The organism is Mycolicibacterium brisbanense (assembly GCF_001570425.1).
Taxonomy (GTDB): Bacteria; Actinomycetota; Actinomycetes; order Mycobacteriales; family Mycobacteriaceae; genus Mycobacterium; species Mycobacterium brisbanense.
On record NZ_BCSX01000020.1, the window covers coordinates 1 to 114,147 of the forward strand.

At 67.0% G+C, this 114,147-nt stretch carries 111 protein-coding genes and 1 tRNA gene (1 of these 112 only partly in view); 73 read left to right on the plus strand and 39 right to left on the minus strand.

Annotation, left to right across the window (positions count from 1 at the left end; all coding sequences use genetic code 11):
* Positions 1–162: 162 nt before the first annotated feature.
* Positions 163–762, minus strand: coding sequence for a TetR family transcriptional regulator (locus RMCB_RS09365; RefSeq protein WP_062828571.1), 600 nt, complete (start codon positions 760–762; stop codon positions 163–165).
* Positions 763–855: 93 nt separating this feature from the next.
* On the opposite strand from RMCB_RS09365, the gene bioB reads away from it, so the two are divergent.
* Genes bioB through RMCB_RS09380 form a run of 3 tightly spaced genes read left to right on the plus strand, consistent with a single transcriptional unit; the run spans position 856 to position 2,863 of the window.
* Positions 856–1,848 carry a biotin synthase BioB gene (bioB, locus tag RMCB_RS09370; RefSeq protein WP_201028261.1) on the plus strand — a complete coding sequence of 331 codons (993 nt, stop codon included), beginning with the start codon at positions 856–858 and terminating at the stop codon, positions 1,846–1,848.
* A gap of 11 nt (positions 1,849–1,859) precedes the next feature.
* The gene (bsaP, locus tag RMCB_RS09375) at positions 1,860–2,108 is read left to right on the plus strand and encodes a biotin synthase auxiliary protein BsaP (RefSeq protein ID WP_170064258.1); all 249 of its coding nucleotides are present in this window, start codon (positions 1,860–1,862) and stop codon (positions 2,106–2,108) included.
* Positions 2,105–2,863, plus strand: a complete 759-nt coding sequence (locus tag RMCB_RS09380) for a DUF2567 domain-containing protein (protein ID WP_234792057.1) — start codon at positions 2,105–2,107, stop codon at positions 2,861–2,863. The genes bsaP and RMCB_RS09380 overlap by 4 nt, the downstream gene beginning before the upstream one ends.
* A gap of 6 nt (positions 2,864–2,869) precedes the next feature.
* Here the strand turns inward: RMCB_RS09380 and RMCB_RS09385 are convergent, their stop codons facing one another.
* Both RMCB_RS09385 and RMCB_RS09390 read right to left on the minus strand, forming a co-directional pair.
* Positions 2,870–4,201, minus strand: coding sequence for a lipase family protein (locus RMCB_RS09385; RefSeq protein ID WP_062828574.1), 1,332 nt, complete (start codon positions 4,199–4,201; stop codon positions 2,870–2,872).
* 42 nt (positions 4,202–4,243) lie between these two features.
* A complete protein-coding gene (locus RMCB_RS09390) occupies positions 4,244–4,936 on the minus strand; it encodes an NUDIX hydrolase (protein ID WP_062828575.1) in 693 nt (230 codons plus the stop codon).
* Between the two features lie 47 nt (positions 4,937–4,983).
* Here RMCB_RS09390 and nadA point away from each other — a divergent pair, with 47 nt between their 5' ends.
* From nadA to nadC, 3 genes are read left to right on the plus strand one after another with little or no spacing between them, the layout of a single operon-like run.
* Complete coding sequence (nadA, locus tag RMCB_RS09395) at positions 4,984–6,039, plus strand: quinolinate synthase NadA (RefSeq protein ID WP_036422586.1); 1,056 nt, start codon at positions 4,984–4,986, stop codon at positions 6,037–6,039.
* The gene (locus tag RMCB_RS09400; RefSeq protein WP_062828576.1) at positions 6,036–7,637 is read left to right on the plus strand and encodes an L-aspartate oxidase; all 1,602 of its coding nucleotides are present in this window, start codon (positions 6,036–6,038) and stop codon (positions 7,635–7,637) included. Before nadA ends, RMCB_RS09400 begins: the two co-directional genes overlap by 4 nt.
* Positions 7,637–8,494: a carboxylating nicotinate-nucleotide diphosphorylase gene (gene nadC, locus RMCB_RS09405; RefSeq protein ID WP_029367148.1), complete on the plus strand. Its 858-nt coding sequence runs from the start codon at positions 7,637–7,639 to the stop codon at positions 8,492–8,494. The genes RMCB_RS09400 and nadC overlap by 1 nt, the downstream gene beginning before the upstream one ends.
* A gap of 24 nt (positions 8,495–8,518) precedes the next feature.
* On the opposite strand, the gene RMCB_RS09410 is transcribed toward nadC, so the two are convergent.
* Together RMCB_RS09410 and RMCB_RS09415 are read right to left on the minus strand one after the other, a co-directional pair.
* Positions 8,519–9,154, minus strand: a complete 636-nt coding sequence (locus RMCB_RS09410; protein WP_062828577.1) for a LysE family transporter — start codon at positions 9,152–9,154, stop codon at positions 8,519–8,521.
* A gap of 21 nt (positions 9,155–9,175) precedes the next feature.
* Positions 9,176–9,586 (minus strand): nitroreductase family deazaflavin-dependent oxidoreductase, encoded by a 411-nt coding sequence (locus RMCB_RS09415; RefSeq protein WP_072278439.1) that lies wholly within the window; start codon positions 9,584–9,586, stop codon positions 9,176–9,178.
* 90 nt (positions 9,587–9,676) lie between these two features.
* Here RMCB_RS09415 and hisD point away from each other — a divergent pair, with 90 nt between their 5' ends.
* From hisD to hisI, 8 genes are read left to right on the plus strand one after another with little or no spacing between them, the layout of a single operon-like run.
* Positions 9,677–11,005, plus strand: coding sequence for a histidinol dehydrogenase (hisD, locus tag RMCB_RS09420; RefSeq protein WP_062828579.1), 1,329 nt, complete (start codon positions 9,677–9,679; stop codon positions 11,003–11,005).
* Entirely contained in the window at positions 11,002–12,126 is a 1,125-nt protein-coding gene (locus RMCB_RS09425) for a histidinol-phosphate transaminase (protein WP_062828580.1), read from the plus strand. The genes hisD and RMCB_RS09425 overlap by 4 nt, the downstream gene beginning before the upstream one ends.
* Entirely contained in the window at positions 12,123–12,731 is a 609-nt protein-coding gene (gene hisB, locus RMCB_RS09430) for an imidazoleglycerol-phosphate dehydratase HisB (RefSeq protein ID WP_062828581.1), read from the plus strand. The genes RMCB_RS09425 and hisB overlap by 4 nt, the downstream gene beginning before the upstream one ends.
* Positions 12,728–13,345 carry an imidazole glycerol phosphate synthase subunit HisH gene (gene hisH / locus RMCB_RS09435; protein WP_062828582.1) on the plus strand — a complete coding sequence of 206 codons (618 nt, stop codon included), beginning with the start codon at positions 12,728–12,730 and terminating at the stop codon, positions 13,343–13,345. The genes hisB and hisH overlap by 4 nt, the downstream gene beginning before the upstream one ends.
* Positions 13,342–14,094 (plus strand): bifunctional 1-(5-phosphoribosyl)-5-((5-phosphoribosylamino)methylideneamino)imidazole-4-carboxamide isomerase/phosphoribosylanthranilate isomerase PriA, encoded by a 753-nt coding sequence (priA, locus tag RMCB_RS09440; RefSeq protein WP_062828583.1) that lies wholly within the window; start codon positions 13,342–13,344, stop codon positions 14,092–14,094. The genes hisH and priA overlap by 4 nt, the downstream gene beginning before the upstream one ends.
* 4 nt (positions 14,095–14,098) lie before the next feature.
* A complete protein-coding gene (locus RMCB_RS09445; RefSeq protein ID WP_029367140.1) occupies positions 14,099–14,911 on the plus strand; it encodes an inositol monophosphatase family protein in 813 nt (270 codons plus the stop codon).
* Positions 14,908–15,687 carry an imidazole glycerol phosphate synthase subunit HisF gene (gene hisF, locus RMCB_RS09450; RefSeq protein ID WP_062828584.1) on the plus strand — a complete coding sequence of 260 codons (780 nt, stop codon included), beginning with the start codon at positions 14,908–14,910 and terminating at the stop codon, positions 15,685–15,687. Before RMCB_RS09445 ends, hisF begins: the two co-directional genes overlap by 4 nt.
* 28 nt (positions 15,688–15,715) lie before the next feature.
* Entirely contained in the window at positions 15,716–16,066 is a 351-nt protein-coding gene (gene hisI / locus RMCB_RS09455) for a phosphoribosyl-AMP cyclohydrolase (protein WP_029367138.1), read from the plus strand.
* Positions 16,067–16,071: 5 nt separating this feature from the next.
* Here hisI and RMCB_RS36475 read toward each other — a convergent pair whose 3' ends face one another.
* On the minus strand, positions 16,072–17,265 hold the full coding sequence (locus tag RMCB_RS36475) for a hypothetical protein (RefSeq protein WP_234792058.1): 1,194 nt from the start codon (positions 17,263–17,265) through the stop codon (positions 16,072–16,074).
* Between the two features lie 143 nt (positions 17,266–17,408).
* On the minus strand, positions 17,409–18,137 hold the full coding sequence (locus tag RMCB_RS09465; RefSeq protein ID WP_062828585.1) for an ABC transporter permease: 729 nt from the start codon (positions 18,135–18,137) through the stop codon (positions 17,409–17,411).
* Positions 18,138–18,471: 334 nt separating this feature from the next.
* Here RMCB_RS09465 and RMCB_RS09470 point away from each other — a divergent pair, with 334 nt between their 5' ends.
* The 3 genes from RMCB_RS09470 to RMCB_RS09480 all read left to right on the plus strand — a co-directional run bounded on the left by RMCB_RS09470 (position 18,472) and on the right by RMCB_RS09480 (position 21,763).
* A complete protein-coding gene (locus RMCB_RS09470) occupies positions 18,472–19,071 on the plus strand; it encodes an Rv1733c family protein (RefSeq protein WP_131805506.1) in 600 nt (199 codons plus the stop codon).
* A gap of 72 nt (positions 19,072–19,143) precedes the next feature.
* Positions 19,144–20,781, plus strand: coding sequence for an N-6 DNA methylase (locus RMCB_RS09475; protein ID WP_062828586.1), 1,638 nt, complete (start codon positions 19,144–19,146; stop codon positions 20,779–20,781).
* The gene (locus tag RMCB_RS09480; RefSeq protein WP_062828587.1) at positions 20,771–21,763 is read left to right on the plus strand and encodes a hypothetical protein; all 993 of its coding nucleotides are present in this window, start codon (positions 20,771–20,773) and stop codon (positions 21,761–21,763) included. The genes RMCB_RS09475 and RMCB_RS09480 overlap by 11 nt, the downstream gene beginning before the upstream one ends.
* Here the strand turns inward: RMCB_RS09480 and RMCB_RS09485 are convergent.
* Positions 21,760–22,557: an ABC transporter ATP-binding protein gene (locus RMCB_RS09485; protein WP_062828588.1), complete on the minus strand. Its 798-nt coding sequence runs from the start codon at positions 22,555–22,557 to the stop codon at positions 21,760–21,762. The genes RMCB_RS09480 and RMCB_RS09485 overlap by 4 nt on opposite strands.
* Entirely contained in the window at positions 22,557–23,225 is a 669-nt protein-coding gene (locus RMCB_RS09490; RefSeq protein ID WP_062828589.1) for a FadR/GntR family transcriptional regulator, read from the minus strand. Before RMCB_RS09490 ends, RMCB_RS09485 begins: the two co-directional genes overlap by 1 nt.
* 162 nt (positions 23,226–23,387) lie before the next feature.
* Between RMCB_RS09490 and RMCB_RS09495 the strand changes: the two genes are divergently transcribed.
* A complete protein-coding gene (locus tag RMCB_RS09495; RefSeq protein ID WP_062828590.1) occupies positions 23,388–25,079 on the plus strand; it encodes a 2-isopropylmalate synthase in 1,692 nt (563 codons plus the stop codon).
* Here the strand turns inward: RMCB_RS09495 and RMCB_RS09500 are convergent.
* On the minus strand, positions 25,066–25,530 hold the full coding sequence (locus RMCB_RS09500) for a peroxiredoxin (protein WP_062828591.1): 465 nt from the start codon (positions 25,528–25,530) through the stop codon (positions 25,066–25,068). The two genes, RMCB_RS09495 and RMCB_RS09500, sit on opposite strands and share 14 nt — an antisense overlap.
* Before the next feature lie 52 nt (positions 25,531–25,582).
* On the opposite strand from RMCB_RS09500, the gene RMCB_RS09505 reads away from it, so the two are divergent.
* From RMCB_RS09505 to RMCB_RS09560, 12 genes are all read left to right on the plus strand, one after another.
* Positions 25,583–27,100, plus strand: a complete 1,518-nt coding sequence (locus RMCB_RS09505; protein WP_062828592.1) for an anthranilate synthase component I — start codon at positions 25,583–25,585, stop codon at positions 27,098–27,100.
* Entirely contained in the window at positions 27,097–27,714 is a 618-nt protein-coding gene (locus tag RMCB_RS09510; RefSeq protein ID WP_062828593.1) for a TIGR02234 family membrane protein, read from the plus strand. Before RMCB_RS09505 ends, RMCB_RS09510 begins: the two co-directional genes overlap by 4 nt.
* A gap of 82 nt (positions 27,715–27,796) precedes the next feature.
* Entirely contained in the window at positions 27,797–28,615 is an 819-nt protein-coding gene (gene trpC / locus RMCB_RS09515) for an indole-3-glycerol phosphate synthase TrpC (RefSeq protein ID WP_029367126.1), read from the plus strand.
* A gap of 36 nt (positions 28,616–28,651) precedes the next feature.
* Entirely contained in the window at positions 28,652–29,914 is a 1,263-nt protein-coding gene (gene trpB, locus RMCB_RS09520; protein ID WP_062828594.1) for a tryptophan synthase subunit beta, read from the plus strand.
* Positions 29,914–30,702 carry a tryptophan synthase subunit alpha gene (gene trpA / locus RMCB_RS09525; RefSeq protein ID WP_029367124.1) on the plus strand — a complete coding sequence of 263 codons (789 nt, stop codon included), beginning with the start codon at positions 29,914–29,916 and terminating at the stop codon, positions 30,700–30,702. Before trpB ends, trpA begins: the two co-directional genes overlap by 1 nt.
* Complete coding sequence (lgt, locus tag RMCB_RS09530; RefSeq protein ID WP_063979596.1) at positions 30,699–33,290, plus strand: prolipoprotein diacylglyceryl transferase; 2,592 nt, start codon at positions 30,699–30,701, stop codon at positions 33,288–33,290. Before trpA ends, lgt begins: the two co-directional genes overlap by 4 nt.
* A gap of 63 nt (positions 33,291–33,353) precedes the next feature.
* Positions 33,354–33,803: an NINE protein gene (locus RMCB_RS09535; RefSeq protein WP_062828649.1), complete on the plus strand. Its 450-nt coding sequence runs from the start codon at positions 33,354–33,356 to the stop codon at positions 33,801–33,803.
* The gene (locus RMCB_RS09540; protein ID WP_029367121.1) at positions 33,793–34,206 is read left to right on the plus strand and encodes a DUF2752 domain-containing protein; all 414 of its coding nucleotides are present in this window, start codon (positions 33,793–33,795) and stop codon (positions 34,204–34,206) included. The genes RMCB_RS09535 and RMCB_RS09540 overlap by 11 nt, the downstream gene beginning before the upstream one ends.
* Positions 34,207–34,291: 85 nt before the next feature.
* A complete protein-coding gene (gene gltB / locus RMCB_RS09545) occupies positions 34,292–38,848 on the plus strand; it encodes a glutamate synthase large subunit (RefSeq protein WP_062828650.1) in 4,557 nt (1,518 codons plus the stop codon).
* Positions 38,841–40,343 (plus strand): glutamate synthase subunit beta, encoded by a 1,503-nt coding sequence (locus RMCB_RS09550; RefSeq protein WP_062828595.1) that lies wholly within the window; start codon positions 38,841–38,843, stop codon positions 40,341–40,343. The genes gltB and RMCB_RS09550 overlap by 8 nt, the downstream gene beginning before the upstream one ends.
* A 27-nt stretch (positions 40,344–40,370) precedes the next feature.
* Positions 40,371–41,789: a pyruvate kinase gene (gene pyk, locus RMCB_RS09555; RefSeq protein WP_029367118.1), complete on the plus strand. Its 1,419-nt coding sequence runs from the start codon at positions 40,371–40,373 to the stop codon at positions 41,787–41,789.
* 18 nt (positions 41,790–41,807) lie between these two features.
* Positions 41,808–42,674: an acyl-CoA thioesterase II gene (locus RMCB_RS09560; RefSeq protein WP_062828596.1), complete on the plus strand. Its 867-nt coding sequence runs from the start codon at positions 41,808–41,810 to the stop codon at positions 42,672–42,674.
* A gap of 4 nt (positions 42,675–42,678) precedes the next feature.
* Here RMCB_RS09560 and RMCB_RS09565 read toward each other — a convergent pair whose 3' ends face one another.
* The 6 genes from RMCB_RS09565 to RMCB_RS09590 all read right to left on the minus strand — a co-directional run bounded on the left by RMCB_RS09565 (position 42,679) and on the right by RMCB_RS09590 (position 49,620).
* A complete protein-coding gene (locus RMCB_RS09565) occupies positions 42,679–43,266 on the minus strand; it encodes a DUF4190 domain-containing protein (protein WP_062828597.1) in 588 nt (195 codons plus the stop codon).
* A gap of 10 nt (positions 43,267–43,276) precedes the next feature.
* Positions 43,277–44,809: an ATP-binding cassette domain-containing protein gene (locus RMCB_RS09570; RefSeq protein ID WP_062828598.1), complete on the minus strand. Its 1,533-nt coding sequence runs from the start codon at positions 44,807–44,809 to the stop codon at positions 43,277–43,279.
* Complete coding sequence (cydD, locus tag RMCB_RS09575) at positions 44,796–46,340, minus strand: thiol reductant ABC exporter subunit CydD (protein ID WP_062828599.1); 1,545 nt, start codon at positions 46,338–46,340, stop codon at positions 44,796–44,798. The genes RMCB_RS09570 and cydD overlap by 14 nt, the downstream gene beginning before the upstream one ends.
* Positions 46,341–46,390: 50 nt before the next feature.
* Positions 46,391–47,440: a cytochrome d ubiquinol oxidase subunit II gene (gene cydB / locus RMCB_RS09580; RefSeq protein WP_062828600.1), complete on the minus strand. Its 1,050-nt coding sequence runs from the start codon at positions 47,438–47,440 to the stop codon at positions 46,391–46,393.
* Positions 47,441–47,469: 29 nt separating this feature from the next.
* Positions 47,470–48,933 (minus strand): cytochrome ubiquinol oxidase subunit I, encoded by a 1,464-nt coding sequence (locus RMCB_RS09585; protein ID WP_062828601.1) that lies wholly within the window; start codon positions 48,931–48,933, stop codon positions 47,470–47,472.
* A 96-nt stretch (positions 48,934–49,029) separates the two neighbouring features.
* Entirely contained in the window at positions 49,030–49,620 is a 591-nt protein-coding gene (locus RMCB_RS09590; protein ID WP_062828602.1) for an HdeD family acid-resistance protein, read from the minus strand.
* 207 nt (positions 49,621–49,827) lie between these two features.
* On the opposite strand from RMCB_RS09590, the gene RMCB_RS09595 reads away from it, so the two are divergent.
* Genes RMCB_RS09595 through RMCB_RS09630 form a run of 8 tightly spaced genes read left to right on the plus strand, consistent with a single transcriptional unit; the run spans position 49,828 to position 57,510 of the window.
* Entirely contained in the window at positions 49,828–50,712 is an 885-nt protein-coding gene (locus RMCB_RS09595; protein WP_062828603.1) for an ABC transporter substrate-binding protein, read from the plus strand.
* Positions 50,713–50,719: 7 nt separating this feature from the next.
* A complete protein-coding gene (locus tag RMCB_RS09600) occupies positions 50,720–51,652 on the plus strand; it encodes an amino acid ABC transporter permease (RefSeq protein ID WP_029367109.1) in 933 nt (310 codons plus the stop codon).
* 8 nt (positions 51,653–51,660) lie between these two features.
* Positions 51,661–52,413, plus strand: a complete 753-nt coding sequence (locus RMCB_RS09605; protein ID WP_029367108.1) for an amino acid ABC transporter ATP-binding protein — start codon at positions 51,661–51,663, stop codon at positions 52,411–52,413.
* 10 nt (positions 52,414–52,423) lie between these two features.
* Entirely contained in the window at positions 52,424–53,278 is an 855-nt protein-coding gene (locus RMCB_RS09610; protein WP_062828604.1) for a sulfurtransferase, read from the plus strand.
* 52 nt (positions 53,279–53,330) lie between these two features.
* Positions 53,331–54,467: a MacS family sensor histidine kinase gene (macS, locus tag RMCB_RS09615; RefSeq protein WP_062828605.1), complete on the plus strand. Its 1,137-nt coding sequence runs from the start codon at positions 53,331–53,333 to the stop codon at positions 54,465–54,467.
* On the plus strand, positions 54,467–55,120 hold the full coding sequence (locus tag RMCB_RS09620; RefSeq protein ID WP_062828606.1) for a response regulator: 654 nt from the start codon (positions 54,467–54,469) through the stop codon (positions 55,118–55,120). The genes macS and RMCB_RS09620 overlap by 1 nt, the downstream gene beginning before the upstream one ends.
* A 45-nt stretch (positions 55,121–55,165) precedes the next feature.
* The gene (locus RMCB_RS09625; protein ID WP_062828607.1) at positions 55,166–56,965 is read left to right on the plus strand and encodes a DUF2339 domain-containing protein; all 1,800 of its coding nucleotides are present in this window, start codon (positions 55,166–55,168) and stop codon (positions 56,963–56,965) included.
* Between the two features lie 59 nt (positions 56,966–57,024).
* Entirely contained in the window at positions 57,025–57,510 is a 486-nt protein-coding gene (locus RMCB_RS09630) for a Dps family protein (protein ID WP_062828608.1), read from the plus strand.
* Here the strand turns inward: RMCB_RS09630 and RMCB_RS09635 are convergent.
* Together RMCB_RS09635 and RMCB_RS09640 are read right to left on the minus strand one after the other, a co-directional pair.
* On the minus strand, positions 57,507–58,757 hold the full coding sequence (locus RMCB_RS09635; RefSeq protein WP_062828651.1) for an adenylate/guanylate cyclase domain-containing protein: 1,251 nt from the start codon (positions 58,755–58,757) through the stop codon (positions 57,507–57,509). The genes RMCB_RS09630 and RMCB_RS09635 overlap by 4 nt on opposite strands.
* A 60-nt stretch (positions 58,758–58,817) precedes the next feature.
* Positions 58,818–60,320 carry a helix-turn-helix domain-containing protein gene (locus tag RMCB_RS09640; RefSeq protein WP_062828652.1) on the minus strand — a complete coding sequence of 501 codons (1,503 nt, stop codon included), beginning with the start codon at positions 60,318–60,320 and terminating at the stop codon, positions 58,818–58,820.
* 82 nt (positions 60,321–60,402) lie between these two features.
* Here RMCB_RS09640 and speB point away from each other — a divergent pair, with 82 nt between their 5' ends.
* The 5 genes from speB (at position 60,403) to RMCB_RS09665 (ending at position 66,041) form a co-directional block, all read left to right on the plus strand.
* Positions 60,403–61,368, plus strand: a complete 966-nt coding sequence (gene speB / locus RMCB_RS09645) for an agmatinase (protein ID WP_062828609.1) — start codon at positions 60,403–60,405, stop codon at positions 61,366–61,368.
* A gap of 1 nt (position 61,369) precedes the next feature.
* On the plus strand, positions 61,370–62,950 hold the full coding sequence (locus RMCB_RS09650) for a thiamine pyrophosphate-binding protein (protein WP_062828610.1): 1,581 nt from the start codon (positions 61,370–61,372) through the stop codon (positions 62,948–62,950).
* A 41-nt stretch (positions 62,951–62,991) separates the two neighbouring features.
* Positions 62,992–64,434 carry a sodium:solute symporter family protein gene (locus tag RMCB_RS09655; protein ID WP_062828611.1) on the plus strand — a complete coding sequence of 481 codons (1,443 nt, stop codon included), beginning with the start codon at positions 62,992–62,994 and terminating at the stop codon, positions 64,432–64,434.
* A 124-nt stretch (positions 64,435–64,558) separates the two neighbouring features.
* Entirely contained in the window at positions 64,559–65,629 is a 1,071-nt protein-coding gene (locus tag RMCB_RS36810; RefSeq protein ID WP_264028892.1) for a hypothetical protein, read from the plus strand.
* Positions 65,630–65,780: 151 nt separating this feature from the next.
* A complete protein-coding gene (locus tag RMCB_RS09665; protein WP_062828613.1) occupies positions 65,781–66,041 on the plus strand; it encodes an Mtp family mycobacterial-type pilin in 261 nt (86 codons plus the stop codon).
* A 51-nt stretch (positions 66,042–66,092) separates the two neighbouring features.
* Here RMCB_RS09665 and RMCB_RS09670 read toward each other — a convergent pair.
* A tRNA-Leu gene (locus RMCB_RS09670) sits at positions 66,093–66,166 on the minus strand.
* A gap of 85 nt (positions 66,167–66,251) precedes the next feature.
* Here RMCB_RS09670 and RMCB_RS09675 point away from each other — a divergent pair.
* The 7 genes from RMCB_RS09675 (at position 66,252) to RMCB_RS09705 (ending at position 72,506) form a co-directional block, all read left to right on the plus strand.
* Positions 66,252–66,878: a two-component system response regulator PdtaR gene (locus RMCB_RS09675; RefSeq protein WP_029366917.1), complete on the plus strand. Its 627-nt coding sequence runs from the start codon at positions 66,252–66,254 to the stop codon at positions 66,876–66,878.
* A 182-nt stretch (positions 66,879–67,060) separates the two neighbouring features.
* Complete coding sequence (locus RMCB_RS09680; protein ID WP_062828653.1) at positions 67,061–68,275, plus strand: branched-chain amino acid ABC transporter substrate-binding protein; 1,215 nt, start codon at positions 67,061–67,063, stop codon at positions 68,273–68,275.
* A gap of 87 nt (positions 68,276–68,362) precedes the next feature.
* Positions 68,363–69,400, plus strand: coding sequence for a branched-chain amino acid ABC transporter permease (locus RMCB_RS09685; protein ID WP_062828614.1), 1,038 nt, complete (start codon positions 68,363–68,365; stop codon positions 69,398–69,400).
* A complete protein-coding gene (locus RMCB_RS09690; RefSeq protein ID WP_062828615.1) occupies positions 69,397–70,596 on the plus strand; it encodes a branched-chain amino acid ABC transporter permease in 1,200 nt (399 codons plus the stop codon). Before RMCB_RS09685 ends, RMCB_RS09690 begins: the two co-directional genes overlap by 4 nt.
* A complete protein-coding gene (locus RMCB_RS09695) occupies positions 70,593–71,447 on the plus strand; it encodes an ABC transporter ATP-binding protein (RefSeq protein ID WP_062828616.1) in 855 nt (284 codons plus the stop codon). Before RMCB_RS09690 ends, RMCB_RS09695 begins: the two co-directional genes overlap by 4 nt.
* Complete coding sequence (locus tag RMCB_RS09700) at positions 71,431–72,180, plus strand: ABC transporter ATP-binding protein (RefSeq protein WP_062828617.1); 750 nt, start codon at positions 71,431–71,433, stop codon at positions 72,178–72,180. The genes RMCB_RS09695 and RMCB_RS09700 overlap by 17 nt, the downstream gene beginning before the upstream one ends.
* Positions 72,180–72,506 (plus strand): YnfA family protein, encoded by a 327-nt coding sequence (locus RMCB_RS09705; protein WP_029366911.1) that lies wholly within the window; start codon positions 72,180–72,182, stop codon positions 72,504–72,506. Before RMCB_RS09700 ends, RMCB_RS09705 begins: the two co-directional genes overlap by 1 nt.
* Positions 72,507–72,509: 3 nt before the next feature.
* Here RMCB_RS09705 and RMCB_RS09710 read toward each other — a convergent pair whose 3' ends face one another.
* Both RMCB_RS09710 and RMCB_RS09715 read right to left on the minus strand, forming a co-directional pair.
* Positions 72,510–73,397, minus strand: coding sequence for an SCO6745 family protein (locus RMCB_RS09710; RefSeq protein ID WP_062828618.1), 888 nt, complete (start codon positions 73,395–73,397; stop codon positions 72,510–72,512).
* 8 nt (positions 73,398–73,405) lie between these two features.
* Positions 73,406–74,122: a FadR/GntR family transcriptional regulator gene (locus tag RMCB_RS09715; RefSeq protein ID WP_062828619.1), complete on the minus strand. Its 717-nt coding sequence runs from the start codon at positions 74,120–74,122 to the stop codon at positions 73,406–73,408.
* A 123-nt stretch (positions 74,123–74,245) separates the two neighbouring features.
* Between RMCB_RS09715 and RMCB_RS09720 the strand changes: the two genes are divergently transcribed.
* Together RMCB_RS09720 and RMCB_RS09725 are read left to right on the plus strand one after the other, a co-directional pair.
* Entirely contained in the window at positions 74,246–74,752 is a 507-nt protein-coding gene (locus RMCB_RS09720) for a gluconokinase (protein ID WP_029366908.1), read from the plus strand.
* The gene (locus RMCB_RS09725; protein ID WP_062828620.1) at positions 74,749–76,176 is read left to right on the plus strand and encodes a GntP family permease; all 1,428 of its coding nucleotides are present in this window, start codon (positions 74,749–74,751) and stop codon (positions 76,174–76,176) included. Before RMCB_RS09720 ends, RMCB_RS09725 begins: the two co-directional genes overlap by 4 nt.
* Positions 76,177–76,181: 5 nt before the next feature.
* On the opposite strand, the gene RMCB_RS09730 is transcribed toward RMCB_RS09725, so the two are convergent.
* Together RMCB_RS09730 and RMCB_RS09735 are read right to left on the minus strand one after the other, a co-directional pair.
* The gene (locus RMCB_RS09730; RefSeq protein WP_062828621.1) at positions 76,182–76,673 is read right to left on the minus strand and encodes an RDD family protein; all 492 of its coding nucleotides are present in this window, start codon (positions 76,671–76,673) and stop codon (positions 76,182–76,184) included.
* Between the two features lie 9 nt (positions 76,674–76,682).
* Positions 76,683–77,471: a DoxX family protein gene (locus tag RMCB_RS09735; protein ID WP_029366905.1), complete on the minus strand. Its 789-nt coding sequence runs from the start codon at positions 77,469–77,471 to the stop codon at positions 76,683–76,685.
* 149 nt (positions 77,472–77,620) lie between these two features.
* Between RMCB_RS09735 and xylB the strand changes: the two genes are divergently transcribed.
* Complete coding sequence (xylB, locus tag RMCB_RS09740) at positions 77,621–79,018, plus strand: xylulokinase (protein WP_062828622.1); 1,398 nt, start codon at positions 77,621–77,623, stop codon at positions 79,016–79,018.
* Entirely contained in the window at positions 79,015–79,716 is a 702-nt protein-coding gene (locus tag RMCB_RS09745) for an MBL fold metallo-hydrolase (protein ID WP_062828623.1), read from the plus strand. Before xylB ends, RMCB_RS09745 begins: the two co-directional genes overlap by 4 nt.
* Before the next feature lie 26 nt (positions 79,717–79,742).
* Here RMCB_RS09745 and RMCB_RS09750 read toward each other — a convergent pair whose 3' ends face one another.
* The gene (locus tag RMCB_RS09750) at positions 79,743–80,654 is read right to left on the minus strand and encodes a LysR family transcriptional regulator (protein WP_062828624.1); all 912 of its coding nucleotides are present in this window, start codon (positions 80,652–80,654) and stop codon (positions 79,743–79,745) included.
* 84 nt (positions 80,655–80,738) lie between these two features.
* Here RMCB_RS09750 and RMCB_RS09755 point away from each other — a divergent pair, with 84 nt between their 5' ends.
* Entirely contained in the window at positions 80,739–81,557 is an 819-nt protein-coding gene (locus tag RMCB_RS09755) for an acyl-CoA thioesterase domain-containing protein (RefSeq protein ID WP_062828625.1), read from the plus strand.
* A gap of 24 nt (positions 81,558–81,581) precedes the next feature.
* Positions 81,582–83,069: an FGGY-family carbohydrate kinase gene (locus RMCB_RS09760; protein WP_062828626.1), complete on the plus strand. Its 1,488-nt coding sequence runs from the start codon at positions 81,582–81,584 to the stop codon at positions 83,067–83,069.
* Here RMCB_RS09760 and RMCB_RS09765 read toward each other — a convergent pair.
* Positions 83,066–84,088: a sugar-binding transcriptional regulator gene (locus RMCB_RS09765; RefSeq protein WP_029366899.1), complete on the minus strand. Its 1,023-nt coding sequence runs from the start codon at positions 84,086–84,088 to the stop codon at positions 83,066–83,068. The two genes, RMCB_RS09760 and RMCB_RS09765, sit on opposite strands and share 4 nt — an antisense overlap.
* Positions 84,089–84,241: 153 nt before the next feature.
* Between RMCB_RS09765 and eltD the strand changes: the two genes are divergently transcribed.
* From eltD to RMCB_RS09795, 6 genes are all read left to right on the plus strand, one after another.
* Positions 84,242–85,306 carry an erythritol/L-threitol dehyrogenase gene (gene eltD / locus RMCB_RS09770; RefSeq protein ID WP_062828654.1) on the plus strand — a complete coding sequence of 355 codons (1,065 nt, stop codon included), beginning with the start codon at positions 84,242–84,244 and terminating at the stop codon, positions 85,304–85,306.
* Positions 85,307–85,375: 69 nt separating this feature from the next.
* The gene (locus RMCB_RS09775; protein WP_165606269.1) at positions 85,376–86,755 is read left to right on the plus strand and encodes an extracellular solute-binding protein; all 1,380 of its coding nucleotides are present in this window, start codon (positions 85,376–85,378) and stop codon (positions 86,753–86,755) included.
* A 14-nt stretch (positions 86,756–86,769) separates the two neighbouring features.
* Positions 86,770–87,726: a carbohydrate ABC transporter permease gene (locus RMCB_RS09780; protein WP_062828627.1), complete on the plus strand. Its 957-nt coding sequence runs from the start codon at positions 86,770–86,772 to the stop codon at positions 87,724–87,726.
* Positions 87,727–87,730: 4 nt separating this feature from the next.
* On the plus strand, positions 87,731–88,609 hold the full coding sequence (locus RMCB_RS09785) for a carbohydrate ABC transporter permease (RefSeq protein WP_062828628.1): 879 nt from the start codon (positions 87,731–87,733) through the stop codon (positions 88,607–88,609).
* Positions 88,609–89,724: an ABC transporter ATP-binding protein gene (locus RMCB_RS09790; RefSeq protein WP_062828629.1), complete on the plus strand. Its 1,116-nt coding sequence runs from the start codon at positions 88,609–88,611 to the stop codon at positions 89,722–89,724. The genes RMCB_RS09785 and RMCB_RS09790 overlap by 1 nt, the downstream gene beginning before the upstream one ends.
* Positions 89,721–90,842, plus strand: coding sequence for an ABC transporter ATP-binding protein (locus RMCB_RS09795; protein WP_062828630.1), 1,122 nt, complete (start codon positions 89,721–89,723; stop codon positions 90,840–90,842). Before RMCB_RS09790 ends, RMCB_RS09795 begins: the two co-directional genes overlap by 4 nt.
* Positions 90,843–90,852: 10 nt before the next feature.
* Here the strand turns inward: RMCB_RS09795 and RMCB_RS09800 are convergent, their stop codons facing one another.
* On the minus strand, positions 90,853–91,314 hold the full coding sequence (locus RMCB_RS09800; protein WP_062828631.1) for a GtrA family protein: 462 nt from the start codon (positions 91,312–91,314) through the stop codon (positions 90,853–90,855).
* Between the two features lie 60 nt (positions 91,315–91,374).
* A complete protein-coding gene (locus tag RMCB_RS09805) occupies positions 91,375–92,226 on the minus strand; it encodes a thioesterase family protein (RefSeq protein ID WP_062828632.1) in 852 nt (283 codons plus the stop codon).
* A 141-nt stretch (positions 92,227–92,367) separates the two neighbouring features.
* Between RMCB_RS09805 and RMCB_RS09810 the strand changes: the two genes are divergently transcribed.
* Both RMCB_RS09810 and RMCB_RS09815 read left to right on the plus strand, forming a co-directional pair.
* Complete coding sequence (locus tag RMCB_RS09810; RefSeq protein ID WP_234792059.1) at positions 92,368–92,994, plus strand: TetR/AcrR family transcriptional regulator; 627 nt, start codon at positions 92,368–92,370, stop codon at positions 92,992–92,994.
* Positions 92,995–93,060: 66 nt separating this feature from the next.
* Positions 93,061–93,927, plus strand: coding sequence for an EamA family transporter (locus RMCB_RS09815; RefSeq protein ID WP_062828633.1), 867 nt, complete (start codon positions 93,061–93,063; stop codon positions 93,925–93,927).
* Positions 93,928–94,006: 79 nt separating this feature from the next.
* On the opposite strand, the gene RMCB_RS09820 is transcribed toward RMCB_RS09815, so the two are convergent.
* From RMCB_RS09820 to RMCB_RS09835, 4 genes are all read right to left on the minus strand, one after another.
* Complete coding sequence (locus RMCB_RS09820; protein WP_029369904.1) at positions 94,007–94,852, minus strand: ABC transporter permease; 846 nt, start codon at positions 94,850–94,852, stop codon at positions 94,007–94,009.
* Entirely contained in the window at positions 94,849–95,724 is an 876-nt protein-coding gene (locus tag RMCB_RS09825; protein WP_029369905.1) for an ABC transporter permease, read from the minus strand. The genes RMCB_RS09820 and RMCB_RS09825 overlap by 4 nt, the downstream gene beginning before the upstream one ends.
* Positions 95,725–95,729: 5 nt before the next feature.
* The gene (locus tag RMCB_RS09830; RefSeq protein ID WP_062828634.1) at positions 95,730–96,923 is read right to left on the minus strand and encodes a polyamine ABC transporter substrate-binding protein; all 1,194 of its coding nucleotides are present in this window, start codon (positions 96,921–96,923) and stop codon (positions 95,730–95,732) included.
* A 62-nt stretch (positions 96,924–96,985) separates the two neighbouring features.
* Complete coding sequence (locus RMCB_RS09835; protein ID WP_062828635.1) at positions 96,986–98,101, minus strand: ABC transporter ATP-binding protein; 1,116 nt, start codon at positions 98,099–98,101, stop codon at positions 96,986–96,988.
* Positions 98,102–98,452: 351 nt separating this feature from the next.
* Here RMCB_RS09835 and RMCB_RS09840 point away from each other — a divergent pair, with 351 nt between their 5' ends.
* Positions 98,453–99,841 carry a purine-cytosine permease family protein gene (locus RMCB_RS09840; protein WP_201028260.1) on the plus strand — a complete coding sequence of 463 codons (1,389 nt, stop codon included), beginning with the start codon at positions 98,453–98,455 and terminating at the stop codon, positions 99,839–99,841.
* Positions 99,842–99,845: 4 nt separating this feature from the next.
* Here the strand turns inward: RMCB_RS09840 and RMCB_RS09845 are convergent, their stop codons facing one another.
* The gene (locus RMCB_RS09845) at positions 99,846–100,691 is read right to left on the minus strand and encodes an alpha/beta fold hydrolase (protein WP_062828637.1); all 846 of its coding nucleotides are present in this window, start codon (positions 100,689–100,691) and stop codon (positions 99,846–99,848) included.
* A gap of 210 nt (positions 100,692–100,901) precedes the next feature.
* On the opposite strand from RMCB_RS09845, the gene RMCB_RS09850 reads away from it, so the two are divergent.
* Complete coding sequence (locus tag RMCB_RS09850) at positions 100,902–101,294, plus strand: hypothetical protein (RefSeq protein WP_062828638.1); 393 nt, start codon at positions 100,902–100,904, stop codon at positions 101,292–101,294.
* A gap of 48 nt (positions 101,295–101,342) precedes the next feature.
* Here RMCB_RS09850 and RMCB_RS09855 read toward each other — a convergent pair whose 3' ends face one another.
* From RMCB_RS09855 to RMCB_RS09865, 3 genes are all read right to left on the minus strand, one after another.
* Entirely contained in the window at positions 101,343–101,669 is a 327-nt protein-coding gene (locus RMCB_RS09855; protein ID WP_029369911.1) for a hypothetical protein, read from the minus strand.
* Positions 101,670–101,856: 187 nt separating this feature from the next.
* Positions 101,857–102,228, minus strand: a complete 372-nt coding sequence (locus tag RMCB_RS09860; protein WP_131805507.1) for a hypothetical protein — start codon at positions 102,226–102,228, stop codon at positions 101,857–101,859.
* 167 nt (positions 102,229–102,395) lie between these two features.
* Positions 102,396–103,811, minus strand: coding sequence for an alpha/beta hydrolase (locus RMCB_RS09865; RefSeq protein WP_407662116.1), 1,416 nt, complete (start codon positions 103,809–103,811; stop codon positions 102,396–102,398).
* Between the two features lie 363 nt (positions 103,812–104,174).
* On the opposite strand from RMCB_RS09865, the gene RMCB_RS09870 reads away from it, so the two are divergent.
* The 3 genes from RMCB_RS09870 (at position 104,175) to RMCB_RS09880 (ending at position 105,512) form a co-directional block, all read left to right on the plus strand.
* The gene (locus RMCB_RS09870; RefSeq protein WP_051243816.1) at positions 104,175–104,432 is read left to right on the plus strand and encodes a hypothetical protein; all 258 of its coding nucleotides are present in this window, start codon (positions 104,175–104,177) and stop codon (positions 104,430–104,432) included.
* A 257-nt stretch (positions 104,433–104,689) separates the two neighbouring features.
* Complete coding sequence (locus RMCB_RS09875; protein ID WP_062828641.1) at positions 104,690–105,385, plus strand: YoaK family protein; 696 nt, start codon at positions 104,690–104,692, stop codon at positions 105,383–105,385.
* Positions 105,366–105,512: a hypothetical protein gene (locus RMCB_RS09880; RefSeq protein WP_407662117.1), complete on the plus strand. Its 147-nt coding sequence runs from the start codon at positions 105,366–105,368 to the stop codon at positions 105,510–105,512. The genes RMCB_RS09875 and RMCB_RS09880 overlap by 20 nt, the downstream gene beginning before the upstream one ends.
* A gap of 18 nt (positions 105,513–105,530) precedes the next feature.
* Here the strand turns inward: RMCB_RS09880 and RMCB_RS09885 are convergent, their stop codons facing one another.
* Positions 105,531–107,096, minus strand: a complete 1,566-nt coding sequence (locus tag RMCB_RS09885; RefSeq protein WP_062828642.1) for a GAF domain-containing sensor histidine kinase — start codon at positions 107,094–107,096, stop codon at positions 105,531–105,533.
* A gap of 199 nt (positions 107,097–107,295) precedes the next feature.
* Between RMCB_RS09885 and RMCB_RS09890 the strand changes: the two genes are divergently transcribed.
* Both RMCB_RS09890 and RMCB_RS09895 read left to right on the plus strand, forming a co-directional pair.
* Positions 107,296–108,411, plus strand: coding sequence for a VIT1/CCC1 transporter family protein (locus RMCB_RS09890; protein WP_062828643.1), 1,116 nt, complete (start codon positions 107,296–107,298; stop codon positions 108,409–108,411).
* A gap of 100 nt (positions 108,412–108,511) precedes the next feature.
* Positions 108,512–109,660 (plus strand): zinc-binding dehydrogenase, encoded by a 1,149-nt coding sequence (locus RMCB_RS09895; protein ID WP_062828644.1) that lies wholly within the window; start codon positions 108,512–108,514, stop codon positions 109,658–109,660.
* On the opposite strand, the gene RMCB_RS09900 is transcribed toward RMCB_RS09895, so the two are convergent.
* Positions 109,641–110,315 (minus strand): pyridoxamine 5'-phosphate oxidase family protein, encoded by a 675-nt coding sequence (locus tag RMCB_RS09900; RefSeq protein WP_029369925.1) that lies wholly within the window; start codon positions 110,313–110,315, stop codon positions 109,641–109,643. The genes RMCB_RS09895 and RMCB_RS09900 overlap by 20 nt on opposite strands.
* Positions 110,316–110,393: 78 nt before the next feature.
* On the opposite strand from RMCB_RS09900, the gene RMCB_RS09905 reads away from it, so the two are divergent.
* Positions 110,394–111,815 carry an aminotransferase-like domain-containing protein gene (locus tag RMCB_RS09905; protein ID WP_062828645.1) on the plus strand — a complete coding sequence of 474 codons (1,422 nt, stop codon included), beginning with the start codon at positions 110,394–110,396 and terminating at the stop codon, positions 111,813–111,815.
* Between the two features lie 19 nt (positions 111,816–111,834).
* Here the strand turns inward: RMCB_RS09905 and RMCB_RS09910 are convergent, their stop codons facing one another.
* On the minus strand, positions 111,835–112,839 hold the full coding sequence (locus RMCB_RS09910) for a cation diffusion facilitator family transporter (RefSeq protein WP_062828646.1): 1,005 nt from the start codon (positions 112,837–112,839) through the stop codon (positions 111,835–111,837).
* A complete protein-coding gene (locus tag RMCB_RS09915) occupies positions 112,836–113,237 on the minus strand; it encodes an ArsR/SmtB family transcription factor (protein WP_062828647.1) in 402 nt (133 codons plus the stop codon). The genes RMCB_RS09910 and RMCB_RS09915 overlap by 4 nt, the downstream gene beginning before the upstream one ends.
* A 155-nt stretch (positions 113,238–113,392) precedes the next feature.
* Between RMCB_RS09915 and RMCB_RS36485 the strand changes: the two genes are divergently transcribed.
* On the plus strand, positions 113,393–114,147 hold the 5' portion of the coding sequence (locus tag RMCB_RS36485; RefSeq protein WP_234792061.1) for a hypothetical protein. 46 nt of this gene lie beyond the right edge of the window; 755 of the gene's 801 nt are visible here — the first part of the coding sequence; its start codon is at positions 113,393–113,395; the stop codon falls past the right edge of the window.

The window sequence follows — 114,147 nt, forward strand, 5'->3', positions numbered from 1 at the left end:
CTCAACACCAGACCCCGACCCACCCTCGACTACAACACCCCAGCCCAACGCTTAGCCGCCCTGCTCAACCAAGCTGCATAGAACCGCGTTGCATTAACTACTTGACTTTGAGGCCGAAAATTCGCAGACGATTCACGATCGTGACGGCGGGACCACTTGGCGCTACCGTGCCGAACTCGCGTCGACGTCGGCACCCCCATGGACGGCGAGGCCGTCGACCAGCAACTGCAACCCGAAGCCGAATTCGCGGCCGGTGTCGGTCATCAACACCGACTGTTCGTCGCTGAGCGCGCCCGCGGCGTCCCACTGCAACCGCGACTGTTCATCGACGGTGAATCCGAGGACGTAGTACATCACGGTGCGGGCCGCGGGTTCAGCGTCCTGGGCGGCCACGCCGGCATCGCGGGCGGCATCCGCCAGCTCGGCGACGATGGCGGCGGCGCGAGCCGATTGCCCGGCCGCGAAGCTGGACGACACCAGCTCGGCGCCATCGGTGTGCGACAGCAGGGCGTCGCGCAGGGCCGCACAGATTCCGTGGATCCTGTCACGCCATCCGAATCGACCCGCGTCGGTGCCGGTCGGCTGCAGAATGCGATCCGCCACGGCTCCCAGCAGCTCCTGCTTGTTGGCGAAATGCCAGTACAGCGCGCCCGGGCTCACGTTGAGCTCACGGGCCAGTCGCCGCATCGTCAGGTCCGCGATGCCGTAGCTGTCGAGGATGGCCGTCGCCGCATCCACCACGTCGGGTTTGTGGAGTTGCACGCCGCTACCCTAACCTGAACGGTGTTCAATGGTCGGCGCCGCCGACGTGTAAGCCGATGATCCGCAGGAGGAACCACCGTGACGCAGGCTGCCGTGGACGTGTTGAGTGTGGCCCGGGAGCAGGTCCTGGAGCGTGGCGTGGGCCTCGATCAGGACCAGACGCTGCAGGTGCTGCAGCTGCCCGACGAGCATCTCGAGGACCTCCTCGCGCTGGCGCACGAAGTCCGGATGAAGTGGTGCGGTCCCGACGTCGAGGTCGAGGGCATCATCAGCCTCAAGACCGGTGGCTGCCCCGAGGATTGCCACTTCTGCTCGCAGTCGGGGCTTTTCGCGTCTCCCGTGCGCAGCGCCTGGCTGGACATCCCGAGCCTGGTGGAAGCCGCCAAGCAGACCGCGAAGACCGGCGCGACCGAGTTCTGCATCGTCGCCGCCGTACGCGGCCCCGACGAGCGGTTGCTGGCCCAGGTGGCTGCCGGCATCGAGGCAATCCGCAACGAGGTCGACATCCAGATCGCGTGCTCGCTGGGCATGTTGTCCGAGGACCAGGTGCAGCGGCTCTCGGACATGGGCGTGCACCGCTACAACCACAACCTGGAGACTGCGCGCTCGTTCTTCACCAACGTCGTCACCACCCACACCTGGGAAGAGCGCTGGGACACCCTGCGCATGGTCCGTGAGGCCGGTATGGAGGTGTGTTGCGGTGGCATCCTCGGCATGGGGGAGACGCTCGAGCAGCGCGCCGAGTTCGCGGCGAACCTGGCCGAACTCGATCCGCACGAGGTGCCACTGAACTTCCTGAACCCGCGCCCGGGGACGCCGTTCGGCGATCTGGAGGTGCTGCCTGCCTCCGAGGCGCTCAAGGCCGTGGCCGCGTTCCGGCTGGCGCTGCCCCGCACCATGCTGCGCTTCGCCGGTGGCCGCGAGATCACTCTGGGTGACCTGGGCGCCAAGAAGGGCATCCTGGGCGGCATCAACGCCGTCATCGTCGGCAACTACCTGACCACGCTGGGCCGCCCGGCCGAAGCGGACCTGGAACTGCTCGACGATCTGCAGATGCCCATCAAGGCGCTCAACGCCAGCCTGTAGAACTGTTGGTGATGATTAGCGAGATGCCGGCGCTGCCCGCGCCCGTCAGCGCCGGTGTGTACAACGTCTATACCGGCGTCGAGGTCAATGCAGCGGCCGGGTCTGCGGTCCCGACGGCCGCACAGCTGGGCCTCGAGCCACCACGCTTCTGTGCGGAGTGCGGGCGCCGGATGATCGTGCAGGTGCGCCCGGACGGGTGGTGGGCCAAGTGTTCGAGGCATGGGGTGGTGGACTCCAAAGACCTGGAGACCCAGCGATGAGCCTCTCGGGCGAAGAGCCAAAAGCCCCGATGAGCCTCTCGGGCGAAGAGCCAAAAGCCCCGATGAGCCTCTCGGGCGAAGAGCCAAATGCCCCGGGCGAGGCTCCCGTGCACGCTGCCGACAGTGTTCCCAATACTGTTGGCGCCCCGCGTATTTCACGGCAGCGCGCGGCGGTGACCGTCGTGGTCGCCATGGCGTTGGTCGGCGCTGTCGTCGGTGCGCTGTGGGCCTGGTTGGCGCCGTCGATCCATGGGGTGGTCGCGCTCACCCGCAGTGGTGAGCGGATCCATGCCTACCTCGGCAGCGAGTCCGACAATTTCTTCACGTCCGCATTCATGTTCGTCGGCTTCCTGGTGGTGGCGTCAGTAGTTGCTGCGGTACTGGTGTGGCAGTGGCGCGAGCACCGTGGCCCGGTGCTTGCGGGAGCGCTGGTCGTCGGCTGCGGTGTGTCAGCGGCCGCGGCTGCAGGTGTCGGTGTCGCCCTGGCGCATCTGCGCTACGGAACTGTCGACCTGCTGGGGGCCCCGATCAGCCCCGAACATCGCGTCCACTACGTCGTGGAGGCTCCTTCGGCGTTCTTCGGGCACGGGCCGTTGCAAATCGCCACCACGATCCTGTTCCCGGCGGCGGTCGCAGCGCTGGTCTACGCGTTGATGGCGGTTTCCGCCGCTCGCGACGACCTGGGCGCCTGGCCGCCCGAAGAGACGCCGGTGTACCCGGTGTTGCCTGCGACGGTGGCTCAGCCCGGCGTCTGAGCCGGCTCAGAGCGGCCGGCGCCGCACCGTCCGGCCGGTGACCATCTTGAACCCGATGCCTGCGAGCCGCGCCATTCCCATGTAGGTCATGGGGTTGAGCAGCGTGGGCCATTTCGTCCGGACGATGTGGGCTGTGAGCGGGCGGTCGGCGAACCGGTCGCCCAGCCAGCGCAGTGCCATGGGAGCTGACATGGGATGCAGCAGGAGGTGGTCGCAGAACATGTCCCGGTGGTAGGTGACGTCGGCGCCACCGGTGATGTAGGTGTCGGCCAGGGCGTCGATATCGTCGACCGAGATGATCTCGTCGTGGACGGCCTGCACGATGAGCACCGGCGGGCGTGGCGCGGCGGTCCCGAGCTTGATGTCGTCGAACACCTCGCTGACCTCCGGCATGGCGAGGATCTCCTCCAGTGGCATGTCCACCAGATCTTCCATGTCGGTGCCGATGAGCCGCAGCACGGCTTCCACCGTGGTCATCCGGTGCAGCCGGTCGAGCAGCTTGCGGCCTTCCCGGGTGGCGTGTTCGGCGATGACGCGGTTGAGGCCGGGATAGATGTCGGCGAGTGCGGCGACGACGAGGGCTGGCAGTCCGGAGAACAAGGTGCCGTTGAGCCGCCGGAACGTGTGCCCAAGATCACCGACGGGCGAGCCGAGGACCGCGCCGACGACATTGAGCTCGGGAGCGTAGGACTCACACATCTCGGCGGCCCACCCGGTGGCCAGTCCGCCACCGGAGTAGCCCCACAGACCGATCGGTGTCTCCGGCGAGAAGTTGAGCTGCTCGGATTCGAGCGCAGCCCGCAGCCCGTCGAGGATGCGATAGCCGGGCTCGTACGGGGCGCCCCACATCCCTTCGACGCCCTCGTGGTCGGGGATCGACACCGCCCACCCCTGGGCCACCGCCGCAGCGATCAGCAGGAGCTCGAGTTGGGCCAGGGATCCTGTGGCCTTGGCGTGGCGGCGCAGTGCGTAGGAGGGGAAGCAGCGTCCGGTGATGGCGTCGATGGCGCACTGATAGGACACCAGGGGGCAGTCCGGCGCGGCGTCTGGCGGGACGATCACGGTGGTGACCGCAGCTTCCGGGAGGCCGGTGCGGCTCGTCGAGCGGTAGAGCAGCTGGGTGGCGTGCAGCCGCTGCGGGATCACGCCCAGGAAGGACAGCTCCACGTCCCGGCTGCGCAGCACGGTGCCTGGGGTCGCGTGCTGGAATCCGGCAGGCGGCTCGTAGAACGGATCGTCGGCCGGCAACTGAGGCCGGGCAGTGCGGTCGAGTTCTTCGTGCGGTATGCGGCCGATCCACTCCGCGTCGGCCAAGTTGGCGGCACTGCCCAAGTCCATCCGGGCATTCTTACTTAAGAAGGGTCTAAGAATCCAGTCGACTCACCCGGGCGGGCGCAGCGCGGCGAATTCGTCGGTCACGCGGTAACGCGCTTCGGTGAAGCGGTACAGGGCGGCCGGGCGGCCTCCGCTGCGGCCCGATCGCGCGGTGGTGCCGGTGCGGGTGATGACGTTGCGCCGTTCGAGCACGCGTTGCAGGTTGGTCGTGTCGACCTGGTAGCCGAGCGTCGCGCTGTAGACGTCGCGCAACGACGAGAGAACGAATTCCGTTGGCGCCAAAGCAAACCCGATGTTCGTGTAGGACATCTTGGCGACCAGCCGGGTGCGCGCGTGTTCGACCATCGGGGCGTGGTCGAAGGCCATCGGCGGCAGGTCGTTGACCGGATGCCAGCGGGTGTCGGGTGGCAACTCGGGGGTCGCGGGGGAGGGCACCAGCCCCAAGAACGTCGAAGCGATGGTGCGGGGCCCGGGAACGCGGTCGGGCGCGGAGAATACGGCCAGTTGTTCGAGGTGGGCGAGTTGTTGGACGTCCACCTTCTCGGCGAGTTGGCGCCGGATCGAACTGATCAGATCCTCGTCATCGCGCAACCGGCCACCGGGCAGGGACCACTTGCCACGCTCGGGTTCCAGTGCACGCTGCCATAACAGCACGTTAAGCACGGGTTGCCGGGAATCGAGGCCGCGAACCTGGAACACGACGGCGAGAACTTCATGCGCGGTGCTAATATGTGGCATGTTTTCGATTATAAGTCGAAAACCTGACACGGATTGAGGAGGCCGTCGTGACGGTGCTCAATGGCACGACCGCGGGGGATGTTGCAGGCCGGCTGGCGGACCAGATTCTGGCCGGGCCCGACGGCTATTCCGGCGTGGTCGGCGACGCGCAGTGGGCCGCCGAGATCCGCCGACTCGTCGACCAACGCGGCGCGACGCTGCTGGCGCACAACTACCAGCTGCCCGAGATCCAGGACGTCGCCGACCACGTCGGCGACTCGTTGGCGCTCTCACGCATCGCCGCCGACGCGCCCGAGGACACCATCGTGTTCTGCGGCGTGCATTTCATGGCGGAGACGGCCAAGATCCTCAGCCCCGACAAGACGGTGCTGATCCCCGATCAACGTGCCGGCTGCTCGCTGGCCGATTCCATCACCGTCGAGGAACTGCGCGCGTGGAAGGACGAGTATCCCGACGCCGTCGTCGTGTCGTATGTCAACACGACCGCCGCGGTGAAGGCGCTCACCGACATCTGCTGCACGTCGGCGAACGCCGTCGACGTCGTGGCTTCCATCCCCGCCGACCGTGAAGTGCTGTTCTGCCCCGACCAGTTCCTCGGAGCACACGTCCGGCGGGTCACCGGACGTACCAACATGCACATCTGGGCCGGTGAATGCCACGTGCACGCCGGCATCAACGGCGACGAGCTGGCCGGCCAGGCGCGCTCGCACCCGGATGCCGAGCTGTTCGTGCATCCCGAATGTGGTTGCGCGACTTCGGCTTTGTACCTGGCCGGCGAGGGTGCGGTACCCGAGGAGCGGGTGAAGATCCTGTCCACCGGCGGCATGCTCGACGCGGCCCGCGAGACCCGCGCCAGCCAAGTGCTGGTGGCCACCGAGATCGGCATGCTGCACCAACTGCGCCGGGCCGCACCGGAAGTCGACTTCCTCGCGGTCAACGACCGGGCCTCGTGCCGATACATGAAGATGATCACGCCCGCCGCCCTGCTGCGGTGCTTGATCGACGGGGCCGACGAGGTGCACGTCGACCCCGAAACCGCCCGGCTGGGCCGCGCCAGTGTGCAACGGATGATTGCCATCGGCCAGCCCGGCGGCGGCGAGTGAGCGGGTTGTCGGCCCGCACCGCAGGCGGCTCCTTCGCCTGCGGTGCGTCGACGCTGTGGCAACAGCGCGCCGACGTCGTCGTGATCGGTACCGGCGTGGGCGGGCTGGTGGCGGCGCTCGCCGCGCACCGCCAGGGCCGGCGGGTGATCGTGCTCAGCAAGACCGGCGAAACAGCGACCGCGTACGCCCAGGGCGGCATAGCGGTCGTGTTGCCCGGCAACGACGACTCGGTCGACGCGCACGTCGCCGACACCGTCGCCGCGGGTGGCGGGTTGTGCGATCCCGACGCGGTCCGCTCGATCGTCGCCGACGGCTACCGTGCCGTCGCCGACCTGGTCGGTGCCGGTGCGCGGTTCGACGAAACTGCTCCGGGCCGGTGGGCCCTGACCCGCGAAGGTGGACACACCCGGCACCGGATCATCCATGCCGGCGGTGACGCCACGGGCGCCGAAGTGCAACGCGCGCTTGACCACGCCGCGGCCAAGCTGGACATCAGGCGCAATCACGTGGCGCTGCAGATCCTGCACGACGGTTCGGCCGTGACGGGTGTACTGGTGAACAACGACGACGGCGTGGGCATCCTGCACGCACCGTCGGTGATCCTGGCCACCGGTGGCCTCGGGCATTTGTATTGCGCCACAACCAATCCCGAGGGCTCGACAGGTGACGGCATCGCCTTGGCGCTATGGGCGGGCGTACCCGTCGCCGACATCGAGTTCATCCAGTTCCACCCGACCATGTTGTTCAACGGTGAGGTCGACGGGCGCCTGCCACTGGTCACCGAGGCGATCCGTGGCGAAGGTGCCGTTCTGGTTGACTCGCAGGGCGTTTCGGTGACCGCCGGAGTGCACCCGATGGGCGACCTGGCGCCGCGCGACGTGGTGGCGGCGGCAATCGACGCCCGACTGACCGCCACCGGTGATCCGTGCGTCTACCTCGACGCCCGGGGCATCGCTGATTTCGGCCGACGGTTCCCCACCGTCGCGGCATCGTGCGCCGCCGCCGGCATCGACCCGACCCGCGAGCCGATCCCGGTGGTGCCCGGCGCGCACTACAGCTGCGGCGGGGTGGTCACCGACGTGTACGGCCGTACCGAATTGCCCGGGCTGTTCGCGGCCGGGGAAGTGGCCCGCACCGGCATGCACGGCGCCAACAGGTTGGCGTCCAACAGCCTGCTCGAGGGCCTCGTGGTGGGGAGCCGGGCCGGGCGTGTCGCGGCCGACCACGCGGCGCAGGCCGGTTCGGTCCGTGCGCAGGCTCCCCGCGAGCGTCGACTCGACATCGTCGACCGCAGCTTGCTGCAACACACGATGTCGGCGCACGCGTCGGTGGTCCGCGACGCCGTCGGGCTGGAACGGCTGCGTGAACTCTTGGCGACCTCTTCCCAGCGAGAAGCCCGCAGCCGCAAGAGCTTTGAAGATGCCGCGCTCACCCTGACGGCACAGGCTGTCGTCGCAGCGGCCCTCGCCCGTACCGAAACCCGGGGCTGCCACCACCGTGACGACTTTCCCGGGACCGACCCCAACCAGGAGCATCCGTTGAGCATTCGGCACAGCACCGGCGGCATCACCGTCGCAACCCCGACGGCGGTCTGCTGATGAGACTCTCAGAATCCGAGCTCGCGGAGGCCCGGGCGACCATCGCGCGGGCGCTCGAGGAAGACCTGCGCTACGGTCCCGACATCACCACCCAGTCGACCGTGCCGGCCTCGGCCATGACCACGGCCTCGCTGGTCAACCGGGAGCCCGGAGTCATCGCCGGCGTCGACATCGCCCTGTTGGTGCTCGACGAGGTGATCGGCTCCGATGGTTACCGGGTGGTCCACCGTGTCGAGGACGGATCGCGCCTGGACGCGAAGTCCCAAGTGCTGACCGTGGAAGCGCCGACCCGGCAGCTGCTGACCGCCGAGCGCACGCTGCTCAACCTGGTGTGCCATCTGTCGGGTATCGCCACGGCGACCGCCGCCTGGGTCGACGCCGTCGCAGGCACCGACGCCAAGATCCGCGACACCCGCAAGACGCTGCCCGGGCTGCGTGCCCTGCAGAAATACGCGGTCCGCGTCGGCGGGGGAGTCAACCACCGCATGGGATTGGGTGACGCCGCGCTGATCAAGGACAACCATGTGGCGGCGGCCGGCTCGGTGCTGGCGGCGCTGCAGGCGGTGCGCGCCGCCGCCCCCGAACTGCCGTGCGAGGTCGAGGTCGATTCCCTCGAACAGCTCGATGACGTACTTGCCGCCGGGGCGGAACTGGTGCTCCTCGACAATTTCCCGATCTGGCAGACGCAGATCGCGGTGCAACGACGCGATGCCGCGTCGCCGGCGACCAAGCTCGAATCCTCCGGTGGCCTGACGCTGGCCACCGCTGCCGAGTACGCCGGCACCGGGGTCGACTACCTCGCGGTAGGCGCGCTCACCCACTCGGTGCGGGTCCTCGACATCGGACTCGATATCTGAGCGCCTGAGGCGACAGCGGTCCGATCAGGCGACCACACCGCGCCGCACGAGTGACAGCACCACCGCGGCGGTCGCGAACAGCCCGGAGAACACCCGGTTGAGCGCTGTCTGCTGGCGCGGTGTGTGCAGCCAGCGCAACAGCCGCGCCGCGCCGCCCGTATAGAGGCTCATGACGACCACGTCGACGCACACCATCGTCACGCCGATCGCCAGGTACTGCGGCAGTAGCGCCGCAGTCGGCACGACGAACTGCGGTAACACCGCGACCAGGAACACCAGCCCCTTCGGGTTGGTGGTGTTCACCAGGAACCCGCGCGCGACCAACGCGAGCCTGCCGCGGTCGGCTGCGGTACCCAACCGCTCGCGCAGGTCCTGTGACGCACTGCGCCATTGATGTACGGCCAGATAGATCAGATACGCGACGCCGATCCACTTCACGATCTGGAAGGCCAGGATCGAGCTGGCAATGGCGGCGCCCAAACCCACCGCTACCAGCACCAGTTGCGCCAGCAGCCCCAACTGCAAACCCAGCACACTCCAGGAGCCGCGGCGCAGGCCGTGTGTGAGGCCCGTGGCCATCGACTGGATCGCGCCGGCGCCCGGGGACACACTGATCGCGATCGACGCGCCGAGAAACGCCAGCCAGATCTGCCAAGTCATGCAAGCAGTCTGGCAGCGACGTCAAACGATATCGGCGACGAACACCCCGGTCCGCCGGGCCGCGATGCGTGCGATTCGAGGCAGCGACGGGTCATCGGTACCTGCGGGCAGCACCCGCGGGTTGGTGATGTGGACGTCACCGCGGAACAGGTGGACGTCCGCTTCGCCCGCCGCCAACACGTTCTTGACCCAGTTGGTCTTGCCGTGGGCGAGCAGCACCGCGAGGGTGTTGCCCTTGCGGTAGCTGGTGACGATGGTTTCGTAGGGCGTGCCCGACGTGCGGCCACGATGCTTGATCACGGTGAAGCCAGGCAGACGCTTCGACAGCGGCTTCATCGCCGGGTTGATGTACTTGATCTGAAATCGTTCCAGTGCGGGCGGAATGAGCATCGGTACGCCGGGGGCGTTGTTGGGGTGATCCTTCGTGGAGATCTCGACTCCATTCGCCGGTTTGCGACCACCCTACGACGCTTACCTGCCCGGATTTTTATTCAACTGGACTGATCAGGGACAATCGAAGAGATGGCCGAGTTTCAGATGTCCCGTATCGACCTGCGCAACCGCAAGATGAGTGCCGCGCAACTGCGCGCTGCCCTGCCGCGCGGTGGCGTCGACGTCGACGCAGTCGTCCCCAAGGTCCGTCCGATCGTCGACGCGATCGCCGAGCGGGGTGCGGTGGCCGCCCTGGAGTACGGCGAGTCCTTCGACGGTGTCCGGCCCGCGGCGGTGCGCGTCCCGGCCGCGGCGCTGGCGCAGTCGCTCGACGAGTTGTCCCCGGACGTGCGGGCGGCGCTGCAGGTGTCCATCGACCGCGCCCGCGCCGTGCACGCCGATCAGCGCCGCACCAATACCACCACGACGCTGGCGCCCGGGGCCACCGTCACCGAGCGGTGGGTCCCGGTCGAGCGGGTCGGCCTCTACGTGCCGGGCGGCAATGCGGTCTATCCCTCCAGCGTGGTGATGAACGTCGTGCCTGCGCAGACCGCCGGAGTGGACTCCTTGGTGATCGCGAGCCCTCCGCAGGCGCAGTTCGGCGGGCTCCCGCATCCGACCATCCTGGCCGCCGCAGCATTGCTGGGCGTGGAGGAGGTGTGGGCGGTCGGCGGGGCTCAGGCCGTCGCGCTGCTCGCCTACGGTGGCACCGACACCGATGGAGCCGAGCTGGCTCCCGTCGACATGATCACGGGGCCGGGGAACATCTACGTGACCGCCGCCAAGCGGATCTGCCGTTCGCAGGTCGGTATCGACGCCGAAGCCGGTCCGACGGAGATCGCGATCCTGGCCGACCACACCGCCGATCCGGTGCACGTGGCCGCCGATTTGATCAGCCAGGCCGAGCACGACGAGATGGCCGCGAGTGTGCTGGTCACCGACAGTGTGGCGCTGGCAGATGCCACCGATCGCGAACTGGCCAACCAGCTCGCCACCACGGTGCATGTCGAGCGGGTGACCGCTGCGCTGACCGGCCAGCAGTCGGCCATCGTGCTCGTCGACGACGTCGCGGCCGGTATCCGGACGGTCAATGCCTACGCCGCCGAACACCTCGAGATCCAGACCGTCGGCGCCGCCGGGGTCGCCGACCGGATCCGGTCGGCCGGGGCGATTTTCGTCGGCGCCTGGTCGCCGGTGAGCCTGGGCGACTACTGCGCGGGGTCCAACCACGTGCTGCCCACCGCCGGCTGTGCACGGCACTCCAGCGGGCTGTCGGTGCAGACCTTCCTGCGCGGCATCCACGTGGTGGAGTACGACGAGGCAGCGCTCAAAGATGTGTCCGGCCATGTGATCACGCTGTCGAAGGCGGAAGATCTGCCCGCCCACGGTGAGGCGGTACGACGGAGGTTCGAACGGTGACCGACGTGACCTTGGCGGATCTGCCGCTGCGGGACAACCTTCGGGGCAAGTCGCCTTACGGTGCACCGCAGTTGCAGGTTCCGGTGCGGCTCAACACCAACGAGAACCCGCACCCGCCCACCCAGGCGCTCATCGACGATGTCGCAGCGTCGGTGCGCGATGCCGCGGCCGAGCTGCACCGGTACCCCGACCGTGATGCGGTGGCGCTGCGCGCTGATCTGGCGGCCTATCTGACATCGGCCACCGGAGTGCCTCTCGCCACCGAAAACCTTTGGGCGGCCAATGGTTCCAATGAGATCCTGCAGCAACTGCTGCAGGCTTTTGGGGGCCCGGGCCGGCGGGCGATCGGTTTCGTGCCGTCGTATTCGATGCACCCGATCATCTCCGACGGCACCCAGACGGAGTGGCTGCAAGCCTCCCGTGCGGACGATTTCAGCCTCGATGTCGAGGCAGCCATCGCCGCCATCAAAGACCGCCGGCCGGACATCGTGTTCGTGACGAGTCCGAACAACCCCTCGGGACAGAGCGTTCCGCTGGAGGATCTGCGGCGCCTGCTGGACGCGATGACCGGCGGCGTGCTGATCCTCGACGAGGCCTACGGCGAGTTCTCGTCGCAGCCCAGTGCCGTCGCGCTGTTGGCCGAATATCCCGCGAAACTCGTTGTCAGCCGGACGATGAGCAAGGCGTTCGCGTTCGCCGGCGGCCGATTGGGATACCTGGCGGCCGCGCCCGCGGTGATCGACGCACTGCTGTTGGTGCGGTTGCCGTATCACCTGTCGGTGCTGACCCAGGCCGCCGCCCGGGCCGCGCTGCGGCACGCCGACGACACTCTCGGCAGTGTGGCAACCCTTGCCGCCGAACGGGACCGGGTGTGCGCCGAGCTGACCCGCCTGGGCTACCGCGTGATTCCCAGCGATGCGAACTTCGTGTTGTTCGGATTCTTCGCCGATGCGCCCGCGACCTGGCAGCGCTACCTCGACGCGGGCGTGCTGATCCGCGACGTCGGCATCCCCGGGTACCTGCGCACCACCGTCGGCCTGGCCGCTGAGAACGACGCGTTCCTGGCCGCCAGTGCGGACCTCGTCAAGACAGAACTCAACAGCACGGTAGGAGCATCGTGACTCGTCGCGCGAAAGTCGAACGTAAGACCCGCGAATCCGAGATCGTCGTCGAGATCGACCTCGACGGCTCCGGTGTGGTCGACATCGACACCGGGGTGCCGTTTTTCGACCACATGCTCACCTCGCTGGGCACCCACGCCAGCTTCGACCTGACCGTTCAGGCCAAGGGCGACATCGAGATCGAAGGCCACCACACCGTCGAGGACACCGCGATCGTGCTCGGTCAGGCCCTCGGGCAGGCACTGGGGGACAAGACCGGCATCCGGCGATTCGGTGATGCGTTCATCCCGATGGACGAGACGCTGACGCATGCTGCGGTGGATGTGTCGGGCCGTCCGTATTTCGTGCATACCGGCGAGCCGGACTACATGGTCGAATTCACCATCGCCGGGTCCAGCACGCCGTATCACACGGTGATCAACCGGCACGTGTTCGAGTCGCTGGCGTTCAACGCGCGCATCGCCCTGCATGTGCGGACAATCTACGGTCGCGATCCGCACCACATCACCGAGGCCCAGTACAAGGCCGTCGCCCGGGCGTTGCGCCAGGCCGTCGAGTACGACCCGCGTGTCACCGGGGTGCCCTCCACGAAGGGCACTTTGTGACGAAGAAACTCGTTGTCCTCGACTACGGCTCCGGGAATCTGCGCTCGGCACAACGGGCCCTGCAGCGCGTCGGTGCCGATGTCGAGGTGACCTCCGACCCGGGCGCCGCCGCGGCCGCCGACGGTCTGGTGGTACCAGGTGTCGGTGCTTACGAGGCGTGCATGAACGGTCTGCGGGCGATCGGCGGGGAGAAGATCATCGCCGACCGGCTGCAGCAGGGCCGCCCGGTGCTCGGCGTCTGCGTCGGCATGCAGATCTTGTTCGCCCGCGGCGTGGAGTTCGGCGCGGAGACCGTCGGCTGCGGTCAGTGGCCCGGAGCCGTCACCCGGCTGGATGCCCCGGTGATCCCGCACATGGGCTGGAACGTCGTCGAGGCCGCCGCCGGAAGTAGGCTGTTCCGCGGGTTGGACCCCGACACGCGGTTCTATTTCGTGCACTCCTATGCCGCACAGGAATGGTCGGGCAATGCCGACGCGCTGGTCACCTGGGCGACGCACCATGTCCGGTTCATCGCGGCGGTCGAGGACGGGCCGTTGGCGGCCACGCAATTTCATCCGGAGAAGAGCGGCGATGCCGGTGCCACGCTGCTCGCGAATTGGGTTGAGGGACTGTGAGTTTGATTCTTTTGCCGGCCGTCGACGTGGTCGAGGGTAAGGCCGTCCGGCTGGTTCAGGGCAAGGCAGGCAGCGAGACCGACTACGGCTCGGCGCTCGAAGCCGCGATGGCCTGGCAGCGTGACGGTGCGCAGTGGATCCACCTGGTTGATCTCGATGCGGCCTTCGGCCGGGGGAGCAACCGCGAGCTGCTGGCCGAGGTCGTCGGCAAGCTCGACGTCGACGTCGAACTCTCGGGCGGTATCCGCGACGACGAATCGCTGAAGGCCGCGCTGGCCACGGGCTGTGCGCGCGTCAACATCGGCACCGCGGCGCTGGAGAACCCGAAGTGGTGTGCGGCAGCCATCGCCGAATATGGCGACAAGGTGGCTGTGGGTCTGGATGTACTCCTTGAAAAAGGACACGAGGGGGCCGATGGGCCCTACCGGCTGCGCGGCCGCGGCTGGGAAACCGACGGCGGCGATCTGTGGGAGGTGCTGGAACGCCTTGAGCGCGAAGGCTGTTCGCGGTATGTGGTCACCGACGTCACCAAGGACGGCACCCTGACCGGGCCAAACCTGGAGCTGCTCGGCGCGGTCGCCGAACGCAGTGGGGTACCCGTCATCGCCTCCGGTGGCGTGTCCAGCTTGGCGGACCTCGAGGCCATCGCCACCCTGACCGAGCGCGGTGTCGAAGGGGCGATCGTCGGGAAAGCGCTCTACGCCGGCCGATTCACGCTGCCCGAAGCCCTTGCTGCGGTCAGCGGCTGAGCGGATGGATCCCAACCGGTTGGCCGCGCTGCTCGGCACCGCGGCCGAGATTCTCGACGAGGCGTCGGCCCCGTTCATCGCCGGGCACCGGGCCGATTCGGCGGTTCGCAAGCAGGGCAACGACTTCGCCACCGAGGTCGACCTCGCCATCGAGCGGCAGGTGGTCAGGGCTCTCACCGAGGGAACCGGGATCGGCGTGCACGGCGAGGAGTTCGGCGGTGAGCCGATCGATTCCGAACTGGTGTGGGTGCTCGATCCGATCGACGGCACCTTCAACTACGCGGCGGGTTCGCCGATGGCCGGCATCCTGCTGGGCCTGCTGGCGAAGGGCGAACCGGTCGCCGGCCTGACCTGGCTGCCATTCATGGGGCAGCGCTACACCGCGCTTGTCAGCGGGCCGCTCTACAACAACGGTGAAGCGCTTCCCCCGCTGGGTTCGCCGACACTGGCCGACTCCATCGTCGGGATCCAGACGTTCAACATCGATTCCCGCGGCCGGTTCCCCGGCCGGTACCGCGCACAGGTGCTGGCGAACCTGAGCCGGGAGTGCTCCAGGGTGCGGATGCACGGCGCCACCGGCGTCGACCTGGCGTACGTGGCGGCCGGAGTCCTCGGTGCCGCCATCAGTTTCGGGCACCACATCTGGGATCACGCGGCCGGGGTGGCCCTGGTCCGGGCTGCCGGCGGTATCGTGACCGACCTGGCCGGCGAGCCGTGGACAGTCGAGTCCAAGTCGGCGCTGGCCGCCGCACCCGGTGTGCACCGACGCATGCTGGAGATCGTGAAAGCCGCGGGCAGCCCGGAGGATTACCTGTGACCAGTGACGTTGCGACGCGGGTGATTCCGTGTCTGGATGTCGACGACGGCCGTGTCGTCAAGGGGGTCAACTTCGAAAACCTCCGTGACGCCGGGGATCCCGTCGAACTGGCAGCGGCCTACGACGCCGAGGGCGCCGATGAGCTGACCTTCCTGGACGTGACCGCGTCGTCGTCGGGCCGCTCGACCATGCTGGAGGTGGTCAAGCGCACCGCCGAGCAGGTGTTCATCCCACTGACGGTCGGCGGCGGGGTGCGCTCCGTCGAAGACGTCGACGTCCTGCTGCGCGCCGGCGCCGACAAGGTCTCGGTGAACACCGCCGCGATCGCCCGCCCCGAACTGCTCGCCGAGCTGGCCCGCCAGTTCGGCTCCCAGTGCATCGTGCTCAGTGTCGATGCCCGCACCGTGCCGCCCGGCGCCGCACCCACGCCGTCGGGCTGGGAGGTCACCACCCACGGCGGGCGGCGCGGCACCGGCATCGACGCCATCGAATGGGCCGTTCGCGGTGCCGAACTCGGGGTCGGGGAGATCCTGCTGAATTCGATGGATCGCGACGGCACCAAGGCCGGTTTCGATCTGGCCATGTTGCGCGCGGTGCGCGCGGCCGTCAGCGTGCCGGTGATCGCCAGCGGCGGGGCCGGTGCGGTGGAACATTTCCCGCCCGCGGTTGTTGCAGGTGCTGATGCCGTCTTGGCCGCCAGCGTGTTCCACTTCCGGGAACTGACCATCGCCGAGGTCAAGTCGGCGATGGCGGCGGAAGGAATCATTGTCCGATGAGCGCTTGCGCGAAGAGCAGAGTGCCCCGATGAGCGCACTCGCTGCAGATATCGCCGCGCGGCTCAAGCGCAACGCCGACGGCTTGTTCACCGCCGTGGTGCAGGAGCGTGGTACCGGCGACGTGCTGATGGTCGCCTGGATGGATGACGACGCGCTGGCCCGCACGCTGGAAACCCGTGAGGCGACATACTTTTCGCGGTCCCGCGGCGAGCAGTGGATCAAGGGCGCTACGTCCGGTCACACCCAGCACGTGCATTCGGTGAGGCTGGACTGCGACGGTGACACGGTGTTGCTGGAGGTCGACCAGGTCGGCGGAGCCTGCCACACCGGCGATCACAGCTGCTTCGACGCCGACCTGCTGCTGCCGCCCGAAGGCTAGCCCGCTCAAGGCATCGTCGTAGGTTGCTCGGTCGCGCCGCGAGGAGTCGACGATTGCCAGGGCGAATTCTGCGTAAGTCCGGCGAGTTCGTGTGCGTGCTGCAGGACCGCGAGGCGGGCCAGCATCCGTTGGCGTAACGATTCGTCGTCGGCGACTCCGGAAGCGACGAGGGCTCGTTCCAGCTTCGCGGCGCGTGACCAGGGGTACCTGTGTGGGCGGCTCAGCGTTGCGGCGCGGTATGCCTTGCGATCTCGGGTGCGTTGGGCGGCGTCGCGGCCGTCATCGCCGAGGCCGAGGCGGCCGAGGAAGCGCTCGCGCAGTTCGCGGCCGATACGTGCCGCGACGCCTGCGTCTTGGTGGTGGGTGCGCAGTTCGAGGCCAAGGCCGAGGTGCAGCATGACGGTGCCCAGCACCGGCCCGAGCAGGATACGGCCAAGGGCTTCGCCAGGGCTCGACATGGCCCACGCCATGTAGGCCATGGCCGCGCACATCGACCACACGACCGTCCGGAACGACCCGGGATGTCCAGTGCGGTGGACGTTGACGGCCATACCCGCGCCGCACACGAACAGGGCGAGCTCGGCCACGGCGAACATGATCCAGCGTTCGGCGTTGGCGGTCGGGATGTGCAGTACGAGATCGAAGAATCGCCAGGATGTGTTCAGCGACACGGTCATCGAGACCGCGGCGACGGCGTAGCACGCGAATGCGACCCAGGGAGTTCGTTGCTCGAGCGGTGCATGGCCGGTGTCGCGGCTGGGGGTGCGCGCCGACGGGTCGATATTCGGGTGGTGATCGAATGCGGAGTCAGCGGCGGGAGCGTTTCGTTGAACGGCGAACGCGATTGGGGTGGGCTCGGTGCCGTTGCCGACGCGTGCTGCCGAGACGTCGGAGCCGTGGGCGTCGCGGTACGCCTTTACCTCAGGTGCCACCTTGCGTAATGCGACGGTGTGGCCATAGTGACTCAGCCAGGCGACGACCTCGGCTGGTTGCGGGCCTCCGAGTACATCCACGGCGTAGCGGATCCTGGTGACCTCATTTTTGGCTTGAGCCAGTACTTTTCGGTGCTCTTCGGACGTGTTCGCGATGGCCGGCACCTCGCGCTCGCGGTCGGGTGCGGCGCTGTTGCCGGCGGCTTCGTCGCGGGTGTCGCGATCCTGATACGTGGCCTGCTCATCTAGAGCGGTCGGTGCGGTCACCGCTGATCCTCTGTGCTCGAAGGTTATCGGTCCCGCAGCATCGCACGACGGGCCGACAAGCCGACCTGCGTGACGCTGGCCGGTTCCCCTTCGCGAGCACTGCGGCGGCCAGTCATGGCCCCACACAGCACAGGCCGGCAGCCTCAGACCGCGAGGACGGGTGAGCGGCCCAGGATGCGCACCAACAGAGTGGTCGCGACGGTCTGAGCGGTGATCAGGCACACCAGCACCACGACCTGAAACCGACCGGCCTCCAACGGCGGAGCGCCCGCCATCAGGGCACCGACGAACGCACCGGGCAGTGTGACGAGCCCCGTCGTCCTGGTCTGGTCGAGGACCGGGCGCACGGCATCTCCTGCCGCAGCCCGGCCGATGTGTACCACCGACTGGCTCGGTGTCGCGCCGATGGCCAGCCAGCCTTCGATCTCGGCTCGCGACTTCACCGACATCCGCTGAAAATTGCGGCCTGCCAACGTGGTGGCGGTCATCGTCGAACCGATGACGATGCCGCCGAGGGCGACCACAAACCGGCTCTCCAGCGCCAGCATGTGCAGCCCGAACGCCAGGCCGATGGTCAGCGCGCTCGCCGCCACCGTCGACAGCACCACCGCGAGGGGGCCGCCGTGCAGATCCCGGAGCCTGCGGGCCGCTGTCCACGCCGCCACACTGACCATGACCACCAGTGCGAGAGCCACGAGCGGGGGGTGCGTGAGGACCCCGCGCAGCGCGAGGCTGATCAGCGCCAACTGCCCGAGCGCCCGGATGACCGCCCACCAGGGCGCGGCCGCGTGCTCGATCTTGGCCCACCACATCACCGCGGAGGTGATGGCGAGCAGGACCGCGGCGCCAAGCACCAAGGTGGCATACGGCATAGGAGCATCTCATCACTGTGACGGGCGCCACGGGGGCGACGCCGGTGGATTCGGGAGGGTCGGAACCGCCGTCATCGACGCTGTCCGATAGCACCGCCAATTGAGCGAATTACGGCGTTCGAGCCGCCTCACGTATGCAAGGCGCAATAGTGATCGGCGCCACTCTCCGCTAACTCCACATCGCGAATTCGTCGGACTGAAGTTCTGCCCGTAACGACACCTAACCTGTGATTTTCGTCGCCCTGGTGATTGGCGACTGGCAAAGTGGTCAGCGCTAGTGACACCATCGAAATGTGTTGGTAATAGTTTCGAAAAATGAGCTTGGATTGGTGTGATGTATAGCACGTTGTCGCGCACCCTCGGCCGTAGGTGGGTGTTCCGTGGGCTGGCTCGTAACCCCTTGGCCCGGATGACCGATCGCGTCGAAGCGATGACGGTTCTGGGTGTTCTTCTCACTGCTCTTCTCATCGTCCCGACGGCTGTTCAGTCGGGCGCCGACGCATATTCGGCTGAGGTGCGTGCGATCACCGAGCAGACTCGGTCACTGCACTCGACCAACGCCGAGGTTCTCCGCGGCACCGTTCAGGGTGCGCAGCGTTTCTCCACCGGTCTGCCTGTGCTGGTCCAGTGGCGCGAGGGTTCGCAGACCCGCACCGGGCGCACAACGTTCTCGACGCCGACCTCGACCGGCCAGCAAGTGGTGATCTGGCTTGATCAAAAGGGCAATGTGGTCGACGCCCCCAGACGTAAGGCCGACGCCCAGTTGACTGCCTTTGTGCGGTCGGTCGGTGTGTGGGTCGGCGCGGTGGCGTTGAGCGTGCTGATCGCCTTTCTCGTCCGTCGGTGGCTCGACCGGGTGCGTGCGAACGCGTGGGAGCGCGAGTTGCAGCTGCTGGCGCACAATGACGACGGCTGGGCCAACCGGCGCATCTGACCGGCCCCGAAGGACAAGCCGCCCGGCGTTGCGGTGCGTGGGCTTGTCGGTGGCTTCGATAACAATGACGGGGTGACCGACAGCGCAGCCTATTCCGACGGCGATTCCGCCGCGGCGCGCAAGGCGCGTGGCGCCTTCTTCACGCCCGTCGAGATCACTCGGTATCTCACCCGGTGGGCTGTTCGCAGTGCCGAAGACCGGGTGTTCGAGCCGTCGGCGGGGGACGCGGCGTTTCTGCTCGCCGCCACCGAGCGGCTGCAGCGTCTCGGCGCCGCGGCACCACGGGTCGACGGTGTCGAGATCCACGCCGCCAGTGCGGCCGCCGCGCGGCGCCGGGTTGCCGAGGCCGGTGGCACGGCACACATCCGCACCGCCGACTTCTTCGACGTCTCCCCGCGGCCGGAATACACGGCTGTGATCGGCAATCCGCCCTACATCCGCTACCAGGATTTTCGTGGGCAGGTGCGGGCGCAGTCGCGGCGCGCGGCGCTGCAGGCCGGCGTGGCACTCTCCGGGTTGGCGTCCAGTTGGGCGGCCTTCACCGTGCATTCCGCGCTCTTCCTGCGGCCCGGCGGCCGGATGGCGCTGGTGCTGCCCGCGGAGCTACTGAGCGTGAACTATGCGGCCGCGGTGCGCAAGTTCCTGTTCGACCGGTTCGCCCACGTCGAGCTGGTCATGTTCGACGAGCAGGTGTTTCCCGAGGCCGAAGCCGACATCGTGCTGCTGTTGGCCGACGGGTTCGATCAGGGACCGTCCGGCCACGCCGTCATCCATCGTGCCCACAACGCCAAATCCCTGACTTCTGAACTGGTACAGCGCAATTGGTCGCCGCGCGACCCCGCCGACAAGTGGGTCAGCGGGCTGATCGGCAATGGCCCCGTCGACGCGCTGCACGCGTTGCACACCGCGGGTCGCTTCGCTCACCTGGAGCTGTGGGGGGACACCACGCTGGGCATGGTGACCGGCAACAACGGCTTCTTCGCGTTGTCTCCGGAACGGGTGCGCGAATTGGGACTGCGCCGCACCGATCTGCTGCCGTTGTCCCCGCCCGGCAGCGCCCACCTGCGCGGGCTCACGCTCAGCGCCGATCAGTTGGCGCAGCTGGGGGAGCAGGGCAAGTCCACGCAGTTGTTCCGGCCGGCAGGGCGGTTGTCGGCGGCCGCTCAGCGCTACCTTGACGCCGGTCACGCTGCCGGGGTGCATCTGGCGTACAAGTGCCGGGTGCGCAACCCGTGGTACGTGGTGCCCGTGGTTGCGCCCGCGGACTTGCTGTTGACGTGCATGAACGCCGACACCCCACGGTTGGTGACCAACCGGGTCAAGGCGCATCACCTCAACTCGGTGCACGGTGTGTATCTGCGCGACGGGCTGGCCACCCTCGGGCGCGACCTGCTGCCGTTGGCGGCCCTGAATTCGGTGACGCTGCTGCACGCCGAGATGACCGGCCGGTCTTATGGCGGCGGCATACTGAAAATCGAACCGCGCGAAGCGGATCGGTGGTTGATGCCGGCGCCCGAGCTCATCGTCGAAAGGACAGCGCAACTGCGTGCGGTGCGGCGACGGGCCGGGGCCTTGCTGCGCAACGGTCAGTTGCTCGACGCGGTGCATCTGGTCGACGACGCACTCGGATTGTCGGATCTGGAATCCATTCGCACAGCGCGGCATTCATTGGCCACGCGGCGGGCGGTAAGGTCTCGGCGTGCCCGCTGAACCGTCGACGAAAGCCACTGCCTGGGCCATCTTCGACCGGATCGTCGCCGATGCCGCGTCGGGCGGCGAGCACACCAACCCGTGGGTGCGCTGCGGCGAGGAGCTGACGTACAGACCCGACTTCCGGGTGCTGCGCAAGCTTCTGGGTGTGCCGCTGTACCTCGACGCCCCGTCGACCACCGGCGTTCCGGCGCTGGCGCTCGACGTGTGGTTGGCCTATGAGCTGCGGCGGGCCGGATTCGACTCCGACGCGGTGTGGCCACGGGCCGCCGAACCACGGATCATGCCCAGCGCCATCGCCAACCTGCTCGAGGCGCTGCCGCTCAAGGAACGCCAGCTCATCGAGCATCGGTTACGGCGGGCCATGAAGGGCGTCGCCGGCTCCAGCGCCAGCATCCTCGGCAAGCACTACATGAAGCAGGTCGACGTGCTGATGTCGGACTGGGACACCGGGCCGGAACTTCTCATCAGCACCAAGCGGATGGACTCCAGCTTCGGCAAGAACGCCGCCAACCGGGTCGAGGAAAGCTACGGCGACGCCAAGAATCTGCGGCTGCGCCACCCAATGGCTGCCCTGGGCTTCGTCTACGGCCTGCGCTCGACAATCCTGACCAGTGAGCCCGACAAGGCCGAGTGGCTGATCGACCTGCTCGGCAAACTCGGCACCGAGGACGACGCCTACCACGCCGTCGCACTGGTGATGATCGACTACGACGTGGCGGCGCCGGTCGAGGACGACGAGGTCGACAGCCTCGAAAAGGCCCAGCCCGACGCACTTTTCGAGATTGTCGACGTCGAAACCGCCGCGGTGGACGAGGCGCTGGCAGCACTTCCCGACATTGCGATCCGCCACGACACAGTGCCTCCGCAGCTGCAGCCCGCCAGGTTCCTCGCGACCATGGTCACCCGGGTTCTGGACACCACCCCGGTGAACCGGCATCGCGAAGCCCGTCGGCGCCGCCGGGAGGCGCCCGCGGGTTAGCGGATTCGGGGCCCGGCCTTGGCTCGTGCGGTCCAGCGGCCGTCGTGGAACCCGACCTCGACCGGATGCGCGAACGCCGTCGTGACGTGATCGGTGGTCACCGTCTCCCGCGCCGGCCCGCTCGCGACGGTGCGCCCGTGCGCGATCAGCAAGGCATGCGTGGTCGACGTCGGCAGTTCCTCAAGGTGGTGCGTCACCAGGATCGACGCCATGTCCGGATGTGAATCATCCAGGGTGTCAAGGGTTTCCAGCAACTGCTCGCGGGCTGCGACGTCCAGACCCGTGGTCGGCTCGTCGAGCAACAGCAGTTGAGGATCGGAGATCAGCGCGCGGGCGATCAGCGTGCGGCCCCGCTCGCCCTGCGACAGCGTCGGCCATGTCGCGTCGACGCGCGCGGCCAGCCCCACGGTATCGATGAGTTCTTCGGCGCGGGCTATCTGTTCGGCACTGGGCGTCCAGCGGGCCGCGGTGTCGATGGTGGCGGTGATCCCCGTGAGCACGACGTCGCGCACGGTCAGTGGATACTGCAGTCGGTGCCGGGGATTGACGTGGCCGATGGACCGCCGCAGCACCGCAAGATCGGTCCGCCCCATCTGCCCGCCCAGCACACGCACCGTGCCGGTGGTCGGAAAGGTCACGGCCGCACAGAATCCCAGCAGCGTGCTCTTGCCCGCGCCATTGGGCCCCAGCAGCGCCCAGTGCTCCCCGGCCTGCACGGTCAGCGAGATGCCGTCGATGATCTGCTTGCCGTCGCGGCGGAATGTGACGTCGCTGATCTCCAAAACCGGTGTCATCAAAAGGATTCCTTCAGTGCGCTGAGGTGGGTTCGGCTGGAGGCCGCAGCCGCGTCGGGATCTCGCGCGATGATCGCGTCGGCCAGTTGCTGGTGCAAGTCGTGGTCGCAGGGGTCGGACGCGATGGGGCGGATCTTGAGCATGTCGATCATCGCCAACCGCAACCGCGGCAGGAACGCGTCGAACAACTGGGTCAGTACGTCGTTGTGCGCGGCGGCGATCACGGCGCGGTGGAACGCCATGTCGGCGTCGACGTGCTCGGGTACCGACTGTCCCGGCACACCGCGGGCCGCGAGGGTCCGCCGAATCGCCCGCACATCTGCCGGGGTGCGCCGGGCTGCCGCCAACGCCGCGCCCTCGGCCTCGATGGCGATGCGGGCTTCGATCACCGAGGCGATGTTTGCGCTGCGCAGCACGGTGTCCCAGTCCTCGGCGGCATCCAACGCCCGGACGAACACGCCGGCGCCCTGGCGGCTTTCCAGCACCCCTTTGCCTGCCAGTTCGCGGATGGCCTCCCGCAGCGTCGAGCGACCGACCCCGAGCTGGGCGGCCAGTGTGGTTTCACCGGGGAGTCGGTGGCCGAGCGGCCACTCGCCGTCTCGGATCCGCGTCAGCAGCAATTGCGCCGTCTGCGCAGCCAAGGGGTGCCGTTGCACCTGCGAAATCATCGCAACCTCTCTACTTGTCTGAGGAGTTGTGTATATTCTAGCCATCATGACGCGTCTGCTTCTCCTTAGCTGCCTCGGCAGGGCCTGACCGACCGGCCCCCTGCCGCGGGGCTGTCGTTGCGCCGGTCGATCCGACACCGACCGAGCAGAAAGCACACCCGCATGAACCAGACCCCAACGTGGAACCGGCAGCAGCCCTCGACGATGCCGTCCCATCGCTACGCATCCGTCTTCGATCGCGTGGATGTTCCACTCACCCAGCGACATTGGCCAGATGCCCGAATCACCGCGGCACCCCTGTGGGTTCCGGTGGACCTGCGTGACGGCAATCAGGCGCTGGCCGAGCCGATGGACCCGGCGCGCAAGCGACGCTTTTTCGAGCTGCTGGTGGCCATGGGCTACAAGGAGATCGAGGTCGGTTACCCGTCGGCATCGCAGACGGACTACGACTTCGTGCGGCTGCTGGCCGAGTCCGACATCGCACCGGCCGATGTCGGAATCGCGGTGTTTACACCGGCCCGCCGCGACCTCATCGAGCGCACCGTGGAGTCGGTGCGAGGCGTCCGCAACGAGGTCGTCATCCATATGTACACGGCCACCGCGCCGGTGTGGCGCGACGTCGTATTGGGCAAGGACCGCTCCGAATTGCGCGAGCTGATCCTGTCGGGGGCCCGCGATGTCCTCGAGTTCGCCGGTGACCTGCCCAATGTCCGCTTCGAGTTCTCGCCCGAGGTGTTCAACCTGACCGAACCGGATTACGTGCTGGAGTTGTGCGAGGCGGTCACCGAACTGTGGCAGGCCCGCCCGGATCGGCCGGTGATCCTGAACCTGCCTGCGACCGTCGAGGTGGCGACCCCGAACGTGTACGCCGACCAGATCGAGTACATGCACCGCAACCTGTCGCGTCGGGACAGCGTCATCCTCTCGGTGCACCCGCACAACGACCGTGGCACGGGTATCGCGTGCGCCGAGCTCGCGGTGCTGGCCGGCGCACAAAGGGTCGAGGGCTGTGTCTTCGGCAACGGCGAACGCACCGGCAACGTCGACATCGCGACCCTGGCGCTGAACCTGCACGCCCAGGGCGTCGACCCGATGATCGATTTCTCCGACATCGACGAGATCGCCCGCACCGTCGCCTACTGCACGCGCATGCCCATCCACGAACGACATCCCTACGTCGGCGATCTGGTGCACACCGCGTTCTCCGGCACCCACCAGGACGCCATCAAGAAGGGCCTGGCCGAACATCGGGACAGGGCCGAGGCCGAAGGCCGATCCGAGCGGGAAATCGATTGGCGCGTACCGTATCTGCCGATCGACCCGGCCGATATCGGACGTACCTACGACGCGGTGATCCGGGTCAACTCACAGTCCGGCAAGGGCGGCATCGCCTACCTGCTGCTCACCGACTACGGCCTGGACCTGCCCCGGCGGCTACAGATCGACTTCGCCCGCCGCGTCCAGGAGCACACCGACACCCACGGTGCGGAGGTCACCGCCGCCGAGCTGTTCGACCTCTTCGACGCCGCGTATCTGCAACCCGGTGGCCCGGTCGAGCTGAAGGACTGGCACACCGGCCGCGATGAGACCACCGAGATCACCCTGGTCGTCGACGGCCAGACCCGAACCAGCACGCACCGAGGGATCGGCCCACTGGATGCGCTGACGGCGGCGCTGAGGGCCGTCGGGCGGGATGTCGAGGTGCTGAGCCTGACGCAGCAATCCATTGGCCGCGAGGCGGTCAGCTACCTGGAGTACCGCTGCGCAGGCACGACCGGCTGGGCCTGCGGTCGCAGCGATTCGGTGCTCGCCGCGTCGATGGCGGCGGTGCTGCGCGCGGTCAACGCGCCCTGAGCACCTCCAGCGCCTTGTCGGCATGGGTGTCCATGCTGACCTCGCTGGCGATCACGTCGAGCACGGTGCGGTCGGTGTCGATGACGAACGTGGTCCGCTTGACCGGCAGCAACTTGCCGAGCAGGCCACGTTTGACACCGAAGTAGCTGGCCACCTTCCCGTCGGCGTCGGACAGCAGCGGATAGTCGAACCGCTGGATGTCGGCGAACTTGGCCTGTTTGGCGACCGGGTCGGTGCTGATACCGACCCGGGACGCACCGACGGCGGCGAACTCGGCGGCCAGGTCACGGAAGTGGCAGGCCTCCTTGGTACAGCCGGGGGTCAACGCCGCAGGATAGAAGAACAGCACAACGGGACCGTCGGCCAGCAAACTCGTCAGACTGCGCACTGTGCCGGTTTGATCAGGAAGTTCGAACTCGGCAACGGTGTCACCCGTCTTAAGAGCTGTCATGGGCGTCCACGCTACGCCGACCTGTTGCGTCCAGTCTGGGAGGATCATCTGCGTGCACACGCTTGCTTCCACCACGTCGCGTGAGGACTTCCGGGCGCTGGCCGCCGAGCATCGGGTTGTCCCGGTGACCCGCAAGGTACTGGCCGACAGCGAGACGCCACTGTCGGCGTACCGCAAGCTGGCCGCCAACCGGCCCGGAACGTTCCTGCTGGAATCGGCCGAGAACGGCCGGTCGTGGTCGCGATGGTCGTTCATCGGTGCGGGCGCACCGTCGGCGTTGACTGTCCGCGACGACCAGGCGGTGTGGCTGGGCACGACGCCGCAGGACGCCCCCAGTGGGGGCGATCCGCTCGAGGCGGTCCGCACGACGCTCGAGCTGTTGGCCACCGCCGCGGTGCCCGGTATGCCGCCCCTGTCTTCCGGGCTGGTGGGCTTTTTCGCCTACGACATGGTCCGGCGCCTCGAGCGGTTGCCGGAACTGGCCGTCGACGACCTCGGCCTGCCCGACATGCTGCTGCTGCTGGCCACCGACATCGCAGCGGTCGACCACCACGAGGGCACCATCACGCTGATCGCGAACGCGGTCAACTGGAATGCCACCGATGATCGTGTCGACTGGGCCTACGACGACGCGGTCGCCCGCCTGGACGTGATGACCGCGGCCCTCGGGCAACCGTTGGCCTCGGCGGTGGCGACCTTCAGCCGCCCCGAGCCCCAGCACCGGGCACAGCGCACCGTCGAGGAGTACTCGGCCATCGTCGAGAAACTGGTCGGCGACATCGAGGCCGGCGAGGCGTTTCAGGTGGTGCCGTCGCAGCGATTCGAAATGGACACCACGGCCGATCCGCTCGATGTCTACCGGCTGTTGCGGGTGACCAACCCGAGCCCGTACATGTATCTACTCAACGTCCCGGATGTCGAAGGCGGACTTGACTTTTCGATCGTCGGCTCCAGCCCGGAGGCGTTGGTCACCGTTACCGACGGGCGGGCCACCACCCATCCCATCGCGGGAACCCGCTGGCGCGGCGCCACCGACGAAGAGGACGTGCTGCTGGAGAAGGAACTGCTTTCCGACGACAAGGAACGCGCCGAGCACCTGATGCTGGTCGATCTCGGCCGCAACGACCTGGGCCGCGTATGCCGACCCGGCACCGTGCGGGTCGAGGACTACAGCCACATCGAGCGCTACAGCCATGTCATGCACCTGGTGTCCACGGTCACCGGCGAACTCGCGGACGGCAAGACCGCGCTCGACGCGGTGACCGCCTGCTTCCCGGCCGGCACCCTGTCCGGTGCGCCCAAGGTGCGGGCCATGGAACTCATCGAGGAGGTCGAGAAGACGCGGCGCGGCCTGTACGGCGGTGTGCTCGGCTACCTCGACTTCGCCGGCAACGCCGACTTCGCCATCGCCATCCGCACCGCCCTGATGCGCAACGGCACCGCCTACGTGCAGGCGGGCGGGGGAGTCGTCGCGGACTCCAACGGTCCCTACGAGTACAACGAGTCGGCGAACAAGGCCAAAGCGGTGCTCAACGCGATCGCCGCCGCCGACACGCTCACCGAACCATGATGCGGATCGCGCAGGTTCTGCTCGTGGCAGCCGCCCTGGCCCTGTGGGGCGCGTCGCGGATGTCGTGGGTGCAGGTGTCGTCGTTCGACGGGCTGGGGCAACCCAAGAACACCGTGCTGACCGGTGCCATGTGGTCCACGGCGTTGATCCCGCTCGCACTGGTGGTGCTGGCGGCCGCGGTCGCGGTTCTGGCGGTGCGGGGCTGGCTGTTGCGGCTGCTGGCTCTGCTGGTCGCTGTCGCCAGTGCCGGTATGGGTTATCTGGGAATCAGCTTGTGGGTGGCCAAGGACGTCGCGGTCCGTGCCGCGGACCTGGCGTTGGTGCCGGTGGTGCAACTGACGGGCACCCATCAGTACTACGGCGGCGCCGTGCTGACCCTGGTTGCCGCGGTCTGCGCACTCGCAGGCGCGGTGCTGCTCATGCGGTCGGCGACCGGAGCACGCGCGGTAGCGCCACGCTATGCGGCGCCGGGGGCCCGCCGGGCCGCCGCGCAGGGCGAGAACGCCGACGCCCCAATGTCCGAACGGATGATCTGGGACGCCCTCGACGAGGGGCACGATCCGACGGGCGGGCAGAACGGCGAGCAGTCCGATCCGGACAACAAGGGTCGGTGACAGCAGAAGGTGTGGCGACGACTACCCTTCGAGTGAGGTCCACCGGGATCGTCCCGGGCGCACCGGAAAGGAATCGACGGCGATGAGTTCGGCCACTGTGCTCGACTCCATCATCGAAGGAGTCCGCGCCGACGTTGCGGCTCGCGAGGCCGTCATCAGCCTTGAGGAAATCAAGGCGCGCGCCCTGGATGCACCCGCACCACTGGACGTGATGGCAGCGTTGCGCGAACCCGGGATCGGCGTCATCGCCGAGGTGAAACGTGCCAGCCCGTCCCGCGGGGCACTGGCCAACATCGCCGACCCGGCGGAGTTGGCCCGTGCCTACGAGGATGGCGGCGCCCGGGTGATCAGCGTGCTCACCGAGGAGCGCCGGTTCCATGGCTCGTTGGCCGATCTGGACACGGTGCGCGCCGCGGTGTCAATTCCGGTGCTGCGCAAGGACTTCATCGTCAAGCCGTATCAGATTCACGAGGCGCGCGCGCATGGCGCGGACATGCTGCTGCTCATCGTCGCCGCGCTCGAACAACCCGTGCTCGAGTCCCTGCTGGAGCGCACCGAGTCGCTCGGTATGACGGCTCTGGTAGAGGTCCACACCGAAGAGGAAGCCGACCGTGCGCTGCAGGCCGGCGCCCGCGTGATCGGTGTCAACGCACGGGATCTCAAGACCCTGGAGGTCGACCGGGACTGCTTCGGACGTATCGCGCCGGGGCTGCCCAGCAACGTCATCCGCATCGCCGAATCCGGTGTCCGCGGAACGGCCGATCTCCTGGCATACGCCGGCGCGGGCGCAGACGCCGTTCTCGTCGGTGAGGGACTCGTCACCAGCGGTGACCCCCGAAGCGCGGTGGCCGATCTGGTGACCGCGGGTACCCACCCGTCCTGCCCGAAACCGGCTCGTTGAATCGGCAATGAGCCGCTGTCGCGAAGAGGCACACTGATGGCGGATATCGCCGGGCCCGAGCTGCCGCGTTCCAGCGCAGCCGTGGCCGAACCCACGGTCCATGATCCCGACGCCCGGGGCCACTTCGGTTCTTACGGTGGCCGACTCGTGCCGGAAGCCTTGATGGCGGTGATCGAGGAAGTCACCGCGGCCTACGAAAAGGCCCGCGGCGACCAGGCGTTCCTCGATGAGCTCGACCGGCTGCAACGGCACTACACCGGGAGGCCGTCGCCGCTGTACGAGGCCACTCGGCTTTCGGAGCACGCCGGCGGGGCACGGCTGTTCCTCAAGCGGGAAGACTTGAACCACACCGGTTCTCACAAAATCAACAACGTCCTGGGACAGGCGTTGCTGGCTCGCCAGATGGGCAAGACCCGGGTGATCGCCGAGACCGGCGCAGGGCAGCACGGCGTCGCGACCGCGACCGCCTGCGCCCTGCTCGGCCTCGAGTGCGTGATCTACATGGGTGCCGTCGACACTCAGCGGCAGGCGCTCAACGTGGCGCGGATGCGGCTGCTCGGGGCGACGGTGGTCTCGGTGGAGGCCGGGTCGAAAACCCTCAAGGACGCGATCAACGAAGCATTCCGCGACTGGGTCACCAACGCCGACGAGACCTATTACTGCTTCGGGACCGCGGCAGGCCCGCACCCGTTCCCCCTCATGGTGCGCGATTTCCAGCGCGTCGTCGGGCTGGAGGCGCGGGCGCAGATCCAGGACCAGGCCGGACGGCTGCCCGACGCCGTGACTGCGTGCGTGGGTGGCGGATCGAACGCCATCGGCATCTTCCACGCCTTCATCGACGATCCCGGCGTGCGGCTGGTGGGCTTCGAAGCCGCCGGTGACGGTGTGGAAACCGGACGCCATGCAGCCACCTTCTCCGGGGGGTCACCGGGCGCGTTCCAGGGTTCGTTCTCGTACCTGCTGCAGGACGAGGACGGGCAGACCGTCGAATCCCACTCGATCTCGGCCGGCCTGGACTACCCGGGTGTCGGCCCCGAGCACGCTTACTTGAAGGACACCGGCCGCGCGAACTATCGGCCGATCACCGACACCGAAGCGATGGATGCGTTCTCGTTGTTGTGCCGGACCGAGGGCATCATCCCGGCCATCGAATCGGCGCATGCCGTGGCCGGGGCGCTCAAGCTCGGCAAGGAGCTCGGCAGCGGGGCGATCATCCTGGTCAATGTCTCCGGTCGTGGTGACAAGGACGTGGAAACGGCGGCCAAGTGGTTCGGCCTGCTTGACGAGGGAGGCGCCTGATGAGCCGGTTGGCGGAACTGTTCGACGGGTGCCGAGCGGAAGGACGGGCAGCCCTGATCGGCTACCTGCCAACCGGTTTCCCCGATGTGCCGACGTCCATCGCGGCGATGACCGCGCTGGTCGAATCCGGTTGTGATCTGGTGGAAGTCGGCGTGCCGTATTCGGATCCCGGCATGGACGGGCCGACCATCGCTGCGGCGACCGAGACTGCGTTGGCCGGGGGCGTCCGGGTGCGCGACACTCTCGCCGCCGTCGAGGCGATCAGCAACGCCGGTGGCCGCGCGGTCGTGATGACCTACTGGAACCCGGTGCTGCGCAAGGGGGTTGACACTTTTGCGCGGGATCTCGCATCGGCCGGCGGATACGGTCTCATCACCCCCGACCTCATCCCGGAAGAGGCCGACGATTGGCTGGCGGCCTCGGATGCCCATCAGCTCGATCGGATCTTTCTGGTGGCGCCGTCGTCGACGCCGCAGCGGTTGGCGGCCACCGTGCAAGCCTCCCGCGGATTCGTCTATGCCGCATCGACCATGGGTGTCACCGGGGCCCGCGACGCGGTCTCCAGCGCGGCCCCCGAGCTGGTGAGCCGGGTGAAGGAGATCTCGGACATCCCGGTCGGAGTCGGACTCGGCGTGCGGTCCGGACAGCAGGCCGCCGAAATCGGGGCCTTCGCTGACGGTGTGATTGTCGGATCAGCCCTTGTCTCTGCTTTGCAGAACGGGCTCGACGCCGTGCGCGCGCTCACCGAAGAACTGGCCACCGGTGTTCGGCAAAGGATTTCGGCTTGACCACAACCGTCCTCGCGTACCTGCCCAGCCCGTCACAGGGCGTCTGGCATCTGGGTCCGGTACCGATCCGTGCGTATGCCCTGTGCATCATCGCCGGGATCGTCGCGGCACTGATAATCGGTGACAGGCGGTGGGCGGCGCGAGGCGGTGAGCCCGGCGTCATCTACGACATCGCGCTGTGGGCTGTGCCTTTCGGCCTCGTCGGCGGCCGGCTGTACCACGTCATGACGGATTGGCGCACCTACTTCGGGCCCGAGGGCAAGGGCCTGGCCGCGGCGTTTCAGGTCTGGGAGGGTGGCCTCGGCATCTGGGGTGCGGTTGCGCTCGGCGCGGTCGGCGCCTGGATCGCTTGCCGGCGCCGCGGAATTCCGTTGCCCGCGTTCGGCGATGCCATCGCACCGGGAATCGTCCTGGCTCAGGCGATCGGCCGGTTCGGCAACTACTTCAACCAGGAACTCTACGGTCGCGCGACGACGGTGCCGTGGGGCCTGGAAATCTACGATCGGCGCAACGCCGCCGGTCTGCCCGATCAACTCAACGGCGTCTCCAACGGCACCGTGCTGGCGGTCGTACATCCCACCTTTCTCTACGAATTACTGTGGAACCTGCTGATTTTCGCCCTGCTGATCTGGGTCGACCGCCGGTTCCGGATCGGCCACGGCCGGTTGTTCGCGTTGTATGTGGCCGGGTACTGCGTGGGCCGGTTCTGGGTGGAACTCATGCGAAGCGATGCCGCCACGCATCTGGCCGGTATCCGCATCAACACTTTCACCTCGACGTTCGTCTTCATCGGCGCCGTCGTCTACATCATGTTGGCCCCCAAGGGCCGCGAGGAACCGGCCACCTTGGCGGGTCGTCCGCGTGACGATTCCGATGAATCGGTCGTCGACGAGTTGGGCAAGGACCTGGTCGGCGTCGCGGCCGCGACGGGCGTCGTGGCGGCCGCCAAAGTCGCGGGCGATTCCGATACCGCAGACGAACATTCCGAGGACATGCACCCGGACGCCGTGGCAGAGGACGAAGGCGCCGATGCCGCCGCTGCGGTCGAGTTGAAGGCCATCGCTCCGCAGACCGACGACGAGCCTGTCGACGCCGGCGACACGACTGAAACGGCCGAAGCCGGCGACGAAGAGGTCGCCGAATCCGCGTCGGCTGAAGAAGCAACACCTGCTGAAGTCGATGCACCAGCGGAGCCCGCCGCCGAGGCTGAGTCGGAGGATGCTGAAGCTGCTTCCGATTCGGTCACCGAAGACGCCGCGACCGAGTCGGAAGATGAGGCAGTCGCCGAGCCGACCGGCGACGGCGAGCCCGCTGCCGAGGCTGACGCCGAGCCCGACGCCGCGGAAGCCGTTACCGCCGAACCCGAACATGAGGGCGAGTCAGACACCGAGTCGGAGTCTGACGCCGAACCGTCGGCCGAGCCCGAGGCGGCGGCCGAGGCCGAAGGCGACACCGAGCAGCCGGAGCCTGAAGCCGAGGACGCGGAGCTCGAGCCCGAACCGTCAACCGAGGTCAAAACCCCCGACGCTGAGACTGAACCCGCCGCAGACGCGGAAACCGGCGCCGACGGCGAAGCCGCGGAGTCTGAGGCCCAGCCATCTGACGAGCCGGAGACCACGGCCACACAGGAAGAAGCGGCCACCGAGGCTGTGACCGGCGAGCCCGAAAGCGACGCCGAGCAGCCTGAACCCGAGGCAGCGGAGTCCGAGGCCCAGCCATCTGACGAGCCGGAGACCACGGCCATACAGGAAGAAGCGGCCACCGAGGACGAAGCAGCCACAGAGGCCGTGGCCGACGAGCCCGAGACGACCGAGGCCGAAGCCACGGAGCCCGACAGCGACGCCGAGCAGACTGAAGCCGAGGCAGCGGAGTCCGAAACCGAACGCGCCACAGACGCGGAATCTGAGGCCCAGCCATCTGACGAGCCCGAGACCACAGCCACCGAGGACGAAGCGGCCACGGAGGCCGTGACTGACGAACCGGAGAAGACCGAGGCCGAAGCCTCAGAGTCCGAAGGCGCCGAGCAGCGTGAAGCCGAGGCAGCGGAGTCCGAGACCGAACCCGCCGCAGACGCGGAACCCGGCACCGACACCGAGGCAGCGGAGTCTGAGGCACAGCCGTCTGACGAGCCCGAGCCTCCCGAGGCCGAAGCCTCGGAGTCCGACAGCGACGCCGAGGAGCCTGAACCCGAAGCCGCGGAGTCCGAGACCGAACCCGCCGCAGACGCGGACGCCGAAGCCGAGGAGTCTGAGGCCGAGCAGTCTGGCGAGCCGGAGACCGCCACCGAGGACGAAGCAGCCACAGAGGCGGTAGCCGACGAAGCCGAGGAGCCCGAGGCTGAAACGTCGGAGTCGAATAGCGACGCAGCGCAGCCGGAGAAGCCCGACGCCGAGGACGCACAGAGCGACACACCCGAGGCGACCGACGACGAGGGCACGGACGGGGCGACTGAGGACGCTGAATCCGTTGCGGCAGAACAGGAATCGGCCAAGCCCGAGACCACTGAGGTTGCCGCGGCCACGCCCAGCACACCGACACCGCCGGCACCCGCTCCGCAGCGTCGTCGGTGGTGGCAACGCCGGCGCTGACATCACGCCAGAACCTGGCCGTGACGGCGACTTGAAGGCGTCGGGTTCTGGCATGCTGTGAACATGACCGATCGCCCGGATTACGGCGCCGGTGCCGAAGGCTCGGTACCGCCGTTCCCGCCGCCCGCGGGTTATCCACCGCCACCGCCCGGCTACGGGCCGCCGCCGGGGCCGGGGTACCCGCCGCCGGGCTACGGGCAACCCAATGGCTTTTACCCGCCCCCGGCGTATGTCGATCCGTCGGCTCCGTATGGCCGGCATCCGCTGACTGGCGAGCCGTTGTCGGACAAGTCGAAGGTCACCGCGGGGCTGCTGCAGTTGCTGGGCTTCTTCGGGCTCGTGGGTATCGGGCGCATCTACATCGGTGACACCTCGATGGGCGTCATTCAATTGGTCGTCGGGATTCTCACGTGCGGCATCGGCGCCTGGATCTGGGGCGTCATCGACGCGATCCTCATTTTCACCGACAAGGTGCGCGACCAGTACGGCCGTCCGCTGCGCGATGGCACCTAACTCCGGACTCAGCACCACGTCGACGCGCTACGGCGCGCTCGGCGCAGGCGTCATGCTCACCGGGGCGCTTGCCTACACCGCGGTGGCCGACCCACACCGTCCCGGATTCCTGTTCCCGCCATGCCCGTTCAGGCTGATGACCGGTTGGAACTGCCCGGCGTGCGGTGGATTACGGATGACGCACGATGTGCTGCACGGCGACCTGGGCGCCGCGGTTGTCGACAACGCCTTCGCGCTGGTCGGGCTACCGCTGCTGGCCGCCTGGATTCTGGTGCGCTGGCGGCTGGGCAAGCCGATCTTCCCGGCACCGGCCGTCGCGACCATCCTGGTCGCCGCCGTGATCTGGACCGTGATCCGCAATCTCCCCGGTTTCCCGCTGACTCCGACATTCATCGGGATGTAGCCGCCGACCTGCGCTGATACACTCGTAGTTCGGGCCGGTGCAGTCCCGGAGCATGGATGTTCCGGACTGTGGAGGTGCGATTCACGTGCTTTACTCGGCATTGCCAGACGCTCAGGGCCTATACGACCCTGCAAACGAGGCCGACTCGTGCGGCGTCGCGATGATCACCGATATTCAAGGGCGACGGTCCCATGGCATCGTCGCCAACGGACTCGAAGCACTCGAAAACCTCGAGCACCGCGGCGCGGCCGGAGCCGAACCGAACAGTGGCGACGGCGCAGGCATCCTGCTTCAGCTGCCGGTCGAGTTGCTCAGCGAGGTGGTCGACTTCGCTCTGCCCGCCCCAACCGCTGACGGGGCGAACACATTCGCCGCCGGCATCTGCTTCCTGCCGCAGGACCCGGTGGATCGCCAGGCCACCCGTGAACGGATCGAAGCCATCGCCGCCGAAGAGGATCTGGAGGTCCTGGGCTGGCGTGCGGTGCCCGTGGACCCCGATGGCGCCGGCGTGGGCATGACGGCTCTTGGCTGTATGCCCTACATGGCTCAACTGTTCGTTGCCGCGCCCGAGGTCTCGGGTGTCCGGCCGAGCGGTATCGACCTGGACCGGCGCGTCTACCCGCTGCGCAAACGCGCGGAGCGTTGTGGCGTCTACTTCCCGTCGCTGTCCAGCCGGACCATCGTCTACAAGGGCATGCTGACGACAATGCAGCTGCCCCAGTACTTTCCGGATCTTCGCGACGAACGCTGCCAAAGCGCCATCGCGATCGTGCACAGCCGGTTCTCGACCAACACGTTCCCGTCGTGGCCACTGGCCCATCCCTTCCGCTTCGTGGCGCACAACGGTGAGATCAACACCGTTCGCGGCAACCGCAACCGCATGCACGCCCGCGAAGCGATGCTGGCCAGCGCGCACATACCCGGGGATCTGAGCCGGCTGTCGCCGATCTGCACGCCGGACGCCTCGGACTCGGCGTCCTTCGACGAGGTTCTGGAACTGCTCCATCTGGGCGGTCGCAGCCTGCCGCACGCGGTGCTGATGATGATTCCGGAGGCCTGGGAGAACGCCACCACGATGGACTCGGCGGAGCGGGACTTCTGGCAGTTCCACGCCTCGCTGATGGAGCCGTGGGACGGCCCGGCCTGCGTGACCTTCACCGATGGCACGTTGGTCGGAGCGGTCTTGGACCGCAACGGTTTACGCCCCGGGCGGTGGTGGCGCACGGTCGACGACCGCATCATCCTGGCCAGCGAGAGTGGCGTGCTTGCCGTGCCGTCGGGCGAGATCGTGGCCAAGGGCCGGCTGCAGCCCGGCAAGATGCTCCTGATCGACACCGCGGCAGGCCGCATCGTGTCCGACGACGAGATCAAGGAGCAGTTGGCGCAGGCCGAACCGTACGGAGAGTGGCTGCACGCCGGTCTGCTGGACCTCGCCACCCTGCCGGATCGCGCCCGCCTGCAGCCCAACCACGAATCCGTGGTGCGCCGGCAGATCGCGTTCGGTTACACCGAGGAGGAGCTGCGGATCCTGCTCACGCCGATGGCGGCGTCGGGTGCCGAGCCCCTCGGATCGATGGGCACCGATACACCGACGGCGGTGCTCTCGTCGCGGTCGCGCCTGCTCTACGACTACTTCGTCGAACTGTTCGCCCAGGTGACCAACCCGCCGTTGGACGCCATCCGCGAAGCGGTGGTCACCTCCATGGCCCGGGTGATGGGGCCGGAGGAGAACCTGCTCGAGCCCGGTGCCGCGTCGTGCCGTCAGATCGTGCTGCGCTGGCCAGTTCTCGACAATGACGAGTTGAGCAAGATCGTCCACATCAACGACGATGGCGAACACCCCGGGTTGCGTTCCACGGTGTTGCGTGCGCTCTACGACGTCGAACGTGGCGGCGAGGGCCTTGCCGACGCCGTCGAGGAACTGCGGCAGCGTGCCAGCGAGGCTATCGCCAAAGGTGCACGCACCCTGGTGATTTCCGACCGCGACTCGGACCACACCCGGGCGCCGATCCCATCATTGCTCGCGGTGTCGGCGGTGCACCACCATCTGGTCCGCACCAAGGAACGCACCAAAGTGGCACTGGTGGTGGAAAGCGGTGACGCCCGTGAGGTGCACCACATCGCGATGCTCATCGGCTTCGGCGCGGCTGCGGTCAACCCGTATCTGGCGTTCGAGTCGATCGAAGATCTGATCCGGGAAGGTGAGCTCACCGGTATCGAGCCGGCTGCCGCGGTCCGCAACTACGTCAAGGCTCTCGGCAAGGGCGTGGTCAAGGTGATGAGCAAGATGGGCATCTCCACGGTCGGGTCCTACACCGGAGCACAGGTTTTCGAGGCTATCGGTCTCGATCGGGGAGTGGTCGAGGAGTACTTCACCGGTACCACCAGCCAGCTCGGCGGCGTCGGCCTGGACGTGCTGGCCGAGGAGGTCAAGCTGCGGCATCGACGGGCCTACCCGGAGAACCCGACCGAACGCGTCCATCGCAGGCTGGAGGTCGGCGGGGAATACGGGTTCCGCCGCGAGGGCGAACTGCACCTTTTCACCCCGGAAGTGGTTTTCCTGCTGCAGCATTCGACTCGGACCGGCCGACGGGACATCTTCGCCCGGTACTCCGAGGAGGTCGATCGGCTGTCCCGCGAAGGCGGTGCGCTGCGCGGCCTGTTCGAGTTCAAACGCGGGCTGCGGGCGCCGGTCCCGCTCAACGAGGTGGAACCCGTCGAAGCGATCGTCGCGCGGTTCAACACCGGCGCGATGAGCTACGGCTCGATCTCCGCCGAGGCCCACGAAACCATGGCCATCGCCATGAACAGGCTCGGGGGCCGGTCCAACAGCGGTGAGGGCGGCGAGGACGTCGGACGGCTCTACGACCCGCTGCGGCGCAGCGCGGTCAAGCAGGTCGCGTCGGGCCGCTTCGGCGTGACCAGCGACTACCTCGTCAACGCCACCGATATCCAGATCAAGATGGCTCAAGGTGCCAAACCTGGTGAGGGCGGGCAGCTTCCGGGCTACAAGGTGTACCCGAGCATCGCCAAAACCAGGCATTCGACCCCCGGAGTCGGGCTCATCTCGCCACCGCCGCACCACGACATCTACTCGATCGAGGACCTCGCGCAGCTCATTCACGACCTGAAGAACGCCAACTCCGAGGCACGCATCCACGTGAAGCTGGTCAGCAGTGTCGGGGTCGGCACCGTGGCCGCCGGCGTGTCCAAGGCGCACGCCGACGTCGTGCTGATCTCCGGGTACGACGGCGGCACCGGTGCCGCGCCGCTGACCTCGCTCAAGCATGCCGGGGCCCCGTGGGAGATCGGCCTGGCCGACGCCCAGCAGACGTTGGTGCTCAACGGTTTACGCGACCGCATCACCGTGCAGTGTGACGGCGGCCTGCGCACGGCGCGCGATGTCATGGTGGCTGCGCTGCTGGGCGCCGAGGAGTTCGGCTTTGCGACTGCGCCGCTGGTGGTGGCGGGCTGCATCATGATGCGGGTGTGCCACCTCGATACCTGTCCGGTCGGGGTCGCCACCCAGAATCCCGAACTGCGGGCCCGGTTCAACGGCAAGCCCGAGTTCGTGGAGAACTTCTTCACTTTCATCGCCGAAGACATCCGCCGCTACCTCGCCGAGCTGGGCTTCCGCAGCATCGACGAGGCGGTCGGCCACGCCGAGATGCTCGACACCGCGTCCGGCGTCGCGCACTGGAAGAGCCGTGGGCTGGACCTCAGCCCGATCTTCGCGGTATCCACCGATCCCCACGGCGCCAAGCTGACCCAACGCCGCCGGCTGCGCGGCCAGGATCATGGCTTGGAGCAGGCCCTGGACCGTACCCTGATCCAGCTTTCCGAGGGTGCGCTGGAGGATGCCCACCAGGTGCGGCTGGAGCTGCCGGTGCGCAACGTCAACCGCACGGTCGGCACCCTGCTCGGATCCGAGGTGACCCGCCGCTACGGTGCCACCGGGCTGCCCGACGACACCATCCACGTCACCCTGACCGGATCGGCCGGGCAGTCCATCGGGGCGTTCCTGCCGCCTGGTATCACCCTCGATCTCATCGGCGACGCCAACGACTATGTGGGCAAAGGCCTTTCCGGTGGCCGGGTGATCGTGCGTCCGCCCGACGACGTGTTGTTCCTGCCCGAGGACAACGTCATCGCGGGCAACACCCTGCTCTACGGGGCTGTCTCAGGTGAGGTCTTCCTGCGCGGCCGGGTGGGAGAACGGTTCTGCGCGCGCAATTCTGGAGCGTTGGCCGTTGCCGAAGGCGTCGGCGACCACGCCTGCGAATACATGACCGGCGGCCGCGTCGTGGTGCTGGGACGCACAGGCAGGAACATGGCTGCAGGCATGTCCGGTGGAATCGCCTACGTGCTGGGCTTGGACCCCGCGAAGGTCAACACCGAGATGGTGCAGCTGCAGGCCCTCGAGCCCGAAGACCTGGCCTGGTTGCAGACCGTGGTGACCCGCCACGCCCAGTACACCGGCAGCACCGTGGCCAAGTCGGTGTTGTCCGACTGGTCAAGGCGCAGTTCACAATTCACCAAAATCATGCCGACCGACTATCAGCGCGTATTGCAGGCCACGCGGATGGCCAAAGCAGAGGGCCGCGATGTCGACAATGCGATCATGGAGGCCAGCCGTGGCTGATCCGACCGGATTCCTGCGAGTACCCAAGATCGAGGCCGCCAAGCGGCCCGTCGATGAACGCATCGGGGACTGGCGTGAGGTGTACGAGCGACAGAACCCCCATGAGCGGGCCGGCGAGGTCTCGCAGCAGGCCCGCCGCTGCATGGACTGCGGTATTCCGTTCTGCCACTCGGGAACCGCGGGATGCCCGCTCGGCAACCTGATCCCGGAGTGGAACGACCTGGTGCGTCGCGGCCGCTGGGACGCGGCAGGCGACCGGCTGCACGCCACCAACAACTTCCCCGAGTTCACCGGCCGGCTGTGCCCGGCGCCGTGTGAGGCGGCCTGCGTCCTGTCGATCAGCGAGGAGCAGACCGGCGGCAGCGTCACCATCAAACGCATCGAGCAGACCATCGCCGACCAGGCCTGGCTGGACGGGACGGTCGAGCCGCAGCCTGCCGCGATCAGGACCGGCAAGAGCGTCGCGGTGGTGGGCTCGGGTCCGGCGGGACTGGCCGCGGCCCAGCAGCTCACCCGTGCGGGCCACGACGTCACGGTGTACGAGCGCGATGACCGGCTCGGTGGGCTGCTGCGCTACGGCATCCCCGAGTACAAGCTGGAGAAGTCGGTGCTCGATCAGCGGCTGGCCCAGATGCGGGCCGAAGGCACTCGGTTCGTCACCGAATGCGAGGTGGGTGTCGACCTGTCCGTCGAGCAGTTGCGGGCCCGGCATCAGGCCGTCGTGCTGGCGGTCGGTGCCCTGCGGGCCCGCGACAACGACGTGCCCGGCCGCGAGTTGGCCGGGGTGCATCTGGCCATGGAGCACCTGGTACCGGCCAATCGGGAATGCGAGGGCGACGGGCCGTCACCGCTGTCGGCCGCTGGGCGTCATGTGGTCATCATCGGCGGTGGCGACACCGGGGCCGACTGTCTGGGCACCGCGCACCGCCAGGGCGCGAAATCGGTGACGCAGCTGGATTACAACCCCGAGCCGCCGGGAGTTCGGGACGAATCTCTCACGCCCTGGCCCACGTGGCCGCTGGTCCTGCGCACATCGCCGGCCCATGCAGAGGGCGGGGCCCGCCACTTCGAGGTGGCGGTCCAGCGGTTCATCGGCGACGAAACCGGTCATCTTCGGGCGCTGGAGATCGCCGAAGTGCGGGTAACCCGCGACGCCGAAGGCCGCCGCCAGATCACCCCGGTCGGGGAATCGCTGGAGATCCCGTGCGATCTGGCGTTGTTGGCCATCGGGTTCGAGGGCGTCGAACACATGGCCCTGCTCGATGGCCTCGGCCTGCGACTCAACGGGCGCGGCGCACTGCCCTGCGGGTCGGACTGGCAGACCGACGCACCGGGTGTGTTCGTCTGCGGTGACGCGCACCGCGGGGCGTCGTTGGTGGTGTGGGCCATCGCCGAGGGGCGCAGCGCGGCCCATGCGGTGGATGCCTATCTGATGGGCGAGTCCGACCTGCCGGCGCCGGTGCGTCCGGGAGTGCTGCCGCTGGCCGTCGTCTGAATCGATCAACGACTATGCTCTGAACCCGTGAACCGACGCGGGAAGATCGTTTGTACGATGGGTCCGGCTACTAGCACCGACGCGATGGTCAAATCGCTGGTCGAAGCCGGAATGGACGTAGCGCGGCTGAACTTCAGCCATGGCGACTACTCGGATCATGAGGCTGCGTATCGCAGGGTCCGGGTCGCCGCCGATGAGACCGGGCACGCGGTGGGTGTCCTCGCCGACCTGCAGGGACCGAAGATCCGCCTCGGACGTTTCGCCGACGGACCGACCGTATGGGCGACCGGCGAGACGGTACGGATCACCGTCGACGAGTGCGCCGGAACCCACGATCGGGTGTCCACCACCTACAAGCGGCTCGCCGAGGACGCCGTGGCAGGGGACCGGGTGCTGGTCGACGACGGCAATGTCGGTCTGATCGTCGAGAGCATCGAGGGCAACGACGTCGTCTGCAAGGTCACCGAGGGTGGCCCGGTCAGCAACAACAAGGGCATGTCGCTGCCCGGCATGAACGTGTCTGCCCCGGCGCTGTCGGAGAAAGACATCAAGGACCTGGAATTCGCGCTGCAGCTCGGCGTCGACCTGGTTGCGCTGTCGTTTGTCCGCTCACCGGCGGATATCGAGCTGGTGCACGAGGTGATGGACCGCGTCGGGCGCCGTGTTCCGGTGATCGCCAAGCTGGAGAAGCCTGAGGCCGTCGAGAATCTCGAGGCCATCGTGCTGGCATTCGACGCGGTCATGGTGGCACGTGGCGACCTCGGCGTGGAGCTGCCGCTGGAGGAGGTGCCGCTGGTTCAGAAGCGGGCGATCCAGATCGCGAGGGAGAACGCCAAACCTGTCATCGTCGCCACGCAGATGCTGGAGTCGATGATCGAAAGCTCGCGGCCCACCCGGGCCGAGGCCTCCGACGTCGCGAACGCGGTGCTCGACGGCGCCGACGCTGTCATGCTCTCCGGCGAGACCTCCGTCGGCAAGCACCCGCTGGAGACCGTGCGGACCATGGCCCGCATCATCCATGCGGTCGAGGAGAACTCGGTCGTGGTACCGCCGCTGACCCACGTCCCGCGTACCAAGCGCGGCGTCATCTCATACGCGGCGCGCGACATCGGTGAACGGCTGGATGCCAAGGCACTGGTCGCGTTCACCCAGTCCGGCGACACCGTGCGCCGACTGGCCCGGCTGCACACGCCGCTGCCGGTGCTGGCGTTCACCGCACTGCCCGAGGTTCGCAGCCAGCTCGCCCTGACGTGGGGCACGGAGACGTTCATCGTGCCGCAGATGTCCAGCACCGACGACATGATCCGGCAGGTCGACAAGTCGTTGTTGGAGCTCGGCCGCTACAAGCGCGGTGAGCTGGTGGTCATCGTCGCAGGCGCTCCTCCCGGCACAGTAGGCTCCACGAATCTGATCCATGTGCACCGCATCGGTGAGGAGGACGTCTAAACGAGGGAGAGGGGCCCGGTGTCAGACTCGGATTTCGAGGAGCTGCTGGCGGTTCTCGACCTCAAGCGCGTCGACGACAACCTCTTCATCGGGACGCACCCGAGCAAGAACCCGATACGCACGTTCGGCGGTCAGATGATCGCGCAGGCGTTCGTCGCGGGTGGTCGGTCACTTGAGCACAAGCAGCAGCCGAGCGCGCTGAACGCCCATTTCATCGCCGGCGGTGACCCGGAGAAGGACCTCGAATTCCACATCGTGCGGCTACGCGACGAGAAGCGTTTCGCCAATCGCCGGGTGGACGTCATGCAGGACGGTCAGCTCCTGACGACCGTGATGCTCTCCTACATGAACGGCGGGCGCGGCCTCGAACACAGCGTGGCCGCGCCCGACGTCGCACACCCCGACACCTTGCCGAAGATCGACGAGCTGTTGCGCGGCTACGAGAAAACCGTGCCGTTGTTCGTCGAGGCATTGCGGCCCATCGAGTGGCGCTACACCAACGACCCGGCCTGGGTGATGCGGGACAAAGGGGAGCGCCTCGACCACAACCGGGTCTGGCTCAAGACCGAGGGCGCCATGCCCGACGACCCGGTGTTGCACGGCGCGGCGCTGGTGTATTCGTCGGACACCACGGTGCTCGACTCGATCATCACCACGCACGGGCTGTCGTGGGGTTTCGATCGCATCTTCGCGGTCACGATGAACCATTCGGTGTGGTTTCACCGTCCGATCAAGTTCGACGAATGGGTGCTGTACTCGACCACCTCACCGGTGGCCGCCGAATCCCGTGGCCTGGGCACCGGCCACTTCTTCGACGAGTCCGGTCAGCTGCTGGCGACGGTTGTGCAGGAAGGCATCGTCAAGTACTTCCCCGCGTCGAAATGACGAGCTAACGCGTCGGCGTCGGGGTGACGCCGAGATCGCCCTCCACTCGTTTGCGTAACGCGTCCTCGCACTGTTGTTGCGCGACGTGATCGCTGCCGGCCCGCTGCATGCAGTCCATGTATTCGGGCCCGCCGAATTCGTCGAACCAGCGCTGCCCGACCCCAACCCACACCCAGATGAAGGCGATCGACACCAGCACAGCGATGGCTCCGAGCACGATGCCGCTGGTGGCGATACCCATGTTGTCGGCCTCGCCGCGTTTACACCGGCCGCGCGCAACGGCCCCGATGACCACCGCGAGCACGCCGAGGACGATGCCACCGACCACCGACACCGTCAGGACGAGACCGATGATGGCCAGCACCAGCGCCGCGACGCCAAGCCCGTTGCGTGATCCGACCGCTGGGCGAGGCGGGGGCGCGGGATAGCCACCGTACGCAGACGGGGGATAACCGGCACCGTAGGGCGGTGGTGGGGGATAACTGCCGTACGGCGGCGGGTAGGGGCCCGGGTACGGTCCGTACGGTGTCGGCGATGCGGCCGGCGGAGCGGGTTTGTCCGACTCGGTGCCGTCGCCGCGCGCGTCGGTCATGTGACCGAGGCTACTCGCCGGATACCTGTGGCAGCGCAGCACAACGCAGCGTCGGGCAGTCGACACCGGCCGGCAGATGATGCGTCGCGACCACGACGGTCCGGTCGGCTGCGAACAGGCCGCCGGGAGTGAGCAGCTCGGTCAGGATTCGGTCGGCGTCGGCCGCATCGAGATTCTCCGTCGGTTCGTCGAGCAGCACGATCGGGAAGCTCGAGATCAGCGCTCGCGCCAGCAGCAGCCGCCTGCGTTGGCCCGCTGACACCGCAGCCGCTCCGCCCACCAGAATGCTGGACAACCCGTCGGGCAGGTTCGCGAACCAGGTTCCGAGGCCGACACGGTGCACGACCGCCAACAGTTCCTCGTCGGTGGCGTCGCCGCGGGCCACCAGCAGGTTGTCGCGGACCGTGGTGTCGAACAGGTGCGCATCTTCGGCGAAAAAAGCTGCGCGCTGCGGTTTTTCCGCGTACTGGCGGGCGATCGCCATCAACAACGTCGTCTTGCCTGAGCCGCTCGGCCCCAGGACGGCCAGCCGCGCCCCCGGTTGCAGGTCCACCGCCGCGGTGGCGGGACGTCGACGCATGCCGGTCTCGAGTTCGGTCAGGGCCTTGAGCCTGCGGGCCGCGATGCGCGAGCGACCCAGCTGCGGTGCGGCTTCTGGCAGCACGGCTGTGGCCTCGAATGCCGATAGCGGCAGCAGCATCAGGATCGCCACAGTGGTCGGGGCGACCGTCGGGGCCAGGGCCAGTGCGGCGACGACCGCGCCCAGCACGCTGGCTCCGATGGCGGCGCTCGGCATGGCGGCGGCGACGGCGGCGGGTGCCGCGGCTCTGTCGACCGCACGGCCCAGGGCGCGGTGCTGCTGCTCGGACTCGTTGATCACCGCAGCCAGGCGCCCACTGACGCGGAGCTCCGGGGCATATTCGAGCGCCAGCATGGTAGCCGTGTCACGCTGCGAACGATGTTGTGCGGCAACGGTCTCCGCTGCGGTCGCCGCGCGTGCCGCCACAGCGGGAGCGAGCACCCCCGCGACAAGCAGGCACGCCGCGAGCACCGCCGCGGCGGCAGGGGAGATCACGGCGATGACGCCCACCGCGGCGATTGAGAGCACCACGGCCACCACGATCGGCAGCAGGGCGCGCACCAGCACATCGGCCAGGTCGTCGACCGATCCACCGATCCGGGCCACGAGTTCACCACTCGGCATGCGCATGACGTCGTCGGTGGCGGCCTCCGCCAGCCGGCGGTACAACCCGGTGCGGGCATTGGCCGCTGCCCGCAGCGCGGTGTCGTGCGACGCGAGCCGCTGGCAGTAGCCGAGCACCCCTCGAGAAATGCCCAGCGCGCGAACCGCAACCACGGCCACCGAGAGGTCCAGCACCGGCGGCATCTGCCAGGCTCGGGTGATCAGCCATGCGGAGATGCCGGCCAATGCCAGGGCACTGCCCAGCGACAGCACGCCGAACATGCTCGCCAGGGCCAGCCGCCCGATCCGGGGCCTCAGTAAGTGCGCGGAGAACCGCAGCAGCGGGTCATCGTGGAACACGTGAATCACCCACCGTCACAACCACATCGCCGATCGCAAGCACTGGATCGCGGTGCCCGACCACCACGACGGTGGCACCGGAAGCAGCCCGGGCCGTGATGGCCGCCAGGACCCGAGCCTCCAGCTCGGCATCCAGATGCGCGGTGGGCTCGTCCAGCAGCAGCACCGGCGCCGGGGATCCGAGTACCCGGGCCAGGCCGAGCCGTTGCCGCTGCCCGAGCGAAAGGCCTACCCCGTCGCGGCCGATCACGGTGTCCAACCCGTCCGGAAGGCTGGCGCAGACCTCGTCGAAACCGGCACTGCGACAAGCAGTGTCGAGGTCGGGCAACGGGCCGAGCAATTCCAGATTGTCCCGGACGGTACCGGGAATCAGTACCGGACGGTGCGGCAGCCAGGCGATCTGACGCCACCACGCGTTCGGGTCGAGATCGGCCACCTCGATCCCGTCGACCCGCACCCGTGGCGCATCGGTGAGGCCCAGAATCGCCTGCAGCGCCGTACTTTTCCCGGCTCCGTTGGGTCCGGTGAGAACCGTGACGCGCCCCGGTTCGATCGCCGCGTGGAAGCCCTCGACCTCGATGGTGGGCGCAGTTGCCCGCGGCAGCAGGGTCCCGGCCGGGGCCGGTACCGTGCACAGCGTGAAGGCGGTTTCGGCCGCGGTCTTGCCGTCCTGCGCGGCGTGAAACGCCGCGCCGACCCGCCTCAGCGGCCAAAAGACCTCAGGCGCCAGCAGTAGCGCGGTCAGGGCGGCCGCCAGCGTCATGTCTCCGAAGACCAGGCGCAGGCCGACACTCACCGCCACCAGGGCCACGCCGAGCGTGGCCAGCAGCTCCAGCACCAGCGCCGACAGAAAGGAGATCCGCAACGTCGCCATGGTCGAACGCCGGTGTGCGGCGGACAGTTCGGCGATACGCTGCACAGACCCGCCGGCTCTCCCCAGAGCACGCAAGGTGGGGATCCCCGCGACCAGGTCGAGTAGTCGGCTCTGCAAGGTGGTCAGGGCGCTGAGGGCCGCCGCCGACCGGTCCGCGGTGAGGAGCCCGATCAGCACCATGAAGATGGGGACGAGCGGGAGCGCGATCATCACGATCGCCGCGGCCTGAAGGTCGTACCACGCCATGACCAGCAGAGCTGCCGGGGTCAGGATGCCCGCGAGCACCACGGCCGGCAGGTAGCCGCTGAAGTACGGTCGCAGCCCGTCGAGGCCGCGTGTCACCACCGCGGCGGCCGCATCCCGTTGGGCCGCCAACTGCCGTGGCGGCAGGGCTGTCACCGACCGCAGGACCTGGCTGGACAACTCGCCGATGACCGCGGTGGCGCCGCGCTGCGAGAGCCTGCCCTGCAACCATTGCGCCACCGTGCGCACGGCCCAGATCGCTCCGAGTGCGAGCAGTGAAGAGCGCCAGTGTGTTCCGGAGTTCGGATCGACCACCACACCGGCCACCAGATGGGCCAGCACCACCGCCGACGCGATGGTGCTGCCGGCGATCACCACACCGCAGGCCACCGCGGCCGCCAGGTAGCGGCGCAGCGCCGTGACAGATCCTGTCCCGCCGCGAATGCCCAGGGCGCGCCAGAGATTCAGTCCGACCGCCGGGCGAGTCCGATCGGCTCCGGGATGCGGTCAGCCGAAATACGTTTGCGGAATACCCAATACGTCCAGGCCTGGTAAACCATCACCAGGGGCGCGAACACCAGTGCCGCCCAGGTCATGACCTTCAGCGTGTACGGCGACGACGAGCCGTTGTAAATGGTCAGGCTCCAGTCCGGGTTCAGCGTCGAGGGCACCAGGTTCGGGTACAGCGCACCGAACAGCAGAACCACCACGGCGGCAACGACAATCGTGGTGGAGATGAAGGCCCAGCCCTCGCCGCTGCGGCTGAACACCCTAGCGACCGCGGCCAGCTGCGCCACCACCGCGATGGCCAGCACGATCCACGTCCACGGTTTGCCGTGGCTCAACTGTGTCCACAGGCCGAAGCCTGCCACCAGCACCGTCGCCGGGATCGCCAGCTTGCGGGCGAAGTCGAAAGCGTCGGTTCGCACGGTGCCGCTCGACTTCAGCGCGACGAACACCGCACCGTGCAGGGCGAACAACGATCCGGTCGCCAGCCCACCCAGCAGGGTGTACGGGTTGACGACGTCGGTGATTCCGGCGTGCATCTGCCCGTGGCCGTCGACGGGCATGCCGTGCACCAGCCCAGCGAACGCGATGCCCCACAGAATGGCCGGCACCCATGATCCGACCGCAATGGCGATGTCCGCCCACCGGCGCCACCCGGGATCGTCGATCTTGCCGCGCCATTCGATGGCCACGACACGCACGATCATCGCGCACAGGATCGCCAGCAAGGGCAGATACAGACCGGAGAACACGGTCGCGTACATCTCGGGAAACGCAGCGAACATCGCGCCACCGGCGGTGATCAGCCACACCTCATTGCCATCCCACACCGGGCCGATCGTGTTGAGCACGGCGCGACGATGCTGTTCGGCGTCGGTCCCGGTGCGACCTGCGGCCCGACCGAAGAAGCTCATCAACATCCCGACACCGAAGTCGAATCCCTCTAGTACGAAGAATCCGAGGAACAGCACGGCCAGCAGAATGAACCAGAGTTCCTGTAATCCCATCGAATCGCTCCTCGACTCGTGCGGCGGGCTCAGTACGCGAACGACAACGGTGCGACGTCGTCGGCACCCGGCGGTGTCGGCGGCGCCGGTTCGGAGTCGTGTTCCAGCGGCCCGGCCACGACGTAGCGGCGCAGCAGGAAGAACCAGATGACCGCCAGCACGGCGTAGAGCAATGTGAAGGTCACCAGGGACAGCACCACGATGGTCATCGAGTTGTGCGACACGCCTTGGGCCACGGTCAGCCGGATGGCCTGATCACCGGTCGGGTTGGGGGCGACGACCCAGGGTTGGCGGCCCATTTCGGTGAACACCCAGCCCGCGCTGTTGGCCAAGAACGGCGTGGGAATGGTCAGCAGGGCGAACCAGGAGAACCAGCGCTGGTTCGGAATCCGGCCGCCACGGGTCAGCCACAGTGCGGCGACCGCGAAAAGACCTGGCACCGCGAGGAATCCGATCATCGCGCGGAACGACCAGTAGGTGACGAACAGGTTGGGCCGGTAGTCGCCGGGCCCGAACTTGTGTTCATACTGCTGCTGCAGATCCTGCACGCCGTCCAGGTGCACCCCGGTGAACTTGCCTTCGGCCAGGAAAGGCAGGACGAAGGGCACCTCGATGGCGTGCACGACGCTGTCGCAGTTGTTGTGGGTCCCGACGGTCAGGATCGAGAAGTCCGGGTCGGTTTGGCTGTGACACAACGATTCTGCGGAGGCCATCTTCATCGGCTGCTGCTGGAACATCAACTTGCCCTGGGCGTCGCCGGTGAAGAACAGCCCGATGGCCGCCACCAGGGTGACCAGGCAGCCCAGGATGGTGGCGGGCCGGTACATCGTCACCGCGTCGTCGGTCGCGGCAGCGTCGCTTCGCTGCGAGCGCACCATCCACCACGCAGACACACACGCCACGAACACGCCCGCGGTCAGGAACGACCCGGCCACAGCGTGCGAAAACGCAGCGATCGCAGTGTTGTTGGTGAACAGGGCGACGATGCTGGTCAGCTCGGCGCGACCCTTCTCGGCATTGAAGACGGCCCCGACAGGATGCTGCATGAACGAGTTGGCCGAGATGATGAAGAACGCCGACATGTTCACCGCGATGGCCACCACCCAGATGCAGGCGAGGTGCACGAGCCGGGGTAGCCGCGTCCAGCCGAAGATCCACAGCCCGATGAAGGTGGATTCGAAGAAGAACGCGGCCAAGCCCTCCATGGCCAGCGGCGCGCCGAAGATGTCGCCGACGAACCGCGAGTACTCACTCCAGTTCATGCCGAACTGGAACTCTTGCACGATTCCGGTGGCCACCCCGATCGCGAAGTTGATCAGGAACAGCTTGCCGAAGAACCGGGTGAGCCGATACCAGCTGTCATTGCCGGTGATCACCCACACGGTCTGCATGATGGCGATCAACGGTGCCAACCCAATGGTCAGCGGAACAAAGATGAAGTGGTACACGGTGGTGATTCCGAACTGCCACCGTGACACATCCAAAGCGTCCATCTGACCCTACTTCCGAGGTCGCTAGGCCAACCTACGACGAAGTGTAGTAGGCATCCATCTCGGCAACCAGCGTCCCGGGACCGCCAACATGGTGGGTTACGTCACCGTGGGCGGTTCCGGGGCGAAGGCGGCCTTCAATTTCTTGGCGTCGCTACGGATGCCGAAGGCGGAGATGACCTCGACGATGCCGAGCACGATCAGGATGATGCCGGTCACCTGAGTGAGAGCGACCAGGCCCTCGACCGGTGCGACGAACATGATGATGCCCGCGATAATGCTGATGACGCCGACGATGATCTCCCAAATGCGTCCAGGCAGAGACTGATCACCGATGGCCGACATCGCCGTCGCCACACCGCGGAAGATGAAGCCGACACCGATCCAGATGGCGAGCAACTGGATCGAGTTGTCCAGGTTGACGAAACACAACACCGCCAGAACGAGCGACGCCGCACCACTGACGAACAGCAGAATGCGGCTGCCGGCGGGGGAACGCAGGCTCAGGGCGAGCACGACCTGCCAGATGCCGGTCACCAAGAGGTATGCGCCAAAGAAGATCGCAGTCACGATGATTGCGGCGCCGGGGCGAACGAAAACGAGAACACCCAGAATGACTGCGAGAACGCCAGTTGCCAGCGTTGCCTTCCACAGATGAGGCAACAGGCTTGGTGTAGCAGTGGTTTCCATGCTGGCAGTTTGACACAACAAATAGTGCCGGGCGCGGATTTTACCGTACCGCTGTGGCGTCGTACTGCGGTCGTTAATGTTCGGTTACCCCAGTGCGGGCTGGGGCCACGGTCGTTAACGTCTCCGGTTTGATGAGGGGCGGAAGACGGCCCTAGGCAAAGAGAAGAGGCAACTGTGAAAGCTGGATGTCACGTCCGTCGGGGGAAAATGTGGCGCGTCGCAGGGGTGATCGCGGCGAGTGGCGCCCTGATGCTCTCGGGGTGCGCGAACAACAGTGACAGCGGTACGTCAGGCACGACGACCACCGCGGCGACTGCTGAAAAGGTCGACTCCATCGCCAACACCGTGCCGGATCCCATCAAGTCGAGCGGCAAGCTCATCGTCGGTACCGATCCGACGTACGCGCCGAACGAGTTCAAGGATCCCAACGGCAAGATCATCGGGTTCGATGTCGACCTCATGAACGCCATCGCCGCCACCTTGGGACTGACCCCGGAGTACCGGCCGTCAGCGTTCGACAAGATCATTCCGTCCGTCCAGGGCGGCAGCTACAACGTCGGCATGTCGTCGTTCACCGACTCGAAAGAACGTGAGCAGCAGGTCGACTTCGTCACCTACTTCCAGGCAGGCTCGGCCTGGGCGCAGAAGGTCGGCGCGGGTATCAACCCCGAGGACGCGTGCGGCAAGAAGGTGGCGGTGCAGACGGCGACGGTGCAGGACACCAATGAGATGCCGGCCCGCAATGCGAAGTGTGCCAAGGACGGCAAGCCCGCCATCGCCGTGCTCAAGTTCGACGACCAGTCGGCGGCGACCAACGCGGTGCTGCTCGGCCAGGCCGACGCCATGTCGGCGGACTCACCGGTGACGGCCTACGCGATCAAGCAGAGCGACGGCAAACTCGAGCAGGTCGGCGAGATCTTCGATTCCGCACCCTACGGTTGGGTCGTCCCCAAGGGCTCACCGCTGGCGCAGTCGCTGCAGAAGGCTCTCGAGCACCTCATCCAGACCGGTGCCTACAAGCAGGTGGCCGCCAACTGGGGCGCCGAGAAGGGACTGATCGACAAGCCGGTCATCAACGGCGCGACCAGCTGAGCCGGCAATGGCAGACGCATCGCCGCCTACCGCGGTCGAGCAAGAACCGGCACCCGCCGCCATTGATGCTGTCCCGCTGAGGCATCCGTGGCGGTGGGTCACGGCCGCCGTCATCATCGTCGCGCTCGCGCTGTTCATTTACGGCGCGGGCACCAACGAGGCCTACCGGTGGGACACCTACGGGAAATACCTGTTCGATCAACGGATTTCGCAGGCCGCCTGGAACACCCTGCAGCTCACCATCTATTCGATGGTGTTGGCGCTGATCCTCGGGGTCGCCTTGGCGGTGATGCGGCTGTCACCGAATCCGGTGCTCAAAGCGGTGTCCTGGTTGTATCTGTGGATATTCCGCGGCACGCCGGTGTACGTGCAGTTGGTGCTCTGGGGCCTGGTCCCGGTGATCTACAAGAACATCCAACTGGGCGTCCCTTTCGGCCCGACCTTCTTCAAATTCAGCCTCAGCGAACCGAATTTCTTCATGCTGGCCGTCCTCGGCCTGGGTCTCAACGAGGCGGCCTACATGGCCGAGATCATCCGCGCCGGCATCAGTTCGGTGCCCGAGGGCCAGTCCGAGGCGTCGACGGCACTCGGGATGTCGTGGTGGATGACGATGCGCCGCACCGTTCTGCCTCAGGCGATGCGGGTCATCATCCCGCCGACCGGCAACGAATTCATCAGCATGCTCAAGACCACCTCACTGGTCACCGCGGTGCCGTACAGCTTCGAGTTGTACGGGCGGTCCAAGGACATCGGTGTCGCGCTGTTCCAGCCGATCCCGTTGCTGTTGGTGGCCTCCACCTGGTATCTGGCGGTCACGAGTGTGCTGATGGTCGGGCAGTACTACCTGGAGCGGTACTACGCCAGGGGCGCCTCCCGGAAGCTGACGTCCAAGCAACTGGAGACCCTCGCCAAGGCGCAGATGGGAGAGCCACATCCATGACCGAACCCATGGTCCGCGCCGAAAGTGTGTGCAAGAACTTCGGCGCGTTGTCCGTCCTCAAGGGCGTCACGCTCGACATCGGCCGCGGCGAGGTGCTGTGCATGGTAGGGCCGTCGGGCTCGGGCAAGTCGACGTTCCTGCGTTGCATCAACCACCTTGAGCAGGTCAACGCCGGCAGGCTCTACGTCGACGGCGAACTGGTCGGCTACCGCGAGCGCGGCGGCAAGCTGCACGAGCTGCGGCCCAGAGAGGCCGCCAAGCAACGGCGCGAGGTCGGGATGGTGTTCCAGCACTTCAACCTGTTCCCGCATCGCACGGTGCTGGAGAACATCATCGAGGCACCCGTCCACGTCAAGAAGGTCAAGAAGGAGGAAGCGCTGGCGCGGGCCAAGGACCTGCTGGGGCAGGTCGGCTTGTCGGCCAAGGCCGATGCCTACCCGGCGCAGCTGTCCGGCGGTCAGCAGCAGCGGGTGGCCATCGCGCGCGCTTTGGCGATGAGTCCCAAGCTCATGCTCTTCGACGAGCCGACCTCCGCGTTGGACCCCGAGCTCGTCGGGGAGGTGCTTGCGGTGATGAAGAACCTCGCCAGTGAGGGGATGACCATGGTGGTCGTCACGCACGAGATGGGGTTCGCCCGCGAGGTTGCCGACAAGCTGGTGTTCATGGACGGCGGGGTCATCGTGGAGAGCGGCAATCCGCGTGAGGTGATGGCCAACCCGAAACACGAACGCACCAAAGCGTTTCTGTCGAAGGTGATGTAGCTTCGGTGCAGTGAGTGCAGCACGAGCAGACGTCTTCGTCACCGCCGCTGAACTGCGGCAGCTGATCGAGGCCGGGGATCCGGTCGCGGTGCTGGACGTGCGGTGGACCCTGGCCGAGCCCGACGGCACCGCGGCGTACCTGGCCGGGCACGTGCCGGGGGCGGTGTACGTGTCCCTCGACGACGAGTTGTCCGACCACGGCGTCGTCGGCCGAGGCAGGCACCCGTTGCCGTCCGGGCGGGACCTGGAGGCCTCGGCCCGCCGCTGGGGTTTGCGCAATGGGGTGCCCGTCGTGGTGTACGACGACTGGAACCGGGCCGGGTCCGGCCGGGCGTGGTGGGTGTTGAGCGCGGCGGGCATCCCCGACGTCCGGATCCTCGACGGCGGTCTCGCGGCGTGGACGGCTGCGGGCGGGGCGTTGCAAGAGGGCCCGGTCCGCCCCGAGCCCGGCGACGTCGTCATCGCGTACGACGACCTCTACCACGGAGCCCGTCGCACGCTCACCGCCGAGGAGGCGGGCACGTATCCGGGCGTACTGCTCGACGCCCGGGCACCCGAGCGGTTTCGCGGCGACGTCGAACCCATGGACCCGGCCGCCGGGCACATCCCGGGAGCAGTCAACCTGCCGAGCACCCGCGTTCTCGCCGCCGACGGCACCTTGCTGCCGGACGCGGAGTTGCGCGGGCTGCTCGCCGAACAGGGTGTCGGCGAGAGCGCCGCGGTCGGCGCGTACTGCGGCTCAGGTGTCACGGCCGCAGTGGCCGTCGCTGCGTTGGCGGCCGCGGGTCTGGATGCCGCGCTGTTTCCCGGATCGTGGTCGGAGTGGGCCGGCGACCCGAGCCGCCCGGTCGCCGTCGGGCCGTAGTCGCAGCCAGATGGTGCCGTAGCGGTGCCGTCGCCGACCTTATGCTGAGCAGGTGCAGCGCCGTTCGGATCCGGTCACCCCGCTGTGGCGGGCGGCGCAGGGCTTTCGACTGCTCAGTTGCATCTACGCGTTGGGCTTCCAGATCGCGATCAACGATGATCTGGCGCGGCCGATTCTGGCCTGGGTGCTGTTTGCCCTACTGATGCTCTGGAGCGTCGCGTGCGCGGTCGCCTACCTCAAAGGGTTCGGCCGCCGGCCGGCCTGGGTGCTCGCCGAGATCGTGATCGTGCTGATGCTGATGCTGTCGACGGAGCTGGTCGCTACCGATCACTGGGTGGCCGACAATCAGTCGTGGCCCACCACACTGTGGGCCACCAACGCGACCATCTCGGCGGCCCTGCAGTTCGGCCCGGTCGGCGGTATGGCCGCGGGGCTGGCGGTCATGGCGGCCGCGGCCACGCTCAAGGGGTATCTGAGCCCGAATCTCGGCCGTAACGCCACGATCGTCATCGAGGTGGCCGTCGGTCTGGCGGTCGGCATGGCCGCCCAGACCGCGCGCCGGGCGCACGCCGAGCTGGAGCGGGCAGTGCGGTTGGCGGCAGCGTTGGAAGAGCGCGAGAGGCTGTCTCGTACCGTGCACGACGGGGCCATCCAGGTGCTGGCGCTGGTATCTCGGCGAGGCCGTGAGATCGGCGGCGAGACAGCCGAACTGGCCGAACTGGCCGGAGAACAGGAGCGGGCGCTGCGCCGCCTGGTCAGCGCGCCCGACGCCGAGGTCGCGGCCGGTACCTTGACCGACATCGGTGCACTACTGCGCAGCCGCGCCAGTGACCGGGTGTCGGTCAGCCTGCCTGCCGAGCCCGTGTTGCTGGAGGATGCGGTGGCCCGGGAGTTGTTCGCGGCGGCGGGCAATGCGCTCGACAACGTAGCCGCCCACGCCGGGCCGGATGCGCGGGCATACGTTCTCCTCGAGGATCTGGGGGACACCGTGACAGTGAGTGTCCGCGACGACGGCGTGGGCATTGCGGATGGCCGACTGGCCGAGGCGGCCCGGCAGGGGCGGCTTGGCGTATCGAAATCGATTGTGGGACGGATGAATTGGCTCGGCGGCAAGGCCGAGCTGACCACCGCACCTGGCGCAGGCACGGAATGGGAGCTGACGGTGCCGCGAACAGAAGGGGGACGCTGATGGCTGAGTCGGCACCGAAGGTGATGGTGGTCGACGACCATCCGATCTGGCGGGACGCGGTCGCCCGCGATCTGGCCGACGACGGATTCGAGGTGGTGGCAACGGCTGACGGTGTCGCCGCGGCGCGGCGCCGGGCCGCGGTGGTGCGGCCCGACGTGGTGGTGATGGACATGCGGTTGACCGACGGCACCGGCGCGCAGGCCACGGCCGAGGTGCTCGCGGTCTCCCCGGACACCAAGGTCCTGGTGTTGTCGGCGTCCGACGAGCGCGACGACGTGCTGGAGGCGGTGAAGGCCGGAGCCACTGGCTATCTGGTGAAGAGCGCATCGAAAGCCGAACTGGGCGAAGCTGTTCGGGCCACCGCGCAGGGGCGGGCCGTGTTCACACCCGGGCTGGCCGGCCTGGTGCTGGGGGAGTACCGACGCATGGCCGCGCGTCCGGACCGGGACGCCGCCACGCCGAGCCTCACCGAACGGGAGACCGAGGTGCTGCGCTTCGTGGCGAAAGGCTTGTCCGCCAAGCAGATTGCCGCCCGGTTGTCACTGAGCCACCGGACCGTGGAGAACCACGTCCAGGCCACGTTCCGCAAACTGCAGGTGGCCAACCGGGTGGAGTTGGCCCGGTACGCCATCGAACACGGACTCGACGAGTAATCCTACTCATCCGGTCGGCCGGGGTTTGCTGCCACGATGACAGGCATGACCGAACCGCAGCGCGCCCTCATCTCCCGGCTGGCCTCGGACATCTCTGCGATCAACGCTTACACAGGGAGGGTGGCCGCGGACCTGGCGGAGCTGGACCGGCTGCTGACGCACCAGGCCGCTGCGCCTGTCGCGGCGCCGATTGCTCCGTCCTGGGCAGTGACCCCGTACCCGGCGGCTCCCCACGCGAACCCGTCCGTTGCCGTGGCGGCTCCGGCCGCCGCCCCCGTACCGCCGCCGCGCACCGAACGCTCCGAAGGCTGGATCGGGAAAGTACTCGCCGTCGCCGGCGTGGCCGTCACGCTCGTCGGCGTCGTGTTGCTGGTGGTGCTGGCCGCGCAGGCAGGCATTCTGCGGCCCGGGTTCCGCGTCGCGGCGGGAGCTGTGCTGGCGGTGGGCCTGGTCGCGGTTGCGTGGTGGCAACAGTCGCGGCCCGGCGGACGTACCGGCGCGATCGCGCTGGCCGCAACCGGGATCGCGGCCGCCTACATCGACGTGATCGCCGTGACGGCGATCTATCACTGGGTCGCCGCGCCGGTCGGGCTGGCCGTCGCCGCGGTCATTGCCGGTGGTGGGCTGGCGTTGTCGCGACTGTGGAACTCCGAGCAACTCGGCCTGCTGGTTCTGGTGCCATTGACCTTTCTGGCCCCGGTCGTCACCGACGGCGTCACGCTACTGCTGATCGGATTCATGCTGGCTTTGTCGGCGGCCACGCTACCCGTGCAGTGGGCGCGAGACTGGATGACCTTGCATGTGGCGCGCGTCGCCGCGGCGACGGTACCGCTGCTGTTCGCGCTGGCGGCAGCGGCGGAGGATATGCGTCTGGCGTTGACGTGTGCGGTGGCTGCGGTGCTGGCCGTCGGCGCCGGTGTGCTGTTGCTGCGCTGGACCGCCAACAAGGCGGCCATCGCGCTCACGACGGCGGCGGGAACTGTTCCCCTGCTGTGTGTTTCGGCTGTAACGGATCGTGTGGTGGCGTCGTTGATGATCGGCGTGCTGGCCGCGGCCCTGCTCGCGATCACCGCGATCGGCGATCGGGTGCCCGGCGTGACGGCCGTGGTCCGTCAAGTGTGGTCAGCGCTGTCGGCAGTTGCCGCCCTGATCGCGGTCACCGTGGCCTTCGACGGCATGGTGGCCGGCCCGGTGCTGCTGGCGATGGCGATCGGCGTTGCCATCGCGACGCGGCGCAGTGACGTCGGCCACTGGGCGGCTGTCGGCTTCGCGGTGGTCGGCGGCGGATATTTCCTGCACTACGCACCGCCGCAAACCCTCATTCGGGCAACCGAATTCCCCACGGGGGTCGCGGTGTCGGTGCTGACCTCGAGCATCCTGGCCATCGCCGCCGCGGCGACGATCGTGTGGTCGTGGACCGGTAGCCGACCGGTACATGACGACACGATTCGCCTGCTGTGGGTGGCCGCGGCAGCGGTGATCGGTTACGCGGTGACGACATTCACGGTGACCGTCGGGGTGCTCGCCGGCGGTCCGGGCGCGGGATTCTTCGGGGGTCACATGGTGGCGACCATCTGCTGGATCGTGGTCGCGGCCGGGTTGTTGTACTACGCCGCACGCTTGCCCAAGGCCCAGCGGTCGCTGCCGATCGGTGGCGGTCTCGCGCTGGTCGCCGCGGCGATGGCCAAGCTTTTCCTCTTCGACCTGGGCACGCTCGACGGGATCTTCCGGGTCGCGGTGTTCATCGTGGTCGGCCTGGCGCTGCTGGGGATGGGAGCCGGATACGCACGTCTGCTCAGCCAGCAGGACAGGAACGAGAACCAGCTGACCGAACCTCAGATGTGATCCCGATCACTGATTCCATTTTCTGGATTGATTCCAAAAAAGCAGTCGTTGGAACGGTCATGAGTACACGTCGAATCGAAACGGATATCCAGGGCTTCCACGCCACACCGCAACTGAGCACCCATCTTCAGCAGGTGCTCGTCGATCTGATCGAACTCGGGCTGCAAGGCAAACAGGCGCACTGGAACGTCGTCGGCACCAACTTCCGTGATCTGCACCTGCAGCTGGATGAACTGGTCGATTTCGCCCGCACCGCCAGCGACACCATCGCCGAACGGATGCGCGCGCTGGGCGCCGTACCCGACGGCCGCTCGGACAGCGTCGCCGCGACCACCACGGTGCCGGAATTCCCTGCCTACGAACGCAATACGACCGAGGTGGTCGAACTCGTCACCACCCGCATCTACGCCGTGGTCGACACCATCCGCGGCGTGCACGACGCGGATGGTGTCGAAGACCCGAGCACCGCGGACATCCTGCATCAGCTCATCGACGGGCTGGAGAAGCTGGCCTGGTTGATCAAGTCGGAGAACGGCAAGGTCTAACCGGTCTCGACGGCCGCTCGTACGTCGTCGTCGCGGCGGCCGACCAGGTACCAGGTCCGCATCACGCCCTTGCCCTTGATGTTGACCTCGCCGCGTTCTTCGAGCACGAAGCGATTGCTGATGCGTTCATACACGTTCTGCGGCACCTGAATTCGGCCCGCGACGTCGGTGGTCTCCATGCGGGAGGCGACATTGACGGCGTCACCCCACACGTCGTAGAAGAACTTGCGGGCGCCGACCACGCCGGCCACCACGGGGCCGGAGGCCAGTCCGATACGCAGCGGCACCGCTCGGCCCTGCGGATCTTTGAGATCCGCGACGGCATCAGCCATGTCGAGGGCAAAGCAGGCCAACGCCTCAAGGTGGTCGCTGCGTGGCTTGGGCACACCGGAGACCACCATGTAGGAGTCTCCGCTGGTCTTCACCTTCTCCAGATCGTGCTTGTCGACGAGAGCGTCGAGATCCGTGTAGAGCCGGTCGAGGAAACGCACAAGGTCCGCAGGAGGAGTGTCGCTCGCGCGGCTGGTGTAACCGGCGATGTCGGCGAACAGAATCGACGCATCGTCGTATTTGTCGGCGATGATGGTGCGGGCCGGGTCCTTGAGGCGCGCGGCCACCGTCGCAGGCAGGATGTTGGTGAGCAACTGCTCGGAACGCTGGTATTCGGCATCCATCGCGGCCTCGGCCCGCGCGTTTTCCCGCAACGCCAACCACACTGTCGCGAAGACCATCACGGTCGCCGACACCGTCGTCACCACGAAGCCGAACCGCAGCGTCCACGACGGGCCGAGGCCGCGGTCGACCGGGGCCAGGAATGCCAGCGCAATCGACGCGATCACACCTGCACCGACGAGCACAGCGGCCAGACCGATGCGCTCGATGCCCAGGACCAGGACCACCAACGAGGCCGACACCAGGAAATACAGCTGCAGGCCCGAACCGGTTCCGACCTGATAACACATCACCGACACCGAGATGTAGGCGATGACGAAGAAGCTCAACGGCGCTATCAGCTCGCCGAATCGGTACAGCAGGGGTACCAGGACGAACAGCGCCGCGAACCCGAGATTGAGAAACCCGACGCGCCAGATGGCCCCGCCGACGACGAGCTGGAACAAGCCGAAAAAACCCGACACCGAAGCAGCGATCCAGGTTGCGATGGTCAGCACGCGAAGCCGGCTGGACAGGCTTTCCGCGTAGTGCGCGGTGCGGGCCGGCAGCTGGCCGCTGAACACCAGCTCGGGCATGCAAACCGAGCGCCGGAACTCGCTGACCGCCACATGGAAAAGGGTAACTTCGCCGACCGGTCAGTCGGTCGACATTCGCGCAGCGTCCCGGGCGCGCAATGCCAGCCATAGCTCGTGCCGATCGTGCACGGAGTCGAGCCTGCGACCGGTGAGCCGTTCGATGGCGTCGATGCGGTTGCGCATGGTGTGCCGGTGCACCTGCAGGGCTGCGGCCGAAGGCGCCCATTGCCCGTTGTTCTCCAGGAACACCGTGAGGCTGTGCAGCAGCTCGGTCGAGCGGTCGGCCGCGTCCAGCGGGCCCAGCACCGCGTCGGCGAACGCGCTCAACGGCTCGGGGCCGACCGCTGTGAGCAGCAGCCGGCTGCTGGCGATCTCCTCGGCGGGCATATGCCTGCCGTTCACGCGACTGGCGGCCAGCGCCGAGTGGGCCTGCCGCAACGACACCGCCAAGGCGCCCGGCCTCGCTCCGATGCCGATGCCCGCGGCGCGGTGTCCGGCCAGGGTGCCCAGCACGCCCGGTAGATCGGTCCCGCGCGGGACGGCGAGCTCCACGACGTCGTCGACGACGCGAACCAGCGCGTCCGGCAACGTGATCAGCAGATCCGCCGCGAGATCGTCGGCGTCCTGCGGCGCCGCCACCGCCGCGGCGCGCAGATCCACATCGGGAACGCCGACCGCGGTCAGCCACCGCGCGGCCACGACGTCGTCGACGGTGGCCCGGGCAAGGCGCTCCAACACCTGGGCGCGTCCGCGCCGTTGCCCGGAGTCCAGCCCATGACGGCGTTCGATCTCAAGCGAAAGCAGCGACACCAGATCGCCGGTGATCTGTTGAGCCACAGGCATTTCCGCCGGACCGTCGAGCAGCAGCCAGGCGCGTAGCCTGCGCGCGCCCAGGCCGTGCAGTTCGCGCCGGCGACCGCCGCTGATATCGACGGCCGCGGCGCCGAGGCCGTGGTCGCGTACCGCCGCCAGCTGATCGGCGAGGGCGGCCGAGAGCTCGTCGCCGCCGGGATCGGATTCGGCCAGGACGCGGCCCAGCAGATCGATCACCACCCCGGAACGCCCGGTGGCGGTCCGATGCGCGGCCAGGACCCCGAGCAGCCCGCCGGGGCTGACGGCAGCGGCGGTCAACGCCCGCTGAGTCCGCAACGCCCATTCCAGTTCCCGGCGTTCGGCGCGCGCCCGATAGGCGAATACCGCCTTGGTGACGGCGATGAACGGCACGGGGTCGGGCACGGTCAGCAACGGCAGCCCCACGTCATCGGCGGCGTCGATCAACCGCTGCGGGGCACGCTGATGGGGGAGATCGCCGCCGAGACCCAGCGCAACCGCGCGCACGCCCGCGGCTTTGAGCGCGGCGAGATAGTCGCGACACCCGTCGAAGTCGGCGGGCAGCAGCAGCCCGATCGTCAGCAACAGCTCGCCGCCCTGCAACCATGGGCCGGGGCGGGCCAGTTCGGAGACCGCCGCCGCTTCGATCTCGGCATCGCGGGCCGCGTCCTGACCTGCGACGAGAGTCAACCGCAGATCGGGGTCGGCGAGCAGCTCGGCTATCGACAGCATGGACAGATTGTCGAACACGATCGGGCGATTTTCGCCCAGATGTCGATATCGCTGTGATGCGCCTCTCGTACAAGGTGTAGCTATGACGCAGCAGACACCCCACAGCACACCGGTCGGACCCGTCGACGCCACCAAGGTGCCGCGGTATGCCGGTCCCGCCACGTTCGCCCGGCTGCCCCGCACCGACGAAGTGCCGCACACCGACGTCGCCGTGGTCGGTGTCCCGTTCGACTCCGGGGTGTCCTACCGCCCGGGCGCGCGGTTCGGCCCAGGCCACATCCGGGCCTCGTCCAAGCTGCTGCGGCCCTACCACCCCCGCCTCGACGTCGAGCCGTTCGCCGCGCAGCAGGTGGCCGACGCCGGCGACATCGCCGTCAACCCGTTCGACCTCAACGAGGCCATCTCCACGATCGAATACGCCTCAGACGAACTGCGTGAGGGCGGCGCGAAACTGATCACCCTCGGCGGGGACCACACCATCGCGCTGCCGCTGCTGCGGTCGTTGCATCGCGACCACGGCCCGATCGCGGTCCTGCACTTCGACGCCCATCTCGACACCTGGGACACCTACTTCGGTGCGCCGTACACCCATGGCACCCCATTCCGGCGGGCCAGTGAAGAGGGCTTGCTCGACAAGGAGCACTGCCTGCACGTAGGCACCCGCGGCCCGCTGTACTCGTCGACCGACCTCGCCGACGACAAGGTGCTCGGCTTCCAGGTGCTCGGGTCCGACGATTTCCAGATCGACGGGCTGGCCGCGGTGATCGAACGGATGCGCGCGCGCCTGGGTGAGGCACCCGTCTACGTCTCGGTCGACATCGACGTGCTCGATCCTGCCCACGCGCCGGGCACCGGCACCCCGGAAGCCGGTGGCATGACCAGCCGCGAGCTGCTGCACTGCCTGCGAAACCTGGTGGGCCTCAACGTTGTCGGTGCCGACATCGTGGAAGTCGCGCCGGCCTACGACCACGCCGAGATCACCGGTATCGCCGCAGCGCACGTCGCATACGAGCTTATGTCGGTGCTGGCCACCAACACGGGGGCCTGATATGACCGACTACCGCAACGGCGGAGCAGCCGTGGTGGAAACCCTTGCCCTGCACGGTGTCGACACCATCTTCGGCATTCCCGGCACCCACAACCTGGAGATCTACCGCCATCTCGGCGACGCCGGGATCCGCGCCGTGACACCCCGACATGAGCAGGGGGCGGGCTACGCTGCCGAGGCCTACGCCCGTGTCTCGGGTCGCCCGGGTGTCGTGGTGGCCACCAGCGGCCCCGGTTTGACCAACGCCATGACCGCCGCTGCCACCGCCTACGCGGAATCGCAGCCGATGCTGGCGTTGTCCTCGGGCATGCCGACCGGCGCCGAAGGGCGCGATCTCGGGCAACTCCACGAGGCCAAGAACATCAGCGGGGCGATGAACGAGCTTGTGCGCTGGAGCCGTCGGGTGCGCAGCGCCGACGAGGCCGCCGAGGCGGTGACCGAGGCGTTCGGCAGCTTCACCGGCCGCCGGCCGCGACCGGTTCACATCGAGGTCCCGATCGACGTGCTGGAGTCCCCCTGGTCGGGCCGGGCCAGGCAGTGCGCGAAACTGGTTGCCCCGCAGGCTGATCCGGAGACGGTCCGGCACGCCGCGGCCGCGCTGGCCGCCGCCGAAGCGCCGTTCATCATCGCTGGGGGAGGAGCCGTCGACGCGCAGCCGGAGCTCACCGCGCTGGCCGAACTGCTCGGCGCTCCCGTCGCCACCACCGTCAACGGCAAAGGCGCTCTCTCCGAGACACATCCGCTGTCCATCGGCGCGTCGGTGCGGTTGCGGACCGTGCAGAACGCTGCCGCCGAGAGCGATGCCCTGCTGCTCATCGGCACCGAGCTCGGCGATTCCGACCTGTGGGAAGGGCAGATCCGAGGCAAGGTCGTGATCCGGTGCGACATCGAGCCCGGCCAGCTCGACAAGAACTGCCCGGCTGACATCGCTCTGCTGGGCGACGCCGCCACCACACTGGCCGCGCTGGCGGCTGCGCTGTCCGACCGGCCGGCGGCCGACGGATCGGCGCGCGCCGCAGCGCTGCGCGCCGAATGTGTCAGCGAGGCGGCCCGCGACGCCGGGCCCTATGCCGAGATCAACGCCGCTGTGCGGGCCGCATTACCGGCCGAAGCCATCCTGACCGGAGACAGCTCGCAGGTCACCTATTTCGGTTCGGTGCACTTCTTCGACGTGCCGGGCCCGCGCCAGTTCTGCTACATGCCCGGCTACGCCACGCTGGGCTACGGTCTGCCCGCAGGCCTCGGGGCGTCGATCGCCCGACCGGGCGTACCGGTCGCGGTCCTGCTCGGCGACGGGGCACTCATGTTCTCCGTCCAGGAGCTCATCACCCTTGTGGAACAACGGCTTCCGGTACCGGTAGTGGTTGTCGACAACGGCGGATACCGGGAGATCCGGGAACAGCAGGCCAGTCGCGGGATCGCCCCGATCGGCGTCGATCTGCATACCCCTGATCTCGCCGCCATGGCGATTGCCATGGGCGCCAACGGTCTCCGTACCACGTCCACCGACAAGGTGACAGACCTCGTCGGCGCCGCACTATCGGCCGAGGGACCCACCCTCATCCACCTGGACCTGCGCTGAGTCCAGCGCTACACCCCTGACAAACAGAAAGGAGCGAAGCCATGGACGTCGCAGTTGTTGCGATCTACATCGTCTCGATGATCGCATTCGGCTTCTGGGGTAAACGTAAGGCAACCACCCAATCCGACTTCCTCGTCGCCGGCCGCCGGCTCGGGCCGTTCCTGTATTCCGGGACGATGGCGGCCATCGTGCTCGGCGGAGCATCGACCATCGGAGGCGTCGGACTCGGGTACCAGTACGGCATTTCGGGCATGTGGCTGGTGGTCGCCATCGGCGTCGGCATCCTGCTGCTGAGCCTGCTGTTCGCGGGCCGCATCCAACGGCTGCGGGTCTACACGGTCAGCCAGATGCTCGAGCTGCGCTACGGGCCGGGCTCGAGTGTGTTGTCCGGCCTGGTGATGTGGGGTTACACCCTGATGCTGTCGGTCACCTCGACCATCGCGTACGCCACCATCTTCGGCGCACTGTTCGACATGGCGAAAGTCCCGTCGATCATCCTCGGTGGCAGCGTCGTGATCCTCTACTCGACGCTCGGCGGCATGTGGTCGATCACCCTGACCGACTTCGTGCAGTTCATCATCAAGACCATCGGCATCTTCTTCATCTTGCTGCCGATCGTCGTGATCCGCGCAGGCGGTTTCAGCGGCATGATCGCGAAACTGCCCGCCGACGCCACGTCGTGGACCGCCATCGGCGGCAGCACCATCGTGACCTATTTCGTCATCTACACCTTCGGCCTGCTGATCGGCCAGGACATCTGGCAGCGCGTGTTCACCGCGCGCAGCCCGGGCGTGGCCCGCTGGGCGGGCACGGCAGCCGGCGTGTACTGCCTGCTGTACGCCGCGGCTGGGGCGTTGATCGGCATGGCGGCCCACGTGCTGCTGCCCAAGCTGGACGCCCGCGACGACGCGTTCGCCCGGATCGTCGAGGCACAGCTGCATCCCCTGCTGGCCGGTCTCGTGCTCGCCGCAGCGCTGGCCGCGGTGATGTCCACCTCCAGCGGTGCACTGATCGCCACCGCCACCGTGTTCAGCCAGGACATCGTCGCCCGGCTGCGCCATCAGGACGTCGAGTCCGGCAGTGAACACGACCACGTCCGCAACAACCGGCTCTACGTGGCGGGGTTCGGCGTGGTCATGGTGATCATCGCCTGTGTCCTGCAGGACGTGGTCGCGGCGCTGACCGTGGCGTACGACATCCTCGTCGGCGGCCTGCTCGTGCCCATCCTCGGCGGGCTGGTGTGGCGTCGCGGCACCAACGTCGGCGCCGTCATGGCGATGGCCGTCGGGACGCTCGCCACGCTGGTCACGATGGTCGCCACGGACATCTTCGCCAACGAGCCCATCTACGTCGGACTCGTCTCGGGCTTGGTGGTGTACGTCGTCGGCAGCCTGGCCAGCAAGCCCACCGCACCCGCCGTCCTGGCCGAATGGGACCGGCGCAGCCGCGGTGAGTCGGAAGCCGAGGAGCCCGCCGCGGTGTAGTCAATCCGCAGCAGCCCGTCCCAACCCGGTCCAGCAAACTCTCCCACCGCGTTCGTATGTCAGAATGGAGAATTATCCAGCGAGTACGACGTCGGCGTCGGGAAGCTCTTGGGGGAGTGTGAACGTGGACCGGGTGTGGGTACGGAATACAGCGATCAGTGCGGCCATCGCCTGCGGCGCCATGGTCGCCGGGCCCGGCGTCTCGGGCACCGCGGTCGCATCGGCTGACCTGCTCGGCGTCGGCGTCGATGTCCTCGGCATCTTCGGCCACCACAAGGACAACAAGAAAAGCTCCAATCACCGCGCTGGCGCCAACGGTAAGCAGAACGACAGCTCCGCCAAGACCGGTCGACCCGGTAGCCAGAAGACCGTCAAACCTGGTCAGGCAGATAACAAGCCTGGTCAAGCAGATAAACGGAAGACCGGTCTGGGTGGTGAATCCTCCGATCAGAAGTCGGCCGGGAACACCGAGGGCACCACGAACCGGGCGGCGCAGTCAGCGAACACCCCCTCGACCCTGAGCGCAGGGAGCGCCCCCTCGACGCTGAGCGCAGGGGTGGGCGTTGCGGAAGCGTCGGTAAGCGTCCCGCAGGTCCAGGTGAGCATCCCGTCGACCGGCGGCGGAGGAGGCGGCGGCGCAGCCACCAGCGGGCGGATCGGCCGGGCTCCGAACCTGGCGCCGGTGCCGACCGCCCCGAGTAGTCGGCAAATCGTCATTCACGCCCAACCGGCGGAGGCGCCATCGGCACCCCGCCACGCCGCTCCGGAGGCGGCGCCCCCCTCGATCGCCGCGCCGTCGGCCCCCGTCGTCGCTGCACCGGTTCCGCCGGTGGCGCCACCGGACATGATCGTGCTTCCGCTGCCGCCCCTGCCGGAGGTCGCACCGGCCGCCCCGTCCGGCGGCGGTGGGGCCCACGCGGCGCCGCCGGCCGTACCGAGCGCGCCTCAGGTAACCGCGCCCACCGCCCAGCCGCCGCAGCACGTCACGTCGCCGATCAACGCGATCCCCGAGACGTTCCGTGTCGGCTACGCCGACTACCTGCGCGTGTCGACCACGACAGATCTCGTGTTCGCCGTCCTGCCGGGCCTTGCCGGGATGGTGTTGCTCACCGCCGCGGGCGGCGCGGTCGGCTTCCGTCAGGCCCGCGCCGCGCGCACCCTGCCGTCGCCGCAGATCGCCCGCTTCCTGCCGTAACCACGGGGAGGGTTTCACCTCCACCCGAGCACCTTGGAAATGGCTGTGCGCCATACCTTCTCAGGCTATGAGTCGGCTATGAGCGAACAACGCCAGCGGACTCGAAGTGTTTTGACAGTGGTGCGCAGGGGTGGGGTGCTTGGCTCGTCACATGATGACCAAAACACGAATTGCGGCAACCACGGCAATGTTTGCCACCGCGATCGGTCTCGCCGGACTCGGCGCGGCCGTGGCACAAGCCGAGCCGATGGCACCCCCGCCCGACTACCACTGGTGCCCCGGTGAGTTCTGGCATCCCGAGTGGGGCTTCAACTGGGACTTCGGCCGATGCCACGACGACTGGTACTACGACGGCGAGCCGCGCGACCAGTGGCACTGGCACGGCAACGGCCCATGGCGCCCCGGCATGTGACCTGACGGCTCCATACGACAAATGCCAGGTCGATTGACCTGGCATTTCTTGTGCCCTCGGTGAGATTCGAACTCACACTGGACGGGTTTTGAATCCGTTTCCTCTGCCAGTTGGGATACGAGGGCGTCGCTCCGTTCGGTACTGCGGCCTACCACCATAGAGGATGGCCCCGCGGTCGCTCATCGGCGGCTGCCACGACACAATATCTCCATGACCGGGTCACCGACTCACGCCGCCAAGCCCCACCGCGTTCTCATCGCCGAGGACGAGGCGCTCATCCGCCTCGACCTCGCAGAGATGCTGCGAGAGGAGGGCTATGACGTGGTCGGGGAGGCCGGCGACGGCCAGGAGGCGGTGGATCTGGCCGAGAAGCTGCGGCCGGACCTGGTGATCATGGACGTCAAGATGCCGCGCCGAGACGGGATTGACGCGGCAGCGGAGATCGCCAGTAAGCGCATCGCCCCGATCGTGGTGCTCACCGCGTTCAGTCAGCGCGAGTTGGTCGAGCGGGCCCGCGATGCGGGAGCCATGGCGTACCTGGTGAAGCCGTTCAACGTCACCGACCTCATCCCGGCCATCGAGGTGGCGGTCAGCCGCTTCGGTGAGATCACGGCGCTGGAAAGCGAAGTTGCGAACCTGTCGGACCGGTTGGAGACGCGCAAGCTGGTCGAGCGCGCGAAAGGCCTGCTGCAGAGCAAGCACCAGATGACCGAGCCCGAGGCGTTCAAGTGGATCCAGCGCGCGGCGATGGACCGTCGGACCACCATGAAGCGGGTCGCAGAGGTGGTGCTGGAATCGCTCGACGAACCCACGGAGGCTGCCGCCGACGAAGGGTAGCGGTGTTAATTGTGGGTTTCTGATGTTGCGGACAGTCGTATTCCGCCAGAGTCGACGCGACCGGCATCACTCAACATCCCGCACCACGGCGATGCTTTGGCTATGTTCTACCCCGAAGCATCGGCGCCTGCCTGGTCGGCATGGTCGTCGGCGCCGCTGACAACACTGACCCGGAGGTGAACGTGCGCGGTGGCATTGCACGAAAAGCGTTGGTTCTCGGTAGTGCGGGGCTGATGGTGCTCGGCATGGCGGGCTGCCAGAAGCAGTCGGCGCCCGAGCAGCAGGCAGCGCAGACCAGTCTGAAGATCGTCGAGCAGTTCCCGATCGACGAAAACGGCGCCCAGATCAAGCCACCAGACACGGCGGCGGCAGCGGATCCCGCCGGTGACGGCAAGGCCACCTGCCCGCCGCTGAAACTCGCGATGATGGGCGCGTTGACGGGCCCTGATGCCGCACTGGGCATCAACATCCTCGACGGTGCGCAGTTGGCCGTCGACAAGCACAACGCGGCGAACCCGGGTTGCCAGGTGACGCTCGAGAAGTTCGACACCGAGGGCGATCCCAACAAGGCCAACGGCGTCGCACCGCGCATCGTGGACACCCAGGACATCATCGGGCTGATCGGCCCCGCGTTCTCCGGTGAGACCGATGCCACCGGCGGCCTGTTCAACCAGGCCGGTCTGGTTGCCACCACCGCATCGGCGACCCGCGTCGATCTCAGCAAGAACGGATGGCGCACGTTCTTCCGCGGCCTCGGCAACGACGGTAGCCAGGGCACCGCAATCGCCAACTATCTGAAGAACACCCTGGGCAACAAGAAGGTCTGCGTCGTCGACGACCAGTCGGCCTACGGCATCGGCCTGGCCACCGTGGTGCGCGAAACCCTTGGGCCGGTGGCCGACTCGGGCTGCAACATCTCGGTGAAGAAAGAGGACAAGGACCTCTCGGCCGCGGTGACCCAGATCAAGGGCGTGGCACCGGATTCCATCTTCTACAGCGGCTACTACTCGCAGGCGGCACCGTTCGTCCAGCAGCTGCGCGACGCCGGCGTCACCGCGACCTTCGTCAGCGCCGACGGCACCAAGGACCCGGAGTTCGTCAAGCAGGCCGGCGGGGCGTCCAAGGACGCCATCCTGAGCTGCCCGTGCAGCCCCGCACCTGCGGCCTTCGCCAAGGAGTACACGGCCAAGTTCAACCAGGAGCCGGGCACGTACAGCACCGAGGGCTATGACCTGGCCACCATCCTGCTCAAGGGCATCGACTCCGGCATCAAGGATCGGCCAGGCCTGCTGCAGTTCGTCAAGACCTACAACGCACCCGGCGTGGCCCGCCAGTACCAGTGGACCGACACCGGTGAGCTCACCAACACCCTCATCTGGGTGTACAAGGTTCAGTGACGATCTGACGACGGAAACGCGTCCGGGACAACCAGTTCCGGACGCGTTCTTCGTTGGTAACGCCAAGCGAAGAGGAGCCGCACCCGGATGACCCCGGATTGCGTCAGTGGCTACGTGTGCACCGCCGCCGACATCAACTTCAACGTCGAGAACCTGCTGCACGGGTTCTGGCAGCTCACGATCGACGGCCTCGCGTGGGGTGCCATCTATGCGTTGGTGGCAGTGGGGTACACCCTGGTTTTCGGTGTGCTGCGGCTGATCAACTTCGCGCACTCCGAGATCTTCATGCTCGGCATGTTCGGTGCCTACTTCTGTCTGGACGTGATCCTCGGTTTCAGCGCCAACGGCAACGCGTACAACGTGGGCGTCGGGTTGACGCTGATGTACCTGGCCATCGCCATGGTCTTCGCGATGCTGGTGTCAGGCTCAGCGGCCGTGGGCCTGGAGTTGATCGCCTATCGGCCGTTGCGGAAACGCAATGCGCGGCCCCTGACCTTCCTCATCACCGCGATCGGCATGTCGTTCGTGCTGCAGGAAGTGGTGCACTTCGTGCTGCCGCAATTCCTGAAAGGCTACGGGGGCAGCAACGCCCAGCCGCCGATCATCCTGGTACAACCCAAGACTCAGTTCCACGTGTTCAACTCGAGCGTTTCGAACGTCACGGTCGTCGTCATCGTCGCCGCGGTGATCCTGGCGGTGCTCACCGACATCGCCATCAACCGGACGAAGTTCGGCCGCGGCATCCGGGCGGTGGCCCAGGATCCCACCACCGCGACGCTAATGGGTGTGTCACGCGAACGGATCATCATGACGACGTTTCTCATCGGTGGTCTGCTGGCGGGTGCCGCGGCCTTGCTCTACACCCTGAAAGTGCCGCAGGGCATCGTCTACTGGGGCGGGTTCGTCCTCGGCATCAAGGCGTTCTCGGCGGCCGTGCTCGGCGGCATCGGCAATCTGCGCGGTGCGCTGCTGGGCGGCCTGCTGCTGGGCATCATCGAGAACTACGGGCAGGCGGTGCTGGGCACGCAGTGGCGTGACGTCGTCGCGTTCGTTCTGCTGGTTCTGGTGTTGTTGTTCCGGCCCACCGGCATCCTGGGGGAGAGCCTCGGAAAGGCACGGGCATGACCACAACCCAGCAACCCGAACGCCGCTCGATCAGGCGGACCCTGCTGGCACCGGGCGACGTCATCCGTGACGGTTGGTCGGCGCTGCCGCGCCCGATGAAGTGGATCTTCGGCATACCTGTCTTTGCCCTGCTGGCCCTGCTGCCGCTGAGTCCACCCCATATCCTCGACACGCCGGGAGTGAGCTTCGGCGGCACCATGGCCCAGTTCGCGATGGTCGCCATCATCGCGATCGGCCTCAATGTCGTTGTCGGCCAAGCCGGTTTGCTCGACCTCGGGTACGTCGGGTTCTACGCGGTCGGCGCATACACGGTGGCCTTGATGACGAGTCCTGCCAGCCCGTGGAATCAGGTTGGGCCCAATGGATTCCTCGGCACCCACTGGGCCTGGCTGGCCTGCGTGCCATTGGCCATGGCCGTCACCGCCATGGCCGGCCTGGTGCTGGGCATCCCGACATTGCGGTTGCGCGGAGACTATCTCGCCATCGTCACGCTCGGATTCGGCGAGATCATCCGGTTGCTCGCCGACAACCTGGCCGGGGTGACCAACGGGCCGCGTGGTCTCAACGAGCTCGCCTACCCGCGGTTCCGCGAGGCGCAGCAACCGCCCAACGGTGTCTTCTCCCATGGCAACTCGATCGGCAAGGACAACTACGGCACGTGGTGGTTCTGGCTGAGCCTGCTGTTGATCGTGGTGATCCTGCTGATCGTGGGCAACCTCGAACGCAGCCGGGTCGGCCGCGCCTGGGTGGCGATCCGCGAGGATGAGGACGCCGCGGAGGTGATGGGCGTCAACACGTTCCGCTTCAAGCTGTGGGCGTTCATCATCGGAGCGGCGATCGGTGGACTCTCCGGGGCGCTGTATGCGGGCCAGGTGCAGTTCGTCGCGCCACCGACCTTCAACATCATCAACTCGATGCTGTTCTTGTGCGCGGTCGTGCTCGGTGGCCAGGGCAACAAACTCGGCGTGATCTTCGGCGCGTTCATCATCGTGTATCTGCCCAACCGGCTTTTGGGTGTCGAGTTGTTCGGGGTCAACCTGGGCGATCTGAAATACCTGTTCTTCGGGCTGGCCCTGGTCATCTTGATGATCTTCCGGCCGCAGGGCCTGTTCCCGGCCCGTCAGTTCCTGCTCACCTACGGCAGCGCGGCGCGGCGATTGTTGCGTACCGGCCCGGTGGAAAGGTCGGCGCCATGACCGAGGACGTGTCCGGGACGACGGAGATCATCGAGGAACTGTCCGGGGTCCACCGGGAGATCAATGCCGCCGAAGGCGAAGTGCTGTTGCAGACAAAGGACCTGACGGTCAAGTTCGGTGGCCTGGTGGCGCTGGACAACGTCACCTTCGACATCCGGCGCGGTGAGATCCTCGGTCTGATCGGACCCAACGGCGCAGGCAAGACCACCTGCTTCAACGCCATCACCGGTGTGTACCGACCGAGTTCGGGTTCGGTGCTGTTCGACGGCGCCCCGTTGGGCCGCATCAAACGGCATCAGATCACGCGACGGGGGATCGCCCGCACCTTCCAGAACATCCGACTGTTCGGCGAGATGACGGCACTGGAGAACGTGGTGGTCGGCACCGACGCGCGGCACCGCACCTCGGTGCCCGGTGCCTTGATCCGGACGCCGCGGCACCGCCGCGAAGAGCGCTCGGCCATCGAACGTGCCGCCGCGCTACTGCATTTCGTGGGGATCGCCCATCGCGGTGAGGAGAAGGCCAAGAACCTGCCCTATGGCGATCAGCGTCGGCTCGAAATCGCGCGCGCACTCGCCACGGAGCCGAAGCTGCTGTGCCTCGACGAACCGGCTGCGGGGTTCAACCCGAGCGAGAAAGCCGCTCTCATCGAGTTGATCCGCAAGATCCGTGACGATGGATACACCGTGCTGCTGATCGAACACGACATGCGCCTGGTGATGGGAGTCACCGACCGCATCGTGGTGCTGGAATTCGGCCGCAAGATCGCCGACGGCCTCCCCGCGGAAATCCGCGAGGATCCCAAGGTGATCGCCGCATACCTGGGGGTGCCTGATGACGAACTCGGCTGACAGCGGCGACCGCCCGGTCCTGCTCGAGGTGCGCCACGCCGTCGTGCACTACGGCAGGATCCAGGCGCTGCACGGGGTTTCGCTGGTGGTCCACGAGGGTGAGCTGGTGACGCTGCTGGGTTCCAACGGCGCAGGCAAGACGACGATGATGCGCGCGATCTCGGGTCTGCGAGCTCTCACCTCGGGTTCTGTGTGGTTCGAAGGCAAGGACATCTCTCGAGTCAAAGCGCACCAGCGCGTCGCTGCCGGGCTGATCCAGGCACCGGAGGGCCGTGGGGTGTTCCCGGGGATGTCGGTCCTGGAGAACCTCGAAATGGGTTGCTACGGAAGAAAATTTGCTTCCAAGGCCGAGCACGACGAGCGGCTGGACTGGGTGCTGGAGACCTTCCCGAGGCTGGCTGAGCGACGCAGCCAGGTGGGCGGCACATTGTCGGGAGGGGAGCAGCAGATGCTGGCGATCGGTCGCGCGCTGATGGCCCGGCCCCGTGTGCTGTTGCTCGATGAGCCGTCGATGGGTTTGGCGCCCATGGTGATCTCACAGATCTTCCGCATCATTTCCGAGATCAACAACCAGGGCACCACGGTCTTGCTGGTGGAACAGAACGCCCAGCAGGCACTCAGCCGATCCGACCGGGCCTACATTCTCGAAACCGGCAACGTCACCCGCACCGGCCCTGCCCGAGAACTGTTGGCGGACGACGCTGTTCGGGCGGCGTACCTCGGCGTCGCCTGATGGTGCTGAAGTCAGCGGCCCTGTTCGTGCTCGCCGCATTGCTCGAGATCGGCGGTGCCTGGTTGGTGTGGCAAGGCCTACGCGAGCATCGGGGCTGGCTGTGGATCGGCGCGGGTGCGGTGTCGTTGGGCGCCTACGGATTCGTGGCGGCGTTCCAGCCCGACTCCCACTTCGGCCGGGTTCTGGCCGCTTACGGCGGCGTGTTCATCGCCGGCTCGTTGGTCTGGGGCGTCGTTGCCGACGGTTTCCGCCCGGACCGCTGGGACGTCATCGGCGCACTGATATGCCTCGGTGGTGTCGGCCTGATCATGTACGGCCCCCGCTGAGCGTCAGTCCAGATGTGCGCTGCCGTCGGCGAGGTCGCCGCGACGCAGCCCCATCGGTGTCGCCGCCGGCAAATCGCCTGCAGCCACCACCTGGCGGGTGATCGGGGTCAGTGCCTGGAACAGGGTCTCGACCTCCGCGTCGGTGAGGCCGTCGAGCGCGCTGAGGGCCGCGGCGTCGGTGCGGTCCTCGATCGTCTGCTTGAGCCGCAGACCCGCTTCGGTGAGTTCGCCTGCCCCGTCGAGCAAGCCGCGTGCCCGTAGTTCGTCGCTGTAGTGCTCCCACTGTTCGTCGTCGTAGTCGCGCGTACGCATGAGCACCTCGCGCGGCGTGCGCCCCGACGCGGCGTGCAGGACATTGGCCTGCCGCCCGGTGATGCCCTCACCGACCAGGATCGCGACGTGGGCGTCGCCGCGCTGTTCGCGCAGCAGGGTGGCGGCCTGCCACAACTGCGCGATGGGGTCGTCGGGCCAGTCCAGTGCCCGGTTGGCCGCGTAGAGCGGTCTGCCGTCCAACGGCGCGGCGCGGGCGGCCTTCGCCGCGAGATCAGCGGCGGTGCGGGTCGCGTCATCGTCGACGACGCCCGAGCGGCGCAACGCGGCCACGGCGGAGTCGAGGCGGGCAGCCAAAGCCGCTGCCGGACCGGCGATGTCCCACGCTGCGGGCAGCGCCTTGGCGACCCGGGCTGCGGTGAAGTTGTAGAACACCGCTTCCACCACGTCGGCGGGTACCTGGCCCAACGGTGCCGAACGTGCGGCCATGTATCCCATCCAGAACCCGCGGTAGCCAAGCCCGTCGAGGGCGGATCGGCATTCCGGCGCGAAGTAGGTGATCCCGTGGATCGGCTCGAAACGTTCGTAGAAGCGGCGTGCCAGCGACGGTGAACGACCCATGCCGTCAGTTAATCACCGGGCTCGTCGTCATGATCAACCGCGGTGACCGCCTCGTCGATGATGGCCCGCATCGCGCGTTCCGCACCGTCCGCGTCGCGGAGCCGGATCGCGCGGGCAACCTCGTCGTGCAGTTCGATCGCGGCAGGGTTGGGCTGTACCGGCATCAGCCCGTGGTGCGTGCGGCCGGTCAGCACCTCGGCGACCACGTCGTTGAGCGCCCTGAACATCTCGTTGCCGCTGGCTTCCAGCAGAGTCCGGTGAAACACCTTGTCCGCCAACAGGTACGCGTCGAGATCACCGGAGCGGCCATGCACCACCATGTCGGATACCGCCGCGGCCAGGATGCGGCAGTGATCGGGATTGGCCCGGCGGGCTGCCAGCGCGGCGGCGGCCGGCTCGAATCCGCGGCGCAGTTCGGACAGGGAAACCAGTTGGGCGGCCCGGTCGCCGGCGTCCAGCCGCCAGCGAATCAGCCTGGGGTCGAAGACATTCCAATTGGCCGACGGTTGGATGGTGATCCCGACGCGGCGTCGTGACGCGATCATGCCCATCGACTCCAGCACCCGCATGGCCTCGCGTGCGACGCTGCGCGACACCCCGTGTTCGGCACTGACGCCTTCCAGTGTCAGGACCTGCCCCGCGGCGAGTTTCCCGGAGACGATTCCGGTACCGAGCGCGGTCAGCAGATTGCCATGCAACGCTCCGACGTTTGATGGCGAGGACACGGATACATCGTGTCATAGATGCATGGAACCGGAGTAAAAACAGATTACTTTCAGGAACACTTGCAAAAGTATGACTTTTAAGGCACGCTTTGTGACGGTAACCACAACCGTGAGGTGGAGTGCATGGGATCACCAATCGTCATCATGGGCGTTTCGGGTTCGGGAAAATCGACGGTCGGCGCGGCATTGGCGCAACGGCTACGCGTGCCGTTCGGCGACGCGGACGATTTCCACCCGCCGGCCAACATCGCCAAGATGGCGGCCGGGCACCCGCTCGACGACGACGACCGTTATCCGTGGCTGGAGACCATCGGCCAGTGGTTGGAAGACCACCATGACGGTGGCGTGATGAGCTGCTCGGCACTCAAGCGCAAGTACCGCGACCAATTACGGCGGCACTGCGCGGACGTACAGTTCCTGCACCTCACCGGCACGCCCGAGGTGATCGGCCGCAGGCAGGCCAGCCGCCCCGGGCACTTCATGCCTGCCGCACTGCTCAACTCGCAGTTCGAGACGCTGGAGCCACTGGATTCCGACGAGGCCGGCATCACCATCGACGTGGACCAGAACATCGACGCGATCATCGACACCTACGTCGCTGCCACCTCCCCGGTGCGGGGCGAGAAGTGAACCCCGCGCTGAACGTCCTCGCCGAGGGCGCGAAATTGCCGGAGCCGGTCGCGCCGGGCTGGGAACTGATCGTGGCGTTCCTGGCCGGCATCGCCGTGATCGTGGTGCTGATCTCTTGGGTCAAACTGCACCCGTTCCTCGCGCTGATCTTCGGCGCCTTGACCGTGGGTGTCGTACCTCTGATCCTCAGCGTGTTCACCGGCGACACCGTCAAGCAGAGCGTGCCCACGGTCATCACCTCGTTCAGCGACGGATTCGGTTCCACCGCAGCCGGTGTGGGCATCCTGATCGCCCTCGGTGCGATGTTCGCGAAATTGCTCGCCGATTCCGGCGGCGCGGATGAGATCGTCGACACCATCGTCGGGCACGCCTCACCCAGGATGTTGCCGTGGGCGATGGCCTTGGTGGGCGCCATCATCGGGCTGCCGATGTTCTTCGAGATCGGCCTGGTGCTCCTCATGCCGGTGATCTACCTGGTGGCGCGGCGTTCGCACCTGTCGCTCATCACTGTCGGCATCCCGGCACTGGCGGGTCTGTCGGCCATGCACGGTTTCGTGCCGCCGCACCCGGGTCCTCTCACCGCGATCGACCTGCTGCACGCCGACCTCGGCGTGACGCTGGCTCTCGGGGTGCTGGTCGCGGTGCCGACCGTGGTGGTCGCCGGACCATTGTTCGGAAAGCTGGCCGGCCGCTGGGTCGTCGTCGATGCCCCCGACACCTTCGGAGGCGACCGCAACGATGCTGACGACGCGCAGCGTCCCTCGTTCGGCATCACCATGTTCAGCGTTCTGCTGCCCGTCGTGTTGATGATGGGAAAAGCCTTGTGCGACATCTTCATCGACAACAAGAAGCAGTGGCTGCGGGTCACATTCGACGTGCTCGGCACGCCGCTGGTCGCGTTGCTCATCGCGGTCGTCGTCGGCATGATCACGCTGGGCCGCGGTGCCGGAATGTCGCGTGCGGCCATCACCAAATGCGTCGAGTCCGGCTTGCCGCCGGTCGCGGGCATCATCTTGATCGTCGCTGCCGGCGGCGGGTTCAAACAGGTTCTGGTCGACAGTGGGATCGGCACGATGTTGGCCCGCTGGGCCGAGAACGTCAACATCTCGGTGATCCTGTTGGCCTGGGTGCTGGCGGTGCTCATCCGGTTGGCCACCGGTTCGGCGACGGTCGCCACCATCACCGCTTCGGCATTGGTGCTCGGCCTGGTCGAAGGGATGAGCACAGGCCAGACATCGCTCGTGGTTCTCGCGGTCGGTGCGGGCTCACTGTTCTTCTCACACGTCAACGACGCCGGATTCTGGTTGGTGAACCAGTACTTCCGGCTCACCGTCAGCCAGACCATCAAGACCTGGTCGTTGATGGAGACCGTGTTGTCGGTGGCCGGTCTGGTGTTCGTGCTGTTGCTGAGCCTGGTGGTGTGACGGGCTCAGCTCTTGACGACCTGGGTGCCGCCGGCGAGTTCATCGTGCTTGCCCTGCTTGGTCGGGCTGCTGCTGATGGTCACCGCGATCACGATGATCGCGACCACGCCGAGGAACCCGCCGATGAACGGAATGATCGGCAACAGCGTGAACGCGTTTCGGATCGCCGACTGCCCGGCGGTGGGCTTCGGGGCACCGCCGGGACCGTGGACCGCCAGCCCGAGCAAGCGCTTACCCGGGGTCCAGCCGCTGGTGGTCTCGAACAGCACGAAATAGACGAAACTCAGTAGCCCCGTGAACAATCCCGTGACCCAGTAGCTCGACAGCGAATCCGTCACCACCGACAGGACGATGGACACGATGCCCACCAGGATCCCGTCGATGACCCGCGCGACGAAACGCGCGGCCAGACCGCCCGGCTGCTGGGCCCCGTATGGCGGAGGAAATCCTGGCTGGCCGTACTGTCCCGGTTGCGGCTGGAAGTCACCCGTCGTCATATAGCCAAACTACCGCCCGCGGCGCTCGTTGAGCTGGGCACGGACCATCTCGCCCAGTTCCGCGCCGCGTTCGCGGGCGACGTCGGCCACGGTGGACGCTCGTTCACTGGCCGCCTGAGCCAGATCGGGCGCGCGATCACGGGCGACATGGGCCAATTCCGAGGCCCGTTCGCCTGCTGCCTGGGCCAGATCGGGGCCGCGCTCGCGGGCCACCTGGGCCAGTTCGACGGCACGTTCGCGGGCCGCTTCGGCAAGTTCTCGCCCACGTTCGGCCCCGGTCTGCAGTCCGTGGCCGAGCTTCTCGGCGACCGCGCTGTCGGCCAGTGATTGTCCCGTCGATTCGCCCAGCGGCCAGGCCGCGGCGACCGTTGCCGATGCGGCACGGGCGGCCCGGCGCCCGCGCCATGCCAGCGACGGCTTGCCCTCGGTGTCCGCCGCGGCGATGATCAGGCCGCCGATGAGGCTGATGTCGGTGAGGAACGCCCGGCGTTGTTCGGCTTGCCGCTCGGGGTCGGGTTCGGACCAGAAGGTGTGGCTACCGAGGCCCCCGGGAATCACCGTGAGCGCGAGCAGTCCTGAGGCCAGTCGCGGCATCCGGCCGGTCGCCAGCAACAGGCCGCCGCCGATCTGGACCGCCGCATTGAGCTTGGCCACCGTCTCGGCCTCGGGTACCGACGTGGGTACGACAGGTGCCGGCAGCTTGCGGACGGCCCCGACCACGGGCCGGGCGGCGTCCGCGGCGGGTTTCGGGCTCCGCAGCGCATCCACGCCGCGGGCGATGAACGTGGTCGCCAGCATGGGCCGGGCAATTCGTCTGATCAGCATGGCCTAGGTGTTACCGCGGCGGCGTTACCGCAAACCTGTTGCGGCGAACCGGTCGGGTGCCGAAGCCCGCAACGACGCCAAGCGCTGACCAGAAGCGGCCGTATCGGTGTAGCTTCTCGGGCGTGGCTCTTGTTGCCGGCATCGACTCATCCACCCAATCGTGCAAGATCGTGGTCTGCGACGCTGACAGCGGCGCGGTGGTGCGCTCAGCGTCGACCCCGCATCCCGGCGGAACCGAGATCGACCCTCAGCACTGGTGGGCAGCTCTGCAGACGACCATCGCGGCGGTCGGCGGTCTCGACGACGTCGAAGCGCTGGCCGTGGGTGCCCAGCAGCACGGCATGGTGTGCCTCGACCGGTCCGGGGCAGTAGTGCGAGATGCCTTGTTGTGGAATGACACCCGTTCGGCCACCAGCGGGGCCCAGCTGGTCGACGAACTCGGCGGCCCAGCCGAATGGGCGAACCGGGTGGGCGTGGTGCCCGTCGCCGCGATCACCGCGAGCAAACTGCGATGGTTGGTCGACAACGAGCCGGCCCACGCCGATGCCACCGCAGCGGTGTGCCTGCCGCACGACTGGCTCACGTGGCGGCTGAGTGGCTCGACCGACATCGCCGACCTACGCACCGACCGCAGCGACGCGAGCGGCACCGGTTACTTCTCGGCGGAGACCGACGACTACCGCGAAGACTTGCTGGAGCTGGCGATGCGTGGGCGCCGGCCCGCGCTGCCCACGGTGCTCGGCCCGGCGGAGATCGCCGGGACCCTGCCGGGCGGGGCCCTCCTCGCGCCCGGGGCCGGTGACAACGCCGCCGCTGCGCTCGGCCTTGGCGCAGGGCCGGGGGATTGTGTCGTCTCGCTCGGTACCTCGGGAGTGGTCAGCGCCGTCGGCGACGCCGCACCACACGATCCGGGCGGCATCGTCGCCGGATTCGCCGACGCCACCGGCCGGCAGCTGCCGCTGGTCTGCACGCTCAACGGGGCGCCTGTGCTGGCCGCCACGGCCGCCATGCTGCGGGTGGACTACGACGAGTTCGACCGGTTGGCCCTTTCGGCTCCACCGGGAGCCGACGGCTTGACGCTGGTGCCCTATCTGGAAGGCGAACGCTCACCGAATCTCCCGCAGGCCCGCGGCGCACTGCACGGTATGACGGCGCGGAACTTCAACTCCGCCAACCTCGCGCGCGCCGGTGTGGAGGGGCTGTTGGCGTCGATGGCGTACTGCATCGACAAGATCGTCAGCTACGGCGTCAGCGTCGACCGCATCATCCTGGTGGGCGGGGGCGCCCGTTCGGAAGCGGTGCGACGGATCGCCCCGGCCATCTGGGGCCGCCCCGTGCACGTGCCACGGCCCGACGAGTACGTCGCGCTCGGCGCCGCCCGCCAGGCAGCCTGGGCATTGAGCAAGCAGGACGCGCCGCCGGAGTGGAGCCTCGGTCCGATCACGCCGTACACGGCGCCACCGACCCCGCAGGTCTTTGAGCAGTACCTGGCGGCTCAGCCGCTGACGCTCGGTCAGTGAACTTTGACTGGGAGCCGTTGACGCACGGCGTGTGGCGGGCCCGGCTACCGTTCCTCGACGTGACCGTCGGCCTGGTGGCGGGCGACGACGATGTGCTGCTGGTCGATTCCGCAACCACTCTGGCGGAGGCCAGAGCGATCGAGGCCGACGTACGCGCCCTGACCGCCCGGCCCGTCGCCCAGATCGTCTTGACCCACAACCACTTCGATCATGTGCTCGGCAGCGCGCACTTCACCGGGGCGCGGATTCACTGCGCCCCTGCGGTGATCGAGACGCTGTCCCACTGCCGGGCGCACCTGCGAACCGAAGCCGTCCGCTACGGTGCCGATCCGGTGCAGGTCGACGAGACGATCCAGGCCTTGCGCGCACCGTCACACGGGACTCACGACACGACAGTGGATCTCGGCGGCCGGACGGTGACGGTGAGCCATCCAGGACGAGGCCACACCGACCACGACCTCATCGTCGTCGTGCCCGGCCGGCGCAGGGTGGTGTTCTGCGGAGATCTCGTCGAAGAGTCCGGCGATCCGGCCATCGACGAGCAGTCGGACATCACGGCGTGGCCGTCGACCTTGGACGTGCTGCTGGCCAGCGCCGGGCCGGACGCGCTCTTCGTGCCTGGCCACGGCGCCATCGTCGACGCGGATTTCGTTCGGCGCCAACAGCAATGGCTACGGAACAGGACCGCCGCCGGGTGACGAGATGCCGGGCAGCGGACCCGGGCCTATTCGGACATCCTGGGCCAGTGGCGCAACGCGGTGGGTCCCGTGTCGGCAGGACGAAGCCGGTCGAGCACAAGTCGCAGCGGGGGCCAGCCGGAACGTCCGCGCCGGGTCACCACATAGGTGGTCATGATGACTTCAGGGGTGTTGAGCGGCAACACCTTTAATCCGTCGCGCGGGGTGCGGTCCACGGGCAAGAGACCGATGCCGTAGCCGGCGAGGACGAGATCCTCGACGAGATCGAGCGTGTCGATCTGGTGGGCGATCTTCGGAATGAAGCCGGACAGTGCCGCGAGGGTCCGTACCGCGTCCTCGTCGGCGGTGTTGCGGGAGTTGACGATCCACGTGTGCTCGGCGTACTCGACGAGATCCACCGAGTCGGATGCGTCGACCGGCACGACCAGTCCCCATCGGGTCGACCACAGCGGCCACGATTCGAGCACCGGGTCGGGGGAGGCCGGCGCCAGGTTGTAGTCGTAGGTCAGCGCCATGTCCAGTTCGTTGTCCACGAGTCGGCGGAAAGCCTCGATGGGCTCGTACTCGCTGATGATCGCCTCGACGCGTGGATGGGTATGGGCGACGTCGGCCAGTACCGGAAGCAGCGATACGCGAATGGCGGTCGCGAACCCGCCGATGCGGATGGTGCCGGCCGGTTCGGCATCCGGGTCGAGGTCCAGCCGTGCACTGTCGACCGCGGCGAGGATGGTGACCGCGTGCTCGGCGAGCCGCAGACCCGCCGGAGTCAAGCGCACGTTGCGACCGTCGGGTTCGATGAGCTGCGCGCCGGTGTCCTTGGCCAGCGCGGCGATCTGCTGCGACACCGTCGAGGTGGTCAGATGGTGTACCTCGGCGACCGCGCGCATCGAGCCCAGGCGTGAGAGCGCCAGCAGCAGCTGCAGTCGACGCGTGTCCACCGACCAATTGTCCGCATATCGTGAACATTCTGTCCATATCGATGGACACAACTTGATAGTTAGCTCATATGCGACGATGCGGTGATGACCGAGCGTGCCACGCACTTCACTCAAACCGATCAGGACCGGTTCATGCCGACCGTATTCGCGCAGAGCCACTGGGGTGAAGACCACCTCAACGGCCCGGCGCTGGTCGGTCTGGCCGCCCGCGCGCTCGAATCGGCGTATGGGCTGCCGGAGTTCCTGCCCGCCCGGCTGACGGTCGACCTGTTCAAGGCGGCCCGCGGGGTGCCGACCACCACCAAGGTCGCGTTGGTCCGCGATGGTCGGCGCGTGCGGAATTCGGAGTGCGAGCTGGTGCAAGACGGTGTCACGGTGGCCAAGGCCACGCTCGTGCAGTACCGGAGGTCGACGGCGCCGCGCGGCGAAGAATGGTTCACGACACCGGAATTCGCGACGCCGGCCACCCTCGATTCCACGCAGACGACACTCATGGGTAGCGACGAAGTCGGGTGGGGCGGGACCATTGCCGATCACCAAAATGCGTCGCGCAAACGGTTCATCAACCGAACCATCACAGTCGTCGACGGTCGGCCCAACTCACCGTTCGTCCGGGCGGCGATGGCGGCCGAGGGCACCAGCCTCGTCACCAATCTGGGAACCGCCGGCGTCGGCTACATCAACGGTGATCTCACCGTGGCACTGTCCCGGCTACCGCTCGACGACTGGATCGGCGTGCAGGCGGACTCGCACTGGGCCGCCGACGGCGTCGCAGTGGGCGCCTCGACGTTGTTCGACAGCGCGGGCGCGTTCGGCACGGGCCTCGTCACGGCCGTCAGCAATCCGCAGGCGCAGATCGACTTCGCCAACGACCCATTCCCGGAGCGCTCTGCCCCGAGGTGATGCCCTCGTCGTAGGGTTGTCGGCGTGGAGGTGCTGCTCGGAATCGACATGGGGACCGGAAGCACCAAAGGTGTCCTCGTCGACACGTCCGGTTCGGTCATTGCCACCGAAACCGTTGCGCACTCCATGGACCTGCCCCGACCTGGGTGGGCCGAGGTCGATGCGGAAAACCTCTGGTGGCGTGAGGTTTGCGGGATCAGCACGGCATTGATGGCCCGCATGCCGAGCGGCGCGGCGCTGGCCGGCATGTGCGTCAGCGGTGTCGGCCCCTGCCTGGTGTTGTGCGACGACGATCTGCGCCCGCTGCGCCCGGCGATCCTGTACGGCATCGACACCCGCGCTGCCGCGGAAATCGCCGCATTGACCGCCGAGCTCGGCGAGGCCGAGATCCTCGAGCGGGCCGGCACGCTGCTGTCGAGCCAGGCGGTCGGACCCAAGCTGGAATGGGTGCGTCGCCACGAGCCCGAGGTGTTCGAGCGTGCGACGGGCTGGTTCGGGTCCAACTCGTTCATCGCCGCCAAACTCACTGGCGAGTACGTGATGGACCACCACACGGCCAGCCAGTGCGATCCGCTCTACGCCACTCGCGACTACGCGTGGAATCTGCCCTGGGCGCACCGGATCTGCGCACACCTGCCGCTGCCACGGCTCGTATGGCCCAGCGAGGTGGTGGGCACCGTCACTGCGCAGGCTGCGGCGGCCACGGGCGTGCCGGTGGGGACACCGGTTGTCGCCGGAACGGTGGACGCGTATTCCGAGGCGTTCTCGGTCGGGGTGCGGCGCCCTGGCGATCAGATGCTGATGTACGGGTCGACGATGTTCCTGGTGCAGGTCATCGCCGAGTACTACAGCGACCCGGCGCTATGGACGACGGCAGGCGTCGAACGCGGCACCCTGGCACTGGCCGCGGGCACCTCGACCGCGGGCAGCCTGATCAACTGGCTGCAGGGCGTCACCGGCGGGGCGTCGTTCGAGGAATTGGTGGCTGAGGCCCGCGATGTGCCGCCTGGCAGCGAAGGGTTGTTGGTGCTGCCGTACCTGGCGGGGGAGCGTACGCCGGTGTTCGATCCGCAAGCCCGCGGCGTGGTTGCCGGCCTGACCCTGCGGCACGGCCGCGGCCATCTGTTCCGCGCTGCCTACGAAGGGATTTCGTTCGGGATCCGGCAGATCCTGGAGCGTTTCGACGACGCCCACAGCGGTGCCCGCACAGTCGCGGTCGGCGGCGGCCTGCGCAGCCCGATCTGGGTGCAGGCGGTCAGCGACATCACCGGCCGCCCGCAGTTGATCCCGGAGCAGGGGATCGGCGCCAGTTACGGCGACGCCCTGCTGGCGGCAATCGGGACCGGACTGGTGCCAGCCGACACCGACTGGGCGAAGATCGCCCGCGAGATCAAGCCCGACGCGCGCAACCGCGTCCTGTACGACGATCTGTATGCGACCTGGCGCGAGCTGTATCCGGCGACACGGGAGCAGGTGCACCGGTTATCCGGTCAGATCCGGAGTGACGGCTAGGCCTGTTCGGTTCTGTCGAGGATGGCCGACGCCGTCACCGGGTCGGTCACCAGTTGGTTGAAATACCCGCCGCGCGCGCCCGCGATGATCGAGTCGACCTTGTCCCTGCCTACCGCGACGGCAATGGTGACCGGAACATGTTGCAGCACTTCGAGTTCCACCGCAATGAGGCGGTCGCTGCCGTCGAACTCCACCGGTTCGCCGTCGCGATCATAGAACCGCGAGCACACATCGCCGACCGCGGTGCGCAGCGACGTGGACCCGGTCGGCACGAACCGGGGGATGTCCGAACGGCTCAGGGGCGGAGCGCCGACGCCCATCAACGCGCATCGTGCGCGCGGCCACAGGTTCAGCACGCGCTGGATACTCGGATCGTTGAGCAGCGACGGGTAGAGGTCCGGGCCCGGCAACGCCGGTGCGAACAGGTAGTTCGGTCTGCCTTTGACGCGGTTGGCGACCAGACGCGTGATCTCGTTGGTCTGGTACCACTCCTCGGGTTGGTCATTGCCGCCGACGGTGGGGGCGACCAGGACACCCGGCAGGTCGACGAGTTCGTACTGGGCCACCTCGTAGACGGTGCGGCCCGACGACACCAGCAACACGTCGCCCGGCAGCAGCCCAGCCGCGGTCAGCGCGCGGCCGACAGCGGGCGCCAGCGCAGCGCCCATCACGTCGACGTCGGTGCGGCCGGGCCCGGGCTGTGCCAGCGGATGACACAGGAACACGGTGTTGAGCGCGAGGGCACGCGTCACCCGGTCGGCGACGTCACCGGCGGTCACTTCGGCGGGCGGCACCACCTCGATGCGGACGATCCCGCGTCGCTTGGCTTCCGCGAGCAGCCGGCTGACGGTCGCCCGGCTGGTCCCGAGCTGGGCCGCGACATCGGCCTGGGTGGCTTCCTCGGTGTAGTACATCTTCGCGGCGGCGTACAGCAGCGAGGCGGGGAAGTGGCCGGATTCGGCGTCGAGCGATGAGCCGTCGACGCCGTTCGACGGCGTTGGCTGCGCTGACCTGGGCACCCGACGAGTATGACACTGAACATCTGTTCTCGGTCAGATTTCTCTGCACAATTGTTCTGGACATATGTGCATAGCCTGGTTAATGTGACACCAACCACAGTGCGAAAGGTGTCCGTCGTGTCCAATCCAGGCTCCGCCCAGATCCCCGAGAAGATGCAGGCAGTGGTCTGCCATGGCCCTGAGGATTACCGGCTCGAGGAAGTGGCTGTGCCACAACGCGGTCGGGGCGAGGCGCTGATCCGCGTCGAAGCGGTCGGCATCTGCGCCAGCGATCTCAAGTGCTACCACGGTGCCGCCAAGTTCTGGGGCGACGAGAACCGCCCGGCGTGGGCCGAGACCATGGTCATCCCCGGCCACGAATTCGTCGGCCGCGTGGTCGAACTCGACGACGAAGCCGCCGAGCGCTGGGGCATCGCCGTGGGCGACCGGGTGGTGTCCGAACAGATCGTGCCGTGCTGGGAGTGCCGGTTCTGCAAGCGCGGTCAGTACCACATGTGCCAGCCACACGACCTCTACGGCTTCAAACGCCGCACGCCCGGCGCCATGGCCAGCTACATGGTCTACCCCGCGGAAGCATTGGTGCACAAGGTTTCCGGTGATATCCCGCCGGCCCACGCCGCGTTCGCCGAACCGCTGTCGTGCGCGCTGCACGCTGTCGAGCGCGCCCAGATCACCTTCGAGGACACCGTCGTGGTGGCCGGGTGCGGACCCATCGGCCTCGGCATGATCGCCGGCGCGAAATCCAAGAACCCCATGCGCGTCATCGCCCTGGATCTGGCACCGGAGAAGCTCAAGCTCGCCGAACGCTGCGGCGCCGACCTCACCATCAACATCGCCGAGCAGAACGCCGAAGAGATCGTCAAGGGCCTCACCGACGGCTACGGCGCCGATGTGTACCTCGAGGGCACCGGACACACTTCCGCTGTGCCCCAAGGCTTGAACCTACTGCGCAAGCTCGGCCGGTACGTCGAGTACGGCGTGTTCGGCAGTGACGTGACCGTCGACTGGAGCATCATCAGCGACGACAAGGAGCTCGACGTGCTCGGCGCCCACCTCGGACCGTACTGCTGGCCCGCCGCGATCAAGATGATCGAGTCTGGCACCCTGCCGATGGACCAGATCTGCACCCACCAGCTGCCCCTCACCGAATTCCAGCGCGGCCTGGATCTGGTGGCCAGCGGCAAGGAGTCCGTCAAGGTCTCCCTCATCCCGGCGTAGATGGAGCCCGAAGCAATGAACAGACGTCCCCGTCCCGGTTCATCGGGACCGCAACTGTCTCGTCGAAGCATGTTGGCGGCCTTGGGAATCGCAGGGGCCGCTGCCGCCAGCGCGCCGATCCTGAGTTCGTGCGGTGTGGGTGGCCGGGTGTCGGCGCCCAATGGTGCTGACGAGATCACCGGTGGCTTCGACTGGAAGAAGGCCTCGGGAGCCACGATCAACATCCTGCAGACTCCCCATCCCTACCAGCTGTCCTATCAGCCGCTGATCAAGGAGTTCACCGAACTCACCGGGATCACCGTCAACGTCGACCTCGTCCCCGAGGCCGACTACTTCACCAAGCTCAACACCGAACTCGCGGGCGGCTCCGGCAAGCACGACGCCTTCATGCTCGGTGCCTACTTCATCTGGCAGTACGGACCGCCCGGGTGGATCGAGGATCTGGGCCCATGGCTGAAGAACACGTCGGCCACCAGCGCCGAGTACGACTTCGAGGACATCTTCGAAGGCTTGCGGACCTCGACACGCTGGGACTTCACCCTGGGCCACCCATTGGGAACCGGTGGCCAGTGGGCGATCCCCTGGGGCTTCGAGAACAACGTGGTGGCCTACAACAAGAAGTACTTCGATCAGCGGGGCATCACCAAGCTTCCCGACAACCTCGACGATTTCATCCAGTTGGCCGTCGACCTGACCGACCGCTCGGAGAACCGCTACGGCATCTCCACCCGTGGCTCGAAGTCATGGGCGACCATCCACCCGGGATTCATGACGCAGTACACCCGGGAGGGCGCCGTCGACTACAAGTTCAACGGTTCGGACCTGATCGCGGAGATGGACAGCGACATCGCGATCGACTTCACCAAGAAGTGGATCGACATGCAGCACCGCGCCGGGCCGACATCGTGGACCACCTACGACTATCCCAATGCCACAGGCGATCTCGGCGACGGCAAGGCCATGATGGTGTTCGATGCCGACAGCGCCACCTACCCGAAGAACAAGCCGGGCGCCAGCAAGGAGGCGGGCAACCTGGGCTGGTACGCCGGCCCCGCCGGGCCCGACGGCAACTACAAGACCAACCTGTGGACGTGGAGTTGGGCCATGTCGGCGAACTCGCGCAACAAACTCCCCGCGTGGCTGTTCATCCAGTGGGCCACCGGCAAGGATTCGATGAACAAGGCCGTCGAGGGCGGCACGTACGCCGATCCGGTGCGAAAGTCCGTGTTCGACACCACCTTCAAGCGGGTGGCCGCCGACCAGTTCGGCTATCTGCAGGCGTTCGAGACCGTCATCGCCGAGTCGAAGATCCAGTTCACGCCGCAGAAGAAGTTCTTCGACACGACCCAGAACTGGGCCGTCGCGCTGCAGGACATCTACGGCGGTGACGACGCCGCCACGCGGCTGCGCAGCCTCGCCAAGACCAACACATCCAAGGTCAACCTCTAGGAGCTCTGGCACACATGACAACTCAGACTCCGAAGGCGCCGGCGACATCGCCGGCGCGACACACCGCCGCGTCCCGCGGCAACCTGCCGGAGGTGCCGGCCTGGCGGCGACGGTTGCGGCCCTACGTGCTGTCCATCCCCGCGCTGGTGATCGTCATCGGCATCCTGTACCCCTTCGTCCTCGGCGCCTACTACGCGTTCCTCAACTACGCCGCGGTCAACCCGGATCCGCACTTCGTCTGGTTCGACAACTTCAAATCCGTGTTGGGCGACCGGGTGTTCTGGAAGAGCGTCACGGTCACGCTGATCTTCGCGGTCGTCGCCACCGGTGTCGAGACCGTGTTGGGAGTGGGCCTCGCGCTCCTGCTCAACCGGTCGTCGATCATCGGCAAGATCTTCGAAAAGGTGCTCATCCTGCCGCTGATGATCGCCCCCGTCATCGCGGGCGTGATCTGGAAGCTGATGTTCAACCCGCAGTTCGGTGTGCTCAACCATGTTCTGGGACTGGGCAACACGTTCGACTGGCTGTCCTCGACACATGCGTTGTGGTCGGTCATCCTCGTCGACCTGTGGATCTTCACGCCGTTCGTGGCGATCCTGGTGCTGGCCGGCATCCGGTCGTTGCCCAAGGAGCCGTTCGAGGCGTCGGAAGTGGACGGCGCCAATTGGCTCTACATGTTCCGCAAGCTCATGCTTCCGATGCTGTGGCCCTACATCCTGGTGGCGGTCATCTTCCGGTTCATGGACAACCTGAAAGTGTTCGACCACATCTACGTACTCACCGCAGGCGGCCCGGGCGTCGCCACCCGCACCCTGCAGATCGGGGCGTTCGAGGACTCCATCATCAATCTGGACTACTCCCGCGGCAGCACCTACATGCTGCTGCTCTGGATCATCGTGTTCATCACCGCGCGCTACCTGGTGAGCGTGCTGGGCAAGGCGCAGCGCCGAGCTGCCGGAGCGGAGTCGTAACACCATGGGGCTCTTCAACAGAACCGAACTGCTCCCGGGGCAGAAGCGCCTGTCCATCGGGTCGGTGGCCGCCGATGTCGGTCTGGTCTTCTGGTTCGTGTTCTCGCTGTTCCCGATCGCCTGGATGGTGATCCTGGCGCTCAAGAACGCCGAGCAGCAGACCACCACCTACTTCTCGTTCAGCCCGACCTGGTCGAACTTCGCCACGGTGCTCACCGACAAGGGCACTCAGATGACCAGCGTCGACTTCAAAGCGTCGCTGCTGACCAGCCTGCTGAACTGCGGTGGCGCGGTGATCGTCTCCCTGGTCATCGGCATCCCGGCCGCTTACGCTGCCGGCCGGTGGCAGTACAAGGGCTCCAATGACCTGATGTTCCAGATGCTCTCGTTCCGCTTCGCACCCGAGCTCATGGTGATCGTCCCGCTGTTCGTGATCTACAACCAGATCGGGCTGTTCGACACCAAGGTCGGCATGATCTGGGTGTTGCAGCTGGTCACCATGCCGTTGGTGGTGTGGATCCTGCGGTCCTACTTCCAGGACCTGCCCGAGGATCTCGAGCAGGCCGCACTGCTCGACGGCTACACCCGGCGGCGGGCGTTCGTCATGGTGGCGCTGCCCATCGTGCGGCCCGGTATCGCTGCCGCGGCATTGCTCGCGTTCATCTTCGCGTGGAACAACTACGTGTTCCCGCTGATTCTCGCCGACAGCAATGCCGGCACGGTGACCGTTGCGATCACCAAATTCCTCGGCGGTGGCGGACAGGCGTATTACAACCTGACCGCCGCGGCCGCCATCATCGCCGCGCTGCCTCCACTGATCCTGGCCTTGACCATTCAGCGGTACCTGGTGCGCGGCCTGTCGTTTGGGGCGGTGAAGGCCTGATGTCTTCGGTGTCGATTGCCGACGTACACAAGAGTTTCGGCAAGACCAAAGCGGTCGACGGCCTGTCGGTGGACATCGCCGACGGTGAGTTCTTCGTCATTCTCGGTCCCAGCGGCGCAGGCAAGACCACCACGTTGAAGTCGGTTGCCGGCCTGGTGGATATCGATCAGGGATCGGTACTCATCGGCGGTACGGACGTCACGCGGGTGGAGCCGTATCACCGCAATGTGGCGATGGCGTTCGAGAGCTACGCCCTGTACCCGCAGAAGACGGTGGCCGAGAATCTCGCCTCACCGCTGAAAAGCGGTCGGACCGGCCGCTATTCAGAGCAGGAGCGGGCCGAACGCATCGACCAGGTCACCTCGACGCTGGGAATCAACCACCTGCAGAAGCGTTTTCCGCGGGAGCTGTCCAACGGGCAGCGTCAGCGGGTCGCACTCGGTCGGGTGTTGGTGCGGCCTGCCGACATCTACTTGCTCGACGAGCCGCTGAGCCACCTGGACGCCAAGCTACGTGCGGCCATGCGCGCCGAGCTCAAGCAGCTCGGCGCGATGAGCAACACCACGACCATCTACGTCACCCACGATTATCAGGAGGCGCTCGCGCTCGGTGACCGCATCGCGGTGATGCGCGAAGGAAAGTTGGTTCAGATCGGCACACCGGAGGACATCTGGCGACGACCGGCCGACACCTTCGTGGCGAAAGCACTGGGACAGCCGGAGATCAATCTGATCGACGGCGTGATCGACGACGGCCGGATCCGCCTCGGCGACGGCTCATTCGGCGTCGCTGTACCCGCGGGTGTCGAATGTGCACGCGGTGATGCGGTACGGGTCGGCCTGCGGCCCTGCGATATTCACGTCACCTCCGGTCCGGGCTCGTTGCAGGGGCGGGTGCTGCTGGCCGAACGTCTCGGCCGCAACGTCGAACTCACCGTGACAGTCGGTGGGACGCAGCTGATCGTGCTCACCTCCGGCCGCGAGGGTGTCGGCGAAGGCGCCGAGATCACCATGACGGTGGCCGATTCCGACGTTCATGTGTTCGCCGCAGGCGCCGGCGACACCCGCCGATTGGACGGCGGCAAGCGCGATTCCGCATTGGAGGCAGCTCAGTGACCACGACCGTGACACCACCCGCGACGGCGCAGAGTCTCACCCTGTCCAAACTGGTGAAGACGTATTCGTCGCGAGGTCGCGAGAGCTTCCAGGCGGTCAAGGGCATCGACATGGCGATCCGGCCGGGGGAGCTGGTGGCACTGCTGGGTCCGTCGGGCTGCGGCAAGACCACCACGCTGCGCATGATCGCCGGCCTGGAGACGGTGACCAGTGGCTCCATCCGCATCGGCGAGCGCGAGGTCTCTCAGCTGCCTGCGGCCAAGCGTGGCATCGGCGTGGGGTTCGAGAGTTACGCGTTGTATCCGCCGATGTCGGTGCGGGAAAACCTGCTGTACGGCCTCAAGGCGCGCAAGGTCAAAGGCGCTGAGAAGATGGTCGATTCGATCAGCCGGCGCCTGGAGATGGACGACATGATGGGGCTGCGGCCCGCGGGTCTGTCGAGCGGGCAGAAGCAGCGCGTGGCGCTGGCCCGAGCCCTGGTGCGCAATCCTCCGGTGCTGCTACTCGACGAGCCGCTGAGCCACCTCGACGCGTCGGCCCGGCAGCGAGTGCGCCGCGAACTCAAAGTGCTGCAACGCGAATTCGGCTACACCACCATCGTCGTCACCCACGACCAGGTGGAGGCCCTGTCGCTGGCCGATCGGCTTGCGGTGATGGACGCCGGCGTCGTGCAACAGTTCGGAACTCCCGACGAGGTGTTCGACGATCCCGCCAATCTGTTCGTCGCCCAATTCGTCGGTGAACCGCAGATCAATGTCCTGCCCGGCGTGGCCCGGGTCTCTGGTGGCACGGTCCGGGTCGAGATCGGTTCGGGCGCAGGCGCGTTGGACACCATGGTGACCGGCGTCGCCGACGGGACAAAGGTCACCGTCGGGATCCGGCCGCAGGACTGCGTGATCGGCAGCGCTGACGCCAACGGGATCCGGGTCACCGTCGCCTATTTCGAGCACCTGCTGGAATTCGGGCTGGCCACCAGCACGGTCGCAGGTGTCGAGGAGGGCATCGTGGTGCAGACCCCTGCCGCAGAACGCTACGAGCCCGAACAGCAGGTCACGCTGAGCGCGCCGGCCGAACGCGTGTACCTCTTCGACCCCGATTCGGGGGAGAGGTTGCGGTGACGGCCCCCGCTCACCGGCGGAACACCACCCAGCGCATCGCGCTGTACATATAGATGGCCTCGCAGGCGCCCGCGGCGATCCTGGCGAGGTGGTACTCGACACCCAGTGCGGCCAGACCGCTCGACACACCGAGGATGAACGCCACGTAGTTGATCGCGACGACGATGACGTACACGGCGAGTTGAGGGCCGACGGCGGCGTGTGACCGGAAGTTCAGCGTCCGGTTGAGGTAGTAGGCCAACGCGAACGCGCACGCGTACGCCATGGTCACCGCCACTGGCAGCGGAAGCCCGGCTGAGCCGCGCAGCAGCGTCAAGAGCAGCAGATCCACGCCGAAGGTGAAACTGTTGATCAGCACGAACCCGAGGAAAGTCGGCGCCACCAGCGCGCTCAAGCCGAACGGCAGGCGGCCGACGACCCGTTCGCAGAATCGGTGAAACCGCCCCGCTGCCGACACTTGCTCGGTAACCACATGTCCACCGTGGCAGTCCGGGGTGTCGGGACCGTGATCACCGGGCGAACGATGTGGGTCCTAGTGGCCTTTCGGGATCATCGCGAGCTGGCGGCTCTGCACGATGACCTGACCCGTCGCATCGAGGATGAGATGGTCCTCCTCGAACAGGGTTTCGCCGATGACCGTTGCGCTCGCCATCACACGCATCCAGCCCGGCGCCGGTCGGCGGCGCAGGTAGGTGGTGAGCTGAACCGTCGGCGTCCAGCCGAACATGCCGCGGTTCATCGTCACCGGTGCACTGATGTCACCGGCCATCACGGCGAACAACAATGCCGTATCGGGATCGGCCTCGTCGTGCGCAAAGGGCCGCAACCACATTCGATTGATCGGTTCACCCTGCTGTCCGGCCAGGAACAGCGCCGCGGACGGGTCGATCCGCAGATCACATCCCTGGGCGACGTGCACGATCTGACCCATGGGGTGTGCGGGAGTGACGTGCACCGCGTCGACGGTCGGCTCGGCGGGCATGTCGGACAGCGACAAAGGCTCCTGATGGCGCGGATCCGCCACATCCAGATGTCCGAGGGTGACCGCGGAGGACACCGCCACCAAATCTCCTTGGGACAGCTCGACATCGACGACGCTGACCTGACGTCCCCGCTTGCGGACCTTGGCGGTGAGAGTCACGGCGCCCGGTTCTGGCGCGTGGAGGTAGTTGGCGCTCACAGCAATCGGCTGTAGGTCGGTGTCGGCGCCGAGGGCTCGCCGCGCCGCGGCCGCGCACAGCGCCATCATGCAGCCGCCGTGCACCTTCGGGCCGATGGTCCAGATGGGGTCCACGGATGCCGCGTAGATACCGTTGCCGACGGGTTCGAGCCCCGTCAGATCGGTGAACGGCCGCGTGGAGGTCAATGTTTCGGTCAAGGTCATCCCTTTCACTGGCCTGTAACCTTACAGCCATAAGCAAACACGCGTACAGTTGACGTGCGTCACTCCGGCCCGAGCCGACACCCGCCGCCGAACGGCATCACTAACCTAACGGGTGTTAAGTTAGCGTGTTAGGATGCCGCCATGTCCCGGTCGACACGTCAGCGCAATTCGCGTGGTCAAGGCGGGCTGCTGCGTGACGAGATCCTTTCGGCCGCAACCCGCGTCATTGACGTCGCGCAGACCGAGGCCGAGGTGTCGCTACGCAGCATCGCACGCGAGGCCGGCATCGCGGCGCCGTCGGTGTATGCGCATTTCGAGGACCGTGACCAGGTGCTGCAGGCCGTCGCACAGGCGAGTTGGGAGCAGGTCTGCGCGGAGATCACCGAGCAGAGCAAGGCCGGCAAGACCGCGAGGGACCGCGTGATCCTGGGATGCCGCGCGTATGTCGCTTTCGCACAACGCTATCCGCTGCGGTACGCGCTCATGACACAGGCCGTAGACGTCGCGCCCGCGGCTCGCCAAGCCCTCGAGGTGGTGACCCGAGGATTGCTGGCCTGCCGAGGCGCCGACCCCAAGTCAACACCGACACCGGCTTCGCATCGCAGCGCCGCGTCACTGTCGGTGGCACTGCACGGTGTCGCCATGTTGCACCGCACCGATTCACCCAACTTGTGGCTCAGCGACTTCAGCACCGACGACATCATCGCGAGCCTCGTCGACGCCGCGATCCTGCGCCAGGACGACGCCCCGTCTGCCGATCGTCAGTAAATCGCGAACGGTATGTCCACAAATATCACGTGGACACGAACGATTTCGGTGCCGTTCAATGCTGTAGTGACCACCGGAACCGCACGCCAGGGCGCCCTGATGGCGATCGCCTCGATGCTGATCGTGCAGCTCGGTGCAGCCATCGCCGTCGACCTGATCGACGACCTCGGCGCGGTGGGTGTCGCGTGGCTCCGACTGGCCTGGGCCGGCCTGCTCTTGGTGGCGATCGTCCGGCCGCGGCCCACCCACTTCACCCGCTCGTCCTTCGCCGCGTGCGTGCTGTTGGGTGTGGCCACGGCCGGCGTGAACATCCTGTTCATGTTGGCAGTCGCCCGCATCCCGCTGGGAACCGCGAGCGCTCTGGAATTCCTTGGGCCACTGGGCGTCGCGGTTGCCAAAGGCAGCGGCCGCGGACGGTTCGTGTGGCCCGCTGCAGCGGGACTCGGCGTGGTCCTGTTGACCGAGCCGTGGACCGGTTCCGTCGATCCGATCGGGGTGCTGTTCGCCCTCTCAGGGGCATTGTGCTGGGCGGCCTACATCCTGCTGACCCAGCGCGTCGGCGACGAGGTGGCAGGGCTCAGAGGCCTGGCCATCTCGATGCCGGTCGCCGCGCTGGTCGCAACCTTGGCAGCCGGTCCGGCCACGTTCGGACGGCTGACCCCACAGCTCCTGTTGATCGGGCTCGGCCTGGCGATCCTGCTGCCCGTCATCCCGTTTGCCCTGGAACTGTTGGCGCTGCGCCGGCTGACCACCGCCGCGTTCGGCACGCTGATGAGCCTGGAACCCGCCTTCGCCATGCTCATGGGGCTGCTCATCCTGCACCAGGTTCCGGCCCTGTTCGGCGTGGTCGGCATCGCGCTGGTGGTCGTGGCCGGTGTCGGCGCGACGAGCAACGGTGCCCGCACGGCACCGGTGCCCGCCGAGGTCGGCTGAGCCGCTTATCCTCACCGAGATCGACACCAGGGCTGTGAATTTCTGAAATCCACGGCCCTGGCGTCAATCTCGAAGACCCCTATGCGTCGATGCGCTTGCGCCGGTAGAGCGTTCCCGCCATCAACAGCACCAGGCTGATCACCAGAATCGCGGTGGCGAGCACGTTGATCTGGGGTGGCACCGCAGCCTTGACCGCGGCGTTGACGTACAGCGGATAGGTGACCGTCGAGCCGCTGACGAAATAGGTGATGATGAAGTCGTCGAGCGACAACGCGAACGACAGCATCGCCGCGGCGACGATGCCCGGAACGATCAGTGGCAGTGTCACTTTGAAGAACGTGCGAGTGGGGCTCGCACCGAGATCCATCGACGCGTCCTCGAGCGTCCAGTCGAATCCGCGGACCCTGGCTCGCACCGTCATGGCGATGAAGCTGACCTCGAAGGCGATGTGGGCGATGAGGATCGTGGTGTAGCCCGTCGCCCAGCCCAGGTCGAGGAACAGTGTCAGCAGCGACGCGCCCAGCACCACCTCAGGTGCCGTCAGCGGCAGCACCAGGAACGTGTCGACAGCCTTCTGTCCCCGAAACCGCTGGCGCACCAAGGCAATCGCCACCAGTGTGCCCAGGACCAGGGCCACGGCGGTCGACACCGCGGCGACGTTGAGGCTCAGCTTCAGCGCCGCGGTCAAGTCCGGGTACTTGAACGGGTGGGCCCAGTTGTCGAAGGTGAATTGCTGCCACGTGTAGTTGAACTTGCCCGCAGGCTTGTTGAACGAGAACAACACGATGACGAAGATCGGCAGGAACAGGTACAGCAACACCAGGCCGGCCACGATGCGCAGTGCCCAGTCGCCCCACTTCGGGGTGCCCTTGACGGTTTTCGGGGTGTCCGTACTCGTCGCCGCGGCGACCGCTGCGGATGTCATACCAGGTCCTCCGTACCGAGAGCCCGCGTGTAGAGCAGGACACCGACAAGGATGATCGCCATCAGCACCATGCTCAGCGCGGCGGCGACCGGATAGTCCTTGACCACCAGGAACTGCTTCTGGATCACGTTGCCGATCATGCTGGTCTGCGTGCTGCCCAAGTAGTCGGCGTTGATGAAGTCTCCGACTGCCGGAATGAACACCAGCATGCTGCCCGCCAACACGCCGGGCATGGACAACGGCAGGATCACTTTGGTGAAGCTGCGCCGATTGGTCGAGTACAGGTCTTTCGACGCCTCGATCAGGCGCGGATCGATCTTCTCCAGGCTCACGTAGAGCGGCAGGATCATGAAGATGATCCAGTTGTAGACCAGGCCGCCGATCACCGCCCAGCTCGTCGACAGCAACCGGCCCTCACTGGGCAGCAAGCCGATCGAACCGAGTGTGCTGACCACCCATCCGTCGTCGGCCAGGATCGTCTTCCACGCCAGCGTGCGGATCAGGAACGTCACGAAGAACGGCAGGATCACCAAGCCAAGCAACAGGTTTTTGTACCGGCCCGCCTTGAAGGCGATGACGTAGGCGAGCGGAAATGCCAGCAGTGCGCACACCACGGTGGCGGTCAGCGCGTAGCCGAACGAGCGGAGGATCTGCTCGCTGTAGGTGCTGAATGCCTTGGCGTAGTTGCCGATACTCCAGTCGAAGGTCAGCGTGGGCAGATACACCGATCCGCCCGAGCTCGACAACGACGTGCGTGCCAGAGAGAAGAACGGCACCACGAAGAAGATCCCGAGATACGCCAGCGCCGGCAGGATCATCAGATACGGAGCCACTTTGCTCCGCTGCCGGCTACTGGTCGCTACACCTGCCATCGGCGTCAGCCGCCGGTGACTGCGGCGTACATGGCGTTGAACTCCTGCGTCTGCTCGTCGGTCAGCGCGGCCCAGGACTTCAGCTTGGCGAGTGTCTCGGCGGGCGGATTGATCAGCGGGTTCTTGCTCAAGGTCGGATTGATCTTGTCGAGTTCCTCGGCCATGTCCGTCAGGACGGGCACGTACTGGGTGAACGCGACGAGCTTGGCGTAGTTCGGGCGGTCATAGACGTAGTTGATCCACGCCTCGGCACCCTTCTGGTTCTGGGTCGTGTAGGGAATCACCATGGTGTCGATGAACCAGTCGCCGCCAGCTTCGGGAACCACGAAATGCAGATTGGGATTGTCGGCCTGCAACTGCACCACGTCACCCGAATAGGCTTGGGCGACAGCGATATTGCCGGCAGCTAGGTCATCGGCGTAGTCGTTGCCGGTGAACCTGCGGATCTGACCCTTGTCCTTTTGCTCGCGGACCAGGTCGACGGCCTTCTGGACCCCTTCCTTCGTGGGGTTTTCCGGCGAGTTGCCCTGAGACTGCATGATCATGCCGAGCCCGTCCTGGGTGTCCGAGAGCAGGCTGACGCGGCCTTTGAACGCGGGGTCCCACAGATCCTCGACCTTGGTGATGTCGCGGCCCGTCGCGGTCTTGTTGTAGGCCAGGCCGACCATGCCGGTCATGTAGGGCGCGGTGTACTTGCGGCCGGGGTCCACCTGGGCGTTGAGCAGGTCGGGGCGCAGGTTCTTCTTGTTGGGGACGCGTGAATCCCGGATCTCGTTGAGCCAGTGCAGGCCGTTGAGCCGAAGCGCCATGAACTGGGTGGGCACCACAAGATCGGCGCCGATGTCCTGCTTGCGCGACAGCGGCTCCTTGACCTTGGCGAACCACTGCTCGTTGTCGTTGAAGTCCTCTCGATAGTCCACGGTGAGACCTGAGGCCTTCTGGAATGCGTCGACAAAGCCGGGTGCCATGTAGAGCGGCCAGTTCGAAATGCGCAGATTGCCGCTCGCCGGGGTCCCGTCATCGGGTGGCGCGGAGCTCGAGGGGCTGCTGGCTTTGTTGCTGGAGCCACATGCCGCGAGGAATGACGGGCCGAGGACGAGCGCGGCTGCGGCTGCCGCGCCTCCGCCCAGGAACCGGCGCCGCGAGGTGGGGTTGGCGGCCAGTCGGGCGAGCAGTGCGGGATCGGTGTGGTTGGGCATGAGCGACCTTTCGGTGAATTGGGGCGCTGTCGGATGAGGGGAGAGGTGTTTGCTGCCGGCGACTACGAGTCGTCGAGCATCTCTTCGAGGTCTTCAGTGGTCGGGATGTCCGCCGCGGGCAGCACCCGGGAGGCATCGGGGGACCAGCTGACGTGCACGGCGTCACCGGGCCGCAGCAGCGGCAGGTCCTGCTCAGCGCCGACGTGGGCGATGATGGTCGAATCATCTTTCGCGGCAAGGGAAAGCCGCACCACCGGCCCCTGGAAGGTGAGATCCTTGACGGTCGCGGGCACGGTCGCGACATCGCCGTCCGGCCGGTCCATGGTCACGCGGACCCGTTCCGGTCGGACCATGAGCGTCGCGTGCCCGCCGGGCTCGATCGTCGTGTCGCCGGGCTTGGCCTTCAGTGTCGTTCCCAGCACGTCGACTTCGACGAAATCGCGGTTGGCTCTTCCGGTCTGCCGTCCGGCCCACAGGTTGGCCTGGCCGATGAAACTGGCCACGAATACCGTCGCCGGTCGATCGTAGATCTCGGTCGGGGTGCCGATCTGCTCGACGTTGCCCGCGTTCATCACCGCGATCCGGTCGCTCATGGTGAGCGCTTCTTCCTGATCGTGGGTGACGTAGATGAAGGTGATCCCGACTTCTCGCTGGATACGCTTGAGTTCGAACTGCATGGCGTGGCGAAGCTTCAGGTCCAGGGCGCCCAGCGGTTCGTCGAGCAGCAACGCGCTGGGGTAGTTGACCAGAGCGCGCGCCAAGGCGACCCGCTGTTGCTGACCGCCGGACAACTGGCCGGGCTTGCGGTTCGCGAAGTCGGTCAGCCGCACGATCTCGAGCAGCTCGTCGACGCTGCGCTTGATCTCGGCGGCGCTCTTCTTGTCGGACTTCTTCCGGCTGCGCGGCCCGTACGCGACGTTGTCCCACACCGTCATGTGCGGGAAGAGCGCGTAGTGCTGGAACACCGTGTTGACGTTGCGCTTGTGCGGCGGGACGCGGGACACGTCCACGCCTTCGAGCCGGATCGCGCCCTCCGTGGGGCTCTCGAATCCCGCGATCATCCGCAGCGTCGTGGTCTTGCCACACCCGGATGGGCCGAGCATGGAGAAGAACTCTCCGGAGGCGATCGAGAAGTCCGCCTCCTGTACCGCGACGTAGTCGGCGAAGCGTTTGGTCACATGGTCGATCTCGATAACTGGGTTACCACTCGGGGGTGGCGCTCCAGCGTGTCCCGCCGAATCGTCGATGGCGGTGGTGTCTGGGCCGGTCAGTGGAGTCCTCCTCAGGCGCAGCGGGTGCTGTGGGTAAACCATCGCGGATGGGGCCGACGTTCGCAAGCGATTCCGCAACGATTTAACATTTCTACAATGGAATCCTTCGTTTGAAGGCGGCTTTTGCACGTATTCCTACAGTGAAGGGGGCGTGCGACCACACCAGCGCGGCAGCGCGCAGCAGTGTGGGAACCTGCCGTCAGTTTCTCAGGACGCCGTGTCGGACGGGCGCGAAACCGGCGCGTGATCAAATGAGCCATGCCTTCTGGATCGAACGTGCTCAACGCGACGGCCTTCACCGGGCGCCGCCCGACGGGCGCCGGCGACCTCGCGGTCGAGACGCACGGCATCGCGCCGATCGGTCAGGACCAGCGGTACGGCCGTGCCGCGCGGTTGTTCACCGTGTGGTTCGCACCCCAGGTCAACATGACGGGTGTCTTCACCGGCACGCTGGCCATCGCGCTGGGCCTGGGTTTCTGGCTGGGCATGCTCGCCATGGTCATCGGGACCGTTCTCGGGTCACTGGTGGTGGCCTACTTGTCGACGTGGGGCCCGCGCACCGGCGCCGGCCAGTTGCCCAACTCGAGAATGGCGTTCGGCGGCTTCGTCGTGGTGCCCGGGGTGCTGCAGTGGGGTTCGTCGATCGCGTGGGACGCCCTGGTGGGCTTGTTCGGTGGGGAAGCACTGGCCGTCCTGGTGGGCATCCCATTCTGGCTCGCTGTCCTCATCGTCCTCGGGGTACAGGGCGTCGTCGGCTTCTTCGGGTACGAACTCATCCATCGGTTGCAGGCTGTGCTCACCGTCGTCTTGCTGGTCACCTTCGTGGTGTTCGCCGTCAAGCTGGTCCGCGGGCACGACGTGGTCACTCCGGCGACTGTGCACGGGCCGGCGCTGGTCGGGGCTTTCGTCTTCGAGGTGACCATCGCGCTGAGCCTGGCCATCTCGTGGGCGAGCTATGCCGCCGACTTCAGTCGGTACCTGCCCGCGACGACGCCCCGGGGCCAGGTGTTCGGATACACGTTCGCAGGTATCGCGTCGGCGTACATCTTCGTTCAGGGCATCGGCATCGCCGGTGCGGCAGCGATCGGTGAGCAGACCGCCGAGGGGGTGCGAACGGTGATGGGCGGCGGAGTTCTCGGTGGGCTGGCACTGTTGATCATCGCGATGGCCGCCGTGGGTTCAGGCGTGATGAACGACTACAGCGGGTCACTGGCACTGCAGACCATCGGGGCCCGGGTGCGCCGACCGGTCTCCGCCGTCATCGTCACGGCGCTCGCGTTCTTCTTAATCCTGTGGTTGCACGCCGCCGACACCGCGAGCCGGTTCACCGACGTGTTGTTGTTGGTCAGCTACTGGATTCCGGCCTTCGTGGCAGTCGTGGCGGTGGACTGGGCGATCCGGATCCGCGGACGCGACACGCTCGATCCGTCGGCCGAGGAGACGCGCCGGTCCGACGCCGTGGCCGCACTGATCATCTTCGTGATCTCTTACGCGGCAGCGATGCCGTTCATGAACACCTCATTGATCCACGGGCCGGTGGCGACTGCCTGGTACGGCGCCGACATCGCATATTTCGTGAATTTCGGTGTGGCCCTGGTGCTTTACGGCGGTTATCGGCTGCTGCAGAGCAAGCGCGGCCAGCAGTAGAACCTCACAGCGGGTGTGCGGCAAACCATTCCAGCAGCAGCTCCGCGACGGCGTCAGGCTCTTCGTCGGGCAACCAGTGCGAGGCGCCGCGAATGGTCTCGAACCGGTACGGTCCGGCCACGAACCTCGCGGTCTCGTGAGCCGGCTTCGCGGTGATCGCCGTATCCCCGTCGCTCCAGATGTACATGGTCGGTACCCGCACCCGATGCTTGATGGCACGCGAATCGGACAGCAGCATCGCGCGGTACCAATTGAGCGCGGCTGTCAGTGCGCCGGGTTCGAGCATGGCTTCGGTATCGCGTTGCGCGTGCGCCGCGGCCTGGCCGCTGCGGAGCAGAGCATCGGTGATCCTTGAGCCGACGCCATTCCGGCCCAGCAGCATCCGCTCGGGAAGTCGGGGGAGTTGCGCGACGTACATGTACCAGGACGCCAGGCCCTGCCGGCTGGTCGGTATGGAACGCAGGAAGGCCACCGGATGGGGAACCGAGATCGGGGAGAACGACGCCAGTCGGTCCGGGTACCGCAGTGCGAGCCCCCAACCCACCGCAGCCCCCCAGTCGTGCCCGACGAGGTGCACCCGGTCGGCTCCGCTGCCGTCGATGAGGGCCAGCGCGTCGTCGACCAATTCGGACATGCGATAGTCACGGCGCCGCAGCGGCCGCGCGCCGGGCGAGTAGCCCCGTTGATTCGGTGCCAAGCACCGGTACCCGTGCGCGGTCAGCCGCGCCACCACGGCTTCCCAGCTGGTGTTGTGTTGGGGGAATCCGTGCAGAAGCACGACGACGGGGCCGTCTGCAGGGCCGTCGTCGATGACGTCGAACACCAGGCCACCGCGGCGGAACTGTTCCATATCGCACCCTCTTCCCGACGTGGCAGCCAGGATCGGCACGGATCGACCTCTCAGGCAGCGCATTTGACGGCCACGAAAGGCCCGGGAAAGTCCGGTTGCCGATCGCCCGATGCAGCCTAACCCTCGCGCACGGCATCCGATTCGAGACAACCCTGGAACCCCTGACCAAACACGCTGACAGCGAGGTCGCGGTGCGGCACAGTTACCGACATGACCAGTCCGAAGCTTCCCAAACCGAGCGACCTCAAATCGGCCGCGCAGGCTGCGGTGGAGACCGCTCAGTCGGCGGTCGAGACCGCGCAGGCCGTCGCGAACAGCGCGATGCGCATACCCCCCGCCTCAGCCCAACTCGCGGTGCAGTTGCCAGATCTGATCGAGAATCTGGCGGTTGCGACAGAACGGCTGAACACGACGATCGACCGCACCGAGCGCTATCTCGCGATGGCCGACCCGATGTTCCGCACGATGGATCGGCTGCTGCCACAGCTGGAGGCTCTCGTCGCCACCGGCAACGACGTCTTCCGGATGTTGTCGAATATCCCGGGACTGTCGAAGTTCAACCCGTTCGCACCACGCGCGACGGACGACCGCGGCGCCGGATAGCTTGATGGGCCGCCCCAAAAGCGGCGGCCCATCGGCAGTTTCGTGGTTCTACATCGGGATCCAGGTGCCGAGGAACCAGAAGCCCCAACCGTGGCCGTCCGCTGCCTGCATCGGCGTGACCTGCTGGCCGTTCCAGTTGAACGGTTGGTGGTCGTTACGTCCCTGATCGATGCCGCGGTTATGCCAGTCGACCGGACCAGCCGGGCCCCGGTCGGGTCCGCGATCGTCGCGGTGGTTGTCGCACTGCGGGGCGCCGGGGCGGTCGCAGCCCCAGCCTGGGTCTGCGCTCGCCGTGCCAAGACCGACACCGAGCAGCCCGGCCATTCCGATGCCCGCGGCCAACGCCGAGACCCCCAGGGTTCGCTTGAACGTCATAGGTTTACTCCGTTTCTTCGTGTTACGGCATCACCGCCGGATGCGAAGTAAAGCTATGACGTGGATTTTTGCCGGCACTGTGGCAACCGTATGGCCCAGCTGTGCAAGCGATAACGGTTCGGATACCCCGGTAACGAATTGAAACCTGTTTGCTCTCAATGCTATTGACGCTATTGACCAAAGGGCATCACGGGCAGGAATCCGATCGCGAATCGATGTTGAAGGAATCGTCGCGGATCCAGCCGGAACGGGTTCCGACATCGATTCTGAACCAGCGTTGGGGAGCGCCCGCCCACGGTGTCTCGGCGATATCGGACACCTTGTACGTGCCCGCCGCCACTTTCACCGATTCCTGCCCGAACGGGTCCGGTGTCTCACGCAGCATCACGAGCGGGTTGGCAACGGTCACGGCGCACCCGCCCGCCGGGACGGGTTCGGATGTCTTGGCCTGCGCAACCGTGGTAGCGCTCGAATTCTGTGTCGTGGCACCGCCGTTGCGGTCGAAAACCTCGTGCCACCACCACGGTGCGGTCGCCCCGGATAACAGTGTGATCGCCACCGGCACCCCGATCGCGGCCGTTATCTTTCCTCGGGAATGGGTCTCGACGTCCACCGCTGTCCCTCCGAGTCTCCGCTGGGCAGGCACTCTCGTCAGATGTGCCGACATTCAGGGTCGGCCGGGGAATCGGGGATTGGCTAGCGTAGTGCGCTACTCGAATCGCCGAGTCAATGGTGTTGGGTAAGGCCGGGGATGCCGGTCGGTCCTGCCGCGTCCGTCGTCGAGTTCGGCATCGCGACTCGCGGTACCGCAGGGGTGCCGAGTTGCGCTGCCAACCACGGCAGCGCATCAGCGAACGCTTGGGACGCGAACAGCCAGTCATGTCTGCCCGGCCGCGTCACCACCGTGGACGTGATGCCTTGCGTTGCTGCCGTGGCCGACAGTGAACGCGCGGCGACGTCCTGGCCCTCGGGATTCGACACCGGGTCGCGTGACGTGCCGTCAGGGGAGCCGGGCACTTCGAACCATCCCGACAAGCCGGTGTAGCGACCGTGCCTCTTCATGACGGTGGTGGGGTCGAACGCGGCCCACGCGTCGGCGTCACCTCCGAAGAGCGTGGCGATGCTGTGCTCGCGGCCTCCGGTGTTGGGGCCGATGTCACCGGCGATGTCGACGAACGCGCTGAACAGGTCGGGGTGCATCACAGCCAGGTCGACCGCGCACGTACCGCCCATCGACCAACCGGCGATGCCCCAATGGGTGCGTTCGGCACTGACACCAAAATTGGCCGCCATGAACGGTGCGACATCTTTCGTGAGGTGATCGGCAGCGTTCCCGCGCGGTCCGTTGACGCATTCGGTGTCGTTGTCGAAAGCGCCGGTCGCGTCCACGAAGACCACCGCAGGAGCGCTGCCGTCGTGCTGGGTGGCGAAATCGTCGAGGGTGGCGACCGCATTGCCGACTCGAAGCCAGTCGGCCGGCGTGTTCAGCGCCGACCCGATCATCATCACGGCCGGCAGACGAGGTGGCGGCTTACTGGCGAACCATATCGGCGGCAGGTAAGCGAATTCTCGACGATGCGCGAATCCCGATGCACTGGAATCAATCCGCACCGGAAGCACGACGCCTCGGTCAGGTCTTGCATTCGACAACTGCATGGCGGTGACACCGACCCGGTCGGTCTGATCGGGGAGCGGACCCGTGGTGAGTTGGTTCCACGCCGTGCGCACCTTCGGGTAGTAACCGACCCAGGTGTTGACCGACAGCGCCGCGCACACCAGACACAGCGGCACAGCCAGCACCGACGCGCCGCGCCGCCACCAGGACGCGCGCTTCCAAGTCAGAACGATGAGGCTGAGCGCTGCGCCGACCAATCCGATCCACAGCCACAGTCGGCTCGGCGCCGCCTCGCCGGAAACCCCGATCGAGGAGATGTAGTGGCGAGCCCAGAGCGCAAACGGAGTCCCGATCAGGGCCGCGATGGCCAGCCGCCGCCATCCCCGGCGGTCGGCATGGGCCCACATCACATACAGCAGGAGCAGTGCAGCCAGCACCTGCACCGCGATCGGTACCCACCCGTCGACCAGGGACAATTGTGCGATGCGGTGGCGCAAAGGCTCTGCCATCTCAACCGCCACGGTCATATTTTGCAGACGAGAACCTGTGCGGTTGCTGTTGCCGCCTGCCGACACCCACAGTCAGCCGGTCTACTCCGACCTCTGGGACCCGGGGCGTCGCGACACGCGATCATGGGATCTTCCCATCGGACTCCCAGGCGCCGGTGAAGATGCACGCAATGCCAGACAGGGCGTTGGCGCCGCACCACCGGGCGCCCGATCAACATGGCTCGACCTCGCGAGGTGTCCAGGAGCGGCCGGTTTCGGGTTAGCACCCACTGACGGCTGCCCGCTGACGGTACTGGTGTTTGGTCACCAGCGGTGACGACGCAGCGTCGCGACCGCGAGATGCTGAGTACATCGGACGGGACCGAATTCAACGGAAGGTGCATGACCATGCGAATATCGTTGTTCCCCAGTACAATTCTGGCCGCGGGCGCCATCGCGTCAGCGGCTCTGCTGGCACCTGTCGCGAACGCTGACCCTGACGCGACACCGCAATCCTGCGCAGCCATGGGCGCAAGCGAGACCATGTGCCAGTCGCCCGGGGACGCTGAACTCTATGACGCGCCCCCTGCCGTCGCGTTCTACCCGTACGGCGGCTCGGGAGGCCTGATCGGCGGCGGCGGTTCCGGTGGGCATCGGTAGGGGATGGGTCGATGAACATCAGTCGAGCCCGCCTTGGCACCGCGACGTGCGCCGCTCTGGCAGCCCTCGTCGTCTTCGCCGCTCCAGCCACCGCACAGTCGGCGCAGCCGGCACAGTCCTGCAACTCTCTGGGGCCGTCACAGGTCAAGTGCGGGTCTCCGGGGAACGTCCAGATCAACGACTCGCCGCCCCAGGTGAATTTCTTTCCATACGCGAGTTGACCTCGCACGGGCGGGGCGGGACAGAAGGGTGAAGTCATGGCCACGACCCCGGTCGCCTGGCGCAGCTCCGCCGCCGTTGCGCTGGCCGCCACCAGCGGAGCGACGGACGCCATCGCTTACCTTGCGCTCGGTCATGTGTTCACCAGCGCAATGACAGGAAACCTTGTGCTGCTCGGCATCTCGCTGAGCCATCAGCAGGGTGAGCGGTTGTCGCGGGTGCTGATTGCCTTGTGCAGCTTTATCGCCGGTTGCGCGATCGGTACCCGCGTCGCAGGCAGGGCCGGAGCCGACGACGAACTGTGGCCGCGCGCGGTGAGCCGCGGTCTCACCCTCGAGAGTGCGGTGCTCGCGTGTTTCGCCGCCCAGTGGTGGACAGTGGGAGGTCACCCATCCGACGGCGCGCAGATCGGCCTTCTCGGCACCGGCGCGCTGGCCCTGGGTGTCCAGAGCGCCACGATGCACAGGTTCGGACCGGCCGGGCTCAACACCACATTCTTCAGCGGTGCGCTGATGCGGGGCGTGATCGAACTCGCGGCAACACGCAGCTGGACCGCCGCGCGGCCGCACCTGTCGCTTCTGCTCGGGCTGATATGCGGTGGATCATTGACGGCACTGGTCGTATGGCACGCGCGCGATATGGCCCCGATCATGCAACTCGTTCCGCTGGGCGTCGCGATCATTCTGGGGCTGCAGGCCAATCGGTCGGTGCGACATGCTGTTTCGTCAGCTTGAGTTCTCGGCGTTCACACCGAAGATCACCGGTGCACCGCTGCTGGGTGAGCACACCGACGAGGTACTCACCGAGCTCGGATACGACCCTGCGGAAATTGACCGCTTGCACGCCAACGGCGTTGTGTGACAACGGTGATCGGCTGTGTCATGCCGCAGTGAGCGGGATGTGGGCAGTCAGGATGGTCCCGTGGCCGATCGGGCTGGAGATGTGCAGGCGACCACCCAACGCCTCGACGCGGTCCCGGAGCCCGACGAGCCCGGATCCGGCTCCGGTGGCAGCGCCGCCGATCCCGTCGTCGGACACGCAGACGCGCAGCGCCTCACCGTCGAGGTCGACCTTCACGTCGACCTGCGAGGCCTGCGCGTGCTTGGCTGCGTTGGTCAACGCCTCGGCAACCACGTAGTACGCACCGATCTCGACGGATTCGCGCGGTCGCTGCTCGACGTCGACGGTTACGTCGACCGGTATCGCCGAGCGCCGACCCAGCGCCCGCAACGCGGGCCGCAGGCCGCCGTTGGTGAGAACCGCCGGGTGAATCCCGTGGGTGATCTGTCGAAGTTCTTCACTGGCCGCGACCAGCCCATCGCCGAGTGCTGTGATCTCTTGTACCAGTGCATCATCCGATGGCACCAGGTGCTGCAGTGAGCGGACTGTCAACGTCAGTGCGACCAACCGTTGCTGCGCGCCGTCGTGCAGATCGCGCTCGATGCGACGCATGGCTTCGTCGCCGGCGGCGACGATACGTGCGCGCGACGCCATCAACTCCCTGCGGGCTTCGGTGTTGGCGATCGCCGTCGCGACGAGTTCGGCGAAATCTTCGAGTCTCGACTCCGTGTCGGGCGGCGGCGGTTCGGACCGCGACGATCCGACGACCGCAGCACCCCACAGCCTTCCATCGACGATGATCGGCGCCCCGACACCGGATTTCAATCCCAATTCCCTGATCAACGCCGCAGTGGAGCCCTCGGCATGCTCGTGGTTGTCCAGGCGCGCCGCACGACCGGTGCGCATCACCATGCCCGAGACATTGTCCCCATCCAGCGACACCTTGGCGCCGACGGGCATCCTCGGCAGGCCTGCCTCGTCATGGACTGCCACGATCTCGCCGTAGCCCTCGTCGAGATACCTGACCAAGGCGGCATTTCCGGTGCACAGGGTGTTTGCCACCTCGTCGGCGACCGCTGTGAGGACCTCGTCCGGCGGGGCGCCGCGCGCCACCAACGTCGCCACTCGACGCAAAGCAGCTTGCCGCGCAGCCAGTTCACTGACCTGCTCGGCAGCCCGTCGTGCCTCCACGGCACGCAGACGGGCCTGCCCGACCAACACGTTCGCCAACAGCGAGACGGGCAGGTAGACGAAAATCGGGATCAGGTCGCGCGGGCTGTCCGGAATCACCATGCCGCCGAGATGCATCCGCAAGTAGACGACGGTGCTCGCGAGTGTCATGAGGCCGCCCATCCACATCGGCCACCCGGCTGAGACCACAAGCACGCCAAGGAAGAAGACCACGCCGAACATCTGATGCGGCAGCGTCCGGCCGAGCAGCGCCACCAGCGCGGCCTCGGCGACGATCAGGACACCGCCGACAACGAAGCCCAGCCACAGCGGCGGCGTCGGCCCCAGCAGCAACGACGCCAGACGCGATACCGACCACCCTCGCTGACTTCCGTCTGCGTTGGTTGATCCGAAGGTCAAACCATCCGGAGCCATTTATACGACCTCGATCCCGCGCAGTGTCCAAAGTGCCGATTATCCTCGCTCACCGGGCACTTCTGCCATGCGGGTTACGTCTTACCGCTAGCATCCATCCATCGCTCCGGCCTGCCGGAAAATCTCGGCTCGAACCCGGCATTCATCGAATTTCCCCGGTATTGCTCTAGTTAACGGTGAAGACGGCAGAGGAGTCTTGATGGATCGAACCGAGGCGGAACGCTTTCGTTCCCTGCTGGCCGCCGAGCGGCGCAGCGCCGACTTGTATGCCGAAATGGCCGACGCCGCAACCGGGGAACGTAAGCACATCCTGTCCGAACTGGCACAGGTTGAGCACCGGCACGCGGCACATTGGCAGTCGAAGCTCACCGAGTTGGGGGAGCAGGTGCCCGAGCCCGGCCGTCGCGGTCTCCGGGTGCGGGTCCTGTCCTGGCTGGCCCACCGGTTCTCGGTCGACACGGTATTGCCCTACCTCGAACGTTCCGAGCGTGCCGACGCCGGGCTGTACAGCACGGATCCCGCTGCCGCGGCCGGCATGGCGATCGATGAGCGATCGCATGCTCGCGTGCTCACGCGGCTACGCAACGACGGCCGCTCGACACTCCGTGAGCCGTGGCATCGGGGAGATCGCTCGGGGGCTTTGCGCGCTGCGGTATTCGGCGTCAACGACGGTCTGGTCTCCAACACGTCGCTGGTGATGGGTTTTGCCGGGTCCGGGGCGAGCGCATCGGTGATCCTGTTCGCCGGCCTGGCAGGTCTGCTCGCCGGGGCATTCTCGATGGCGGCCGGCGAGTACATCTCGATGCGTAGCCAGCGTGAGGCCTACGAACGTGAAATAGCGGTCGAGGAACTGGAATTGCGCTATGCCCCGGAAGCCGAGTTGGAGGAGTTGGCGCTGATCTATCGCGCCAAAGGCCTGGACCGCGATGAGGCGCAACGAATTGCGAGCACCATCCTGCAAGACCGCGACACCGCGCTGGATACCATGGCTCGTGAGGAACTCGGGCTGGATCCCGACGAGCTGGGCTCGCCGTGGTCGGCAGCGTTCTCCAGTCTGATCTCGTTCGCGGTGGGCGCAAGTGTGGTCGTGGTGCCCTACATGTTCACCAACGGGCTCGCCGCCCTGGTCATCGCCGTGCTCGCAGCGGCCGCGGCACTGTTCACGGTCGGCGCCGTGATCGGTGCGCTGAGCGGCCGAGGCGTGTTTCGCTGCGGGCTAAGGCAGTTGGCCATCGGCGGCGGCGCGGCCGTGTTGATATTCGCGATCGGACATGTGGGAGGAGAACTCGCGGGCACGGGCCCTGCCGGACGTTGACCTGTGGTCGCGCCAAACCGGCTTTACTGGTGACGTGAACGGGCAATATGGAAGCACCTGCTGCCCTCGACCGAGCGATCCCGCCTGGAAGGACCCCACCGTGACCGACTCCGCGACCGCCGACCTACCTGTCTCGGGCCTTGAACTGCGCTCCCTGCTGACCGAAGCCGGTGAGCTCGAACTGACACTGGAACCCCAGCCGATCACGCCGCCGGGCCGGGGCGAGGTCGTCGTGCGTGTCGAGGCGGCGCCGGTCAATCCGTCAGATCTGGGCCTACTGTTGGGCGCAGCCGATCTGGCGACGGCAGGCGCCGTGGGCGACGGCGCGGCCCGGCGCACGTCGATCACAGTTCCACCCAACGGTTTTCGTGCCATGGCGAGCCGGGTCGGGCAGTCCATGTCCGTTGGCAACGAGGGCTCAGGCGTGGTGGTCGCGGCCGGTGATGACGCGACTTCGCTGCTCGGGAAAACCGTGGCGGTGCTCGCAGGCGGCATGTACAGCCAGTACCGCACGGTGCCGACGGCCAGCTGTCTGGCGCTGCCCGACGACGTGACCGCCGCCGAGGGCGCCTCGTGCTTCGTCAACCCCCTCACCGCGCTGGGTATGGTCGAAACCATGCGCGACGAAGGACACACGGCGCTGGTCCACACTGCCGCCGCGTCCAACCTCGGACAGATGTTGAACAAGATCTGCGCGCAGGACAATGTCGGGCTGGTCAACATTGTGCGCAGCGCCGCACAAGAAGAGCTGCTCAGGGGGATCGGTGCCCGGTATGTCTGCAACTCGACGGCCGACGACTTCGTCCCGGCTCTCGTCGAAGCGGTCGCCGAGACCGGAGCCACGCTGGCCTTCGACGCGATCGGTGGCGGGCACCTGGCAAGCACCATCCTCTCCGCCATGGAGACTGCCGCCGGTCGGCGGATGACGAGCTACAGCCGGTACGGGTCGTCGGTCCTCAAGCAGGTGTACATCTACGGGTCGCTCGATACCGGGCCGACCGAGCTCGACCGCACATTTGGCATGAGCTGGAGCGTCGGCGGTTGGCTTCTGACTCCCTTTCTGCAGAAGATCGGACCCTCCCGTGTCGCCGAGTTGCACGCCCGGGTGGCGGCCGGGGTGAAGACCACCTTCGCCAGCCACTACACCCAGACGGTCTCGTTGGCCGATCTGCTGAAACCGCAAATCCTGCAAGCGATCTCGCGTAAGGCGACGGGGGAGAAGTTCCTGGTCACACCGGCGCAGAACTGATGCGCTCGGACCGGCGTCCCGATTCGACCAATGTCCGCACCGAGTCCGGCAATTCGGCCGATGACCAGGAAGCACGCTGCGGCGTGCCGTAATTGACGACGAACGGGACGGTGCCCGCCCACGCATCGGTGTCCTCGTCGGGCTCCTTGACCGGACCGTCGTTGACCTTGTACACCCAATCCCCGTCGGTGATGGTCATAGCCACGACGTTGGTGGCGGCGACCTCTTTCTGTGTCATCCCACGGACTTCGGCCGTGCGCCCGGGGAGTAACAGGTCGCTGAAGCGGTCCAGGAGCATGGCCCGTTCCTCGCGGCGGGCGGCCTGCAGATCACCGTAGAGCACAGCCGAGCGGTAATGCACCGACGAGTCGAACGTGCTGTGAGCCACCACCAGCGCATCCATCGCCGTCACACAGAAGGCCGCGGACGTTGTCGTCGCGTTGGCTCCCAGGGCACCGGCGCCGGTCGAGCCGTGCATGAGAATCCGGTCCTCGTGCCGGACGAACAGCGTCGGCACCGCCAGTGGCCGCGTCCTGCCGTCACGGCGTTGAACGCTGCCCATCGTGAGCACACCCCACCATTGCCCATCGAGAAATTCCTCGAGCGCGGCACGCTCGGTGGACTGTCGACCTTCTTTGCGGGTGAGCTTCTCCATGGCTCACAGGAAACCATGATTGCGGCCTTACCGTAACAGCCAGAAAGTGCCGATATCAGATGCCAGTATTGTGGGCAGATGCCGCGCCACACCCGACTGGTCCATCTTCCGCTGGACACCAGCGACCTGACTGCGAAGTCGATCGCCACGCAGACGGTGGCCCTGATCGCCGGCGGCCAACTCGCCGACGGGGACTGGCTGCCCTCCACGCGTGCATTGGCCGACGAACTCGGATGTTCACGCACCATGGTCGCGGCCGCCTACGACGAGCTGGTCGCCGCCGGGTTTCTCGAAGGGGTGCCCGGCTCGGGTACCCGGACGACCTCCGGCGCCGCCGCCGCGGCCGCCGCCGGGCTCTCGAGTCGCCCGTCCGAGCACGCTGGGGTCGACAGCTCGCGGCGTCCTGCTGCATCCAAATATCGCGCACACCAACGTAATCCGACGGTAGATCTCCGGCCGGGCTATCCCGACACGGGGTTGATCGATATGCGGGCATGGACTCGCGCCTGGCGCGCGGCCGGCGCCCGGACCCCGACCGTCTCCTCACCGTGGCAAGACGCGAGCGAGTCGTTCGTCGCGGCGTTGACCGATCACCTGCGCACCAATCGCGGGATCGATACCGACACGGTGCTCGATGTGCCGGGCTCCGGAGCGGCCTTCCATGCTGTCGCGGCGGTGAGCGGTCTCACGCGATGCTATGTCGAATCTCCTTGCTACCCAGCCGCATACGAGGAGTTTCTTCGCGCCGGGCTGCATCCGGTCTTCGTCCCGGTCGATGACGACGGCCTGCGCGTCGATCAGCTGGGCGATGCCGCGGGCCTGGTGTACTGCACGCCGGCGCATCAGTATCCCCTCGGACACCGATTGTCGGTCAACCGGCGCGCCGAGCTGGTTGCGTGGGCCAAGCGGACCGGCTCGATCATCGTCGAGGACGACTATGACGGTGAATTCCGCTACGGGGTGGCGCCGCTCCCGGCGGTCCGGTCCGTCCCGGGAGCGGGGGAGCACGTCGCCTACATCGGGACGGCGTCGAAGATCCTCACCCCCGGACTGGGCGCGGCGTGGCTGGTACCACCCAGACCACTTCGCGATGCCGTGCTGGCCTATCTACGTGAGCATCGGCTCGCACTGCCCGTGACTACCAGGGATGCACTCGCGGAACTGATCCTCACCGGTGATCTGCAGCGGCACCTGGCCCGCGCCGCACGCGAGTACCGGCATCGTCGCGACATACTGATCGCCGCGCTCGGCACCCACTGCCCCGAGCTCTCCGTGCTGGGCGTCGAGGCCGGACTCCACGTCGCCGTCGTGCTGCCCCGCGCGCATGACGACCGTCACGTGGCCGAGCAACTCAGCACGCACGGATTCGTCGTCGAACCCCTCTCGCTCTACCCAGGTGCGGTGGACGGTCAAATCAATGGACTGGCGGTCGGTTTCGCTCTCATCGACCGAGTGTCTGCCAACGGCTTCGCAATACGCCTCGCCGAGGCGCTCGGATAGATGGGCAGCGCCGCGGGTGCTAACCGATTGTGGCGTGCTCCGCCGGATAGGCGTGGATGAGCGCGGTGGTCAGCTTGGGCACCGCATGGACGAGGTCGTGCTCGGCGTCGTGGGCGATGCGGTGGGCACTCGCGAGGCTGAGGTCGGGATCGATGTCGAGTTCCGCATCCGCGTGCAGGCGGTGTCCGATCCAGCGCATGCGCACACTGCGCACCGCTCGCACTCCGGGGTGCGCGGCCAGGACCGACTCGGCCGTGTCGATGAGTGCGGGGTCCACCCCGTCCATGAGACGACGGAACACATCTCGTACGGCCGTGCGCAGGACCACCAGAATGGCCACGGTGATCAACAACCCGACAATGGGATCCGCGAGCGGGAATCCGAGCGCCACACCGCCGGCGCCGATCAGGACCGCGAGGGATGTGAAGCCGTCGGTGCGCGCGTGCAACCCGTCTGCGATCAGCGCGGCCGACCCGATCCTGCGCCCAACCCGGATGCGCAACAAGGCAACCCATTCATTGCCGAGGAATCCCACCAAGCCCGCGAGAGCGACCCAGCCGACGTGTTCTATCGGCTGCGGCTCGATCGGATAAGTGACAGCTTCCCAACCGGCGATCACCGCGGACAAGGCGATCATCGCGACGACGAACAGTCCCGCGATGTCCTCGGCTCGACCGAAGCCGTAGGTGTAGCGGCGGGTTGCGGCCTTGGTGCTGAGCACAAAAGCGATCCATAGCGGAACGCTGGTCAGTGCGTCGGAGAAATTGTGGATGGTGTCGGCCGCCAATGCGATGGATCCCGACAGCACGACGATGACGATCTGGGCGACCGCCGTCAGTCCCAGCACCACAAGGCTGATCTTGACCGCACGGATTCCGGCGGCGCTGGATTCCAGCGCGCTGTCGATGCTGTCCGCCGCATCGTGGGAGTGTGGCGCGAAGATCTCCCGGACCAGCCCGCGCGCACCTCTCGGGTGCTCGTGGTCATGATCGTGATCGTGATCGTGATCGTGATGGCCACTCATCGCCGTGCCGCTTTCCGTTGATCGGCATCGACGCTCAGCTCACGCACCCGGGCATCGTCGCGGTGATGTGGCGGGACACCGGGCCCGGCGTGTTCGGCGTTGTAGACGGCGTCGACGACCAATTGGCGAACATGCTCGTTCTCCAGGCTGTAGAAGATCGTGGTGCCCGAGCGCCGGGTGCGTACCAGCCGCGCCATGCGGAGCTTGGCCAGGTGCTGCGACACCGAGGGAGCCGGCTTGCCCACTCGGGCGGCAAGGTCGTTGACCGACAACTCACCGCCGGTGAGCGCCCACAAGACCTGAATCCTCGTGGTGTCGGCGAGCATTCGGAACACCTCGACGATCAGACCCGCTTGTTCTTGATCCAGGGGATGCAGCGAAGCATTATCTGCATACATACGTAGATACTAAACCCTCGAAGTACGGACGCGTAAACCCACGGCCGAGATCGTGCAAGTCGGGTAGGTCCCTACGCTATGCCGCTGCTCGCCGCGATGCGATGGTGCCGTTGGAGTCGCTGAACTGCCCACTCACATCTGGCGGAGGGATCACCATGGCACATCACGTATTGCGCAGGCCGGCATCTGTAGCCCTGTTCGCCGCGTTGGCGGCGGTGTCCAATCCCATACCGGCGCAGGCGGATCCCACCGATCTGCCCTACGGACCGGATACCTGCATCCAGGGCTACGTCTGGCGGGAGGCGCGAACCGGCGACACGGTATGCGTCACCCCGGCGGTCCGCACGCGCACTGCCCAGGAGAACGCCACGGCCGCCGATCGCCGCGATCCCAACGGGGGAGCCTACGGACCCAACACATGCCTGCAGGGCTTCGTATGGCGCGAGGCGTTCGACGGTGACGTGGTGTGCGTGACCCCCGACATCCGGGACCAGACGCGCGCCGACAATGCCGCCGCCGCGTCGCGCAAACAGGCCAACGCGCCGAAGAGTGACCCGAACGGACCGAACTTCATCATCTGGGTGGCGCCGGATTGTTCGGTGGTGCTCGACGGTGCCGGCCCTGGCCGTGACACCCTCAACGTCGGCTATCAGGTACAGAATCTGGGGCCGGGCACCGTCGACAGGCTCGTTCCGGTTCGCGTGTCGCTCGACAGCGGCGCCAGCGTCAACTACAACTCCTCACTGGGCGGCGGCCCGGATGGGCGGGCACAAAACTACGCCCAGATGACGGTGGACAGCAGCTTCTACCAGCGCGACAACCGCGTGACAATCACCGCGGACCCCGACAACCAGTACGCCGAGCGTGTCGAGTCCGACAACTCGGCCGTCGTGCTCATCCCGCGCCAGCC

What these genes read in the sequence shown, in the direction of transcription:
- bsaP (WP_170064258.1), top strand. Translation starts at nt 1,860, where the DNA reads ATGATTAGCGAGATGCCGGCGCTGCCCGCGCCCGTCAGCGCCGGTGTG.
- RMCB_RS09380 (WP_234792057.1), top strand. Translation starts at nt 2,105, where the DNA reads ATGAGCCTCTCGGGCGAAGAGCCAAAAGCCCCGATGAGCCTCTCGGGC.
- RMCB_RS09385 (WP_062828574.1), bottom strand. Translation starts at nt 4,201, where the DNA reads ATGGACTTGGGCAGTGCCGCCAACTTGGCCGACGCGGAGTGGATCGGC.
- RMCB_RS09390 (WP_062828575.1), bottom strand. Translation starts at nt 4,936, where the DNA reads ATGCCACATATTAGCACCGCGCATGAAGTTCTCGCCGTCGTGTTCCAG.
- nadC (WP_029367148.1), top strand. Translation starts at nt 7,637, where the DNA reads ATGAGACTCTCAGAATCCGAGCTCGCGGAGGCCCGGGCGACCATCGCG.
- RMCB_RS09410 (WP_062828577.1), bottom strand. Translation starts at nt 9,154, where the DNA reads ATGACTTGGCAGATCTGGCTGGCGTTTCTCGGCGCGTCGATCGCGATC.
- hisD (WP_062828579.1), top strand. Translation starts at nt 9,677, where the DNA reads ATGGCCGAGTTTCAGATGTCCCGTATCGACCTGCGCAACCGCAAGATG.
- RMCB_RS09445 (WP_029367140.1), top strand. Translation starts at nt 14,099, where the DNA reads ATGGATCCCAACCGGTTGGCCGCGCTGCTCGGCACCGCGGCCGAGATT.
- hisI (WP_029367138.1), top strand. Translation starts at nt 15,716, where the DNA reads ATGAGCGCACTCGCTGCAGATATCGCCGCGCGGCTCAAGCGCAACGCC.
- RMCB_RS09465 (WP_062828585.1), bottom strand. Translation starts at nt 18,137, where the DNA reads ATGCCGTATGCCACCTTGGTGCTTGGCGCCGCGGTCCTGCTCGCCATC.
- RMCB_RS09470 (WP_131805506.1), top strand. Translation starts at nt 18,472, where the DNA reads ATGTATAGCACGTTGTCGCGCACCCTCGGCCGTAGGTGGGTGTTCCGT.
- RMCB_RS09485 (WP_062828588.1), bottom strand. Translation starts at nt 22,557, where the DNA reads ATGACACCGGTTTTGGAGATCAGCGACGTCACATTCCGCCGCGACGGC.
- RMCB_RS09490 (WP_062828589.1), bottom strand. Translation starts at nt 23,225, where the DNA reads ATGATTTCGCAGGTGCAACGGCACCCCTTGGCTGCGCAGACGGCGCAA.
- RMCB_RS09495 (WP_062828590.1), top strand. Translation starts at nt 23,388, where the DNA reads ATGAACCAGACCCCAACGTGGAACCGGCAGCAGCCCTCGACGATGCCG.
- RMCB_RS09500 (WP_062828591.1), bottom strand. Translation starts at nt 25,530, where the DNA reads ATGACAGCTCTTAAGACGGGTGACACCGTTGCCGAGTTCGAACTTCCT.
- RMCB_RS09510 (WP_062828593.1), top strand. Translation starts at nt 27,097, where the DNA reads ATGATGCGGATCGCGCAGGTTCTGCTCGTGGCAGCCGCCCTGGCCCTG.
- trpC (WP_029367126.1), top strand. Translation starts at nt 27,797, where the DNA reads ATGAGTTCGGCCACTGTGCTCGACTCCATCATCGAAGGAGTCCGCGCC.
- trpB (WP_062828594.1), top strand. Translation starts at nt 28,652, where the DNA reads ATGGCGGATATCGCCGGGCCCGAGCTGCCGCGTTCCAGCGCAGCCGTG.
- trpA (WP_029367124.1), top strand. Translation starts at nt 29,914, where the DNA reads ATGAGCCGGTTGGCGGAACTGTTCGACGGGTGCCGAGCGGAAGGACGG.
- RMCB_RS09535 (WP_062828649.1), top strand. Translation starts at nt 33,354, where the DNA reads ATGACCGATCGCCCGGATTACGGCGCCGGTGCCGAAGGCTCGGTACCG.
- RMCB_RS09540 (WP_029367121.1), top strand. Translation starts at nt 33,793, where the DNA reads ATGGCACCTAACTCCGGACTCAGCACCACGTCGACGCGCTACGGCGCG.
- RMCB_RS09565 (WP_062828597.1), bottom strand. Translation starts at nt 43,266, where the DNA reads ATGACCGACGCGCGCGGCGACGGCACCGAGTCGGACAAACCCGCTCCG.
- cydB (WP_062828600.1), bottom strand. Translation starts at nt 47,440, where the DNA reads ATGGGATTACAGGAACTCTGGTTCATTCTGCTGGCCGTGCTGTTCCTC.
- RMCB_RS09585 (WP_062828601.1), bottom strand. Translation starts at nt 48,933, where the DNA reads ATGGACGCTTTGGATGTGTCACGGTGGCAGTTCGGAATCACCACCGTG.
- RMCB_RS09590 (WP_062828602.1), bottom strand. Translation starts at nt 49,620, where the DNA reads ATGGAAACCACTGCTACACCAAGCCTGTTGCCTCATCTGTGGAAGGCA.
- RMCB_RS09595 (WP_062828603.1), top strand. Translation starts at nt 49,828, where the DNA reads ATGTGGCGCGTCGCAGGGGTGATCGCGGCGAGTGGCGCCCTGATGCTC.
- RMCB_RS09600 (WP_029367109.1), top strand. Translation starts at nt 50,720, where the DNA reads ATGGCAGACGCATCGCCGCCTACCGCGGTCGAGCAAGAACCGGCACCC.
- RMCB_RS09605 (WP_029367108.1), top strand. Translation starts at nt 51,661, where the DNA reads ATGGTCCGCGCCGAAAGTGTGTGCAAGAACTTCGGCGCGTTGTCCGTC.
- RMCB_RS09620 (WP_062828606.1), top strand. Translation starts at nt 54,467, where the DNA reads ATGGCTGAGTCGGCACCGAAGGTGATGGTGGTCGACGACCATCCGATC.
- RMCB_RS09625 (WP_062828607.1), top strand. Translation starts at nt 55,166, where the DNA reads ATGACCGAACCGCAGCGCGCCCTCATCTCCCGGCTGGCCTCGGACATC.
- RMCB_RS09630 (WP_062828608.1), top strand. Translation starts at nt 57,025, where the DNA reads ATGAGTACACGTCGAATCGAAACGGATATCCAGGGCTTCCACGCCACA.
- RMCB_RS09635 (WP_062828651.1), bottom strand. Translation starts at nt 58,757, where the DNA reads ATGCCCGAGCTGGTGTTCAGCGGCCAGCTGCCGGCCCGCACCGCGCAC.
- RMCB_RS09640 (WP_062828652.1), bottom strand. Translation starts at nt 60,320, where the DNA reads ATGCTGTCGATAGCCGAGCTGCTCGCCGACCCCGATCTGCGGTTGACT.
- speB (WP_062828609.1), top strand. Translation starts at nt 60,403, where the DNA reads ATGACGCAGCAGACACCCCACAGCACACCGGTCGGACCCGTCGACGCC.
- RMCB_RS09650 (WP_062828610.1), top strand. Translation starts at nt 61,370, where the DNA reads ATGACCGACTACCGCAACGGCGGAGCAGCCGTGGTGGAAACCCTTGCC.
- RMCB_RS09655 (WP_062828611.1), top strand. Translation starts at nt 62,992, where the DNA reads ATGGACGTCGCAGTTGTTGCGATCTACATCGTCTCGATGATCGCATTC.
- RMCB_RS09665 (WP_062828613.1), top strand. Translation starts at nt 65,781, where the DNA reads ATGATGACCAAAACACGAATTGCGGCAACCACGGCAATGTTTGCCACC.
- RMCB_RS09675 (WP_029366917.1), top strand. Translation starts at nt 66,252, where the DNA reads ATGACCGGGTCACCGACTCACGCCGCCAAGCCCCACCGCGTTCTCATC.
- RMCB_RS09685 (WP_062828614.1), top strand. Translation starts at nt 68,363, where the DNA reads ATGACCCCGGATTGCGTCAGTGGCTACGTGTGCACCGCCGCCGACATC.
- RMCB_RS09690 (WP_062828615.1), top strand. Translation starts at nt 69,397, where the DNA reads ATGACCACAACCCAGCAACCCGAACGCCGCTCGATCAGGCGGACCCTG.
- RMCB_RS09695 (WP_062828616.1), top strand. Translation starts at nt 70,593, where the DNA reads ATGACCGAGGACGTGTCCGGGACGACGGAGATCATCGAGGAACTGTCC.
- RMCB_RS09700 (WP_062828617.1), top strand. Translation starts at nt 71,431, where the DNA reads ATGACGAACTCGGCTGACAGCGGCGACCGCCCGGTCCTGCTCGAGGTG.
- RMCB_RS09705 (WP_029366911.1), top strand. Translation starts at nt 72,180, where the DNA reads ATGGTGCTGAAGTCAGCGGCCCTGTTCGTGCTCGCCGCATTGCTCGAG.
- RMCB_RS09710 (WP_062828618.1), bottom strand. Translation starts at nt 73,397, where the DNA reads ATGGGTCGTTCACCGTCGCTGGCACGCCGCTTCTACGAACGTTTCGAG.
- RMCB_RS09720 (WP_029366908.1), top strand. Translation starts at nt 74,246, where the DNA reads ATGGGATCACCAATCGTCATCATGGGCGTTTCGGGTTCGGGAAAATCG.
- RMCB_RS09730 (WP_062828621.1), bottom strand. Translation starts at nt 76,673, where the DNA reads ATGACGACGGGTGACTTCCAGCCGCAACCGGGACAGTACGGCCAGCCA.
- RMCB_RS09735 (WP_029366905.1), bottom strand. Translation starts at nt 77,471, where the DNA reads ATGCTGGCGACCACGTTCATCGCCCGCGGCGTGGATGCGCTGCGGAGC.
- RMCB_RS09755 (WP_062828625.1), top strand. Translation starts at nt 80,739, where the DNA reads ATGACCGAGCGTGCCACGCACTTCACTCAAACCGATCAGGACCGGTTC.
- eltD (WP_062828654.1), top strand. Translation starts at nt 84,242, where the DNA reads ATGCAGGCAGTGGTCTGCCATGGCCCTGAGGATTACCGGCTCGAGGAA.
- RMCB_RS09775 (WP_165606269.1), top strand. Translation starts at nt 85,376, where the DNA reads ATGTTGGCGGCCTTGGGAATCGCAGGGGCCGCTGCCGCCAGCGCGCCG.
- RMCB_RS09780 (WP_062828627.1), top strand. Translation starts at nt 86,770, where the DNA reads ATGACAACTCAGACTCCGAAGGCGCCGGCGACATCGCCGGCGCGACAC.
- RMCB_RS09785 (WP_062828628.1), top strand. Translation starts at nt 87,731, where the DNA reads ATGGGGCTCTTCAACAGAACCGAACTGCTCCCGGGGCAGAAGCGCCTG.
- RMCB_RS09790 (WP_062828629.1), top strand. Translation starts at nt 88,609, where the DNA reads ATGTCTTCGGTGTCGATTGCCGACGTACACAAGAGTTTCGGCAAGACC.
- RMCB_RS09805 (WP_062828632.1), bottom strand. Translation starts at nt 92,226, where the DNA reads ATGACCTTGACCGAAACATTGACCTCCACGCGGCCGTTCACCGATCTG.
- RMCB_RS09810 (WP_234792059.1), top strand. Translation starts at nt 92,368, where the DNA reads ATGTCCCGGTCGACACGTCAGCGCAATTCGCGTGGTCAAGGCGGGCTG.
- RMCB_RS09820 (WP_029369904.1), bottom strand. Translation starts at nt 94,852, where the DNA reads ATGACATCCGCAGCGGTCGCCGCGGCGACGAGTACGGACACCCCGAAA.
- RMCB_RS09825 (WP_029369905.1), bottom strand. Translation starts at nt 95,724, where the DNA reads ATGGCAGGTGTAGCGACCAGTAGCCGGCAGCGGAGCAAAGTGGCTCCG.
- RMCB_RS09830 (WP_062828634.1), bottom strand. Translation starts at nt 96,923, where the DNA reads ATGCCCAACCACACCGATCCCGCACTGCTCGCCCGACTGGCCGCCAAC.
- RMCB_RS09840 (WP_201028260.1), top strand. Translation starts at nt 98,453, where the DNA reads ATGCCTTCTGGATCGAACGTGCTCAACGCGACGGCCTTCACCGGGCGC.
- RMCB_RS09845 (WP_062828637.1), bottom strand. Translation starts at nt 100,691, where the DNA reads ATGGAACAGTTCCGCCGCGGTGGCCTGGTGTTCGACGTCATCGACGAC.
- RMCB_RS09850 (WP_062828638.1), top strand. Translation starts at nt 100,902, where the DNA reads ATGACCAGTCCGAAGCTTCCCAAACCGAGCGACCTCAAATCGGCCGCG.
- RMCB_RS09855 (WP_029369911.1), bottom strand. Translation starts at nt 101,669, where the DNA reads ATGACGTTCAAGCGAACCCTGGGGGTCTCGGCGTTGGCCGCGGGCATC.
- RMCB_RS09865 (WP_407662116.1), bottom strand. Translation starts at nt 103,811, where the DNA reads ATGACCGTGGCGGTTGAGATGGCAGAGCCTTTGCGCCACCGCATCGCA.
- RMCB_RS09870 (WP_051243816.1), top strand. Translation starts at nt 104,175, where the DNA reads ATGACCATGCGAATATCGTTGTTCCCCAGTACAATTCTGGCCGCGGGC.
- RMCB_RS09875 (WP_062828641.1), top strand. Translation starts at nt 104,690, where the DNA reads ATGGCCACGACCCCGGTCGCCTGGCGCAGCTCCGCCGCCGTTGCGCTG.
- RMCB_RS09880 (WP_407662117.1), top strand. Translation starts at nt 105,366, where the DNA reads ATGCTGTTTCGTCAGCTTGAGTTCTCGGCGTTCACACCGAAGATCACC.
- RMCB_RS09885 (WP_062828642.1), bottom strand. Translation starts at nt 107,096, where the DNA reads ATGGCTCCGGATGGTTTGACCTTCGGATCAACCAACGCAGACGGAAGT.
- RMCB_RS09890 (WP_062828643.1), top strand. Translation starts at nt 107,296, where the DNA reads ATGGATCGAACCGAGGCGGAACGCTTTCGTTCCCTGCTGGCCGCCGAG.
- RMCB_RS09900 (WP_029369925.1), bottom strand. Translation starts at nt 110,315, where the DNA reads ATGGAGAAGCTCACCCGCAAAGAAGGTCGACAGTCCACCGAGCGTGCC.
- RMCB_RS09905 (WP_062828645.1), top strand. Translation starts at nt 110,394, where the DNA reads ATGCCGCGCCACACCCGACTGGTCCATCTTCCGCTGGACACCAGCGAC.
- RMCB_RS09910 (WP_062828646.1), bottom strand. Translation starts at nt 112,839, where the DNA reads ATGAGTGGCCATCACGATCACGATCACGATCACGATCATGACCACGAG.
- RMCB_RS09915 (WP_062828647.1), bottom strand. Translation starts at nt 113,237, where the DNA reads ATGTATGCAGATAATGCTTCGCTGCATCCCCTGGATCAAGAACAAGCG.